Genomic DNA, 111,803 nt, shown 5'->3' with positions numbered 1-111,803 from the left:
AGGATGAGCCTGCCTTCCGGGCGCTCCAGGTGCTCGAGCTCGTTCACGGTGATCATCGCCTTGCCCGTCGCCGTGTCGAAGCGGCGCTCGTCGCGCGGGCCGTTCGGGAGCACGAAGCCGCCCCTGCGGCGCACGTCGTCGTTGAAGCGCTCGAAGCCCGGGACGACGTGGCTGATGTGCTCGCGGATGACGTCGTACTCCGCCTCGAAGCCCGCCCAGTCGATGCCGAGCTCCGGATCGAGGGTCGCCTCCGCCAGCCGGCACACGATGGCGACCTCCGACAGCAGGCCGGGCGCGACCGGGGGCACCTTGCCGTGCGTGGCGTGCACCGCGCACACACTGTCCTCCACCGACAGGAACTGCGGGCCGCCCTTCTGGAGATCGACCTCGGTGCGGCCGAGGGTCGGCAGGATGAGCGCCTCGTCGCCCGTCACCACGTGCGAGCGGTTCAGCTTGGTCGACACCTGAACGGTGAGCCCTGCGCCGCGCATCGCGGCCTCCGCCGCCGCGGTGTCGGAGATCGCGCCGACGAAGTTGCCGCCCATCGCGAAGAAGACGTCGATCGCGCCGCGCTGGAGGCCCTCGATGGTCTGGAGGGCGTCGAAGCCGTGCGCGCGCGGCGGATCGAACCCGAACTCCTGCTGCAGCGCGTCGAGGAACTTCTCGGGCATCTGCTCCCAGATGCCCATGGTCCGGTCGCCCTGCACATTGCTGTGACCGCGGATCGGCGAGGCGCCTGCACCCGGCTTGCCGATGTTGCCGCGCAGCAGCAGGAGGGTGATCAGCTCTTTGAGGGTGGCGACGGCGTTCTTCTGCTGCGTGAGCCCCATCGCCCACGTGATGATCGTGCGGTCGGAGCGTACGTACAGGTCGGCGAGCAGGTCGATGTCGGCCAGGCTGAGGCCGGTGGCCTCCAGCACGGTGGCGTCGTCGAGGGTCGCGATGTGCGCGCGGAACTCCTCCAGCCCGAGGGTGTGCTCGGCGAGGAAATCGTGATCGAGCACCGTTCCGGGGGCGGCGTCCTCGGCCGCCAGCACGCGCTTGGACACGGCCTGGAGCAGCGCCATGTCGCCACCCGAGCGGATCTGCAGGAAGTGGTCGGCGATCTGCGTTCCCTTGCCGATGATGCCGCGCGGCCGCTGGGGGTTCTTGTAGCGGATGAGCCCCGCTTCCGGCAGCGGGTTCACCGCGACGATGGTCGCGCCGTTGCGTTTGGCCTCCTCCAGCGCGGTGAGCATGCGCGGGTGGTTGGTGCCCGGGTTCTGGCCCATCACGATGATCAGCTCGGCCTTGCCGAAGTCGTCGTAGGCGATCGTCGACTTGCCGATGCCGATGGTCTCGCTCAGCGCGGTGCCCGTCGATTCGTGGCACATGTTCGAGCAGTCCGGGAGGTTGTTGGTGCCGAACGCGCGCACGAAGAGCTGGTACGCGAAGGCCGTCTCGTTGGCCGTACGGCCGCTGGTGTAGAAGGCGGCGCGGTCGGGCGAGTCCAGGGCGTTCAAGCGCTCGGCGATGAGCGCGAACGCGGCCTCCCAGCTGATCGGCTCGTAGTGGTCTGCGCCCCGTGGCTTGTGGACGGGCTCGACGAGCCTGCCCTGCATCCCGAGCCAGTACTCCGACTTGTCCAGCAGGCTGGTCAGCGAGTTCTCGGCCCAGAAGCTCGTCGGCACGGTGATCGGGGTCGCCTCCCAGGTGACCGCCTTGGCGCCGTTCTCACAGAACTCGAGGATGTTGCGGTCGCCCGGATCGGGCCACGCGCAGCTCATGCAGTCGAAGCCGTTCTTCTGGTTGATGGCGGTCATCAGCTCGGCGGTGCGCACCGGGCCCATCTCGCGGATGGCAGGACCCATCGAGTGCAGGATCCCCGGCACGCCAACAGCCCAGTCCTTCTTGTGGCCGACCTCGAGGTCCGGGTAGTCGGTGCCGGGGTTCACATCGGTTTCGTGCATCAGACGAGGGACTCCTGACTCTGCGGCTCGTGGGCGTGCGGCTCGTGCGCCTGCGGTTCATGCTCCTGCGGTTGCGCGACGGGGGTCGGCACGATGCGCTCGGCCCCGGAGTAGACGACCATCGACGACCCGCGCAGGAAGCCGACGACCGTGAGGCCGAGCTCCCTGCCGAGGTCGACCGCGAGCGACGACGGCGCCGACACGGCCGCGAGCACAGGGATGCCGGCCATCGACGCCTTCTGCACGAGCTCGAAGGAGGCCCGGCCGGACACCATCAGCACGGTTCCGCGGAGCGGCAGGCGGCCCTCCTTGAGCGCCCAGCCCACCACTTTGTCGACCGCGTTGTGCCGGCCGACGTCCTCGCGGAGGGCGAGCAGCGCGCCGGTCGACGCATCGAACAGCGCGGCGGCGTGGAGGCCGCCGGTCCTCTCGAACATCGCCTGCCCCTCGCGCAACCGGTCGGGCAGGGTGGTCAGGAACGCGTCGCTCACCCGGACGTCGTCGCCGTCGACCGGATGGGCGGAGCGGGTGCGCACCGCGTCGATGCTGGCCTTGCCGCACAGCCCGCACGAGCTGGTCATGTAGAAGTTGCGGTCGAGGCTCACCTCCGGGCGCGGCACGCCCGGCGCCAGCGTGACGTCGAGGACGTTGTACGTGTTCTCGCCGTCGACGGCGCCTCCCGCGCAGTAGCGGATGGCGTTCAGCTGGTCGGCGTGCGCGATAACGCCCTCGGAGACCAGGAAACCGGCCGCCAGCTCGAAGTCGCTTCCCGGGGTGCGCATGGTGATCGACAGCGGTGCGCCGGCGACCCGGATCTCGAGCGGCTCCTCGACGGCGAGCACGTCCTCGCGCCGGCTGAGCGATTCACCGACGACGATGCGCGTGATCTGTTTTCGCGATGTCGTTCGACTCATGTTCCAGGCTTACCACGGGCGGCCCCGGCCCCATACTCGAATGATGTGGGGAAGAGCATCAGGGATGGACATGACACGGTGACGGCTCGCCCGAGCTGGCTCCACGCGCGCGATATCGCCGCAGCCGCGGGAGCGTCGGCCGCGCTTGCCCCGGAGTACGTCCCCCTCGATCGCGCCGTCGGGCGACGACTCGCCGACGACCTCGTGACACCGATCGACCTCCCGCACTTCGCTTCGGCGGCCATGGACGGCTGGCTCGTCGTCGGGGACGGCCCGTGGGAGCTCGTGGCGGTCGAGGCGCCGGCCCCCGGGCAGGCGCGGACGATCGTCACCGGGGCGCACGTGCCCGCCCCGACGGACGGAGCACACCTCGCCGTGCTCCGCAGCGAGAGCGGGGCCGTGGAGGGCGGCGTGCTGCGGTCGACGGTCGCCGACGAGCCGCGGCCCGGCCACCACATCCGGTTGCCCGCGACCGAAGCCGAGCGCGGCGAGCTGCTGATCGCTTCCGGGACCCGCCTCAACCCGGCACACGTCGCGCTGGCCGCCGCGACCGGCGCCGACGAGCTCGCGGTTCAGGCGGTCCCGACGGTAGCGCTCGTGTTCACCGGCGACGAGGTGATCGAGTCGGGGCTGCCGGCGGCCGGGCGCGTGCGGGACAGCTTCGGCGTCCAGTTCCCCGCGCTGATCGGGATGCTCGGCGGACGGGTCGTCGGAGCGGCCCGCATCCCCGACCACCACGACGACACCGTCGCCGCCCTCCGGGACGCGCGGGCGGAGGTGATCGTCACGACGGGAGGCACCGGCGGGTCGTCCGCCGACCACGTGCGCGCCGCACTGCTCGAGCTGGGGGCGCGGCTCCTCGTCGACGGGGTGGCGATGCGCCCGGGAGGCCCGACCCGCATCGCGGAGCTGCCGGACGGACGGCTCGTCGTCGCCCTCCCCGGCAACCCGCTCGCCGCGATGATCTCCGCGATCACGCTCGTGGAGCCGCTGCTGGCGCAGCTGGCAGGGCGCGAGCCGGTTGCGCCTCGGGTCGTGCGCGGCCCCGCTGCGGAGGGCCGGGCCGGCTCGACCGTGCTGGTGCCGTACTCGGACGTCCACGGCCGGGCCGTCGTCGCGGCCTGGCGCGGCGCCGCCATGCTGCGCGGCCTCGCCGGAGCGACCGGGATCCTGGTCGTCCCGCCCGAGGGCCTCCGTGAGGGCGAGGATGCCGAGAGCCTGCCCGTGCCGTGGCTCGTCCTCCCCGTGTCTGCGGTGGAGAACTGAGTTCTCCACCGGTTCACGCAGCGGGGGGTTCGAGGGCCCGGGAGCTGGGATAGCGTGGCAGGCGTGCCGGGAGGAGAACAGATGGACGAGTCGGTAGAGGCCGAGACGCAGGCCGAAAGGGCGGCGACCGGCGCGGCGGAGGCCGTCGAAGCGGAGGCCGGCTCGACCGGGGCCGGCGCGACCGAGGGCGGCGCGCACGAAGCCGGCGAGTCGGAAGCCACGGAGATCACCTACGACGAGCAGCTGTACCCTGCCCGCCCGCGCCGACTGCGGCCGCGTGCCAACCTGCGGGGTGGCAGCATCCGCCGCACGGTGTCCGACCCCCGCGCGGCGAACGGGCTCAACCCGGCCTATGTGCAGTGGCTGGTGCGCCAGTCGATGCTCAAAGACGCCGATGTGCTCAGCCGGCAGCTCTCCGGGTCGCCGAGCATGTGGCGCAACCCGTACGCCCGACCGGACGCCCGGCGGGCGGTCGCGACCTCCGACGTCTGGTTCACGGCCTACCCGATCTCGCTGATCACCCGGAGGGATCAGAGCTTCCTCGCCGCCCTCGCCGACCCGGAGCTCTGGGCCGCGTTCCAGCGCATCGGCATCAACGGCGTGCACACCGGCCCGGTGAAGCGCGCAGGCGGAATCCGCGGCTGGCAGGAGACCCCGAGCGTCGACGGGCACTTCGACCGCATCGGCACCCAGATCGATCCGATCTTCGGCGACGAGGAGACCTTCCAGCGCATGACGGACGTCGCCGAGGAGCACGGAGGCGTCGTCATCGACGACATCGTGCCGGGTCACACCGGCAAAGGCGCAGACTTCCGGCTCGCCGAGATGGCGTACAAGGACTATCCGGGCATCTACCACATGGTCGAGATCCCGCCGGAGGAGTGGCACCTGCTGCCGGAGGTGCCCGAGCACCGCGACTCGGTCAACCTCGACGCGGCGACGGAGGCGTCGCTCGCCGAGCGCGGATACATCATCGGCGAGCTGCAGCGCGTCATCTTCTACGCGCCAGGGGTCAAGGAGACCAACTGGAGCGTCACCGCGCCCGTGGTCGGCGTCGACGGGGTGACGCGGCGCTGGGTCTACCTGCACTACTTCAAGGAGGGACAGCCCTCCGTCAACTGGCTCGACCCCACCTTCTCGGGCATGCGGCTGGTGATCGGCGACGCCCTCCACTCGCTCGGCGACCTCGGCACGAGCGCGCTGCGGCTCGACGCCAACGGCTTCCTCGGGGTCGAGAAGAGCGCGGAGGGTCTGCCCGCCTGGTCGGAGGGACACCCGCTCTCGCACGCCGCCAACCACGTGATCGCGGGCATGGTGCGCAAGGTCGGCGGCTTCACGTTCCAGGAGCTCAACCTGACCGTCGAGGACATCCGCGACACCGGCGCCGTCGGCGCCGACCTGTCGTACGACTTCATCAACCGCCCGGCGTACCATCACGCGCTCGCGACCGGCGACACCGAGTTCCTGCGCCTCACCCTGCGCACCTCGCTGGAGCTCGGGGTCGAGCCGGTGAGCCTGGTCCACGGCCTGCAGAACCACGACGAGCTGACCTACGAACTGGTGCACTGGGCGACGCTGCACAAGAACGACCTGTACCCGTTCCGGTACCAGGAGCTGACCGGCGGCGAGCTGGCCGAGCTGATCCGGTCGGAGCTGGTCGAGAAGCTCACAGGGCCTTCCGCCGACTACAACCTCGTGTTCACCACCAACGGGATCGCCTGCACCACGGCCTCCCTCATCGCGGCGACACAGGGCCACGCCACGCTCGACTCGATCACCGAGGCGGATGTGCCGGCGATCCGCGACGCGCACCTGCTGCTCGCCGCGTTCAACGCGTGGCAGCCCGGCGTGTTCGCGCTGTCCGGGTGGGACCTGCTCGGGGCGCTGACCCTCCCCCGCGCCGACGTCGCCGACCTGATCGCAGACGGCGACACCCGCTGGATCGAGCGCGGCGCGCACGACCTGCTGGGCGTCGCACCCGACCAGGAGCGCTCGGCGTCGGGGATGCCGCGGGCGCGTTCGCTCTACGGCGCGCTGCCCGATCAGCTCACCCGCCGCGACTCGTTCGCCAGCGGCCTGCGCGACCTGCTGCGCATCCGCTCGAAGTACGGCATCGCCTCCGCGCGCCAGGTCGACGTTCCCGACGTCGCGCATCCCGGGATGCTGGTGCTGGTGCACGAGCTGGAGGCGCTCGACGAGCTGGGCCTGCCGATCGTGCAGCTGACGGTGCTCAATCTGAGCACCGACGCGGTGGACGGCACGGTGCGCTCCGACGCCCTGCCGCTGGGCGCTGCCGTCGTCGACGCGGGCGACGACACCGAGATCGCGACGGTGGACAACCTGAGCAGCTTCCCGTTGAGCATCGGGCCGTACGGCGTGCGGTTCCTCGTGCTGCGGCGCCCGGCGCCGCTGGAGGCCTGACCGAACATTCGTGACGAATCCATCGATTCGTGCCACGAATGTCGTGATTCGTCACGAATGTCGCGATCCGTCACGGTGGTGCGCGGGGTGTGCTTTAATCTGCGTATGGATGCAGATAAGCCGATATGCGGACGCTTGCCCGACAGCCAGTACGTCGAACTGGCGGTGGAGGTGTTCGGGATGCTGGCCGACGCCACCCGCGTGCGGATCATCCTGGCGCTGAGGGATGCCGGTGAGCTCTCGGTGAACCACCTCGCCGATATCCTCGACAAGCAGCCGGCGGCGGTCTCGCAGCACCTCGCGAAGCTGCGGCTCGCACGCATCGTGGCGACGCGCCAGGACGGCCAGCGCGTGTTCTACCGGCTGGAGAACGAGCACGCGAGCCGGCTGGTGAGCGACGCGATCTTCCAGGCCGAGCACTCGCTCGGCGGCACGCCACGGCACCACCACGGGGCGGCGGCGAGCGGGGCGGAAGCCGTCGGAGACGTGGAGGCGTCCGCGTGAGCAGCGAGACGCACTCCCGCGGTGAGGTCGAGCGGCCGCACGACCACGGCCACGACCACGACCACGACCACCACCACGACCACGACCACGACCACGACCACGGTCAGACCCACGACCACACCCACGACCACGACCACCACCACCCCACCGGGTTCAGGGGTTTCCTCTACGGGCTCTTCGTGCCGCACTCGCACGACGCCGCCGACTCCATCGACGACGCCCTCGAGGCGAGCACCGAGGGTGTCCGTGCTCTGAAGATCAGCCTGTTCGTCCTCCTCGGCACCACCCTCCTGCAGGCCGTCATCGTCGCCTTCAGCGGGTCCGTCGCGCTGCTGGCCGACACCGTCCACAACTTCTCCGACGCCCTGACCGCCGTGCCGTTGTGGGTGGCGTTCGTGCTCGGCCGGCGCGCGGCCTCCCGCCGGTACACCTACGGTCTGGGACGGGCGGAGGACCTCGCAGGGCTCTTCATCATCGCCGTCGTCGCGCTCTCGGCCGTCGTCGCCGCGTGGCAGTCGATCGACAGGTTCTTCCACCCGCACCCGCTGGCGAATCTGGGCTGGGTGGTCGTCGCCGGGCTCATCGGCTTCGCCGGCAACGAGGCGGTCGCGATCTACCGCATCCGCGTGGGTCGGCGCATCGGCTCGGCCGCACTGGTCGCCGACGGCGTCCACGCGCGCATCGACGGCTTCACGTCGCTGGCGGTCGTCATCGGCGCGATCGGCGTCATGCTCGGCTTCCCCCTCGCCGACCCGATCGTCGGCGTCCTGATCTCGGCGGCGATCATCGTGCTGCTCTGGGGAACGGTCCGCAGTATCGGGCGGCGCCTCCTCGACGGCATCGAGCCCGAGCTCGTCGAACGGCTCGAGCACGCTCTGCAGGAGACGCCGGGGGTCACCGCGGTGCCACGGGTCCAGCTCCGCTGGGTCGGCCACCGGCTGCACGGCAGCGCGCGGCTGACGGTCGCCGCGGCCTCCCTCGACGACGCGCAACGCATCACCGAAGCCGCTCGCGTGCACGCGAGCGCGCACCTCCGCAACCTCGACGACCTGCAGCTGGAACTCGTGCCGGCGACCGCCGGCACGCCGCGATGACCGCGGCGGCGGTGAACGACCCGGCGCGGCGCCGCCTGATCCGCTTCGGCATCGGTCTGGAGGCGATCACTCTCGGCTGGAACGTCGTCGGCGTGGTCGTCCTGGCCGTGCTCGCCTACACGAGCGCCTCGGTCGCCCTGCTCGGCTTCGGGCTCGACAGCCTGATCGAGATCGGCGCCAGCACGGTCGTCATCTGGGAGCTGACCGGCACGGGTGAGCAGCGTCAGCGCGTCGCCCTCCGGCTCATCGGCGTCGCGTTCGTCCTCCTCGCCCTGTACCTGCTCGTGCAGGCCGGTCTCGCGCTGCTCATGGGCCACCGCGCGACGCCGACCCCCGGCGGGGCCGCCTGGACGGGCGCGACCGCCGTCGCCATGTTCGCCCTCGCGTATGGCAAGTCCCGCACCGGTCGGCGACTCGGCAACCCGGTTCTCCTCACGGAAGGCCGGGTGACGTTGGTCGACGGCATCCTCGCCACCGCTGTCCTGGCCGGTATCGCCCTCGACGCGCTGCTGGGCTGGTGGTGGGCGGACCCGGTCGCCGGGCTCGTCATCGTGGCCTACGCGGCGCGGGAGGCTGTGCAGATCTTCCGCGGCGACCACGACTAGACGTTCCGCCCTGGCTCAGCCGTCGGGGGTTCCGGGCGCCCATCGGCACCGGCGACGGCACGGCCGCCGGACGAACCGTCACCCGAGGTCCGGCCTCCCGGTGGCGTCGCGCTCCTCCAGCTCGACCGGCAGCCCCGAGTCGTAGACGAACACCAGGCGCGCAGGCACCTCGCCGGCGAGCACGCTCGCCACCGCCTCGTTGACGTCGCGGAGATCGCGGCGCGCGGCGACCACGCGGGTACGTCCGGCGGCGTGCAGCGCGAACACCTCGGCGAGGTCTTGACGGGTGCCGACGATCGAACCGATGATCGAGATCCCCTTGAGCACGGTGTCGAAGACCGGGACGGTGAGCGTGCCGTCGGCGGGGAGGGAGACCAGCACGAGCCGGCCGCCGCGGTTCAGCGAACGGAACGCCTGGTCGAAGACCTGGGGCGCCACCGCCAGCACGATGGCGACGTCTGCTCCGCCGAGGTGGTGGATCGCCGCGGCCGGGTCGACCTCGCGTGCGTCGATCGCGTGGTCCGCTCCGAGCTCGACGGCGAGGTCGAGCTTGGCCTCGTCGATGTCGACCGCGACGACGCGGGCGCCCACGAGGCGCGCGTACTGCACGGCCAGGTGGCCGAGGCCGCCGATCCCGAACACCGCGACCCGTTCGCCCGGGACGACGTGCGCTGCCTTGACCGCCGCGTAGGTCGTCACGCCGGCGCAGGTCAGAGGCGCGGCGTCGAGGGGGGACACGTCGTCGGGCACCGGCACAGCGAACCGGGCGTCCGCGAGCGCGTACTCGGCGTACCCGCCGTCGACTGCGTACCCGGTGTTGTACTGCTGCTCGCAGAGGTTCTCGCGCCCGTCGATGCAGTAGCGGCACTCGCCGCAGGCGTGACCGAGCCAGGGCATGGCCACACGCTGGCCGAGCGTGCGCGAGGTCACGCCGTCCCCGAGGCGCTCGACGATCCCGACGCCCTCGTGGCCGGGCACGAACGGGAGCGCCGGCTTGACGGGCCAGTCGCCGTCGATGGCGTGGATGTCGGTGTGGCACAGACCGCACGCCTCCAGCCGGACGAGCACCTGCCCCGGACCCGGCGAGGGGATGGGGCGCTCCTCGACGGTGAGCGGCTGGTTGAACTGGGTCACGACGGCTGCGCGCATGGCGGCTCCTCATTCCTGGGTCGGTCGGGTCTGCGCCAGTCTCGTCGGCGTGCGAGCGGTCGGGATGGGCCGAAGGTCCCTCAGGGCCGGCAGCTGCGGGCGGGCCTTTCGGCCCTGCCCTCTTCCGCGGTGCGTGACAGGCTCGGGGCAGAGGACGGGAGATGACATGAAACGCTGGATCCGCATCACCCTCACGGTGCTGACCTCGATGGTGGGCATCACGGCCATCGCGGGCGGCGTGGCCTTGGTCATCGGGGCCGCGACTTCGTCGACGGCCGGTGGCGCCGTCCCCGACAGCTCCTACCTGGGCGGGAGCCCGTTCCCGTCGTACATCGTCCCGGGGCTCGTCCTGGCCGTGATCGTCGGCGGCACCCACGTGCTCGCCGCGGTGCTCGCCGGACGAGGATCGCCCGCGGGCCCCTTCACGGCGGCCGTCGCCGGATTCGGCCTCCTCATCTGGATCTTCGTGCAGATGATGTTCATCCCGTTCAGCGCACTGCAGGCGATCTACTTCGCCGCCGGACTCGCCGAGCTGGGCCTGGTGCTGCTCGGGCTGGGCGTCGTTCGGCGCGATCGGGTGGCGGCACCGTGACCGCGTCGCTGCGCTTCCTGGGCGCGACGGATACCGTCACCGGTTCGCGGTACCTCGTCGAATCGCGAGGACGCCGCATCCTCGTCGACTGCGGGCTGTTCCAGGGCTACAAGGTCCTGCGCGAACGCAACTGGAGGCCGTTCCCCGTCGAGCCGTCGAGCATCGACGCCGTCGTGATCACGCACGCCCATCTCGACCACACCGGCTACCTGCCCGCACTCGTGCGCGACGGCTTCCGCGGCTCCATCCATGCGACGCACGGCACAACGGAACTCAGCCGGCTGATCCTCCCGGACAGCGGCCGGCTCCTCGAGGAGCAGGCACGGTTCGCCGACCGGCACCACACCTCCAAGCACACGCCGCCGCTCCCCCTCTACACCGAGAAGGACGCGTCGAGGGCCCTGGAACGCTTCGAGCCGCACTCCTTCGACGAGGACGTGGAGGTCGCCGGCCTGACCACACGGTTCGTGCCGGCAGGGCACATCCTCGGCGCCGCACAGGTGCGTCTGGTCGCCGACGGCGCGAGGCTCCACTTCACGGGCGACCTGGGGCGGGTGGACGATCCGCTCATGAAGCCGCCCCGGTCGCTTCAGGAGACGGACGTGCTCGTCTGCGAGTCGACGTACGGCGACCGCGTGCACCCGGGCACGGATGCCGGCCCGCTGCTCGCGGGAATCGTCAACGACGTCTGCGGTCACGGCGGGGTGGTCATCCTGCCCGCGTTCGCGGTCGGTCGCGCGGAGACGCTGCTCCTGCACCTCAGCAGGCTGCGCGCGCAGCATGCCATCCCGGACGTGCCGGTCTTCCTGAACAGCCCGATGGCGGTGAACGCGGCCGAGATCTACGCACGCCACCCCGAGGAACACCGGATCCGGCCAGCCGAGTTCGAAGCCATGTATCGGATGGCCACCCTGGTGCGCAGCGTCGACGAGTCGAAGCTCCTCAACCTGCGTGGCGGACCGGCGATCATCATCTCCGCCAGCGGAATGATCGAAGGAGGCCGGGTGCTGCACCACATCGCCGCGTACGGCGGCGACCCGCACAACGCCATCGTGCTGACGGGTTTCCAGGCCGGCGGCACGCGCGGCGACGCTCTGCGCCGCGGCGAGCGCAGCCTCCGGATCTACGGGCGCGACGTGCCTATCCGCGCCCAGGTCCACACGCTCGACATGCTCTCCGCCCACGCGGATGCCGGACAGCTCGTGGACTGGTTGAGCACCGCGCCGAGAGCGCCGCGCGCCGTGTACCTGACGCACGGGGAGCCGCACGCGGCGGACGCGCTCCGTGTCCGCATCCTCCGGACCCTCGGCTGGGAAGCCAGGGTGGCGGAGTTCGGGGAGACCGTCCCGGCGACGGCGACGGCGACGGCGACGGTCAGCCCGCCCGCGGCGAACGCGTCGTGAACCGGGCGGCCCGGCGCGCCACCCGGTGCGGGTACGCCCTCGACCGCGCCGCGGGGGCGCGGGGCGCGGCCAGCCGCGCGTAGTACCAGACCTTCGCGATCTCCACGAGCACCAGGTAGAGCAGCACCATGGCGACCAGCGCCAGGAAGAACAGGACGGGCAGTGGTGTGAAGCCCAGCAGACCGGAGACCGGCGAGTACGGCAGCCACACGCCGACGGCCACCACGGCCAGCACCGACACCGTCAGCGGCAGCGAGGCGCGGCTGCGCAGGAACGGCACCTTCCTGGTGCGGATGGCGAACACGATCAGCGTCTGCGTGGCGATCGACTCGATGAACCAGCCCGACCGGAACTCCGCCGGCGCGGCGTGGAACGCGAACAGCATCAGACCGAAGGTCGCGAAGTCGAAGAGCGAGCTGATCGGGCCGAACAGCAGCATGAAGCGGCGGATCGCGCCGATGTCCCAGTGCGACGGCACCTTCAGCTGCTCCGCGTCCACGTGGTCGGTGGGGATGGCGAGCTGGCTGGAGTCGTAGAGCAGGTTGTTGAGCAGGATCTGGCCGGGGAGCATCGGCAGGAACGGCAGGATCACCGACGCGATCGACGCGCTGAACATGTTGCCGAAGTTGCTCGACGTGCCCATCAGCACGTACTTGATCGTGTTCGCGAAGATCCGGCGGCCCTCGGTCACGCCGTCGGCGAGCACGTCGAGATCCTTGTCGAGCAGGAGGACGTCGGCCGCGTCTTTGGCGACATCGACCGCCGAGTCGACCGAGATGCCGATGTCCGCGCGGTGCAGGGCCAGTGCGTCGTTGACGCCGTCGCCGAGGAAGCCCACGGCTCGACCCTTCTGACGGAGGGCCAGGATGATGCGCGCCTTCTGCTCGGGCGAGACGCGCGCGAAGACCGTCGCCGCGCGCGCGGCCTCCGCGAGCCCCGCATCGTCGAGGGCGTCGATGCGGTCGCCGGTCAGCGTGCCGCGGGTCGCCATCCCCAGCTCGCGGCAGACGCGCTCGGCGACGACGGCGCCGTCGCCGGTGGCGATCTTGACCTCGACCCCCAGGTCGGCGAGGCGCTGCAGCGAGGCACGAGCGTCCGGTTTCACACCGTCGACGAACGCGAGGTAGCCGCGCAGCGTCAGGCCGGTCTCGTCGGCGGGGGTGAGCACCGTCAGCTCGTCCGCGGCGCGTGTGGCGATCGCGATGACGCGCGATCCCGCCTCGTACAGCCCCGCCAGCACGGACCTCGCCGACGCATCCGCCTCAGAGCAGAGCGGCAGCACCGACTCCGGCGCACCCTTCACCACGACGATGGGGGCGGAACCGGTGGCGGCGACGAGCGCTCCCGCCATCCGCCGTTCGTGGTCGAACGGCACGGCGTCGAGGCGGCGGTACGCCGAGACCGGCGCGGTCGCGGCAGCGTCGCTCTGCCAGAGCGCGGCGTCGAGCGCGTTCAGCCCAACCGTCTGCGGCGCCGCCGGGTCGGCGTCGGTGGCCAGGAGGCCCAGCAGCAGCACCTCGTCGGCGGCGACGCCGTCGAGCGGGACCGGACGGTCGAACACGATGCGCCCGGTGGTGAGGGTCCCGGTCTTGTCCGTGACCAGGAGGTCGAGGTCGCCGAGGTCCTCGATGCACACCATCCGCTTCACCAGTACCCTCCGCCGGGCCAGCGCCCGCGAGCCGGCGGCGAGGCTGGTGCTGACGACGGCGGGCAACAGCTGCGGAGTGATGCCCACCGCGATGGCGAGCGAGAACAGCAGCGACTCGATCAGCGGCCGCCCGAGCAGCAGGGCCGCCATGAAGATCAGCGTCGTCAGGATGAGGGCGACGAGCAGCAGGAAGGTCGAGAACTGGCCCAGACCGCGCTGGAACTCGGTCTGCGGCTCCTGGGCGCCGAGGCCGACGGCGATCCGCCCGAACTCGGTCTCGCCCCCGGTCGCGACCACGACCCCGCTGCCGCCGCCGGCGTGCACGACGGTGCCCATCAGAGCGCAGGAGCCGAGATCACCGACTCCCGCACCTTCGGCCACCGGCGAGAGGGACTTCGCGGCGGCGCGCGCCTCGCCCGTGACGATGCTCTCGTCGCACTCCAGCCCGGTGACCTCCACCAGCCGCAGGTCGGCCGGCACCACCGTCCCGACGGTGAGCACCACCAGGTCGCCGGGGACGAGCTCTGTCACGTCGACGCTCCGCCGCACGCCGCCGCGGACGACCACGACGGTGTGCCTGAGGCGGTCGTGGAGGGCGTCGGCCGCCTGCTCGGCCCGGAACTCGTTCACGAAGCCCAGGCCGACACTGACCACGAGGATCACGCCGATGATGACGGCCTCCGTCGCCTGACCGACGAACGCCGAGATGATCGCGGTCGCGAACAGCAGGATCAGGATGGGGCTGCGCACCTGGCGCCCGAGCACCCGCCACGGTCGCGCCCGATGGCCCCGCACGGCGTTGGGCCCGTACCGGGCCAGCCGCGCCGACGCCTCGGCGTCCGTGAGGCCGGCTTCGGACGAGCCGAGCGCGCCCAGCACCGCTGACGCCTCCTGGCAGGCAGCCGTCCGCACAGCGCTCGGCTGCGCGGTGACGACGGCAGTGCCGACCGCCTGGCTCACTCGAGCTCGCGGTGTTCGCGCGCGACGACGACCGGCACCCGGACGTTCAGCAGCACGTCGTGACTCACCGACCCGAGCATGATGCGCTTGGCGCTGCGACGATTGTGTGTTCCCACGACGAGCATTCTGTGCCCTTCGGCGGCTGCGACCAAGCCCCTCGATGGGGAGGCCTCGACGACCTCCGCCCGCACGTCGATCGCGGGATGGGACGCGCGCGCGGCATCGGCCGCGGCGTCGACGATCCGCTGGCGGTGATCCCCGAGCGACACCTCGGGGACCAGCCCGGCCAGGAGGGGGTTGGCCGAGTAGCCGACGCAGACGATACGGAGGGGCTCGTCCAGCGCGGCGGCCTCGGCGGCGGCGAACGCGGCCGCGATGTCGGACTGGGGCTGGCCGTCGACTCCGACGACCACGCCGACTCCTGACGGCTCCCAGCCGTGCGGCACGGCGGCGACCGAGCAGGCCGCGGTCGCCGCGACACGCACGTGGAGCGTTCCGGCGAACCCGTGCTCCCGGTCGGTGCCGGAGCGCGTGCCCACGACGAGCAGGTCGGCGTCGCGCGATGCCCGGGTGAGCTCTGCGCCCACGTGGCCGTAGAGGTGGCGCGTCGAGACGGCCAGCGGGGACCGCTCCGCCGTCTCGGTTTGCGGCCCGCTCAGCGCCGGCGCGCGAGCCGGCGCTCGCGCCGCGAATCGGAGAGCGGACTCCTGCGCCGACGCCAGCAGTGTTTCCGCCGCCGTGACGAGCAGGGCCTCCGGACCGTCGGACGCGTCGCCCCACGAGCGGTCGATCACGTAGACCAGCTCCAGGCGTGCTCCCTCTCGCACGGCGCGTTCGGTCGCCCACCTCAGGGCCGCCCGATGCTCGGGCCTGCCATCCACCGCGACCATGATCGTGTCCGTCATCGTGTCCTCCTGCGCTCGTTCACCTCGACCCTGGCCGTCACGACGCCTCCGGCGCAGTGCCGAAAGTCCCGCGTGACCTTCGGCCCTGCCGTCGGGACGCGCGGCACGGGAGGGTGGCGTGCATGAACGACACCGCACCTGCCGCGCGCGCGGCCATCGTGTACGAGTCCATGTTCGGGAACACCCGCCGGGTGGCCGAGGCCATTGCGGACGGGCTGACCGAGGCCGCCACGGTCACCGTCCTCCGCGTCAAGGACGCCCCGGAAGCCTTTCCCGACGTCGACCTGCTGCTCGTCGGCGCCCCCACGCACGTCCACGGGCTGAGCCGGCCCTCCACGCGCACGGAGGCGGCCACCTGGAGCGACGACCCCGACCGATCGCTGGCGCTCGAGCCGGACGCCGAAGGCATCGGCGTGCGCGAGTGGCTGGAGACCTGCGGCGCGCCGCCTCCCCTGTTCGCCGCCTTCGACACACGAGCCGACATGACGGAGCTCTTCACCGGCTCCGCCGCGTCCACCATCGACAAGCGCCTGCGGCGACTCGGCTCCGCCCGGCTGCTGAGCAAGCGCAGCTTCCTGGTCGACAAGAACAGCGACCTGGTGGCCGGGCAGCTCGACGACGCTCGGGCGTGGGGTCGGGAGATCGCCGGGGCGCTGAGCTCCCGTGCCGGCTGAGCTCCCGTGCCGTGGGGTGAGGCGGGGCTCACGAACCGTGGATGACCAGCACAGGGCAGTCCGCGTGCTCCACCACCGAGCGTGAGACGGAACCGAGCAGGAGGCCGGTGAATCCGCCCAGGCCACGGCTGCCCACGATCAGCATCTCGGCGTCCTCCGCCTCGGCGATGAGCTGCCGGGCCGCGGAGCCGGAGCGGACGACCGTCGAGTACCAGCTCGGCGGCTTCGCCCCGAAGACCTCGCGTGCGGCGTCCTCCGAGATGGTGTGCGCGTCACGCTCGGGATCCCAGCCGCCCATGACGTACCCGGGCCAGGACGGCGGGTACTCCCAGACGGTGACGCCGACCAGGCTGCAGCCCAGCCGCTCGGCCATCCGCGCACCGCGCCGCAGCGCCGAGAGGGACTCCGCGGAGCCGTCGACACCGACGACGATGCGGCCGCCGGGGTGGATGCGATCCTCCGTCTCGACGAGCGGGGTCTCCGGACGAGGGGTGTCGGTCATGGGATGCTCTCCTTCCGGGAGGCGGTTCACCAGCGTTCGGGCTCCGGCTCGCGGCGGAACCGTCGGCCGGTCATCCGATCGATGTCGATGCGGACATAGCGGTACTTGAGGGTGGGGATCCAGGGCTGGAGAGGGGACTTGTCGGCCTCGTCGATCTCGGACTGCCTGTCGAGCTGCCTGGCCCGGCCGTGGGCGACGACGCTCCACGCCTCGTCGTCCGTCCAGCCGTCGGTCTCGAAGGCCACCGTGTCATGCACGGTCAGTTCCAGCAGCTTCGTGCCGGGAGCCGTGCGGATGAGGATGCTCGAACCGTCCGAGTAGAAGTTGACCGGGTAGATGTCGGGCTCGCCGCCCACTGCGGTCGCGAGTCTCCCCAGGCTGCCGCCTTTCAGGATCTCGCGGCATTCGTCCCGGTCCAGCACGCGGACCGGATCATCCGATGACATGGCTCTCTCCTTCCGTCGTCCGGTCGATGCCGGGCTCCGCCTGCGCAGCCGGTGCGTGCACCACGATCGTGGGCGACGACAGGTTGAGCAGGACGTCGTAGGCGACCGCTCCCAGGCTGCCGAGCTGCGCGCGGGCGCGACGCGAGTCCCCGATCACCAGGAGCTCCGCGCTCCGGGCGAGCTCGTTGAGCGCCGCGCCGGCCGGCCGGCGCACGACTCGGCTGCGGATCACGATCCCCGGCTGCCGTGCGCGTGCGCGCGCCACCGCCGACGCGAGGAAGCCGCGCGCCTCGTCGTCCCTCCGAAGCTGCCAGTCGCGGCGCTCGTCGTCGCTGTCGACGTCGAGCGGCGGGTGCGACTGTGAGGACCGCACGGTCATCAGCTCGCAGTGGTGGTCGCAGGCGAGGTCGGCGGCGAGATCGACCGCCGCGGCGCCGGCCGGGGTGTCGTCGACGCCGACGATCACACCGCGGCGCATCCGCGAGGCCGCCTCCGGGATGATCGCGACCGGGCCGACGGCGAGGTTCGCGAGCTGGAGGCTGCGGGAGCCGAACGCCCGGCCGTAGTGGAAGCCGGTCTTGTGCGTGCCGACGACCACCATCGTCGTATCGTCGCTGAAGGACGCCAGCTCGGTCATGGGGCTGCCCATCCGCAACTCGCCGTGGATCTCCACGTCGGCGCCGAGCGATCGCGCGTAGGCGACCTCGTCCGCCAGACGCGCCTGCGCCTCCTGGTCGACCTCGTCGATGAGGCGGGTTCCCACCGCTCCCCATTCGTCGTCGGCCACCTGGACGAGCGTCACCGCGACGCCCCGCTCACGGGCCCCTGCGACGGCCCAGCGGATGGCCGCGCGCGCAGGCACCGATCCGTCCACCCCGACGACGTACCTCCGGATCTCCATGGGCGACACCTCCAGCTGCAGTCTCGCGACGCGTGGCCGAGTCGCGAAGGGTCCTTAGTCCCGCGGGACCTTCGGCCCGGCGCCCGCGCGGCCGGAAGGCTTGACTCGTCCAGGAACGAGGCGGATCGGCCCCGGGAGGAGGACGGCATGAGAGCGTGGCGAACGACCGGAGCGCCCGGCGGCCTGGAGCAGGTCGAGGCGCCGACTCCGGAGCCGGCTCCCGACGAGGTGCTGGTGCGCGTCGAGGTGTGCGGGATCTGCCGCACCGACCTCCACGTGATCGACCGCGAGATCCCGGTGCACCGCCCGTCGGTGACCCCGGGCCATCAGGCGATCGGGACGGTGACCGGCGTCGGCGACCGCGTCACCTCCCTCGTGCTGGGCGACCGGGTCGGTGTCGCCTGGCTGCGGCGCACCTGCGGCCAGTGCGCATTCTGCCGGAGGGGCGCGGAGAACCTCTGCCCGCGCTCGGAGTACACCGGCTGGGACGCGGACGGCGGCTTCGCCGAATACCTCGTCGCGCCCGCCGCCTACGTCTACCCGATCGCGGCGGATGCCGACGCGCTCGAGACCGCACCGCTGCTGTGCGCGGGGATCATCGGCTACCGCGCGCTGCGGCGTGCGCAGCTGCCGCCGGGCGGCACCCTCGGGATCTACGGGTTCGGGTCGAGCGCGCACGTGACGGCGCAGCTCGCGATGGCCGCGGGGGCACGCGTGTTCGCGCTGACGCGCGGGGTGGCCAATCGCGAGCTCGCCAGGGAGCTCGGTGTCGACTTCGTGGGCGAAGAGGAGGAGGAGCCGCCGGAGCCGCTCGACTCGGCCATCGTCTTCGCTCCGGCCGGCGGACTCGTCCCCGTGGCGCTCAGGGCCACCGCCAGCGGAGGGACCGTGGTGCTGGCGGGCATCGAGATGTCCGACCTGCCGCCTCTGAGCTACACGGACGCACTGTTCCGCGAGCGCGACCTGCGCACGGTCACGGCGAACACCCGGGAGGACGGCGCGCGCTTCCTCGCGCTCGCCCGCAACCTCCGGCTGCGGCCGACCGTGACGGCGGCGCCGTTCGACGCGCTGGACGACGCCATCGACGACATCCGACGCGGCAGGGCCAGCGGCTCGCTGGTGCTCCGCGTCGCTGCTTAGAAGGGAACGGCGATGCCGGAACGCACTGTGGTCTGCTGGAACGGCTCCGCGGGTTCGGAGGCCGCGCTCTCGTGGGCGCTCCGCCGCTCGCGGGCCACCGGGTCGGCGATCGAGCTGTTCGACGTCGTCGAGCACGCGCTCTACCTCGGGGACGCCGCCGCCCTCGATCGGGCCACCGAGCAGGAGGAGGACCGGCTCGACTCGCGCGTGGAGGACCTCAGGGCGTCCGACCCCGGTGCCGTCACGTCGGGAGAGCTGCAGGTCGGCGACCCCCTCGAACTGCTGACGGCGCAGACCGCGGCCGACACGCTGGTGGTCGTCGGCACCCGCCACCGGGTCGGCCCGCGCTTCCGCTACGGCTGGTCGCTCGGTGCCAAGCTCGCGACGGCCGCGGCCGGTCCGGTCGCCGTCGTCCCCGTCGAGGAGCGAGACGCGGCAGGGGCCCGATCGGGCGTGGTCGTCGGTGTCGACGGCTCCGACGTCGGCCGGCTCGCGCTCGGGTTCGCGGCGGCGGAGGCGCTGGCGCTCGGCCAACCGCTGACGATCGTCCACTGCTGGGTCGCGCCGCTGTCGGAGCAGCCGCTCGTCGTGCCGGACGACGAGTTCGTTTACACCCAGGAGACCGAGCGCAGGGAGCTGCTCGACGATCACGTGCGGACGGTGCGAGAAGCCCATCCCGAACTGGTCGTGACGGCGGTCCTGCTCCGCCAGAACCCGATCTCGGGCCTGCGGGTCCAGTCGGAGCACGCGTCGATGCTCGTCGTGGGCAGCAGGCGGCTGACCGGGTGGAAGCGGACCTGGCTCGGGTCGGTCTCGCACGGGCTCGTGCTCGACCTCGCCGCGCCCACGGTCGTGGTCGGGCACGATACACGGGTGCCTGCGGACCGCGTGGGAGATACACTCAGCGCTTGAGGGGCCGGCGCCTTCCCGGCTCGTGCCCGGCCGCAGCACCTAGAGGAGTCCCGTCATTCCCGGCGATGAGTCGATCACCTTCCCCGACGCGCCCCGCGCTGAGTTGGACCGCGCGCTCGGCGAGCTCGTCGAGCAGGCCAGAAAGGTCCTCGACACCCAGGGGCGCCTGCGGGCACTGGTGCGGGCGAACCGCGCCGTCGTCTCGCACCTCGACCTTCCCGTCGTGCTGCGGACCATCATCGAGGCGGCGGTCGAACTGGTCGGAGCCCGGTACGGGGCCCTGGGGGTGATCGCCGAGGGCGGAGGCCTGGAGCAGTTCATCCACGTCGGGATGGCGGACGACGCCGTCACGCGCATCGGCCACCTCCCGGAGGGCCACGGCCTCCTCGGCGCACTCATCGACGATCCCCGGCCCATCCGGCTCGACTCCATCGCCGACGACCCGCGCTCCTCGGGCTTCCCCGACGGGCACCCGCCGATGACGGCGTTCCTCGGCGTCCCGATCACCGTGCGCGACGCGGTGTACGGCAACCTCTATCTCACCGACCCGGTCGCCGGAGGATTCACCGACGACGACGAGCAGCTCGTCAAGGCGCTGGCCGCCAACGCCGGGTTCGCCATCGACAACGCGCGCCTGTACGCGGAGACCGTCGCGCGCCAGGCCTGGAGCGCGTCGGCGGCCGAGATGACGGCGAGCATCCTGGGCAGCGATGCGGCACGCGCACACGAGGAGTTCGCGACGCGCGTGGCGGCGCTCGTCGGCGCCAGGGCCTTCGTGGTGTCCGCCGAGGAGCACGACGGCACCTTCCGGCTGCTGGGCGCGAGCGACGGCCGGGCCTGGACCACGGGCCTCGTGATCGACAACGACCGGGTGCGGAGCGCGATCGAGGGCTCCCAGCCGACGCGGATCGACGAGCTGAACGGCCTTCCGGCCCTGCTGGACGACGAGCCGGGTCCTGCCCTGATCGTGCCCTTCGACGGCCGGACGGGCGAGCCGGAGATCCTGATCGCCGCGCGGGCGTCCGACGACCTCCCGTTCTCGGCGTTCGACCTGGAACGGACGGTGGCGTTCGCCCGGCAGGCGGCCATCGCGATGGAACTGGCCGAGGCCCGCGCCGACCGGGAGCGCGTCGTGCTGCTGGAGGATCGGGCGCGGATCGCACGCGACCTCCACGACCACGTCATCCAGCAGCTGTTCGGAACCGGGCTCGAGCTGCAGAGCATCGAGTCGGCGCTCGGACCTGGCCGCCTCGCCGAACGGATCGACACCACCGTCCGATCGCTCGACGACACGATCGCGCAGATCCGCACGGCCATCTTCTCGCTGTCACGCAGGCAGGAGGAGACGTCGAGCCTCCGGCACCGGCTGCTCGACATCGTCCAGGAGGTCGGCGATGCCCTCCCCCGCCCGGCGACCGTCTCGTTCTCCGGCCCCGTCGACGTCGTCTCCGACCCCGGGCTCGCCGACGACATCGCCGCCTTCGTGCGGGAAGGGCTCACGAACGTCGTCCGGCACGCGCGCGCCGACACCGCGACGGTCGACGTCGTGGCCACAGCGGACGAGATCACGGTCGACCTGGCCGACGACGGCAGCGGGATGGGAGAGACCTCCCGCCGCAGCGGCCTCCGCAATCTGAGCGAGCGCGCGGAGCGGAGGTCGGGCGTGCTCGCCATCGAGTCCACGGCCCAGGGCACCCGGCTGCGCCTGCGGCTCCCGGTGCCGGCGCCTACGCCGGCGCCTGCCGGGAGGACACCATGAGTCGACCGCCGATCCAGGTGTTCCTCGCCGACGACCACGAGATCGTGCGGCGGGGCATCGCGGCCCTGATCGACGCCCAGGACGACATGGAGGTCGTGGGCGAGGCCGAGACGGCGGCGCAGGCGCGCGGCCGCATCCTGGCCGTGCGCCCGGACGTCGCCGTGCTCGACGTGCGGATGCCCGACGGCAGCGGCATCGACGTCTGCCGGGCCGTCAAACAGGCCGAGCCGGGGATCCGCTGCCTCATGCTCACCGCCTACGACGACGAGGACGCGCTGCGCAGCGCGATCATCGCCGGCGCCGACGGCTATGTCGTGAAGGACATCCGGGCGAGCAGCCTCCTCGACGACATCCGCGCCGCCTTCCGCGGAAAGCGACTGATCGACCCCCGGATCGCCGATCGTGTCACGGCGACGATGCGGGAGCAGGCGGACGATCCCCGCTTCGCCGCCCTCGGCCTCCGCGAGCGCCAGGTCCTCGCGCTCATCGCCGACGGCCGCACCAACCGCCAGATCGCCGAACGCCTCGGCCTGGCCGAGAAGACGGTGAAGAACTACGTGAGCTCGCTCCTGGCCAAGCTCGGCCTGGAGCGGCGGACGCAGGCCGCAGTGCTCCATCTCGAGCACCGCGGCCACGCCTGACCGGGGTCCGGGCTCCCGATCGGACTCCTCCGGTGGCGGAGGACCTATGGCCCTACGGGGAGCACCTGCGTCGCCCCATCCTGAGCGTGCGGTCTCCGCACGGCCGACCGCGTCCGGACGTCGGGCAGGGTCTCGACGTCGGACAGAGTCTCAGGGGATCGAAATGAAGGTTCGCTCGCACACCCTCCGGGTCGTCGCCGCTCTGGCGGTCGCCGGGTTTCTCAGCGTGTCTCTCGGGGGTGCGGCGGCACCCGCGACCAGCCCACCCTCGAGCGGAGCGGGACCGCACTTCTACGGCGGTCTCACGGTCGACGTCCCCGGAACGGTCGACGGTGACGTCTATGCCGCCGGCCAGACCGTCACCATCAGCGGAGACGTCACCGGCGACGTGATCGCCGCGGCGCAGACGATCTCGATCAGCGGGCGCGTCGACGGGAACGTGCGATTGGCCGCCCAGAGCGTCACCATCAGCGGCCACGTCACGCGCAGCGGCACGATCATCGCCGGGAGTCTCCTGATCGACGGTCACGGGACCGTCGGAAAGGACATCGTCGCGACAGCGAGCACCATCGACGTCGCGGGTGCCGTCGGAAGGGATCTCGTCGTCAGCGCGACCGATCTGAGCATCGACGGAACGGTCGGCGGCGACGTGACCTACTCGAGCAGCAGCACTGCGCACATCGCTGACGGCGCGGTCGGCGGCGTGGTGACACATGTCCAGCCGCAACAGCCGTCGCGGCCGGAGATCTCGCCCTGGGCGGCGGCGCTGGCCTGGCTCATCGGCCTTCTCTATGCGATCGTGGCGCTCAGCCTCATCACCGTGGTCGCCGCCCTGTTGCTGCCTCGCGTCCTCGGCGGTGTCACCGATCGTCTCCTGCTCTCCCCGTGGCGCGCACTGCTCGTCGGGTTCGTCGCCGCGGTCGTGGTCCCGATCGGACTCCTCATCCTCCTCGTGACGATCGTCGGAGCCCCCCTCGCTCTCGCCGCCCTCATCGTCTTCACTGTGCTGACGCTGGCGACGTTCCTCGTGGGAGCCCACTACCTCGGACGCGTGATCCTGCGTGGCACGACGCACCCGGTGCTGCAGTCGTTCGTCGGAGGCCTGATCCTGATCGTCGGGCTCCAGATTCCACTGCTCAACATCCTGGTCTGGCTCGCGATGGTGTTCTTCGGCCTGGGTGCCGAACTGCTGGAGATCCATCGCCGGCAACCCTGGAGCACGAAGCCCCGGTCGGAACGAACCGATCACCAGTCGCTGTCATCCGCCGAACCCGGCGTGACGAAACCGTAGTCTCGGGGAGTGACCAGCACCGGGCAGGGCAGGTTCAGCAGCACGTCGTGGCTGACGGACCCGAGCAGGGAGGCCACGAACCGGCCCCGTCCACGGGAACCCACCACGATGGCCGCGGCACCGACGCCGTGCTCGACGAGAGCCGCCGCCGGGTTCTGCCGCACGACGATCGGCGTGATCTTCGCCGCTCGCGCGATCGGCACCTCGGCGATCGCGTCGGGGATCACCGCTTGCTCGCGTTCGAGGAACGCCTGGTCGGCGCCTTCATCGGAGTCCAGCGCCCGCTGCAAGGCCTCTGGCACGTCCCACGCGTGAACGGCCTCGATCTGCGCGCCCCGCCAACTCGCTTCCGTCACCGCCAGAGCGAGAGCCGACCGCGCGAACCCGGAGCGGTCGACGCCGACGACGACCACGTTGCGCTCCGGGCGCGGCGAGTCGGGGATCACCGCGACCGGGCAATCGGACTTCGCCGCCAGTTTCAGGGGCAGCGTCCCGATCCGCGTTCCCGGCCGGTCGGGACGCTTGTCCGTTCCGACCACCAGGAGCGCCGCCGTCGCGGACTCCCTCAGCAGTGCGCTCGCCGGCGGACCATCGACCCATCGCGTCTCGACGGTGACACCCGGCGCCATCGCGCGCACGTGTCCCGCCGCCTCGCGAAGCTCGACCTCGACGCTGGTGTCGAGCCCGAACCGGGGACCGAGCACGGCGCCTCCGAGGCGTGTGTCGATGGCGTGCACCACCTCGAGGACACCGCCGCGCTGCGCCACCCTGTCGGCCGCCCAGTCGAGTGCCCGCCACGCCGAGGACGACCCGTCGAACCCGACGACCGTGCGCCCGTCTGCGACCACGCTCACCACTCGCCTTCCCGGCGACCGGTCAGTGTGTGCAGGTTCACCCGGAACACCACGGCAGCTGCGGCCGGGCGGCCGATCATGGCCTGCGCCCCGGGAAGCCGGGGGATGTCCAGCGTGCGCATCATCCCGAGCTCTGCTCCCTGATGGCCGTCCGCGGCCACAGGGACGAGCGGGCGGAAGCGGTCGACCAGAAGCTCCATGGCTCGCTTGGCCGGTGCGCCGACCAGCTGCTCGAAACGCCCCCAGGCGACCACGCTGCGCCACCGGTCGATGTGCTCCAGTTCGTCCACCTCGAAGCACACCTCGGGTTGCGCCCGCAGCGCTTGCACCTTCCGACCCTGCGCACTGTGGCAATACACGGCGCTGTCGATGTAGGCATAGGAGATCGGGACCACGTACGGCTGCCCGTGATCGATCATCCCCAAGCGGCCGACGAGCCCACTGCTCAGGAGGTCGTCGATCTCGTCACGGTTCATCTCGGTCGGCATGCGGACTCCTCACGGTCGTCGTTCGCAGTCGAGCATGCTCCCCGTTCGCGCCCGCCGGTAAGGACTTTCGACCCTTGCCGCACACACCCCCCGAGCGGTCGAATGGCCGCATGAGAAACCACAACGGAGGGTCCCCGATGGGGATGCACGAGGTGCCGGCATCCGGCCGTGCAGTGGTCGTCGCTGTCGTCGCCTGGAGCCTCGCCTGGAAGGGCGCGTCGCTGTGGCGCGCGGCCAGGAACGGCAGCAAGCCCTGGTTCGTCACCCTGCTGCTGACCAACACGCTCGGCGTGCTCGACGCCGTCTACCTGTTCGGGGTCGACCGTCACCATCGCAGGGGCGAGCTCGACGAACTCGCGATCCTGCAGGTCACCGGCGAGCCGGAGCAGGGCGGACACCCGCAGGAGACCTGAGCGCGGGCGACGCCTCCGCGGGACCTTCGGCCCGTTCCCCGCGCCGTCCGCGGGCGGAAGCTGACGGTAACGGAGGAGGTCACCGTGGAGATCGTCGCAAGCGCACCGGGCATCTACCTCGGCTGGGGCGCGTTCACCATCCAGCTCGGCAACCTGATCGTGATCGTGGTCATGCTGGTGCTGTTCGCGCTGGCACTGCTGCTCCCGTTCCCGAAGGCGCGGCGCCGGCGATGAGCACGCAGGAGCGGCAGAGCCCGCAGAGCCCGCAGAGCCCGCAGAGCCCGCAGAGCCCGCAGAGCCCGCAGGAGGAGATCTACACCTGGACGGGCCGCACCCGGCGCTGGCTGCTGAAGCGGCTGCCGCCGCAGAAGCTGCTGCCGCAGGATCAGCCGAGCTACGTGTCGTCGTGGATCTACGTGTTCGGGATGGCCTCCCTCGCCGCGCTCGGCGTGGTGATCATCTCCGGGCTCGTCCTCAGCCTCAACGGGCCGCAGTGGTACCACACCTCCGGCCTCGGGCATTTCACGAACTCCGTCCACCTGTGGAGCGTCGAGCTGTTCTTCCTGCTGATGGTCGTGCACCTGTGGGGCAAGTACTGGATGGCCGCCTGGCGCGGGGGCCGGGTGCTGACCTGGGTCACCGGGGTGATCGCATTCGCGGTGTCGATCGCGGCCGCGTTCACCGGCTACCTCCTGCAGACGAACTTCGACTCGCAGTGGATCGCCTTCGAGGGCAAGGACGCACTCAACGCGGTCGGGATCGGCGCGTGGTTCGATGTCGCCGATCTCGGGCAGATGTTCGCCTGGCACATCGTGCTGCTGCCGATCGGCGTCGGCGCGATCGTCGTGCTGCACGTCCTCCTCGTTCGCGTCCACGGCGTCGTCCCGCCGATCGACGCCACCGAGCACGACGATCAGGTCGTCCACCCGTGGAACGAATCGGAGGGGCCGCGATGACGCGCAGGCCGAGCATGACCTGGAAGGCCGGACACGACCTTGCCAGCCGACCGTGGCAGGGTCGCGTCCGCGATTACGACCTGTTCAAGGAGGTCGCCATCGGGTTCGTCGTCGTCGCCGCCGTCACGCTCGGGCTGGCCGGGGTCTTCGGATCCCCGGACGAGCCGCCCGTCACGTTCGCCACGTGGTCGTCGAGCGACCCGGTCGACTTCGCCGCCACCGCGACCGCGGAGCTGGGAGGAACGAGCGCGACCGCGCAGTACGGACCGCCGTACAACCACACGCAAGGCGCCACCCAAAGGCTCGGGCCGATCGACCTGCAGAGCCTCTCCGGCGTGCGGCTGCCGATCGACACGGCGAAGGCCTTCGTCATCGGGCCGCTGCAGACGCTCCCGTCCGTGCCGTCCGCCGTCGCCCGCTGGACCTCGGCCTCCGCCGCGCAGAAGGCGCGATGGACGGACGCGTACGCCAAGGCGCTCGCCGCCGACACCGGGCACAGCCTCCCGAGGCCGACCGCCGGCGAAGGACCGGTGCCCGCGATGATCGGGGCGCTGAGCGCGATGGCGCGCAGCGGCGGCCTCGACGGCGCCCTCGCCGGCCAGGGCGGCTTCTACCCGCTGAACCGCACCTCCGCCATCCTGTTCCTCGGCGACGGCCAGTACTTCCAGAACCTCGCGGCGAACCAGCACCTCACCGGTGATCAGTGGGGGATGATGAACGAGACCGGGAACACGCCGGGCCAGGCCTGGCTCTGGCTGTTCTCGTTCTTCTACCAGATCGAGCCGTTCGCCTCGCTGCCGAACGTCGACCTCGTCGTCGTACTGATCATGGGTGCGCTGACGCTGCTGCTCGCGCTGCTCCCGTTCATCCCCGGGCTGCGGACGATCCCGCGGTGGATCCCGCTGCACCGCGTCATCTGGCGCGACTACTACCGGGCCACCCGCGAGAGCGCCAGCACGGGACAGAGCGCGACGGCGGCGTCGGCCGCGTCGAGCTCATCGGGGCTCAGCGGCACGTCCGAGCGGCCGCCCTCGGCGCCGCGCAACGAGACCGGGTAGCCCCAGTCGTCGCGGGTGAGCGCTCGGTCGAGGATCTCGGCGCACAGGCCGCGGCCGTCGCAGCGCGTCCAATCGATGTGCAGGGCCGGCGCGGTCATCACCGCGACCTCCGCACGCAGCGTCCCCTGGCGTGCGACCGCACGTCCTCCGCGAACACCGCGAGCGCGCTGCGGACCAGCCGCGCCGTCCCGTCCGGGTGATGGCACGAGCCGCGACCGACGACGAGCCCGGCGAGGCGCGTGAGGTCGGCCGCGTTCTCGATCGGCGCGTGCCCCGACGCGATCGCCGAGAAGCGGTCCGCCATGGTGGGGAGGCCGAACACGCACGGCCCGCACTGGCCGGTGCTCTGCTCGGCCAGGTAGCGCACGATGCGTGCCGTCGCCGAGAGCGCGCAGTGATCGGCGCCCAGTACCCGGATGATGCCGGCACCGGGCGTCGCGTCGAAGGGCGCGAGGTCCAGAGCCGTCAACGGGAGGTCGAAGGAGCGCTCCGGCACCCATGCTCCGTGGTATCCGCCGACGAGGGCCGCGGCGATCGCGCCGAAGTCCGGCCGGAGCGCGGCAAGCACCTCCCGGATCGTGGCGTCGGTGCGGACCTCGAAGACGCCCTCTCTCGGCACGTCTCCGCTCACGGTGACCAGCCGGGTGCCCGGATCGACGGGGTCGCCGACGGAGCGGAACCAGGTGGCGCCGCGCCGCGCGACCAGCGCGAGGTGGGCGAGGGTCTCCACGTTCTGCACGACCGTGGGGCGCCCGCGCAGCCCGGCCGTCGTCAGTCGCGCGGTGTGGTCGACGGGGCGCGGATCATCGTTCCCGATGAGGTTGACGAGCGCGCTCGCCTCGCCCGACACGAACCCCTCTGCGCCCTCGACGACCTCGATACCCCGTGCGTCTGGCCGCTCGGCGATCGCGCGCTCGACGGCTCGGAGGGAATCGCCCTCCGCGACGATGAGGACATTGCGGGCGGCGATCGTCCGTGCCGCCGACAGCAGCCCGTCGATGACGAGGTGCGGTGCGTTGCGCAGCAGCACCGCGTCCTTCGAGCTGAGCGGCTCCCCCTCTGTGCCGTTCGCGATCAGGATCGGCGCTCTGCCGCGACGGCCGCCCGCGGCCTGGCGGGCGGCGGCGAGCTTGCGGTGGACGGGGAAGGCCGCGCCCCCGCGCCCTGTCAGACCGGAGGCCTCCAGCTCGGCGAGCATCGCGTCGGGGTTGCGGACCGGCAGGTCGCCGTAGGCGCGACGGTGCGCGTCGAGGTCGGCATGCACGCCGGCGGCGAACAGCCGGCCGGCGTCCACCGCCCGGCCCGCCGCCCGGGAGGTGGTCGGCTCCGTGGTCATCGTCATCAGTCGTCCTTCACGCTAGGTCGTCCTTCACCGTCGGTCGTCGTTCAGCGGGTGTCGTCGTGTCTGGTCATCGGGCCGGAGGTGTATCCGGTGGCGACGCGCCGGGCGCGCGAGTGCTCGACGAACCGCGACGACAGCCTCCAGATCACCGCACCGGCCACGAGCGCTGTCGAGGCGGCGCTCAGCAGCAGGAACCAGCGGCTGGTGCCGTTCGTGCCGTTGCCGATGGCGTGCGTCAGCGCGATCGGCCACATGGCGTACGTGAACCAGTGCACGAAGCGGAACGCGCGCTGACCGATCCGGCGACGCAGCAGACCGGTGATCACGATGGCGACGACGAGATCGAACGCGACGGTGCCGAGCCCCTGCCAGAACGGCTTGAACGCCCCGGCGAACGGCACCACGACGTCCAGCAGGGAGAGCTTCGCATACGAGTCGAACAGCAGCGTCCCCACGTGCAGCGCGAGGAAGACGCACGCGAGCAGCGACACGTTGCGGTGGATCAGCGACACGGAGAATCGCGGCAGGCCCGGCAGCGGGCGCCCGGAACGGATGACGATCCCCAGAAGCACGGACACGGTGAACAGCGCCAGCGCGATGAGGCCGGAGGCGCGGCCGGCGGCCCAGAGGAGTTCGGACATCAGAGCGGCCGGCTCATCAGGAGCCTGACGACGTGCCGCTGGCCCCGCCGCCCTGGCTCGGCTGCACCGGGGCGGGAGCGGGAGCCGGAGCCGCCGGTGCAGGAGCGGGGACGGCAGGGGCTTGCGTGGCGGGCGCGGGAGCGGGAGCCGGGGCCGCCGGCGCCGCGGGTGCCGGGCTCACCGACGACGGCGCCGTGGTGGGCGGCGGAGCGGCGGTCGTCGGTGTCGACGGCCGCCCGGTCGGGAGCACGTGCGGTGCCGCCGCGTGCGTGGTGGGCGTCGTGGCGAACAGCACGGCGGAGACGGCGCCGGCCGCGGTCACGCTCGCGACCCCGATCACCCCTGTCAGCACACCGGCTGTCCGCTTGCCTCGCGTCCAGGTCGCCATGGGCCCTCCCTCATCCGTCGTCGTCCGTCGGTCTTCGTCGGTTCCAGCCTTCCGGCGATTTCTTGACGGATTCTTACGTGACGTGGGGAGCGCCTGATGATCTCCTCTCCGTTGGCTCAGGCCGGCGCGGCGATTCGGGCCGCACCGGCTCAGGCCGCGGCGAGCTCCCGGGCCGTGCTCGCGACCCCTGCGGCCCACGTGCGGTAGCCGCCGTCGAGGTTGACGACGTCGTAGCCGCGCTGGGCCAGGATGCGCGCCGCGGTGTGGCCGCGCTGACCGACCTGGCAGTGCACGACGATCGGACCGGCCGGCAGTTCGCCGAGGCGGTCGCGCAACTCGTCGACCGGGAGGTTCACCGCGCCGGGGATGGCGCCGGCCGCGTGCTCGGCGGCGGTTCGCACGTCGACCACGGTGGCGCCGGCCTCCTGCGCCGTGGCCAGTTCGTGCCACTGCACCGTGCGTGCCGCACCGGTGCGCAGGTTGTCGGCGACGTAGCCGAGCTGGTTGACCGGGTCTTTCGCGGAACCGAACTGCGGGGCGTACGCGAGCTCGAGCCGCGCCAGCGCCGAAGCGGTGATTCCTCCGGCCATCGCGACGGCGATCACGTCGATCCGCTTGTCGACCCCCTCGCCGCCGACGATCTGGGCCCCGAGGATGGCGTCGGTCGCCGGCTCGACCAGCAGTTTCATCGACATCGTCTGCGCGCCGGGGTAGTAGGTCGCGTGCGATGCCGGATGCGTGTGGATGACGCGGTGGTCGCGCCCGGCGGCGACCAGCTGCCGCTCGCTCCAGCCCACTTTGGCGGCGACGACGTCGAAGACCTTCACGATGGCCGTGCCGAGCGCCGGAGCATTGCGCTCCTCGCGACCCGCGATCACATCGGCCACCGACCGCCCGTGCCGGTTGGCGAGCCCCGCCATGGTCACCAGGGCGGCCTCGCCCGAGAGCGCATCGACCTTCTCGACGCCGTCGCCCACCGCGAAGATGTGCCCGTCGCTCGTGCGGTTGCGCTCGTCGACGGCGATGCCGCCGGTCGGGCCCAGCCGGAGGCCGGCGGAGCAGGCGAGGTCGACGCTCGGCACGACCCCCGAGGCGTCGACGATGAAGTCGGGCCGCAGCACGCCTCCGTCGCTGAGGAGGACGGCGCCGTCGGCGACCGTGTCGACGGTCACCGAGGTGCGCACGTCGACACCGTGCCCGCGCAGCTGAGCCTCGACCGGTGCGACCATCTCGGGGTCGAGCGGGCTCAGGAGGTGCGGGCCGCGCTGAGCGATGGTGACGTGGATGCCGCGGCGCACGAGGTTCTCCACGGCCTCCAGCCCGATGAAGCCGCCGCCGACGACCAGGGCCGACGGGTGGTCGGCCGCCGCGTCCACCAGCGCGCCGATCGCATCCACGTCCTCCACCGTGCGCAGCGTGTGCGTGGGAATCGAGGAGTGCCCGACCGCCGCGCGCGCAGAGGCGCCGACGGCCAGGATCAGCTCGTCATACCCTTCGACGAACGTGTCGCCGCTCGCCGGGTGGAGCACCGTGACGGTGCGCCTGGCGGCGTCGATCGAGAGCACGTCGTGCCCGGTGCGCACGTCGAGGCGGAACCGCGCGGCGAGGGACTGCGGTGTCTGCAGCAGCAGCGACGACCGGTCGGGGATCACTCCGCCGACGTGGTAAGGGAGGCCGCAGTTGGCGTACGAGACGTAGGGCCCGCGCTCGAAGACGACGATCTGCGCGGTCTCGTCCAGTCGGCGCAGCCGCGTCGCCGCCGACATGCCACCGGCGACACCGCCGACGATCACGATCTTCATAGTGGGTCCTCTCGATGCGATTGCGTATACCCCCCGGTGTATCGTACTATACCTCCGGGGGTATCCGAATCCCCCGAGAGGACCCACCATGTGTTATCCCGTCACCTGTTCGACCTGCGGCAAGACCACCTGGAACGGCTGCGGCCAGCACGTCGACGACGTGCGGCGTCGCGTCCCCGCGGCCCAGTGGTGCGCAGGCCACACCGACGCCGCCGCGCCCGCCGACGGCGCGGGATTCTTCGGCCGCCTGTTCGGGCGGAGCTGATCGTGGCACGCCAGCCCGCCGACACCAAGCCCGTGCTCAACCGACTGCGCCGCGCGCAGGGTCAGCTCGGCGCGGTGATCGCAGCGGTCGAGAACGGCGGCTCCTGCCGCGACGTGGTGATCCAGCTCGCGGCCGTCTCCAGCGCGCTCGACAAGGCCGGGTTCCAGATCATCGCCACCGCGATGCAGAAATGCCTCGACGATCCGGACGACACGACCGACCCGATGACGGTCGAGGAGCTCGAGAAGCTCTTCATGACGCTGGCGTAGCCCGCGCCGGCCCGCCCGCCTGCTGCCTCCGGGCGACCGCGGCGATCGAGATCGCCGACGTGGCGACGCTGACCAGCGCGCCGAGCAGGATCGCGCCGCCCTCGCCCGGCGCGAGGGTGTTCGTCTCCAGGCCGAGGGTGACCGCTGCCACCGGCACGCCGAGCTGCCCGGCCGAGGCGACCGCCTGCGCCCACGGGAGGCCGGCCGCGCGCGAGGCCAGGTGCGCCAGCACCGCGCCGGCGCCGAGAGCGAGGCCGAGCAGGATCATCGCCGGGTGCGCGACGAGTTCGCGCAGGTCGAGCGACGCCCCGAGCCACACGAAGAACAGCGGACCGAAGAAGCCCTCGGTCATCCCGAACAGCTGGCGGGCGAGCCGGTGCGGCTCCCCCACGGCCGACAGCAGCAGCCCGAGCGCGAAGCCGGCGATCATGATCGACAGGTGCGCGAACTGCGCGATGGCGGCGAACGAGAACAGCACCAGGAGGCTGAACCGCAGCTCCAGGGCGAAGCGTCGCCGCTCGGAGTACGCGTGGACGAACTGGCGCCGCCCCGAGCGGACGAACCGGACCAGGACGAAACCGAGGCCGACGGTGATGGCGGCGATCACCAGCAGGCCGATCCCCGCCGAGAGCGCCCGCGCGGGCTCGATCACGAGCGGGAGCACCACGACGCACACCACGTCCGCCACCGCGATCTGCGCGACGAGCTGCGCCGCCGACCGCTTGCCGATGCCGACCGACTGCAGCATGGGCAGCACGAGCGCGGCGGACGACGAGGCCAGCAGCACGCCGTAGAGCAGTCCGTGACCGGAGTGGGACACCAGGGCGAGCAGAGCGGCCAGCACCGCGGAGGCCGCCCCGACCGCGGCCGCGCCCAGGGCGCCGCGCGCGAAGGCGGCGCGCACATCCGGATCCCGCAGCGGCACCTGCGACCCGACCACGACCATCGTCAGCCCGAAACCGATCTGGGCGAGGAGGGTGAAGTCGTCGTTCGTGGGGTCGACGAGCCGGAATCCGGATGTGCCGATGATGAGACCGCCCACGAGCTCGCCCACCACCACCGGCACACGCCAGCGCGCCCGGGCCGACGCGATCGGACCGAGCAGGCCGACCGCAACCACCAGCGCGAGCAGGGCGAAGCTCATGAGGGAACCGTAGCGGGAGCGGAGGGGTCCCGCGTGACGACACCCGTCATGCGCGTCCGGCCCAGTGCATAGCCGATCCTTAGCCGACTTTCAGCTCACGTAAGAATGCACAAAGATTCGCCCGGCATCGTTGGACTCATGGCAGAGACCTGGGCCGCCACGACGGCCCCCACCACGGACCCCGCGAGGAGGCCGCGTCGCGGCACCGCGGTGCGGCACCGGCGCAGTGCGCGCACCGTGCGCGTCGTGCTCGTGGCGAGCGTCGTCGTGGTGCTCGGGATGTGGTGGTTCAGCGTCCCGGCGAACTTCGCCTCCACCCCGGCGAACGCGATCACCTCGATCGGTGAGCTGAGCGGCATGGTCGGCGCCCTTCTGGTCTGCTACCAGGTGCTGCTGATCGCGCGGATCCCCTGGTTCGAGAACGCGGTCGGACTCGACAAGCTCGTGTCCTGGCACCGCTCGCTCGGCGCCTCCGTCATCTTCCTCATCGTCGTGCACGTCGTCTTCATCGTGCTGGGCACCGAGGTGGTCGACAAGGCCACGCCGTGGGACGAGTTCTGGAACGTCTACTACTCCTACCCCGACATGCTCCCCGCGCTCGTCGGCACCCTCGCGTTCCTGGCGGTCGGGCTCAGCAGCGCGCGCCTGATCCGGACGAAGCTGTCGTACGAGGTCTGGTACTGGCTGCACGTCACGACCTATGCCGCGATCTTCCTCACCTTCCTGCACCAGCTCAGCGGCGGCGCCCACTTCGTGTCGAACCCACTCAACCGGGTGCTCTGGATCGCGCTCTACCTCGGCACTGCGTCCGCCGTGCTGACCTGGCGGTTCATCCTCCCGACGATGGACGCCTGGCAGCGACGGATGCGCGTCGCCGCCGTCGTCCCCGAGGGACACGGCCTCAACAGCGTCTGGCTCACCGGCCCGCACATCGACCGGCTGGGCGTGCGGGCAGGCAACTTCCTGCTGTTCCGTTTCGTCGCGTGGGGGCACCTGGGCACGGCGCACCCGTACTCGGTGTCCGCCGTGCCGTCGGACGGTCGCCTGCGGATCACCGTCGGCACGCTGGGCGACCACTCCAGCCGGCTCGCGGCGCTCAAGCCGGGCACCCTGGTCTTCGCGGAGGGCCCGTTCGGCCACTTCACCGCCGACCGCGCGAGCCGCGGCAAGATCCTCCTCATCGCGGGCGGAGCCGGGATCGGGCCGATCCGTGCCCTCGCGGAGGACCTGGTCGCCCGCGGCGCCCGGCCCGTCGTCCTCTACCGGGTGAGCAGGCCGGAGCAGCTCGCGCTGCTGGACGAGCTCACCTCGATGCCCGGCGTCACCGTCTACCCGCTGGTGGGCCGGCGCACCGAGCTCGGCTACGATCCGCTCGGCCCCGGATACCTCGCCCGGATCGTCCCCGACGCCCACAACTGGGAGGCGTTCATCTGCGGCCCCGAGGGCATGGCGGAGCACGTGGAGGCCACACTGAAGGAGTTGCGCATGCCCAAGCGCTTCATCCACCGGGAAGAGCTGAGCATGTCATGAACGAACGGAGCCCTCATGAATAGCAAGTCGTGGCGTGGCACGATCCTCTTCACCGTGATCCTCGTGACGATGGGCGCGACCGTCGGCCTCAAGCTGTACGGGGTGGGCGAGCAGGCCTCCAGCGCTCAGACCTCTGTGCACGTGTCGACCTCGGCATCGGGCACGACGACCTCCACGTCGCCGAGCACGACCGCGACGCCCGATGCGACCCCGACGCCCTCCGCGACCGCCACCGCTCCCGCGGCCTCCGCCGCGTCGGCCACCAAGACCGTCACCGGCTCGGCCGTCGACACGCGCTACGGGCCGGTGCAGGTGAAGGTGACGTTCTCCGGCACGACGATCACCGCGGTCGACACCGTGCAGTACCCGAGCGAGAGCGGCCGCGACGTCGAGATCAACTCGCAGGCGCTGCCGATCCTGCAGCAGGAGACGCTGTCGAAGCAGTCGGCGCAGATCGACACCGTCTCCGGGGCGACCTATACGTCGGAGGGCTACATCCAGTCGCTGCAGTCGGCGATCGACCAGCGATGAGGTTCTTGGAGACCGTCATGGGCATCCCCATGTCGATCGACGTGCGCGACCCGCGCGACTCGACCGAGGCCGCCGAGCGCGCGTTCGCGGTGCTGCGGGCGGCCGACGCACGATTCAGCGCCTACCGGCCCGACAGCGAGCTCAGCCGCGTGAACGCGCGTGGCGGCGACCTCGCCGGGGTCAGCGACGAGTTCCGGGAGGTCGTGGCACTCGGCTCGGCGATGGCCGGGGCCTCGAGCGGGGCATTCCGCATCCACCGGCCCGAGGGCGGCTGGGACCTCGACGGTGTCGTGAAGGGCTGGGCCGCCGACCGGGCCGCGCGCGTGCTCGCCGAGGAGGGCCTGCGCGACTATTGCCTCAACGCCGGTGGAGACGTGGCCGTCGCCGGCAGTCCGGGCGACGGCAGGCCGTGGCACGTCGCGGTCCGCTCCCCCGACAGCGCCACCGACATGCTGGCCGTGCTGGAGGTGAGGGACGGTGGCGTCGCGACGTCGGGCGCCTACGAGCGCGGCGCCCACATCGTCGACGGGCGCACAGGAGCCCCCGCGACGCTGCTGCGCAGCGCGACGGTCGTCGCCGACGACCTGACGACCGCCGACCTGCTGGCGACCGCCGTGTTCGCGATCGGTCCGCACGGCGTGCGCTGGGCACTCGGCCACGGCGCCCGCGCGGTGCTGGCGGTCGCGGCCGACGGGACGCTGCTCGGCCTCGGCGACCTGGCCTTCGCCCGGGCGGAGACCGAGGGGTGAGCACGGAGGGTTCCGAGCAGGCCTCCTATGCTGTGGGCATGAGCGCTGCCTCCCGCACCGAAGGCCCGCGCGTGCTGGTCGCCGAGGACGACAGCCGCCTCGCGGGCATGCTCGAGACGCTGCTGCGCTCCGACGGGTACGACGTGGAGGTCGCCCGCGACGGGCAGCGCGCGCTGCACCTCGGGCTCACCCAGGCGTTCGACGCCGTCGTGCTCGACCGCGGCCTCCCCGCCGTCGACGGGCTCGGCGTTCTGGCCGGGCTGCGCAACAGCGGCGTGACGACGCCCGTCCTGATCCTCTCCGCGCTCGGCACCGCACCCGACCGCGTCGACGGACTGAACGCGGGAGCCGAGGATTACCTGGCCAAGCCGTTCGACATCGACGAGCTGCTGGCACGGGTCCGCGGCCTGGTCCGGCGCGCGTGGTCGAACGTGCCGACGGTGCGGTTCCCCGGCGGGAGGCTCGACGTCGGCAGCCGCACCGTGACGCTCGCCGACGGCGCGCGCACCGTGCTCTCCGACCGGGAGGCCGGCCTCCTCGAGCTGCTGGCCCGCCGGCCGGACCAGGTCTTCTCGCGCGGCGTGCTGCTCGACGAGGTGTTCGCCGACGCCGACGACCCCGGCGTGGTCGACACGTACGTGCACCACCTCCGCAAGAAGTTCGGGCGCGCGCTGATCGAGACCGTGCGCGGCGTCGGCTACCGCCTGGGCGGCCTGGAATGAGGGCGGACCAGCGCGAGCTGCGTGCGGCCTCCACCCGGCTGGCCGTGCAGTTCGCGCTCCTCATCGTCGCCCTCTTCGCCGTGCTGGGCGGGGTCGCCTACTTCGTCGTCACCACCGGCCAGAACGAGGCGGCCCACCGAGCGCTCTCCGACGCCTCGATGGTCGACTCGGTGCACGACGCGCCCCGCAACCTCCTGATCACGGTCGTGATGCCGGATGGCAGCAGGGACAGCTCGCCGCAGCTCCCGAAAGGCCTGCCGGACGAGGCCGCGCTGCAGGACGTCATCCGGAACGGCGGCTCGCGGCTGGACACCGTGGAGGCGGGCGGCCGGAGCTACCTGACCCAGACCGACGTGCGGCGCGGCAAGGTCGTGCAGGTCTCGTACGGGCTCGGCGAGCTGGAGGAGGAGCAGGACCGCCTGATAGTCGCGCTCGTCGTCTCCGGGCTGATCGCGGCGGTCGCTGCAGCGGGCATCGGCCTCCTCCTCGCCCGCCGTTCGATGCGCCCGATGTCGGAGGCGCTGGCGCTGCAACGGCGGTTCGTCGCCGACGCGGGCCACGAGCTGCGCACGCCGCTCACCCTGCTGAGCACACGGGCGCAACTGTTGCGGCGGCGCCTGGCCGGCGGCGACGTCTCCGCATCGGCCGACGACCTCCGCGACGGGCTCGACGAGATCGTCGACGACAGCCGGGCGCTGACCGAGATCGTCGAGGACCTGCTCACCGCGGCAGACCCGCGCCAGAGCGCGGAAGCGGAGGGCGTCGACCTCGGGGCGCTCGCCGCGGTGGTGGCGCGCTCGGCCGAGGGGCGCGCCCACGAGCGCGGCATCGCGATCACGACGCGCGCGGCGGAGGACGCCGTGGTCACCGGGGCTCCGGTCTCCCTGCGGCGACTCATCGTCGCGCTGGTCGACAACGCGCTCGATCACGCGGCGTCCCGGGTCGGCGTCGACGTGTCGGCCTCCCGAGACGAGGTGACGCTGACGGTGTCGGACGACGGCCCCGGGTTCGTCGACGAGGAGCACGCGTTCGACCGGTTCGCCTCCACGCGGGCGACGACCGGAGATGTGGGCCACGAACGGCACTACGGGCTCGGCCTGGCCCTGGTCGCCGAGGTGGTGGACCGGCACGGCGGCGCGGTGGCGGCGGCGGCCGCGCCGGGCGGCGGCGCGGAGGTCGTCGTGCGGTTGCCGCGGGCACGCAGTGAACGCGGCAGTACCTCCGGTGCCGCAGAATGAAGGAGTGGTGAGCCGCAGAACGGGAGGGCCGGTGTGACCCCGAGCATCCTGAGCCTGCGGCTGCTGGTGCAGACGGTCGAGCGCGGCAGCGTCTCGCAGGCGGCGCATGCCGTCGGTCTCAGCCAGCAGGCGGCCTCCGCCCGGCTCGCCGCTCTCGAGCGCGAACTCGGCACCGCTCTGATGGTGCGCAGCTCGCACGGGACCCGGCCCACCGAGGCGGGCGCACTGGTCGCCGAGTGGGCGGCCGAGGTGCTCGACGCCGCAGACCGGTTCGACGCGAGCGTGCTGTCGTTGCGCGAGTCGTCGCACGGCAGCCTCCGCATCGCGGCCAGCATGACCATCGCGGAGAACCTGGCGCCGCGCTGGCTCACCGCCATGCACGCCGAGTCGCCCGAACTGCTGATCGAGCTGACCGCCGCGAACAGCGAGGCCGTCGCGGCCGCGGTGCGCAGCGGAGCGGCCGCGGTCGGATTCATCGAGACACCCGAGCTGCCGGCCGGTCTGGAGCACGCCACCTTCGGCTCGGACGAGCTCGTGGTCGTGGTCGGGCGCGACCACCCGTGGGCGGGCCGCGCACGCGGCGTCTCGATCGAAGAGCTGGCGCGGACGCCCGTCGTCGCGCGGGAGAGCGGCTCAGGCACCCGCCTCGCCTACGAGCGCGCCGCCTCCTCGGCCGGGCACCCTCCCGTGCGGCCCGCGCTGGAGCTGTCGTCGACGAGCGCCATCCGCGCCACGGCCGCGGCGGGCGACCACCCCGCCGTGCTGAGCATCCTCGCCGTGCGCGAGCAGCTCGCGGCCGAGACGCTCGTGAAGGTACCGGTGCGGCAGCTGCGGATCATCCGGCCACTGACCGCGGTGTGGCGGCGCAGCAACGCGGGACTGCCCGGTGCGGTGCGGCGGTTGCTGGAGGTCGTCGGCGCGGGGGTGTGAGGGTGCGCGGTGACCGCGGGCTTGCGCGTGCTCGCCTTCAGAGCTGCCCGGTCACCGCGAGCACGGCCAGGCTGGTGACCGCGACCAGCGTCGAGAGCACCCCGCCCAGCAGGAGCGGCCTCCATCCGGCCCGTCGGATCGCTGCGATATCGGTGGACAGGCCGATCCCGGCGAGCGCGACCGACACCAGGAACACGCTGACCGTCACGAGTGCGTCGTGGACCCCGCCGGGCACCGGGATCACGGAGTTCGCCGCAGCGACGACCAGGAAGCCGACCAGGAACCACGGCACCAGGCCCACCAGTCGCCGCGCCGTGAGCGGCGCGCCCGCGTTGCGCCTGCGGTGCTCGACGACCGCGAGGGTCACGCTGATCGGGATGATCATGAGCGTGCGCACCAGCTTGACCACCACGGCGAACCCCAGCGCGGAGGTCGCGAAGAGGCTCGCTGCCGCCACCACCGAACTCGTGTCGTTCACCGCTGTCCCGGCGAACAGGCCGAATGCGTGCGGTGTCATCCCGAGCGCGTGCCCGATCAGCGGGAAGACGAGCACGGCGACCGCGTTGAAGAGGAAGATCGTCGACACCGCGTAGGCGATCTCGGCGCTCGCGGCCCCGATGATCGGGGAGACCGCGGCGATCGCGGACGCCCCGCAGATCCCGGTGCCCACACCGATGAGCGTGCGTTCGCGGCTCGGGATCCGCAACGCCTTCCCGACCAGCCACGCCGCCAGGAGGCAGACGGCGAGCGTCGTCAGCATCACCGGCAGCGACTCCACCCCGACGACGAGGATGCTCGACAGGGAGAGCTGGACGCCCAGCAGCACGACGGCCAGCTGCAGCACGAACTTGCCCGAGTAGGCGACGCCAGGAGCGGTGCGGGCGCCCGGCCGCCGGACGGCGCCGACGACGATGCCGATGACGAGGGCGGGGAGGGCGCTTCCGAGCGCCGGGACGAACCGCGAGACCGCGGTGGCGACCAGGGCGATCACGACGGTGACGGCGACGCCGGGCGCGACCTCCACTGCGCGGGCGCCGAGGCGGGTCGGGAGGGTGCGGGCCGGGGCGAACTGCATGCTTCGAGCCTGGTGGACGTCGGGCCGGTGCCGCTACGGGCGCTCGGTTGTGAGGTCACAACGAACTGTTGTGACCACGGAGCTCACGTCCCTGCCGGGCGGCGCTTCCTCCCGCCGACCCCCGGCACCGCGGTCACCTGCCGCATCCACTCGGCCACCTGCCGCTCGTCGAGGTCGTCCACGGTCCGCACCTCGACTCCCCGCGTGGCCTTGCCCATCCCGACCGGCGTCACCGGCGGCACGGGGTCGAGCGTCACGCCGTTGATGAACATGAGCTTGACGTGATCGTCGAAGGCACCGCACGAGAAACACCAGCCGTCGCCGACGCCGTAGTACGACATCCCCCACTTGACCGAACGACGGAGGCCGGGGAGGGTGCGCGCCGCGAGCGCGTCGACGGCCTCGGCGATGCCGCGCTGCGGTTGCGGGAGGCTCGCGATGTAGGCGAAGACGGGCGCGTCGCCCTCGGCGGCCTTCGCGGGGCTGGCGCGGCCGGTCATGGAGTGCGGGAGCGCGGCCTGACGGGCTGCGGGAGCCGTGGGAGCTGCGGAAGCCGTGGAAGAAGGGTCCTGTGCGTCATCGGCACCGCCGGAGTGGCCGGTCATGACGGCGAGTCTAGTTCTCCGCGGGGTGCCAGAGGGGCTGGTCCTTTCAGACAGCCCTCACGCTTCGAGCGCCCCGGCCAACCGCTCCACCTGCTGCGACCACCCCGGCTCCAGCCCCGCCAGCATCGGGGCCGCCGACACCTCCGTCGTGGTCGCGCGGACGGTTACGGTCATGGTGGTCTCGCCGTCGACGGCGCCGTCGACAGCACCCTCGACGGCGCCCGCGTCAGCGTGCCCGTCGCCGTCCTCCAGCCGCACGTCGACCTCCACCGGGAACAGGACACGACCTTCGGCGTCGAGCGGCGACAGCTCGAAGGCCAGCCGACTCTGCGCCTCGACCTCCCGCACCGTTCCCGCCGACGTGTACTCGGCGCCGTCGCCCTCGCGGAGGATCAGCTCGACGCGCGCTCCCCGCGTCGGCTCGATCGCGCAGCCGACCACCGTGAAGTGCCGTGGCGCCCACCAGCGGGCGGCGACCAGCGGGTCGGTCCAGGCGTGCCAGACGTCGGATCGGGAGGCCGGGAGGCGGCGCACGAGCGTGAAATCGACGGACGCGCCGTCGCCGTCGGTCGCCTCCTGCTCCGCCGACGCCACCGCCGCGGCGTAGGCGTCGAGGGCCCGGTCGTCTTCGGTCGACTCGGCCAGCCGGTCGATCCAGCCCGCGAGTTGCCGTAGCGCCGCGCGGTCCAGGCTCGCGAGCCGGCGGCGGCCCAGGCGCTGCACGCGGATGACCCCTGCCGCCTCCAGCGCCTGCACGTGCTTCGTCGTCTGCGGCTGGAGGGCGCCGAGTGCGGAGGTCAGCTCTCCCACAGTGCGGGGGCCGTCCGCGAGCAGCACGACGATGCGGAACCGCGTCGGCTCGCCGATCGCCGCCAAGACCTGCTGCGCGTCCACTTCGCCTCCCGTACGCAGGATAAGGGGTGTTGACACATTCGTCTAGACGAATATATTGTGACCTCGAACGTACCACCACCTCGACAGGAGATCGCCATGAAGACCATCGAACGCACGGTGTCCGCTCAGCCGGAGACCGTCTGGAACCTGTGGACCACGCCCGAGGGGATCGTGCAGTGGTGGGCACCGGACGGCTTCCGTACGGACGTCGACAGCCTCGACCTGCGCCCGGGTGGGGAACTCGTCTACACGATGACCGCGGAGGCACCGGAGCAGGTGGCGTTCCTCGAGCAGAACGGACTGCCGCTCAGCACCCCGTCGCGCAAGATCTTCACCGAGCTGTCGCCGGCGAACCGGATCGCCTACCGCTCGGTCATCGACTTCGTCCCCGACCACGAGCCCTACGAGCAGCTCACCGTCGTCGACCTCCAGCCGACCGCCGAAGGCACCCGAGTCGTCATGCAGGTGGAGGAACTGCACGACGACGTCTGGACCGAGCGCCTCCTCGCCGGGCGCGCGAACGAACTGGAGAACCTGGCGCGGCTGGTGGGCTGAGCGTTCCTGCGCTTGACTCGGAGAATGTTCACGCCTGCCGAACGCGAAGGGATCCGGGCGGCGCTCGTCGCGGAGGCGAGCCGCGACCCGGCCGTCGCGGGCGCCGCCCTGGTGGGCTCCGCCGCGCACGATGCCGAAGACGAGTGGTCGGACATCGATCTCGCGCTGCAACTCGCCGCCGGCGCGGACGAGGCGGCGGTCGTCCGCGACTGGACTGCCGTCCTCGGCGGGATCAGCCCGGTCGCGGACACGTTCGATCTGTTCTCCGGCGGTGTCCGGTATCGCGTGACCCTCCTCGAGTCCTCCCTGCAGGTCGATCTGTCGTTCTGGCCGTTCGATCGATTCCGGTCGACAGGGGAGCCCTTCCGGCTGCTCTTCGGAACACCGCAGGAACCGGCCGAGCCGCGCAGACCCGACCTCGGCCGGACGGTCGGGACAGGCTGGCTGCTCGCCCTCCACGCACGGTCGGCGATCGCTCGCGGCCGGCTCTGGCAGGCGACGATGATGCTCGATCAGCTGCGCGACGAGATCGTGACGATGATGTGCGTCCGCAGCGGGCTGCCCTCCTGGCACGGCCGCGGGGTCGACGGCCTCTCCAGCGAGGACCGAGCGGGCCTCGAGCGCAGCAGAGCGGTGCGCGTGAGCCGAGCGGAGCTCGATGCGAGCCGGTGCGGGCTCGTGCGGCTGCTCTCCGACGAGATCGGGCGCCAGGATGCGGCCAGGGCCGCTCGTCTCGCGCCGGCCCTCGAAGAGCTGTCGACGCCGCTGGCCGACATGCCGGCGCCGGCCGACACGCCGGCGCCGGCGCGCCGACGAACCCGCTGAGGCTCCGCCCCTACCGTGACGTCCGGGCTCCGCCGCGGTCGGAACGGCGGACGCGTCCGTACGGGTCGACGGTGAGCACGATCGTGTACCGCTTGCGATTCACCACGCGGTAGATGACGACGATGAGCCAGAGGCCGGCGGTGAGCAGAGTCAGGATGGTGTTCCAGAACCAGCCGATCCGCTTGTTCTTGGTGAGGGTCGCCGTCACGCCGACCACGGACTCCGCCGCCCAGCCGTCGGAGACGTACCTGGCGACCTCGGCGCCGAGGATCGCCTGCTGCTGGTCGGTGCTGATCGGGTCGGACACGGCGGCTCCTTCTGGTCGTCCCGCCAGCCTACCCGTCGCGCATTTGCGGCAAATGTGGCGTTCGGACCCGCCGAACGCCACATTCGGCGCAAATCTCCCGGGGGCTCACGCCTCCGCGAGCTCGGTCGGCTCCACGACGGCGTCGACGAGGGCGCCGTTGCGCCACACGGTGAGTTCGAGGCGGCGGCCGATGGTGCTCGCGATCATCAGGCGCTGGAGGTCGGCGACGACGTGGATGGGCGTCCGGTCGAGCGAGATGAGCACGTCGCCGGGACGGATGCCGGCGAGGTCGGCAGGGCTGTCCGCCACCACCGACATCACCTGGATACCGGTGCGGGCCCCTGCCTTGCGGGCGACGGCCTCCTGGAGCGCGATCTCGGCGCCCGCGATACCCAGCCAGCCCCGGCGCACACGGCCCTCCCGCATCAGCGTGTCCAAGATCTGCCGGCTGGTCGCGTTGACAGGAACAGCCAGCCCGAGGCCGGTTCCGGCGACAGCGGTGTTCACACCGACCATGCGGGCAGAGCTGTCCGCCAGCGCGCCCCCGCTGTTGCCCGGATTCAGGGCCGCGTCGGTCTGGATGACTTCGTCGACAACGCGGCCGGCCCGCGTCGGCAGCGAGCGGCCGAGTGCCGAGACGATGCCGGCGGTCACGCTTCCCGCGAGGCCCAGCGGGTTGCCGACGGCGACGACCAGCTGGCCGACCTGGAGCGCGGAGGCGTCCCCCAGCTCGACCGGCGCCGGGGTCGGCGCGTCGGCCTGCAGGACGGCGAGGTCGGAGAGTGGATCCCTCCCGACGACATGCGCGCGCACCCGGGTGCCGTCGCCGAACGCAAGATCGACCTGGGTCGCGCCCTCCACCACGTGCGCGCTGGTCAGGAGGTGGCCGTCAACCGACACGACCGTGGCGCTGCCGAGGCCGACGCCGCGGGAGGTCCGCGCGGTCACGGCGGCGACGGCCGGTCCGACGGTGGCGGCGACCCGCACCACCACGGCCGAGTAGGCGTCCAGGGCTCCCGCATCCGTCATGAGACGAGTGTGCGCCTCCCGCGCCCCGGCGCTGCCGCGCGTTCGCCCACGGCGCACGCGCCGGACATTCGTGACGAATGCCCGCATTCGTGACACGAATCGCGGGATTCGTCACGAATGTCCCGACCGGCGCTGCGAGACACGAGATTCGTGACGAATGTGGGGATTCGTGGCACGAATCACGGCATTCGTCACGAATGTTGCGACGCAGCTTCGTCGCCGGGGCGACGACACGTGGCGCGGACCGCGAGATTCGTCACGAATGTCGGGGTTCGTGGCACGAATCACGGCATTCGTCACGAATGTGGCGACGCAACTTCGTCGGCTGGGCGACGACGGTGGTGCGAGTCGCGGACGTCGCGGATGCGGCGACCCGAGGCTGCAGACTCGGGATTCGTGACGAATGTCGGGATTCGTGCCACGAATCACGGCATTCGTCACGAATGCGACAGCGCAGCTTCGTCGCCAGGATAACGACGCGTGGCGCGAGTCGCGAACTCGTCACGAACAGGGCGGCCCGAAGGAGCAGACTTGAGATTCGTCACGAATGTCGGGATTCGTGCCACGAATCGCGGGATTCGTCACGAATGTGGCGACGCAGATTCGTCGCCGGGGCGAAGACGCGTGGTGCGAGTCGCGAGATTCGTCACGAATGCGGGGATTCGTGCCACGAATCGCGAGATTCGTGACGAATGCGGGGATTCGTGCCACGAATCGCGAGATTCGTGACGAATGCGTCGACCCGACACAGCGGACCGCGGGATTCGTCACGAATGTCGGGATTCGTGGCACGAATCGCGAGATTCGTCACGAATGTTGCGACGCAGCTTCGTCGCCAGCGCAACGATGCGTGGTGCGGGCCGCGGGATTCGTGACGAATGTCAGGATTCGTGGCACGAATCGCGAGATTCGTGACGAATCTTCGGGAGGAGGTTGCCGCGAGGCGGCGCAGCGCGGCAGCCCGCCAGCGCGGCAAGCGCGGTGGCTCAGCGCGCGGCGAGGTGGGCGCGGAGTGCGGCGGCGACCTCGGTGGGCTTGCCGCCGTCGGCGGCGTTCTGGGTTGCCGAGTGGCCGACGCCGTCGATCGTGACGGTCGCGGCGCCGGGGAGCAGCTGGTGGAGGCGCTCGACGGCGTGCTTCAGGTAGGCGGGCGACTTCGCCGCGCCGACGAGGATGACCGGCCCTCGCAGCGCCCGGTAGTCCTCGATGCGGTCCGCGTGGGCGGCGACGATGCGCATGTCGTACGGCACCGCGCGCGCGAGCTCGGCCATCGTGGCGCCACCGACCGGGAGGGTTCCCGCATCCTTGGCGATCATCTTCCGCGTGCTGGACTCGAGCATCCGCCGCGGGAAGAAGCGCAGGAAGCCCGGCCCCATCTGCGTCCCCAGCAGCGCGGTGACCATGTAGGCGGGGACGTCGCCGCGGGCGGCCTCCGGCTCGAAGCGGCGCAGGAAGGCGTCGAGGTCGAGCGACCTGTCGGCGACCAGGGCCGGTTCGAAGAGCACGACCGCGAGCTCGGGGTGACGGAGGCCGACCTCGGCGGCGAGGATGCCGCCCGAGCTGATGCCGAGCACGGCCGTCGCGCCGGTGGCCGCCACGACCGCCTCGATGTCGGCGAGCTCGGCGGCGGGGTCGTAGTCGGTCAGGGCCGGGTAGGCGCCGCTGCGACCGCGTCCGCGGCGGTTGATCAGGTGCACGGTGAACGTGTCGGAGAGGGCGTCCGCCAGTTCGCTCTGGCTGGCCGCCGACTGCATCGTGCCGTGCACCACGACGAGGCCGGGGCCGGTTCCTGTGCTGAAGTACTCGATCGGCGTGCCATCCTCGGAGGACACGAGGTGACCGGTGAGGCGAGAGGTGGGTCGGGTGGTGCTGTCGGTGCGGGACATCGGAAGTGCCTTTCGTCGGGATCGCGGGGATCGTCGGTTCGTCGATTTGTCTTAGTGACTAAGATAATGAGTGAGTGAGAGGTTTGCAAGAGTGGAAGCACAGAATCGTGACGCCCTGATCGCGCGGCTGACCGACCTGGGTGCGCAGTCCGCGAGCCTGACTGCGCTCTTCCAGCAGCGCGCCGCGGCCGGCTACGGACTCGGTGTGAGCGACATGAAGGCCCTCGACCTCCTGATGCGCAACGGCGCCCAGACGGCCGGCCAGCTCGGTGCCGCCCTCGGTCTGACCTCCGGCGCGGTCACCGGCATCGCCGACCGGCTGATCCAGCGCGGGTTCGCCCGCCGGGAGACCGATGCGGCCGACCGCCGGCGGGTGCTGCTATCGGCCGACTTCGCGGTGCTGTCATCCGGCCCGAATGTCTACCAGTGGATCGGGGAGGCGTTCCAGACTCTGCACGACTCGCTGACCACCGAGCAGCTGGAGTTCCTCGTCCGCTACCAGGAGGAGTCGATCGCGCTCACCCAGCAGGCGGTCGAGCGGCTGGCGGAGAGTGAGTAGCGAAAGCGAGGAGGGGCGCACACCTGCCCGGCCGACGCGGAGTGCCCGCGTGTCAGCCACCTCCCTCCCTTCGTCGGGCGAGCCTCCCCTCGACGGCCCGACCGCCACGACGACCTGCGACCTGCGACGCCGGCGGCATGGCCGAGCTCCATCGCCCGTACCGGACCGCGTTCGGCGAGGCCGGCCGCCTCGTCGAGGCAATGGCGGACGGCGACACGGCGCACGCCGACGCCGTCGCGGCGCAGCTCTCGTGATCTCGCTCTCGCTGCACGCCCACTACGAAGCGGAGGACCAACGGCTCTGGCCGTGAGAATCGGGTTCGGCCGCGAGGACTACAGCCGCAGCCCACCCTCCAGGAACGCGAAGGCCTCGTCGATCAGGTCGGCCAGCTCGGCGTCCGGGTCGTCCGCGAGCTGGGCGAGCACCGCGAACATGCTGCCGACGATCGCACCGGCGATGGTGCGCACGGCGAAGTCGACGCGCGAGCGGCCCTCCCTGTCGGCGATCGCCTCCGACACCAGCAGCATCGCCTGCGACAGCTGGTCGAGCATCGCGCCGCGCAGCGCGGGCACCCCGAGGACGAGCGCGAGCCGTTCCCGTTGCTCCTCGAGCTGCGCCGGGGTCAGGCCGACGAACGCCTCCCGGAGCGCCACGCGAAGCGCCGCAACGGGTTCGACCCCTCGTGGTTGCGCCAGGAAGGCCGAGATGATCCGCGGGTCGAAGTCGTCGAACAGCACGACCGACTCCTTGGTCGGGAAGTAGCGGAAGAAGGTGCTCGCCGACACGTCGGCGGCGTCGATGATCTGATCGATGGTGGTCTGGTCGTAGCCCTGGTCGGTGAACAGCCGGAGGGCGTGCGATTGGATGGCGGCGCGGGTTCGTGCCTTCTTGCGCTCGCGGAGCCCCGGTCTGTCAGACGTGCCGTCCGGCATGCGCGCTCCTTCTGTTCGGTCTGGTCGGTCTGGTCGAAGCGACGGGGGTCGGGTCGGCGAGGGTCGGCTCGGTGGCGGCCGCGTCGGCGGCGGCCGAGACGGAGATGACTGCTCCGGCCGTCGTGGCAGGGGCCGCCTGTCCCGTGGCGGCCACTCCGCGCGGCAGGATCACCACCGCCATGATGGCCCCTGCGACGGCGATGCCGGCGGAGACCAGCAGCGAAACGCTCATTCCGGTCGTGAAGGCCGCGCGCACGGACGCCGCCAGCGCCGGCGAGTGCAGCCGATCGGCTACGGCGATCCCCGCGTAGACGCTGGACTTCGCCGCCGAGGCCACGGCCCCGGGAACCGCCGGCGCCGCGAGGGCCGAGCCCAGCTGGGCCGTGTAGACCGCCGCGACGACGCTGCCGAGGATGGCCGTGCCCAGCGGGGCGCTCGTCTTCTGCAGCGCCTGCACGACCCCCGACCCGACGCCGCTGTGCTCGGCGGTGAGCCGCGACAGGGCTGCAGACATCGCCGCGGTGAGCGCGAGCCCTGCGCCGGCGCAGACCGTGGCCATCCAGCCCGCGATGAGCAGTTCGCTGGTGGAGGCCGTCGTGCGCGAGCCGAGCACGGAGCCGACCGCGATGACGACGAAGCCGATGGTCACCGTCGCCCGGAAGCCGATGGCGGCGGCGATCCGGCCGGCCGGCAGGGCGCCGATCAGCATGCCGAGCACGAACGGCAGCAGGCGCAGCCCCGAGACGAACACGTCGACGCCCTGGACGGCCTGGAAGAACTGCGGCATCACGAACAGCAGCCCGACCATCCCCATTCCGGCCACTCCGGCGAGCGCCGCTCCCCCGGTGAACGAGCGGGAGCGGAACAGCCGGGTGTCCACCAGCGGCGAGCGGCCGCGCCGGGTGAGCGCGACCTCCCACGCGACGAACCCGGCCAGGATGGCGACGCCGAGCCCGAGGGCGGTCAGCGCGCCGGCGTCCGTCCACCCGTGCTGCCCTGCCTCGATGATGCCGTACGTGAAGACGACCAGGCCACCGACGGACGTGAGCACGCCGATCGCGTCGAAGCCCGGGCGTTCTGCGGCCTTCGACTCCGGCACGAGGAGGGTCACGGCGAGGAGCCCGATCGCGACCACCGGGAGGTTGAGCAGGAACACCCATCCCCACCAGAGGTTGGCGAGCATCCAGCCGCCCAGGATCGGGCCGAGCGGAAGCGACAGGAAGTTGGCGGCCGAGAACACGCCGACGGCTTTGGGGCGGCTGGCCTCGTCGAAGAAGACCGTCAGCGCCGAGAGCGCCATGACCGCGACTCCCGCCCCCGCGACGCCCATCAGCAGGCGGGCGATCAGGAACACGGTCGGAGTGGTCGCGAACGCGCAGAGCGCCGAACCGGCGCCGAACGCGGCGAGGGAGACGAGCAGCACCGCCTTGCGGCCGAACCGGTCGCCGAGGAGGCCGAGCGGGAGCACGGCGGCGGCCAGCATCAGCAGGTAGCCGGACGAGAACCACTCCAGTTCCGTCTCGCTCGCGTGCAGTGCGTTCGCGAGCGTGGGGAGGGCGATCGACAGCACCGTGCCGTCGATGCCCACCGCGAGGACGCTCAGGCTCACCGCCGCGAGCGCCCACCATCTGCGCTGTCCATTCATGAAAGTCACCTCCATTTGAATAGTAGGCGCTTTTTGAAAGTTTGTGTCAGTTTTTTCTCAGGCGATGCGCTGCTGCTCGGCGTCCGGGTGCGTGGGCAGCAGCAGCCGGCCGCTGTCGGCGTCGAACTCGAACAGCTCGCCGTAGCGACCCCAGTCGATCGCCGTGTCCAGCTGGCGCTGGGCGTCGTCCGTCCCGTAGAAGATGCGCAACTCGGCGAGGATCTCGTCCGTCCCGATCGCACCGGTGCCGGTGTGACGCAGATCGCGCACGATGCGGCGGACGAGCGGGGCGGCCTCCATCGCGAGCGTGGCGAACTGCTCCTTCGCGCGCAACTGGTCCGCCGCGGCGTACCTGCGGCCCTGCTCGGTGATCCGCAGCTCCGTGCCCTGCGGCCGTGCGAGCTTGAGCAGCTGGGCGGCGTCGACGATCGGCAGGAGGTCGTCGATCTCGTAGCGGAGCTCGTCGGCGATCTCGGCGAGGCCGTCCTGCCCGCCGCGCTCGGCGAGCAGCTCCACCAGACCGCCGAGCTCGCCGGTGCTCACGGCCGGCAGCGGGAGGTCGATTCCGTCGGCGACACCCCCCGGGCGAGCGCCCCCGCCCTCGACGGCGGTCGCACGCGGCTCGGCCGGCTGCCCGGTCAGGATGCCGTAGACCTCGTCGACGAGCGCCTCGAACTCCGGGCTGCGCCGGTCACGCGGCTGCGGGAGGCCCACGGCGAGCTCCGCCTTGATCCGCCCGGGGTTGGAGTCGAGCACGACGACGCGATCGGCGAGCTGGATGGCCTCCTCGATGTTGTGCGTGACGATGAGCGCCGTGCGGGTGGGAAGCGTCCCGTCGCCCCACATGCGCACCAGTTCGCCGCGCAGGTTCTCGCTGGTGAGAACGTCGAGCGCGGAGAACGGCTCGTCCATCAGCAGCACGTCGGGCTCCACGACGAGCGCTCGGGCGAAGCCGACACGCTGCCGCATCCCGCCCGAGAGCTCCTTCGGGTACGCCGACTCGAAGCCGTCGAGGCCGATCTGGTCGATCGCACGCAGCGCCCGCTCGCGACGGACCTCCGCGCGCACGCCCTTCGCCTCCAGCCCGAGCTCGACGTTCTCGAGCACGGTCAGCCACGGCAGCAGGGCGAACGACTGGAAGACCAGGGCGGTGCCCGGGTTGGCACCGTTGAGCACGTCACCCTTGAACGAGACGCTGCCGGAGGTCGGCGCGATCAGTCCGGCGATGCAGCGCAGCAGGGTGCTCTTGCCCGATCCGGAGCGGCCGAGCAGAGCGACGATCTCGCCCTGGCGGATGCTCAGCGAGACGCCGGAGAGGACGGTCTTCTCTCCACCGTCGGTGGCGAACGACTTCGTGACGTCGCGGACGTCGATGAGCGTGGCGGTCGTGGTGGTCATGATGGAGGCCCTCCTCACAGGCTGAAGCGGCGCTCGGCGACCGCGTAGAGACGGCGCCAGAACAGGCGGTTGAGTCCGACGACGAAGACGGACATGACGATCACTCCGACCAGCACCTTGGCCATGTCGCCGGTCGTGGTGGCATCGGCGATGTAGGCGCCGAGACCGGTCGCCGTGTAGGTGTGGTGGTTGTACGTGACGACCTCGGCGACGATGGAGGCGTTCCAGGCGCCGCCAGCCGCGGTGATGCCGCCGGTGACGTAGGCCGGGAAGATCGCGGGGAGGATCAGCCGCCGCCAGCGCTGCAGCCTCCCGACGCCGAAGCTGTCCATCGCCTGCCGCAGGTCGGTCGGGATCGCGCTCGCCCCTGCGATCACGTTGAACAGGATGTACCACTGCGAGCCCAGCGCCATCAGCAGGATGCCGCCGAGGTTCAGCGGGATACCGGAAGCGACGAAGAACGCGATCGCGAACGGGAACAGGAAGTTGGCGGGGAAGCTGGCGAGCAACTGCACGATCGGCTGGGCCAGCCGGCTGATCCGCGGGTTCATCCCGATCCAGACGCCGATCGGCACCCAGACGACCGTCGCGAACAGCAGGATCACCACGACCCGCGCCATCGTGATCGCGCCGAGCCCGAACGCCTCCACGAAGGCGCCGAGACCGACCGAACGCTGGATGAACACGTAGGCGGCGACCGCTCCCACCAGGATGGCGGCGACCACCAGGACGGTCACCGCGACGTCGAGGGCGCGCTTGCGCACCACCGGCACCCGGAGCGGGTGCTCCGCCAAGCCGAACGGGCGCGTCGCCCTGTCGAGCCCGCGCGCGATCGGCCGGAACCCGCGCTCGACGGTGCGCGGCAGCCACGACCGGCTGATCACGTCGAGCACGACGCTGCGCGGCCGGTCGGTCGGCGCGGTGTCCTCCTGCCGGAACCGCTCCGCCCAGGCGACCAGCGGCCGCCAGAACAGGAAGTTCACCCCCAGCACCATGATCGTCATGGTGAGGATCGCCCAGCCGACCCTGTCGAGCTGCCCGGCCTGCACCGCCGAGGCGACGTACGCGCCGACACCGGGGAGGGCGTAGCTGTGGTTGTTGACCGTGATCGCCTCGGAGGCGGCCAGGAAGAACCAGGCCCCGCCGAAGCTCATCATGCCGTTCCAGACCAGCGGAATCATCCCGGAGGGCACGTCGAGCCTCCAGAACCGCTGCCACTTGGTCAGCCGCATCAGCCGGGCCGCCTCATCGAGGTCGCGGGGCTGACTGGTCAGCGACGCGTAGAACGAGAACGTCATGTTCCACACCTGCGAGGTGAAGATCGCGAAGATCGCAGCGGACTCCAGCCCCAGCGTCGAGCCGGGGAAGAGCGCGATGAACCCGGTCACCGTCACCGACAGGAAGCCCAGGATCGGCACCGACTGGAGGATGTCGAGCGCGGGCAGGATCACCTTCTCGGCGCGCGGCAGCCGGGCGGCGGCCGTGGCGACCACGAACGTGAACAGCAGCGACGCGGCGAGCGCGGCGAACATGCGCAGCAACGATCGCAGCGCGTAGTACGGCAGCAGCGCGGGATCGGTGTCGATGGACGAGGGCACCTCGGCGAGCCGCAGCGGAGCGGTCGCCCCGGCGGTCGCCTGGATCACCAGGTAGAAGAGCACGACGATCGCGACGGCCACCACCACGTCGAGCCAGCGGAAGCGGACGCGACGGAGCGTGCCGGCGCCGGGAACGGTGCGGAGAAGAGGCATGACAGGACCTCCCTGAGTCGAGGGCTGACGGGAGACGAACGCTCGTCCTCGTGCTGCGGGGCTCAGTGACGGCCGGGTGCGCTGGGCGCGGAGGCCACCGCCGGGCAGCAGGGACGAGACGGACTATGATCGTCGATCACGGCGGGTCACCTCCTCGCGGATTCAGGCAGGCGCACGCCAGGTTCCGCCGCCGACCGCACGGTCGGGGGCGGGACTCCCACGTAAGAGCTTCGGCACTGCACGACGTGTCCCCACCGGGGAAGCCACTTGGGATCACCCCTTAAGCCGGGGAGACCTGTCCTGATCTTGGGCGTCTCTCGACGTCGTCAGATCAGTGGCCTGTGTTCGTGCAGAAGCCTCACCTAACGAAGTTTCTGCCGAGAAGAATCTAACAGGCCCGGCGGCTGCCGCGGCGCCTCTCTAACGAAATCCACACACCCGCCACCGGCCTCCGCCGAGACGTGCGCTCGGGGTTCGTGAGGTTCACGACGGTGCCGAGGGCCGCCATCCGGCCGGCGATGTCGCTGGTCCAGCTGCGAGCACGACGGATCGGTTCGATCAGGGCGTCGCCGTCGCACCTCGCTCGACCGCGGCTTTCCACGCTCGGTACCGAACGGGGCAGCAGCGGGCGCACGGCCGGTACCCGGCCGAGAGGGCCGTCCATTCGTCGGCGAAGAACACCCGGTTCGCGACGTACCCGCCCTTCGCGATCGCGCGGAGGGCGGCGGGGCAGTCCAAGCGCCCGTAGATCCGGTTGCCGCGGTGGCCTCCCCATTCGCCCTTCGTCACGGACGGGTAGGGGCGCCCGTCCGCGCCGGTCAGGACGAAGGTCACGCCGCACCGCGGGTGGCAGAGACGGAACCGTGGCCGGACGGGAGCCTCGTCGCGGTCACGCGGCGGCCTCCAGCTGCAGCAGGGCCGTCTTGGCCTCGAGCCCCCCGATGTAGCCGCCGAGGGTTCCGTCGGTGCGCAGCACCCGGTGGCACGGGACGACGACGGGCAGCGGGTTGGTGGCGCAGGCGCTGCCGACGGCGCGGATCGCCTTCGGGTTGCCGACCAGCGCTGCCATCTCCTTGTAGCTGCGGGTCTGCCCGTAGCCGATCTCCGGCAGATGCCTCTGCACCAGCCGGCGGAAACCACGCGAGAGCGACAGGTCGAGGTCGAGCTCGAAGGCCCGCCGACGGTGCCCGAAGTACTCGTCGAGTTCGCGCGCTGCGGCGTCGAGCCGCTTCGGCGCCCGGAGGATGCGCGGGCTGAGCTTCACGGCGAGCGATTCGAGAACCTTGTCGTGATCCTCGTTCGCGTAGGCGACGCGCACCAGCCCCTTCGGGGTCGCCGCGAGCAGCAGCTTCCCGACCGGGCTGTCGACGGTCGTATAGGCGACGTCGAGCAGGCCCTCGGCCTGTGCCGCCGCTTCCAGCCGACGGTGCAGCATCGCCAGCGTGCCGTCGTCGACGGGCGCCGACAGGGTGGTGAGCGTGTCGGCGCTCCCACTGTGCTTCGTGTCGTTCATGGTCGTGCTCCTTTCTCCAGCGCGCCCGGATAGCTCTTTCTGAGGCTCTTCATCCCGTCGGCCGACGCTCGTCGTGCCGCTTCGACGGTTCCGCCGAGGATCGCCGCGATCTCCGCGTAGGACATCCCGGCGAGATACCGGTACGTGATCGCCTGCCGCTGCTTGTCCGGCAACGTGCCGACGCACGCCCACAGGTCCTGATCCCGCGCTCCGGGGATGCCCAGCGTGGTCGGCGCTTCCGGCAGCTCCTCGACGGGCAGCGGGTTCCTCGCGGCCGCCCTGTGCACATCGATGGACTTGCGCCGGGCGATCGTGACCAGCCACGCTTCCACGTTCGCGGTCTCGGGGAGATCGGGGTACGCGCGAAGCGCGGCGAGGAACGTCTCCGACCACGCGTCGTCGGCGTCGTGCACGCCCAGCAGCGACCGGCACACCCTGAGGACGGTGGTCCCGTGCGTCTGCACCACGGATTCGAACGGCGGTTTCATGTCCATCCCATTGAAGTCGCTTCCAGCGTCGTTCTCGTGAGGTCGAGGTCAGAACAACCGGCCGGCCGCGATCGACGCCGGCTCCTCCAGCTCCAGCAGCGCCCGCTTGCGCCGGAGCCCACCGGCATACCCGGTGAGCGAGCCGTTCGAACCGAGCACACGGTGACAGGGCACGAACACGCAGAGCGGGTTCGCGCCGACCGCCTGACCGACCCGGTAGGCGAGCGATCTGTCGCCGAGGCCGGCCGCTATCGACCCGTAGGTCGTCGTCTCACCGAACGGGATGGCGGCGACCGCGTTCCACACGCGCTTCCGGAAGTCGTTGCCCTCGGCGGCGAACGGCAGCTCGAACGCGCGGCGGCGGCCGGCGAGGTACTCGTCGAGCTGACGCGATGCCTCCGCCAGCAACCCGTCGGATGCGGCCGCGACCGTGGCGCCGAGCGTGTGCTGCGCAGGACGGCGGATGTGGTGCGCGAAGTACAGCCCGGTGACCGCGTCGCCCTCGGCGACGATCGTCACGGAGCCGAGCACACCGGCGTCGACCGCTGCGTTCCTGGAGTTCATGAGTGTCGGTCCCTTCCGTCTCACCCTGAAGACGTGCGGGAGGGCGGGAACGTGAGATCGGAGTGTTCGTTTCACGACTCTATGCGCGTAGACTGCCGGAGACGCCACCCAGCCCGTCATGAACGAAGGAGTATCCGTGACAGAGTCGAACGATCGCACCCGCATCGAGCCCCGGGTGCTGGTGCTCGGTTCCGCCAACGTCGACACGTTCCTCTATGTGGACGACTTCCCCGCACCGGGAGAGACGGTCTTCGGCCAGGCCGGCCGCACCGGTCTCGGCGGCAAGGGCGCGAACCAGGCGGTGGCAGCGCAGCGCACCGGCGCCGAGACGACCTTCGTCGGAATGGTGGGGACCGATGACGGCGGCGCGTTCGTCCGCCGGACCCTCGACGACAACGGCGTCGACACCAGCGCTCTGCTCACCTCGGGGAGTGCGCCGACGGGCGCGGCCTACATCTCGGTGAACGCCGAGGCCGAGAACACCATCGTGGTGGTCAGCGGGGCCAACGCAGAACTCACCGCGGACGCGCTCGTCTCGCACGACATCGACGCACTGATCGCCGAAGCGGGGCCGACCATCGCCCTCACCCAAGGCGAGCTCGGCCCGGAGACGATCGCAGCGTTCGCGGCGGCCAGCGCCCGGGGCGGAGTGCGCTTCGTGCTCAACCTCGCCCCCGCCGCCCCGGTCGACGCCGCAGCACTGCGCGCCGCCGACCCGTTGATCGTCAACGAGGGCGAGGCGCAGGCGATCGCCCGCGGTGAGGCGTCGGCGCCGGTCGACGACATCGTCTCGTGGGCGCTCGCCACCGCGCAGGACCTGGTGGGGACGGTGTCGACCTCGGTCGTCATCACGCTCGGTGCGTCGGGAGCCGTCGCCGCGACCGCGGACGGGGCGTGGCACCAACCCTCCCCCCGACCGGCCGAGGTGGTCGACACCACGGGCGCCGGTGATGCCTTCGTCGGTGCCCTCGCCGCGGTGCTCGCGGCCGGCCGGCCGCTGGCCGAGGCCGTGCGCTGGGGGGTCGCCGCCGGGTCCGCCGCCGTGGCGGGACACGGCACCGTGGAGTCGTACACCCGCCTGGCCCGCTTCGATCACGCCGCCGTGCCGGCCGAAGCGGCGCCGGCCTCCGCATGACCCCCTCGCGTCGGCGCGCCCGCGTGACCCGTGAGGATGTGGCGCGGGCGGCGGGGACGTCGACTGCGGTGGTCAGCTATGTGATCAACGACGGACCCCGCCCGGTCGCGGAGAAGACCAGGCAGCGCGTCCTCGCCGCGATCGAGGAGGTCGGGTACGAGCCGGACACCATCGCTCAGGCGCTGGCCTCCGGCGTTTCCGGCGCCTACGGACTGATCGTCCCCGACATCGCCAACCCCTACTTCGCGGCGCTCGCGCACGTGCTCGCTGACGCGACCTCGGCCGCCGGCCGGGTGCTGCTGCTCGGAGACTCGATCGAGGACGCAGCACGCGAATCCGAGCTGATCCGCTCGTTCGCCCGGCGCAAGGTCGACGGACTGCTCCTGGCCACGGTGGACGGCCGGCCCGACCTGACGCCCGCCTCCGCGAATCGCATCCCCGTCGTCGTGATCGACCGGATCGATCCGCGACTGGAGGCGTCCACGGTCGCCATCGACAACGTCGCGGCCGCGCGCGCAGTGACCGAGCATCTGATCGCCCACGGCTACGCCAGCCACGGCATCGTCTGCGGACCCGCCGACCTCCTCGTCGCACGCGACCGCCTCCACGGCTGGTCGGCCGCGCTGGACGCCGCCCGCATCGAGCAGGCGCACCGCTCGGTCGCCGAGGCCCCGTTCACCCGGGGCGGCGGCAGAGAGGCCGGTCTGCGCCTCCTCGACCGTCCGGCCAGACCTCGCGCGATCTTCGCATCCAGCGAGGCCCAGGCCGTCGGAGTCCTCAGCGCAGCGGCCGAGCGCGGCCTGCGCGTGCCGGACGACGTCGCAGTGATGTCGTTCGACGGGACGGAGACGAGCGACTTCACGGTGCCCAAGCTGTCGTCCGCGGTCCAGCCGCTCGAGGACATCGCCCGCGCGGCCGTGTCACTTCTCGGCGTGTCTGCCCTCGGCGGGAAGGCCGGTATCGCCCCCACCCACCAGCTCATCGGGTTCGACCTCCGGCTGCGCGCATCCTGCGGGACGCATCGCGGGCTCGGCTGAACCGGCACCGCTGTCCTCGACCACCTCCCCCGCTCCCCGCAACCTCCGCACCGGTACGACCGCCGTCAGCGCCACCGCCACCAGCCCGACGACGAGCAGGGCGACCCCCGTACCCGACGCATCGATGACCGCGCCGGCGACCGCGGAGGCCAGGGACGCCCCGAGGTTGACCGCGTGGTTGATCCACGCCGACGCCTCCGTGCGGCCGTCGGAGGCCACGACCGTGTCGGCGACCAGGTAGCCGGTGATCAACGACGGCGCGAGGAACGCGCCGAGCAGCACCAGTCCCCCGGCGAAGAGCGGCAGCGAGCCGAAGGTGGACACCGCGACGGCGGTGAGACCGATCGCAGCGCACAGCACGAGCAGGCGCACTCCGAGAGACGCCCGCCAGCGCACGTGCCCGTAGACGAGGCCGCCGCCGGCGCTCCCGGCCGCGAACGCGGCGAGCAGCCAGCCCGCGAGCGGAACGGCATCCCGCTCGGCCGCCAGCGCCGGAGCGCCGATCTCCACGACGCCGAGCACGGCACCGACACCGGCCAGCACCACCAGCACGCGAAGGAACCCGGGGACGGCGAGCGGGCGGGCCCGGTGCTCGCGCGGACGCGGCGGGTTCCCGGACAGCACGGCGGAGGCTGTGCTGGTGATCAGGCCGAGCGTCCCGACCAGGCCGACTCCCGCGGTGACGAACAGCCCGACGCTCGGCGACGACGCGACGATGATCGCCGTGATCGCCACCGGACCCCCGACGAAGAGCAGCTCCTCCGCGACCGCGTCGAGGCTGAACGCCTTCTCGCGCTGCGGCCCCGCATCGGTGAGGGAACTCCACACGACGCGCATCGCCGCGCCGAGGGGAGGGGCCGAGAGACCGACGACGACGGCCAGCGCGACGGACCAGAAGGCGACCGTTCCGGGTGCGGTCGCGACCGCGGACACGATGCCGAAGGCGACGAAACCGGCGGCCTGCACGATTCCGAGGGCTCCGAGCGCGCGCGGCTGGCCCCAGCGGTCGACGGCGCGGGCACGCCACGGCGCCGCGACGACGTTGGCGAGACCGAACGCGGCCGAGGCGAGACCGGCGAGCGCGAACGAACCGGTGCCCTCCTGCACGGCCAGCAGCACGGCGAGGCCCGCCATGGCGAGCGCCGAACGGCCGATCAGCGCGGGGACGAAGGCGCGAAGCGCGCCGGGAAGACGAAGAGATGCGAACACGGTGAAGCTCCAGAAGACTCTGACGGTGGTTGGGCCCGCGGGGTCGGAGAAGCGACCCTCGACGGATCGAGACCTGCGCGGGCGGGACGCAAGACCGTCAGATGAACATCACGATGTGAAGCACCCGGCCACGGTACCAGATGCGTGCACGGCACCCGCTGCGGGGGCAGTGCGCACGGTCGGTGCCGTGCAAGGATGCGCAGGTGGATGACATCCGGAGCCGATTGCGGTCGACCTTCCAGTGGATCGGCGATCGAACCGACGCCGGCTTTCGAGCGGACGTGACCGGCTGGTGGCGTGACGCCACGATCCTCGGCGAGATCGGTGCCGGACTCGCCGCGCTTTTCGGCGACGCGGACCCGACCGTCGTTATGGGTACGCAGTCGCGCGGGAGCATCCTGGGCGTCCTCACCGCACTCCACCTGGGTGTCGGGTTCGCCGAGGTCCGCAAGGAGCCATCGCCCTCTGCGGACAGCGACGCGTGGTGGACGACGGCCACCGCACCGGACTACCGGGACCGCCACCTCGACCTCGGCCTGCGCCGATCGCGATTGCGCAGCGGAGACCGCGTGCTCTTCGTCGACGACTGGATCGACACGGGAGCGCAGGCTTCCGCCTGCCGACGGCTCGTCGACCTGAGCGGAGCGAGCTGGCTCGGAGGAGCGGTGGTGGTCGACGGGCTCGGCGAGCCGGCGCTGCGACGCCGGCTGACGATCCGGTCGCTGCTGCACATCCGCGACCTGTGAGCGGGGACGGGCGGCGGGCGGCGGGCGGGGTACGTCCTAGCTGCCGGAGCCACGCCGCACCACGGCGGCGACCGCCACGGTGGCGAGCGCGAGGACCTGTGCCTGCACTCCGATCCCGATCAGCCAGGCGAATCCCGGGTACGCGACCGCGGGACAGACCAGGGCGAGCGGGACCAGGATCGACAGAGAGAGAGCTGTGCGCACGAGCATCGTCTGCCGTCGGCTCGCGGGGCGCGCACGCCGGTTCAGCCGCGGCACCGCGAGAATGGCAGCGAGCAGGAAAGCAAACGAGATCGTCAGCACCCAGGCTGGCGCTGGCTGCCCCAGGAGTACGAGCACGGCGGGAGGCGCGGTGATCAACACGATCACCGCGAGCATCAGGACCGCGGGGGTTCCGGGCGCCGGAACCCAGGGCCGCTCGGTCGTACCGGACATCGCTTCCTCGCTCTTCGGCGATCGGCTCAGCATCGGTCGATGACGAGATGGGTCGTCGCCGGGCCATAGCCAGCGTACCAGAACTAAAACGCACAATTTTAGACTACTGACGCGCCTGCTGCGTCACCCCATCCGGAGCCAGCGGCCGACACGCCGGCCGGGAGGCCGTTGATCCGGAGATCCGGCCGCGGGTGGGCCGGATCTCCGGAGTCGTGCGCTGGCGCTAGACGGCCGGCGTGAGCCGTTCCGCTTCGCGTCGTCCCTGCGCGAAGCCGGCGCGGGCCGACGGCGGGCGGGTCGCGGGGTCCATCTGGTTCGTTCCCATCGCCTCCAGGGAGGCCGCATCGGGCGTGATCACGACGACCCGGCTCCCCTGTGCGCGCAGGGCCTCGACCTGGTCGCCCAAACCGTAGCCCGGGAAGCGCCGGATGCCCTCGAACTGGCCCGGCCGCTTCCAGTCGGGGCCGCCGAACGGCGACAGCACGATCACGGTCGCGTAGCCGGCCGCGAGGTCGGCGTTCTCGGCCGAACGGACGCCCCCGTTGATGTAGTGCACGCCGTCGACGATGTGGGTCGCGGTGCCGCCGGGCAGGGCCGTGCTCGCGGTGACGGCGTCGGCCAGCTCGACCCCGGAGTCGCGGTCGAAGGCGACCAGTTCGCCGGTGTGAGCGTTCAGCGCGAGCACGAGCAGGGGGCGCTCCGGCCAGTCCTGGCTCGGGAGCCGGGAGGCGACGAGCGCCCGCCGCTGGTCGGCTCCGGGGCGCAGCACCGCGTCGCTCTCGAGGGCGAAGGCGCCGAGCGCCCTGTGCAGTTCCTCCGCAGAGCCGGCGGCGGCGCCGATGGCGCGCAGTCGCTCGAACAGCTCCTGCTGCGGGAGGGCCGGCGGCCGCTGAGCGGGGCCGGGCGCGGCAGCACCGGCACCGGCACCACCGGCACCACCGGCACCGGAGGCGCCTCCGGCACCGCCCGGTCGCGCGGGGGCCGTCAGGGCGGCGGCGTAGAGGTCGGCGGCGGACATCCCGCTGCGCACGGCCGCGCCCGCGGTGGAGCCGGCGGAGGTGCCGATGACCAGGTCGGCGAGAGCGGTCAGATCGTAGCCCGCGTCGGCCAGTCCGGCGATGACGCCGAGCTGCCAGGCGTTGCCGGCGGCGCCGCCGCCACCGAGGACGAGGGCGACGTCGTGCGAGGTGTGGGGTTCGTGGCTCTGGTTCATGTCGTGATCCTTCGAAGAGGTGCGGGGCACCCGCGGATCGACGACGGAAGCGCTAGTGGCTTCGACGCGAAGGGGCGAGCACCCGACTGTTGATGGAAATCGGACTCACCTCCTCAGCTGGCGCGCTACGGCAGCGCGTACGGACGAACGCTTGAACGATAGTCGCCGGTGCGCTCCACCGCAAACGGCGGCGTCACGACGCCTGCGCCGGCACGTGGTCCAGCCCGAGCCCCTGCTGGCCGTAGGTGCTGAGCACCTCGCCGATCACGACCCGGTACGGGCCGATCCACCGCTCGTGGAGGCGCTTCGCCTCCCGGTGGGTGTCCATCCCGATCAGCTCGTGGAGGGCCTCCAGGCTGTCCCAGTAGTAGACCTCCGAGTGCAGACCGGTCTCGGGGTTCTCCCACGCCTCCTCGCCGAGGAAGCCCCGGATGCTGCGGGCGCGCTCGGCGATCTCGTCGTTGAGCCGGTGGAACTCGTCGTCGTACGGCTTCGTCGCGAAGATGAACGTGGACGTGTAGGTCGTGCCGGTTCCGGTCATGCCAGCAGCATACGGAGGCCGCTCACCCGAAGACCAGATACATGCCCGGCTTGCCCGGCTCCCTGAGCTCGAAGCGGAGGGTGAGGTCCGTCGCCTCGAGCAAGCCGACCTGCTGAGCGAACTGCTCGTTGGTGACGAACACGACCCGCTCGAAGCCCCAGTCGTCGCGCAACCACGAGCGCAGTGTGTCGAGCAGTGCCCTGTCGAGACCGGCCTCCAGCTGCGACTGGCGCACCCAGAAGTACGAGACGACGTCGACGTCCTCCCACGCGTCGTTCCCCACGGGCGTGACCGCCGACTTCGCCAGGAACGTCGCCGACGTCGGGAAGAGGTAGACGCACCCGAGGCAGAGGGTGTCGTCGGGGTCGCGCACGGTGAAGGTGAATGCGCGGTGCTCGGCGTGGCGCTGCTGGAGGCCGACGAGGTCGGCACGATTCGCCTCCACCGTGAAGTCGTCGGCCGGCCACTCCGACTGCTCCCAGAGGCGCAGCAGCTCGCGGGTCTCCATCACCGCCGCGTGGTCGTCGGCCGCGTCGTCGGCGCGGATCGGGCGGAGCAGGAAGCGGTCGCCGCCCAACCCGACCGGAACCGGCTCGACAGGATCGCGGAAGGACACGATCGGTCAGGCCCCGTCGCCCGCGGCCGAGCGCGGGATCGACAGCTGGTCGAGCTGCCGGTCATGCACCGACCTCACGAACTCCCAGCCCGCGCGCGGCGACTCCACGCGCGCATCGTGCGGCTCGTAGCCGTCGACGAGCGCCTCGACGTAGGCGCGGTCGCGAGCCAGACGATCGCGCAGCGCGGTCGCGTCGCCGACGGAACCGTGGCCCGGGATGACGACCGTCGCCTCCCCCGCCTGCGCCTCCAGCAGGAACAGCGCCGCGAGGTAGTCGTCGAGCGGGTCGGGAGCACCGGCCAGGTCGAGCATCGGGACGAACACATCGGACAGCATGTCGCCCGCGACGAGCACCCCGGCGCCGTCGACGAGGAGTGCGGCGTGGCCGGGGGCGTGCGCGCGATGCTCGAGGATGCGCACCGTCGGCCCGTCCCACGGGATCCGGTCGGCGCCGGCGGGCAGCCCGGCGAGGTCGTCGCCGAGCCCGTCGAGGCGCACGTCGTCGGGGATGCCGAACCGCTTCGCGTCGATGCCGTTCGCCAGCCGTCGCCGTGCGGTGTCCGCGGCGAGCGCTGTGGCCCACTGGTCCACGGCCCCCAATGCCGGGTGCCAGAGCAGGTGGTCCCAGTGCGGGTGCGTCGCGAACCCCGCGACGACCGTGTGCCCGGCGCGCTGGAGGTCGTCGGCGAGACAGCCGATCTCGCTCTCGTGGATGCCCGGGTCGACGACGAGCACCCCCGTGTCCCCCACGACCACCACCGCGTTGGTCCGGCACCACGCGCTGGTATGGACGAGCACCCCGTCAGCCGCTTCGCTCAGCACGCCCCCAACCTACCCCGCCCCACCTCCCCGGGCCTGCTGAGGCCGGCATCCGCGCTGATACGGTGATCGCGTGACCGACGGCAGAGAGACGGTACTGATCGAGGGCGGCACCTTCCGCATGGGCTCCGCCGAGTTCTACCCCGACGAGCAGCCTGTGGTGGAGCGCGAGGTCGCCACGTTCCGCATCGACCGCTACCAGGTCACGAACGAGGACTACGCGCGCTTCGTCGCCGACACCGGGTACGTCACCGTCGCCGAGCGTCCCCTGGCCGCCGCCGACTACCCCGGCGTCGCGGCAGAGGACCTCGTGCCCGGCGCCATGGTCTTCACCCCGACCGCCGGGCCGGTCGACCTGGGCGACTGGCGCAACTGGTGGCGCTGGCAGCCCGGCGCGTTCTGGCGGGCGCCGTTCGGCCCCGGCTCCTCGGTCGACGCCCGGATGCGGCATCCCGTCGTGCACATCGCCTTCGAGGACGCCACGGCGTATGCGGCCTGGGCGGGCAAGCGGCTGCCGACGGAGGCCGAGCACGAGTTCGCCTCCCGCGGGGGCGTCGACGGCGCCCGCTTCGCGTGGGGCGACGAGCCGTATCCCGGCGGCGTCCCGCAGGCCAACTCGTGGCTGGGCCGCTTCCCCTACGACAACCGCGGCGTCGGCGGCACCGCGCCCGTCGGGTCGTACCCGGCGAACGGGTTCGGGGTCTTCGACCTGATCGGCAACGTCTGGGAGTGGACGAGCGACTACTACACGCCCCGCCACGTGCGCCTGAGCGACCATCCCGTCGACGCGGGCAAGCGGCAGAACCTGCTCGCGACCGCGAGCGCGCACGAGGGCGAGACCATCCCGCGGCGGGTGCTCAAGGGCGGCTCGTTCCTCTGCTCGCCCGAATACTGCCTGCGGTTCCGCCCGGCGGCCCGATCGCCGCAGGCGGAGGACACCGGGATGTCGCACATCGGGTTCCGCTGCGCCGTCGACGCGTGAGGAACCGGCCTCAGAACACCGCAGCGATCCAACGGCCGACGAAGTCGGCGCCGATGACCAGCAGCACCACGACGAGCAGAGCCGTGCCGTGCTCGCTCAGCCAGGTCTGCAGGCGGCGCAGCGGGGCCTCCGCCCGGTCGGGCGCGACGATCGCGGCGCCGACCGGGATGGTCACCGAGCTGGTGCTCAGCACGACGAAGACCACGACCACCACCAGCTGAGCCGCGGCCGCCAGGCCGCCGGTCGCGATGTCGACGCCGACCGCCGCGGCGACCGCCAGGTGCAGCGGGCTGACGATGGAGAGGGCGAGACCGAGGCCGAGCGCCGACAGCGGAGTCAAGCGCCCGATCACCCGCGTGAGCCGCGGCGGCCTCGGATCCGTCCCTGGTCGTGGGCGCGCCCGCCAGGCCAGGGCGGCCGACCCGAACATCACGAGCGCGACGAGCGGGTCGAGGAACCACGCGTCGCCCTTCAGCGACGGCAGCTGGATCGCTCCGATGGCGGCGCCGAAGATCGTGAACACGGCGATGTACAGGCCGATCCCCACCACCCAGCCCACCGCGTACGCGCCAGGCACCGCACGGGCGCGCCCGGACAGGAGGAGGGCGGTGGCGGCCATCACGCGCGTCGGGCTGAACCACACGACGAGCGCGAGGGGGAGGATGGCGCCGACGACCGCGAGCATCCGCCCCTCCCCACCCGTGAGCCCGTCCGCCGACTATGCGGACGCGACGCGCAGGCCGTTCCCGTGGCGCGCGCGCTGCCCTTCGACGATGTAGAGCACGCCGGTCGCGAGCTGGATCGCCTGCGACGCGATCAGCGCGCCGACCCAGACGGGAACCAGCACGACGACCGGGAGCGTGCTGACGAGGAGGGCGACCACCATCGCGACGGCGAATGCGGGCAGCCCCCAGCGCGCGGGACCACGGAGCACACCTGCGCGGAAGACCACGATCGCGGCGACGGCGAGCGCGACCAGTGAGAGCAGGTCGATCGCCCAGACCAGCGACGACCAGATCACGAGCATCGGCAGCGGCGCACCGGCGCCCGGCGCCGGCCATACGAAGTACCCGGCGGAGAGAGTGTGCGTGACACCGAACAGGATGAGCGCGAGCTTTCCGAGCAGCGAGGTTCCGGCGATGCCCGGCTCGCCGCGCACTCCCACGGCGAGCACGATGCAGGCGGCGATCAGCGCGATCGCCGGCACGCCTTGGGCGACCGGTGGGTTCGCATAGATCCACGAGATATCGATCCACGGGAGCACGAAGGCGGCGTTCGACAGCAGCGGGAACACCGCCGCGAACGCGAGGCCCACGCCACCCCAGGTCAGTGTCAGCGCCGGCGCGCGGCCGATTGAGCTCTCGTCATCCCCCATGCGGACAGACTGGCCGGTCGGCGAGCGGATGCGCAAGGACTTTTCCCCGGATCCGTGCCAGGATCGGATGGACGCCGACGCGAGGGGGACACGTGATGCGGACGATGGGGACGACGACGGTCGAGACCGGGGAGCTCTCGCGGCTGCCCGCCGGGCCGATCCTGATGCGGCTGCGCCGCCTGCTGCTCACGACGGCAGGAGCCGCCGCGGCGTACACGCTGCTGAGCACGGGGAGCGTCGGGACGTGCACCGACACGCCGAATGCCGGCGGCTCCGGCGCCGCCCAGGTCACCTGCGCGAACCTCGTCCTGCACCCGAGCTGGATCGTCTACGCCGCGTTCGCCGTCATCCTGTTCGTCGCGATCGGCCGGGTCGCCCGTCAGGCCTCGACGGTCGCGGACGCGCTCCGCACGCTCGACCGCGCCGCCATCGTCATCGGTGCGCTCGCCGTGCTCGCCGGCCTCATCGGGATGGCGTGGCTGTTCCTGGTCCCGCACGAGGCGCTGACCAGCGGGGGCACGCTGATCTACCCGTTCCCGTTCAGCTCGCCCGAGCTGACCATCACGCACAACCCGTGAGCGCGGCGCCGGTCGCGGGAGGCTGACCGCCGCCGCTGAGTACCATGCACCCCATGGCCATCAGACTCGACAACGTCGGCATCGCGGTGCGCGACCTCGAAGCGACGATCTCCTTCTTCACCGACCTCGGTCTGGAGGTGGTCGGCCGCGACACCGTCAACGGCGAATGGACCGACACAGCAGTCGGCCTGGACGGCAACCACGCGAAGATCGCGCTGCTGCAGACGCCGGACGGCCACGGCAGGCTGGAGCTGTTCGAGTACCTCCACCCCGGCGCCATCGAGACCGACCCCACGCTCCCGAACGAGATCGGCATGCACCGGGTCGCGTTCGCGGTCGACGACATCGACGCCGCCCTGGAGGTCGCGGCGTCGCACGGTTGCTACCCGCTGCGTGGCGTCGCGAACTACCAGGACGTCTACAAGCTCACCTACCTGCGCGGCCCCAGCGGCATCCTCGTGATGCTGGCCGAGGAGCTGCAGCACGCAGACCGCTAGTTCTCCTGACGCGCGGGGGTCCGTCCGTCGATGCCGACGGCCTGCGCGAACGCCTGGGCGGCGTCGTCCAGCGACTCGTCGCGGAGGAAGCGCGGCACGACGCGGCCGAACCGCATCAGGTGGACGCTGATCCGCCCGTGGGCGGCGCCGTCTCGGCAGATCAGATCGAGCGTGGGGACGATCCGTGCTCCCGACTGCGCGGAGCCGATCTCCACCCGTTCGATCGCGGCCGCGGGGAACTCCGCGACCGTGTGCGGCCGGCGCCACCCGCGCACGAAGCGCACGGCCCCGCGGTCCGCGACCAGCGCCATGTACGAGCTGGCGACGAGCTTGGTCCGCGCGCCGGTCGACTGGCGCGCGAACGCGTCAGCACTCGAGACCAGCACCGGGTCGGTCGGGACCGTCGCGATGAACGCGCCGGGGTAGGTCTCGCCGAGTCGGCGGGTCCGTCTGCGGTCGAGCGTCGCGTAGAGCCGGAACAGCCCGAACGCGAGCAGCAGGACGCCGGCGACGATCAGCGCCAGCATCGAGAGGATGTCGAGCCAGTCGAGGCCCTCGTCGTGGGCCACGAGCACCCGGCCGACGAGCCCCAGCAGCGACAGGGCGAGCAGACATCCGTAGCCGATCGCCGCCGCGGCCGAGATCCGTCGGCGTCGTGTCCCCGTCACGTCGCCATCTTGTCAGAGGCGCCCACCGCTCCCTACGGATCTGAGAGGACTCGCACGATGGCTCAGGCCTCCGCCGCGGCCCGGATGATCGCCGCCGCCCGGTCGGCCCGCGGGATGAAGGCGGTGTGCGATCCATCGATGTGCTCCGTGGTCGCGCCCATCCGCTTCGCCCAGGCCTCCTCGGCCTGCGGCGAGATGGAGTTGTCGTGGTCGGACACCAGGAACCAGCTCGGGATGTCGTGCCAGCCGGCTCCCGTCGCCTGCTCGGTGAGCGCGGCGACCGCCAGCGGGCGCTGGGTGGCGTACATGACGGCGGCGGCCTCGTCCGACGAGTCGGCGCAGAAGACCTCCTGGAATCGTTCCTTCTTCACGTGGAGCTCGGGGCCGCCGGGTGCCCCCACCGCCTCGTACGGGGTGGGCTCGTTCTCGGTCGCCAGCAGCGGCGCCGGGTACGGCTGCTACGCGCTCACCGCGCTCTCGCCCACGTCGAGCCCGAAGGCGGCGAGGAACACGAGCGCCTTCACGTTGCTCAGCCCCGCGGATGCCTGGCCGATGACCGCACCGCCGTAGGAGTGGCCGACGAGCACGACGGGCCCGTCGATGGCGGAGACGACGCGGCGGACCGATTCGCCGTCGTTCAGCAGGCCGCGGAGCGGGTTCGGCGGCGCGACGACCGTGTACCCGGATCCTTCGAGCTCGGCGATCACCCCGGCGAAGCCGGAGGCATCGGCGAAGGCGCCGTGGACGAGAACGATGGTGGGCAGTTCAGGCATGAATCTCTCCTCGAGTCGGTGACGGTTCCGGGAGGCCGCCCGATAGGGCGGCGGCACGGCGACATCATGAGACAGCCCGAACCCCTTCGGCAAGAGGTGTCACCAGGAGTTCCTCAACCGGCCCGGCGGCGGATGCCGCCTGGCCGGGGCTCAACGGCCGACGGCCGTGCGCAGGATCGCGGCGATCCGCTCCTGGTCCGCAGCGGTCATGCTGGTGATCGCGTAACCGACCGGCCACAGGCCGCCGTCGTCGAGCTGCGCGGCCTGCTGGAACTCGATCGTCGCGTAGCGGATCTTGAACTTGGCTCCCGGCTTGAACGCGACGACGGTCTTGCCGTCGGCGTCGGCGTACGCCGGCATGCCGTACCAGGTCTTCGCGGCCAGCGACGTGTTCTCGGCGACCAGCCGGTGGAACGCCTCCGCGAACTCCTTGTCCGTGCCGGTCATCGCGGCGATCGCCTCGTCGCACGCGGCGGCAGCGTCCGCTCCGGCCTGCGCCGCCTTCTTCTCGGCGACGGCGGCCTTGATCGCGGCCTTCTCTTCTTTGCTGAACGTGGTGTCGGTCATGGTTTCGTTCCCCTCTCGTGACCTGGCTCCAACCTAGGCTCGGAGCCCGCCGGGTCGCTTCTCCGATCCTGCTCTCTTCCAAACCTGACACACCGTGTCGAAAACCCTAGCCAGGAGGTGGGCACAGGGATCACACTGTGCTCACCCGGCACATCCGTCGCGGTCGGCGAGGGACCGGTGCCCGGCGACAGGGAGGTATGCCGTGACCATGCACCCGTCCATCCACCATGCCCCGCATCTCGAGGAGACCTCGCCGGTCCCCTACCTGCGGCATGGTCAACTCATCGCGCTCATCCATTGGAACCGCGTCGCCGGCGACTGGAAGTACACGACCCTCCTGGCCGAGTACGCCGGGCGCGACGACAAGCACTGGCAGGTGATCGCCCACGGCCAGCCGATGACACTCGACCGGGCCGAGTGGGCGATCTTCAACTGAGACGACGGGCGCCGGCTCAGCGGGCAGCCGCGAGCAGCGGCCGCACCGAGGCGTAAGCGTCGCGCACATCCCGGGTGGAGGCGTCGTAGACGCGCGCGATCCGGGTGGCGCCGTCGTAGCGCGGCCAGCCGGGGTCGCCTCCCGAGACGAACGCCACCGCCGCACCGTGTACCTCGTCGGCCAGCTCCTGCGGTGGGTTCGGGCCGGCCAGCGGCTCCATCGCGGGGCCGTCCAGGCAGTCGAAGAAGAACGGAACGTCGAGGCAGTGCTCGGCGAAGCCGAAGTGCCCTGACGGCCAGGCGAACCGGTACACCCAGGTGGGCGCGGTGCCGCGGTCGGCGACCACGTTCAGGACCGCGACGCGGAACATCCGGTCGGTCAGCACGCGGCCGGCCAGCCGGGCCTTGCCGTGGGCGACGACGTCGGCGTTCGCGGCGAGGTACGCCTTCCGTGCGCTCTTCGGCACACCGAGCTTGCCGAGCAGGATGCCCTTCGGCACCAGCGCGAGCGTCCTGCCCGCGTCGGCCATCGCCATCGTGAACTCGTCGTCGGTGGCGCCGAGGACGAGCGGCTTGTCGGCGCCGACACCGCTCCGCAACGATTCCGGCGTCGAGCGGACGAGGAGGTCGCCGTCGATCGTCGGACCGAGCGGGAGGCCGCCCTCGACGACCTCGTTCAGCGCATCCGGCCCGAGCTCCGTCGCCTTCTTCTGCAGTTCGAGGACGCGCTCCTCTGCGACCGTCGCCCAGCCGGCACGGGTCGGCTCGACGCCGGCCGTCGCGGCGAGCGCCCGCCCGAAGGCCTCCGACTTCTCCGGTGTCACGTCGGCCAGGGCTCCGGAGATGGCGTACACGGCGCGGAACAGGTGCTGCGCCTTCGCCATGCCGAGGAGGGTCAGCGCGGCCCCGCCGCCTGCGGACTGGCCGCAGATCGTGACCCGCGCAGGGTCGCCGCCGAACGCCGCGACGTTCTGCTGCACCCACTCCAGCGCGAGCAGCCAGTCGCGCACACCGCGGTTCGACGGTGCGTCCTCGATCCAGCCGAAGCCGTCGAAGCCGAGCCGGTAGGAGATGGTGACCGTCACCACCCCGTCGCGGTTGAAGTTGCGGCCGTCGTACCAGGGGCTCGCCGGGGAGCCGGCGAAGTAGCCGCCGCCGTGGATGTACACGAGCACGGGGAGGCCGTTGCCCGCCTCAGCCTGCACCGGGCTCGGGGTGTGCACGTTGACGTTGAGCGTCGACTCCCCCGGGACGCTCGGCTCGGGGATGAGCGTCACGCCGGGATCGCCTCGCTGCGCGGTGGCACCGAACGCGGCGGCGTCGAGCACGCCCTCCCACGGGGCCTTCGGAACGGGCGCTGCGAAGCGCAGCTCTCCGACCGGCGCCTCGGCGAACGGGATGCCGAGGAACGCCGCGGACCGCAGGGCGCCGCGTGCGCCGGACCCAGGGGCCGTCGTGTCCTTCCAGCGACCGCGCACCGTGCCGGCGAGCGTCCGCACCTCGGGGTGCGCCCCGGCCCCGGCCTCCGCGACTGCCTCGGCCCCGGCCTCCGCCGGGGATGTCTGCATGTTCTCCATCAGGCGACCTCCGCCGTCACGTTGCCACTGTGTCTGCCGTCGACGGCGTCCTCATCGAGGGGGAGCCAGTCGAGGATCTTCTTGATGAACGCGTCCCAGAATAGCCAGTCGTGGCCGCCCGGCCCTTCCTCGTAGTGGTGCTCGACGGCGTTGCGTTCGAGGAAGCGGTGGAAGTCCTGCGTGCGCGTCAGCACGAAGTCGTCGACGCCGCTGGCCAGGAAGATCCCGGGGATGTCCGCGCCGGACTCCTTCAGCCGCGCGATCAGTCCCTTGTAGTCGCGGTCGCTGCCGAGCACGGAGGCGGCGTCGCCGAACGCGCGCTCGATCATCCGCCGGTTGCCCGGCATGAGGGTGTCGAGGCTCTCCAGCTGCGGCTCGTCGTAGCCGGGGACCAGGTCGCCCAGCAGCAGACCGGGCGAGAGCACACCGATCCGGCTGAACGTGTCGGAGAAGCGCAGCCCGTTGACCAGCGCTCCATAGCCGCCCATCGACAGGCCCGCGATGAAGGTGTCGTCGCGCCGGTGCGAGAGCGGGAACGTCCTGCGGGTGAAGTCGACCAGCTCCTCGCCGACGAACCGCCCGTAGTTGCCGGCCATCGCCGAGCCCTCGGCATCATCGATCCACCAGCGGTTGTCCCCTGACGGCATGATTACCGCGAGGTTCTTCTCCTGCGCCCACATCTGGATGCGCGTCCCGCCCAGCCAGTCGGTGTAGTTGCCGAGGCCGCCGTGCAGCAGGTAGAGGGTCTTCAGCCCGTCGGTCGACGCACCGCTCTTCTCCTCCTGCCCGGGAGAGAGCAGCGATTTGTCGGTCGGGATGATCGCGTTGAATGTGACGGTGCGCTCGAGGGTCTTCGCGTAGAAGTTCACTTCGGCGAGTGCCATGGTGCTGCCTTTCTTCTGTGCTGGTCTGCGTGTTCCGGCGCCTCACCGTTCGGGGAGGCGCCGGAACGGTCACCTGACGCTCTTGATCGGCGCGGTGGCCACCGCGCCGAGGATGGCGAAGACGATCGCGAACACGAACAGCACAGGGTAGCCGCCGAGAGAGCCGATGATGATCGCCGCGATCGGGGCGCTCAGCGCCTGCGGGATGTTGGTCGCGACGTTGAGGATGCCGAGGTCCTTGCCGGCCGCGCCGCCCTCGTTGGGGAGCACCTCCGTCATCAGCGCCGCATCCACCGACATGTAGAGGCCGAAGCCGATGCCGTTGATGACGCTCATCGCGATCATGCCGGTCAAGTTGGGCATGATCAGCGGCATCGCCAGGCCGATCGCCATGACGACCGTCGCGACGTAGATGAAGACCTTGCGGCGGCCCGCCCTGTCGCTCCACCATCCCGAGACCACGATCGCGATCAGGGTCGGCACGAAGGCCACCAGGGTCAGGGTGATGACCGCGCCGGTCGCCGCCTCCAGTGAGAGCTTGATGTAGTCGGTGAGGATGTAGAGCTGGTAGGTCGTGACGACGAAGTAGCCGAGGATCAGCAGGAAGCGCGCAGTGAAGGCCCAGAAGAAGTCCGGGTGCTTGCGGGGGTTGATCCAGAAACCGGAGAAGAACGCGCCCCAGCGGAAGGGCTCGACCGTGGCATCCTTCGACGACCAGTCGCGATTGATCAGCACGAACAGCAGCGTCACGACGATGACGGCGCCGCCGAAGACCGCGTAGCCGACGCCGACCTGCTTGGCGAAGGCACCGGCGAGCATGACGCCGATCGTCATGCCGAGCTGGGTGCCGAGGCCGATCATGGCGCTCGCGCCGCCGCGCTTGGAGCGCGGGAACCGGTCGGCCGTGATCGTGGTGAGCGGCGCCTGCAGGAAGTTCAGGGCGACCTGGATCACTACCCAGAACACGGTGATCCAGAGCAGGTCGGTCAGCGAGCCGAGCCCGAGCAGGAAGATGCCGCCGACGATCGCGCCGACGACCATCCACGGTGCCCGGCGGCCGAAGCGGGATCGCGTGCGGTCGCTGAATGCACCGGCGAGCGGCTGCGCGAACAGTGTGAACACGAACGAGGTCGTGGTCACGATGGCGAGGTTGCCCACCTTGTGCGCCGGGTCGAGCAGGGCGACCTGCACGGGGAGCAGGATCGCGATCAGCCCGCCGTAGGTGGCGAAGAGGGTGAGGGAGGCGGCGAGCAGGCTCGGCAGCAGACGCTTGTTGGCGGGCGGGCTGGCCGCCGGCTGGCCGACGGCGGGCTGCTGCGCGCTGATGAAGCCGGTCGGCGCGATCTCGGCGGCCGGATCGGGCGGGGTCATGGTCATCGGGGCTCCTCGTTGAGCGGGACTGGTGCTGTGCGGGAAGGTGCGGTGCGGGTCTGGTGCCGCCTCAATACCAAACAGCGTTAGGTATTCAGACGCTGACGATTGTCGCACCAAAAGCCGAACGTTGCAAGGGTTTCGGTGCGAAAGCCGCATCCCGTTCGTGTTTGATCGCCTATCCTGGATCCCATGGCCAAACGGGGCGCGTACGCGAAGGGAGTCGTCAAGCGCGAGGAGATCCTGGAGGCCGCCCTCGAGATCATCGGCCAGCGCGGCTACCGCAGCGCCTCCGTGCGCGAGATCGCCGACGCCGTCGGCCTCAGCCCCGCCGGGCTGCTGCACTACTTCGGCTCCAAGGAGCAGCTCTTCGTGGAGATCCTCCGCGCGCGCGACGAGCACGACTCCCGGCAATTCCCCGACGCCGGCTTCGAGGAATCGCTGGTCGAGATCATCCGGCACAACGCCCAGGTGCCCGGGCTCGTCGAGCTCTACACGCGGCTCGCGGCGGAGGCCGGCGACACCGAGCACCCGGCCCGCGCCTTCTTCCTCGACCGGACCGCGACCGTGCACGCGGCCGCACGGGAGGCCTTCCTCGCCGAACAGCGCGCCGGGCGCATCCGCGCCGACCTCGACCCCGAGTGGATCATCCGCGCCGGTCACGCCCTCGCCGACGGCCTCCAGAACGCCTGGATCCTCGACCCCAGCATCGACATGGCCGCCGACATCGAGCGCTTCTTCACCCTCCTGCGCCCCTGAGCCCCTGAGCCCCCGAGGGGCACGAGATTCGTCACGAATGTCACTTTTCGTGCCACGAATCTCGACATTCGTGACGAATCTCGATCTTTGCCGGGGCGCGGGATTCGTGACGAATGTCGTGATTCGTGGCACGAATGTCGTGATTCGTGACGAATGTCGCGGGAGGTCAGCGGTAGTCGTAGACGCGCTTGTACTTGCCCTCGCTGCGAGGGAGCTCCGCCGGCTCGGCGAGGACGACGTCGACGGTCGTGCCGATGTGCGTCTTGATGCGCTGCTGGAGCACCTTCGCCGCCGCCTCGCACACATCGCGGTCGAGAGCCGGGTGGCGCTCGATGCGCACGGTGAGCGTGTCGAGCCTGCCCGCCCTGCGCAGCTCGAGCACGAAGTGCGGTGTGAGCGTCTCGATGCCGAGCACGAGCTCCTCGATCTGGGTGGGGAAGAGGTTCACGCCGCGCAGGATGATCATGTCGTCGTCGCGCCCGGTGATCTTCTCGATGCGGCGCAGAGCCGGATAGGCTCTGCCCGGCAGCAGGCGGGTCAGGTCGCGCGTTCGGTAGCGGATGACGGGGAACGCCTCCTTGGTCAGCGACGTGAAGACGAGCTCGCCGTGCTCGCCGTCCGCGACGGGCTCGCCCGTCTCGCCGTCGATCGTCTCGGGGAGGAAGTGATCCTCCCAGACGTGCGGGCCGTCCTTGGTCACCACGGACTCGCTCGCGACGCCGGGGCCCATCACCTCGCTGAGGCCGTAGATGTCGACGGCGTCCAGGCCCAGACGGCGCTCGATCTCGGCCCGCAACTCGTTCGTCCAGGGCTCGGCGCCCAGGATCGCGACCTTGAGCGACGTGCCGCGCGGGTCGAGCCCCGCTGCCTCGATGGCGTCCGCGATCGTCAGCAGATAGCTCGGCGTGCACATGATCGCGTCGGGCTCGAAGTCGTGGATCAGCTGCACCTGCCGCGCGGTCTGACCCCCCGACATCGGGATGACGGTCGCGCCGATCCGCTCGATACCGGCGTGCGCGCCGAGGCCTCCGGTGAACAGCCCGTACCCGTAGGCGTTGTGCACCTTCCAGCCGGCCGCCACCCCCGCCGCGCGCAGCGAGCGCCCGACGAGGTCGGCCCACCGGTCGAGGTCGCCCTGCGTGTAGCCGACCACGGTCGGTCGCCCGGTCGTGCCCGACGATGCGTGGATGCGGCGCACCTCCGACATCGGGACGGCGAACATCCCGAACGGGTAGGTCGACCGCAGGTCGTCCTTGGTGGTGAACGGCAGCAGGCGGACGTCGTCGAGGGTGCGGATGTCGTCCGGCGCGACACCCGCCGCCTCGAACGTGGCGCGGTAGAACGGCACGTTCTCGTACGCGTGCCGCACTGTCCACTGGAGGCGGCGGAGCTGGAGGGCGCGCAGTTCGTCGCGGCCGATGGTCGCCGGGTCGACCTCGGCGACGTCGAGCGCGGCTCGGGCGGTGGTCGTCTTCGACACGGGTCGCTCCCGGTTCAGTCGGCGGTGCCGCCGGCGTCGGCGGCGGCCCGGTTGGTGGTGAGCGAGCGACCGCGGAACTCCGCGACCGCGTCGCCGGTCTCGTCGGTCACGGTGACGTCGTAGACGCCCGTGCGCCCGACCAGGCTGCGGCGCACGGCGTGCGCGGTGAGCGTCTGCCCGGCGCGCGTGGACTTGAGGAAGGTGATGTCCGCGCCCGCGGCGACGGTCACCCGTTCGTCCTCGTTGCAGGCGATCGCGAAGGCGGTGTCGGCGAGCGCGAACACGAGGCCGCCGTGCGTGATGGCGAAGCCGTTGGTCATGTCTTCGCGCACGCGCATGCTGACACGGGACTCCCCCGGTTCATCCTTCTCGACCAGCATGCCCAGGGCGGCGGAGGCCCGGTCGCGCTGCATCATCGGGCGCACCGGCTGCTCCGGGCGCGCGCTCATGCGCGCACCGCCGGCCGAACCCCACTCACCAGGAAAGCGTCGGACATCGTCATCCTCACCCGCCGGCGGATCGCGCATCCACGGCGACGCACGAATTCCTTACCGATCGTTCGGTAATCGTCGCATCCCGATGCCGCCCACGCAACCTCCACTCGCCGAAGGGCACGCAAACGCCCCTAAAACGGCCGGGAAGGGGCGCTTGCGTGCCCCTCGGGGGAGGTCAGAGGGCGTTGCGGCGGGCGACGGCGCCGAGCCAGCCGAGGGAGGGCTTGGGCGTGCGCTCGAAGGTCTGCAGATCGACGCCGATGAGGCCGAACGTCGGCCGGAAGCCGCTGGCCCACTCGTAGTTGTCGAGCGCGCTCCAGTGCAGGTAACCCCACACGTCGATCCCCTCCGCGATCGTCTCGTGGATGGCGCGCAGCGACTCCGCGGTGTAGTCGACGCGGCGGCTGTCGTCGGCGGTCGCGATGCCGTTCTCTGTCACCATCACCGGCGTGTGGCTGCTCTTCTGCCAGGCCGAGCGGATGCCGTTCGCCGCGGCCGACGGGTAGAACTCCCAACCGGTCAGGGTGGTCTCCACGTCGTCCGCGACCGGGCGCGGGCCCTCCGGCCCGATGAACGTGCGCGTGTACGCCTGCACGCCGACGAAGTCGTCGCCCTCCGCCTGCTCGAGGTACCAGTCGTCGCGCGGATAGCCGTACTCGTGCAGCATCTCGGCCGCGCCCGGCTCGTCCACCGCCCGGAAGTCCTGCGTCGCGATGGTCCAGCCGCTCTGCAGGCCGGGCACCGACGAGAGCACCTCGCGCGCCCTCCTGTGCGAGGCGAGCAGGGCGTCGGCGACCTGGAGGTCGGGATTGGGGAGGCCGAAGGCGACCAGGTTGCCGGCGTCCTCGCCGCCCGCCAGCATCGCCGCGATGTTCGGCTCGTTGATCGTGCAGACGTAGCGCACGCCGTCCTCCAGGATCGGCAGCACGGTCTCGGTGTAGCGCGCGAACAGGTCGGGAGCCTCCGGATTGCGCCAGAAGCCGGCCGCATCCATCCACCGCGGCACCGTGAAGTGCATCAGTGTGACGACCGGTTCGAGACCGACCTCGAGGCAGGCGTCGATCATGCGGCGGTAGTGGTCGAGGGAGGCCCGCGAGACGAACCCGCGCTCCGGCTCGATGCGCGCCCACTCGACGGAGAACCGGTAGCTGTTCAGGCCGGCGTCGGCGAGCAGCCGGAGGTCCTCCGGGTAGCGGTGGTAATGGTCGGCGGCATCACCGCTCGGCTCCACGATCGGGGTGCCGGGGGTGTGCTCCAGGACCCACCAGTTGCTGTTGACGTTGTTCCCCTCCACCTGGTGGGCAGCAGTCGCGGCACCCCAGAGGAAGCCGTCGGGAAAGGTGAGCACAGGGTTCTCCTCGGTTCGTGGTCGGAAGGGACGTCAGCCGCGCGGGCTCGGGACGGCGTCGAGCAGCCGCACCGTGTAGTCGTCCCGGGGTCGCTGCAGCACCTCGGCCGTGTCGCCGCGCTCGACCACGACGCCCTTGTCGAGCACCATGATCCGGTCGGTGACCAGTCGCGCGCTGAGCAGGTCGTGGGTGATGTAGAGCATGCTCACGCCGCGGGTGCGCCTCAGCTCCTCCAGCAGGGCGAGCACGCCCGCCCGCAGCGACATGTCGAGCATCGAGACCGGCTCGTCGGCGATGATCACCTGCGGGTCGCTCGCGAGGGCACGCGCGATGACGACGCGCTGGCGCTGGCCTCCGGAGAGCTGATGCGGCAGCCGTGAGGCGAACTTCTCGACCGGGGTCAGGCCGACCGTCTCGAGCAGTTCGAGCACACGGGCTCGGGCCGCCCCACCACGCAGGCCGGTGAAGTTCACCACCGGCCGGGTCAGGATGTACTCGACGGTGTGCAGCGGGTTCAGCGCCGCGTACGGATCCTGGAACACCATCTGCACTTCGGAATGCAGCTGCTTGAGAGCCCGCCGGCCGCGCAGCGTGTCGATGCGGGTGCCTCCGAACGCGATGGTGCCGGAGGTCGGCCGCTCTACGCCGGTGATCATCTTGGCGATGGTGGACTTGCCGCTGCCGCTGGCGCCGACCAGCGCCATCGACATCCCCGGCTCGAGCGTGAAGGACACGTCGTCGACCGCACGCGTCGCGTCACCCCTGCGACCCTTCGGGTACACCTTGGTCAGGTTGGAGACGACCATCGGCTCGCGCGCGCCGACCCGCTGCCGCGCGGCGGACCCCGAGGTCCGCGCGCCCGAGACCGCGCCTGTCGCCGGCTCCGGTCGCGCGGCGCCTCCGGTGCGCCGGTCCAGACCGGGCACGCTCACCTCGGCGGCGCGCGGGTCGCCGTAGTGGCTCAGGAGCATCTGCGTGTACGGGTGCTGCGGCGCGTTCAGGATGCGCTCGCTCGGGGCGTCCTCCACGATGACGCCGTCGTGCATGACCAGCACGCGCTGCGTCGCCTCCAGCACGACGCCGAGGTCATGGCTGATGAGCACGGCCGTGAAGTTCTCCGATGCCTGCAGCTGCCGGATGGTGTTCATCACCGCGTGCTGCACGAGCACGTCGAGGGCGGTGGTCGGCTCGTCGAAGACCATCAGCCGCGGCTCCAGCGAGAGGGCGAGCGCGATCGAGACGCGCTGCCGCATACCGCCGGAGAGCTCGCCGGGGTACCGGTTCAGCGTCGCGGGAGGCAGCTCCACCTTGGCGATGAGCTCCTCCGCCCTGGCGGCTCGGGCGCGCGGCGGCACGTGGCCGTGCGCGGCGAAGATGTCGAGGAAGTGGTTGCGGACGGTCCGCACCGGGTTGAGCGCGTTCATGCCCGACTGCAGCACCATCGCGAAGCCGCCCTGCCGCTGGGTGCGCACCTCCTCGGTGGAAAGCGCGGCGATGTCGGTGCCGTCGAACAGGATGCGGCCTCCCGCGATGCGCGCAGGCGGCTTCGAGAGCCGGGTGAGCGCGAAGCCGAGCGTCGACTTTCCGGAGCCGGACTCGCCGACCAGCCCGACGAACTCACCCTGGTCGAGGGCGAAGCCGACCTTCTTCACGGCCTCGAACGCGGTGCCGTTCCCCTCGTCGTAGACGACGGACAGGTCTTCCACTCGCAGCAGGCTCATCGCGCCGCCTTCCTCTCGCGCAGACGGGGATTGCTGAGGCCGTCGACTCCGAAGTTGATGAACGTCATCGAGACGGCGAACAGCGCGATCATGAAGCCGGGCGCGAACAGCTGCACCCACTGGCCGGTGAGCAGTACGTTGCTGTTCTGCGCCCAGAAGAGCATGGTTCCCCAGCTCACCGTGTTCGGGTCGCCGAGGCCCAGGAACTCCAGACCGGCCTCCGCCAGGATGGCCGCGGTCGCCGCCCCGAAGAAGCTCGCAACGATCAGCGAGGTCATGTTGGGCAGGATCTCTCGGAAGACGATCCGGTTCGGGCTCTCGCCGCTGAACTTGGCCGCGGTGATGAAGTCGCGGGAGCGGAGGGTCTGCGTCTGCGAGCGCAGCACCCTCGCGCCCCACGCCCAGCCGGTCACCACGACCACGAGCACGATGACGCCGATGCCGCCGTTGTGGAGGTACGCCGCGATCACGATCATGAGCGGCAGCGAGGGGATGACCAGGAAGAGATTGACGACGAAGCCGACGCCCTCGCCCCAGAACGCGCGAACGTAGCCCCAGCTGAGACCGACGGCCACGGCGACGATCGTGCTGAGCAGGCCGGCGACCAGGGCCACCGACACGGAGATTCGGGAGCCCCAGATCAGCTGCGAGAGCACGTCCTGGCCGACCGCGGTCGTGCCCAGCCAGTGCGCGGCGCTGCCGTCCTGACTGTGCGGGAAGGACGTGTCGTGCGGGTCGTACGGCGCGAGCAGCGGGGCGAAGATCGCCATCAGGATGAAGAGCGCGAGCAGGATGATGCCGAAGCGCGCCTTCGGCTCCGACCAGACGGTCCCGACCGCGCGCCCGACCACACGCAGCGGGTTCCAGCCCTTCTGCTCGGTCGCCGCCGCGGCCGCGACCTCGGTCGCACGGACGGAGGTCGTGCTCGGTGGCTGCGTCATCGTGGGTTCCTTCTGCGTCATCGTCTGGTCCTCGGGTCGAGCACGCCGTACAGGATGTCCACCAGGAAGTTCGCGATCAGGACGCTCACCGTGATGATGAGGAACAGCGCCTGCATCAGCGGGTAGTCCTGGTTGGTCACCGCGTGGAAGAGCAGCAGGCCGACGCCCGGGTAGGCGAACACCGTCTCCACGAGCAGCGACCCGCCGACGACACCGCCCAGCACCAGGCCGAACGAGGTGAACTGGGGCAGGAGCGCGTTGCGGGCCGCGTAGCGGAGGGCGACCGTGCGCGTACGCAGGCCGTTGGCCTCGGCGAAGGTCACGTAGTCCTCGCCGAGGGTGTTGACCATCGTGTTGCGCATACCGATGATCCAGCCGCCGAACGCGGTGAGCAGGATCGTGAGCCCGGGGAGGATCCCGTGGTACACCGCGTCGGCGAAGAAGCTCCAGCTCCAGTTCGGCGTCGCGGTCTGCGAATACGCGCCGCTGGTCGGGAACCAGCCGGCCACGTAGCCGAAGAAGAACAGCAGCAGCAGCGCGATCCAGAAGTAGGGGAACGCGGAGAGGAACTGGCCGCCGACGGTCGGGATGGTGTCGAGCGCTGTGCCGCGCTTCCACGCCGCCAGCACGCCGAGCAGGGTGCCCAGCACGAAGGCGAGGATCGTCACCGTGCCGACGAGCACCAGCGTCCAGGGCAGCGCCGCCCCGATCAGGCTCGACACCGACTGCGGGAAGTAGCTGAACGACGGCCCGAAGTCGAAGTGGACGATCTGGCCGAGGTACGTCACGTACTGATCCCAGATGCTCCCCGTCGGCACGCCGAGCTGGGCCTCGATGGAGGCGCGCATGGCCGGGGACACCGGGCCGTTCTGGCTGAGCTTGGCGATCGCCGCGTCGGCGGGCGATCCCGGCATCAGGCGCGGCAGGATGAAGTTGACCGTGATGGCGGCCCAGAGCGTGAGGACGAAGAGTCCCAGCTTGCCCAGCAGATAGCGCACGACGCCTCCTTTCGCTGTTCGGGATGCGGCAGGAGCCGAGGCCGGTCGCGGGCGGTCACCCGCGACCGGCCTCCGCTCACTTCGCCTTCGTGAGATGGGTGAGGATCAGCAGCGAGTTCTCCGTCCAGGTGGCCGGGGTCGCGTACGGGTCGCTCGCGCTCGGCCAGCCGGTGAAGCTCTTGTCGCTGAACAGGCCCCAGAGTCCGCCGTAGAACAGGCTGATGACGGGCAGCTGGTTGTACATGACCTCCTGCAGCTGGCCGGCGATCTTCTTCTGGTCGCTGTCGGAGGTGGCCGACCGCATCTGCTCGAGCAGGGCGTCGGCCTGCGGGCTGCTGAACCGCTCGAAGTTACCGGACGCCGCGGTGCCGATCGGCTTGACGAACTGGCTGCTCATCAGGGTGTTGAAGTCCTGGTAGACGCTGCCCGCGCCGCCGAACGCCCCCATCAGGAGCTGGAAGTCGCCGTTGTTCTGCGCCTGGGTGTACGCGGCCGGCTGCGGCTGGTCGATCGTCACCGCGATCCCGATTGCCTGCAGCTGCGACTGGACGGCCTGCACGCCGCGCAGCCAGTCGGTGTAGCCGTTCGGGGTGGTGATCGTGAGTTGGAGCTGCTGGCCGGAGCCGTCGACGAGCTTGCCGCCCTGCTGCGTGTAGCCGGCCTTCGCGAACGACTGCAGTGCCTTCTGCGCGTCCTGGGCGATCATGCCCTGGTTCGGCAGCGAGGAGTTGAGCCACGACTGCGCGTTCGGCAGCAGCAGCCCGTTCTGACCTGCGGCCTTCACGTAGCCCTGCTCGGCGTCGTTGGCGATCTTGTCGCGATCGAGAGCGGAGGCCAGGCCCGCACGGAAGTCCACGTTGTTGAACGGCGCCTTGGTGAGGTTGGGGATCAGCGAGATGGTGCCGCCGGGCGGGAACCAGTATTTGTTGTGCTGCTTGTTCGCGCCCACCCAGGTCTTGTCGACGTTGTCGATGAACGAGTAGGCCCAGTCGTAACCGCCCTTGACGATCTGGAGGCTGGTGTTGGAGGCCGGGAGCACCAGCTTCTCGGCGGCGACCTTGTCGGCCTGCCAGTACTTGGTGTTCTTGACCATCGTGTACTGGTTCGGCGCGAAGTCGCCGACCACGTACGGTCCGGTGGCGACCGGCTTCTCGTTCGTCCAGGTCACCGGATCTTTGACCGTCTTCCAGATGTGCTCCGGCACGATGATCTGCTGGTCGATGATGGTCGCCGCGGGGACGTTCGGGCCCTTCAGGTGGAACGTGACGGTGCTGCCCGATGAGCTGATCGTGTCGATGTTCTGCCACTGCCCGAGGAGGTCGAGCGCCGGCGTCTTCTTGAGCAGGTCGAAGGTGTAGACGACGTCGGCCGGGGTGAACGGCGTGCCGTCGGACCAGTCGACGCCCGAGCGGATCGTGTACTCGATCGTCTTCGGGTCGACGACCTTGTCGCCGGTCGCGAGGAACGGGGTGGCCTTGCCGTCGATCGCGTTGACCACCTGCAGGGGCTCGTACATGTAGTGAGCGCCGGTGCGGGTGGTCGGTGAGAAGGGGTTGAAGTTGCGCACGAACGTCGGGTTGCCGCCGTCCGCGCCGAAGAGCAGGGAGCCGCTGGCCCCCGAGCTGCCGGATCCGTTGGAGCCGGAGGTCTGAATGCTGCATGCGCTCATCGCCAGCAGTGACGCGGCGGCGGCGATGGCGACGAGTGAACGCCGGAGGCGCGTTCTTGGCTTATTCATCGCAAGGGGTCCCTTCAGTCGACGATGACGAGGTGCTCCGCACTCGGGCGGTGAGGCTGTGCTCGGTCCGGCTGGAGTGGCCGAACGGGTGAGCGGGACCCACTGTAAGCGCATACGAAACGTCTTTCAACCCCTCCCCCGAAAGATGGTTCCACATGCCAGAATGTGACCAGGTCCACCTATTCGCGGAAGAACTCGGGGGAAAAGTGGCGGGAAAACCCACGGTGTATGATGTCGCCGCGCACGCCGGCGTCTCGATCGCGACGGTGTCGCGCGTGCTCACGCGACCCGAGGATGTACGCGCTTCCACCCAAGAACGCGTCCTCGCAGCGGTGCGTGAGCTGCGCTACGTCCCGAGCGGGAGCGCGCGCGGCCTCGCCTCCCGCCGAACGGGCGTGCTCGGCCTGTTCCTCCCCGGAGTCGACGCGGTCGAAGACCTGAGCGACCCCGCGATCGACGCCGACCGCCCTGTCGAGGTGCGACTCGATCCCGCGCGACCCGGCCAGCGGCTCGGCGCCGACCTGTACTTCGAGGCTGTTCTGCGCGGCTGCGAGCTCGAGGCGTGGCGCCAGGGCTTCTCGCTGATGATCAGCGTGGGGCGCGGGCGATCCCCGGAATCGCTGGAGATCGCGCTGAGCGATCTCGCCGGCAAGGTGGACGGCCTCGCCGTGATCGCCCAGAGCGCACCGCACGACGTCCTCAAGCGGATCGGCGACAGCATCCCCGTCGTCTACCTGGCCGGCCAGCGCAGCGGCGACGACTTCGACCACATCACCGTGCGCAACCGCGAGGGCATGCGCGCGCTCACCGAGCACCTGATCGACGCCCACGGCATCCGCGACCCGATGTACCTGACCGGCCCGTTCGACTCCCCCGACGACGCCGAGCGCTACGGCGGCTTCGCCGAGGCGCTGGAGGGCCGCGGCATCAACCCGACGGCGCTGCCGGTGCTGCACGGCGAGTTCTCGCGCGAGCGCGCCAGGGCCGTCGCCGCCGACCTGATCGCGGGCGGCCGCCTCCCTCGCGCCCTCGTCTGCGCCAACGACCAGATGGCGCTCGGCGTGCTCGACGCCCTCGGCGCGGCCGGCCTCCGGGTGCCGGACGACGTCATCGTCACCGGCTTCGACGGCATCGACGACGGCACCCGATCGACGCCGCGCCTGACCACCGTCCGCCAGCCGATGCTGGAGCTGGGGCGCGCCGCCGTGCGCGCGATGGTCGCGCGACTCAACGCCCCCGACCTGGCCCCCGCGAACGCAGAACTCCCCGTGACCGTCCTCCTCCGCGAGAGCTGCGAGGGCCCCCTCCCGCCGCTCCCGTAGCAGTCGAGGGGCACCCAGCTGCCCCTAAAGCGCGGTTTTAGGGGCGCTTGCGTGCCCCTCGGGTTCCGCCCGGGTGCCGCCCGGGCGGCGCCCGGGCGGCGTACTGTGCTGGCATGGGCGGGCGGATGCGCGGGGTGCGGGCGGCGGCGGGCGCCGTGGCGCTCGCGCTCGCGGTCGCGGGGTGCACGGCGAGCGCGTCTGCCCCGGGCACGGGCACGAGTGCGCGCAGCGCGCAGAGCGCTCCGGCCGCGCCGCCGCCGCCGGCGACGGTGGCCTCCCCCGGCCTCCAGCACATCGTCGTCATCGTCGACGAGAACAAGCCGTCGACCGCGATCATCGGCGATCCGGACGCCCCCTACCTGAACCAGCTCGCCCGATCCGGCGCGCTGGCGACACGCTACTCGGCGATCACGCACCCGAGCCTCCCGAACTATCTGGCGCTCACCAGCGGCACCACGGGAGGCATCACGACCGACTGCAACCCGCCGGGCGGCTCCTGCCTGGTCACCGGGCCGAACCTCGCAGCCGAGCTCGACAGGGCGGGACGGTCGTGGAAGCTGTACGCCGAGAGCATGCCGGCGCCGTGCACGACCACGAACACCACGTCGTACGCGGTGAAGCACAATCCGTTCCTCTATTTTCCGAGCGTGACGGCCGAGTCGTCGTACTGCGCGTCGCACGACGTGCCGTACACGCGGTTCGGCACCGACCTCGCGTCGGCTGCCGGCCTGCCGGACTTCGCCTTCATCAGCCCGAACCTCTGCAACGACATGCACGACTGCTCCGTCGCGACGGGCGACGCCTGGCTGCGCGCGAACGTCCCCCCGATCCTCGCCTCCCCGGCCTTCACCACACAGCGCTCGCTCCTCGTGGTCACCTTCGACGAGGGCGACGCGTCCGACAACACGGTCGCGTGCGTGTTCGCCGGCCCGGCCGCCCGCGAGCACACCGTCTCGAGCGCGCCCTACACGCACTACTCGCTGCTGCGCACCATCGAGGACGCCTGGGGGCTGAATCCGCTCACCGGCGAGGACGCCGCGGCGACGGCGATGACGCCGCTGCTGAAGTGAGCAGCCCGGACCCTGCGAATCCCGACACGGTACTGGCGCCCGCGCCGCGTGCGTGCTTCGTTGGTGTCATGTCAGCAGTGAAGCGCGTCATCGTCTTTCTGCAGGAGAACAAGACCACCGACTTCTACTTCCCGACCCTGTCGGAGTGGGGAGCGCGGGTCGCGCACACCGGGCCGCTGCGCACCACGGCCCCCGACTTCGACCAGCCGCACGACCGGAACGCGTGGGTGCACTACGCCATGGGCGACTACCCTGCCGAGCCCATGCAGCTCGACAACGACCAGCTCATCCCCTACTACAGCTGGCTCGCGAAGACGTTCGTGTTCAGCGACCACCATTTCGGCTCCGGCTCCAACTCCACGCCCGGCCACATGCTCGCCGTCGGAGGCCAGATGCCGACGCTCAAGAACCCGCCGTTCGTCGGGACGCACCCGGTGTGGGACCTCCCGTCGATCTTCAGCGTCGCCCAGAAGGCCGGCGTCAGCTGGGGCGCGTTCCCCGACCAGGACGGCTACCCGATCAAGTTCTACACGTCGCTGTCGAAGCCGCCGGGGACCGACGACGTGCACCCGCCGTCGCAGTTCATCCCGATGGCGAAGGGCGGCACACTGCCGCAGGTCTGCTACGTCTGGTCGCCGGCCGGGTACGACGAGCATCCGCCGGCGGTCAGCGCCCCCGACTACCTCGCCAAGGGCCAGGGACTGGTGTGGCAGCGCGTCCAGGCCGTCATCGACGGCGGAGGCTGGGACGAGACGGTCTTCATCCTCACCTGGGACGACTGGGGCGGCTACGCCGACTCGGTTCCGACGCCCGCGATCGAGACCGTGCCAGACGCCCTCCACCCGGACGGGTTCCCGATCATCGGCGGCTCGCGCATCCCGCTGCTGATGTTCGGGGGCGCCGTGCCCCAGGCGATCGATCCGGAGTGGCACTCGCACGCGTCGATCCCGAAGACGATCTGCGACCTCCTCGGGCTCGGGACGTTCGGGGTGCCGCGCGTCGACGACGCCCCGTCGCTCGCCCACCTGGTGCAGCCGGGGCTCGGGCGCCCGGTGCCGCCCGCGCCCGGGAGCACGTTCGCCCAGCCCGTCGCGCCGATCCCGCGGCCGGCACCCGTCCCTCCCGCACCCTGGCCAGGACCCCTCGGCCAGCCGCTGCCCCCGCTCGTGACGCTCGACGGCAGCACCGTGCCGGCACCGATCGACGGGAAGGTGAACCCGAAGCCGCCGAAGGCCCCTGTGGCGCCGCCGGCGTGAGGAGTGCGTTATCGGGCACCCCTCAGTGGAGCGATGCTCCCTGGCCGAGCGGGACGACCTCGACGTGCTCGACCCCTCCGGCGTACCAGACGAACTCGGCGGAGGAGATCAACTCGGTCGGAGCCGGAGCGACCGGTCGGCGCGACGCGCGGAGGTGAGCACGCCAGTCGTCGTCGGACAGTGCCGCGCAGTACACCAGCGAGAGGTGGAAGACCCAGTCGTCCAGCGGCAGCTCACCGATCCGTTCGAAGTCGGTCGACTCCAGCGCCCGGGTCATCGACGCGTACGCCTCCGTCAGCGCGGGCGACCGCCGCAGACGCGCGATCAGCACCTGGAACGGCGCAGGGAAACCGTCGATCGCCTCCACGACGGCCTCGATCGGGTCCTGTGCCGCCGCGCACGCACGCACGGCGGCGCGCAGGGCGTCGACCCGGTCGGGCTCGGCGAACCCGCGCAGAGTGATGTGGCCGGTGTTCGGATGCGGGAGCCCGGTCGGCAGGCGGTCGAGCAGGATGCGCTGCTCCTCCGCGTAGAACGCACCGACCTCCGCCGCAGGCCTCAGCACGACGTACTGCTGCCCTTCGAGGGACGCCAGTGTCGCCCGGTCGGTCATGAACGGCCGCATCGGCCACCTCCCTTCGGCGGGACGCGTGCACCTGGGCCGGGTCCCACGACCCAGGTTGCCACAGCCGATCCTCCCCCGATGCCCGTCGGGGTCAGCCGTCAGAACCGCGCCAGCCAGGCCCGCGCGATGTTGTAGACGCCGGAGGCGATCAGCCCGAACCCGACGACGACGACGATCGCGCCGCCGAACGGGAGCTGCTCCAGCGTCGACAGCCCGCCAGCCAGGCCCGTCGCCGTCGCCGGCTGCACGCGGACGGCCGCCACGATGAACGCCGCTCCGGCGAGGCCGACGACGATGCCCTTCGCGACGTAACCGACCGCCCCGAGCACGGTGATGCCGCGCCCGGCCGGTCCGGAGGGCACCGCGATGTCGCGTCGGAAACGGAGCCGGATCCCCTTCGCGACGAAGTACACGCCGACCGCACCTGTCACGAGCCCGAGCACGGCGAGCAGCACCTGGCCTCCCGGCGACGACAGGATGCTTCCGCTCGCGTGGCTCGTCCTGGTGCTCGCGTTGGACGGGTGGCCGTCTGCGAACGCGAGCGCGGTGAATCCGAGGACCGCGTAGGCAGCGGCCTTGCTCAGGTGCTCCAGCCGGCGCATCCAGCGGTCGGCGGCGGAACCGGCTCTGACCAGGATCGCCTCGGTCAGCAGCCACAGCGCGAGAGCGAACAGGCCGATCGCCGCGACCCACAGCACGACGAACCCTCCTGGGAGCTTCGAGACCTCCTCCAGCGCTCCCGTCTGGTCGGGCTCCCCCACCCGCGAAGCCCCGAGCTGGATCGCGAGGCCGCCGAGCAGCACCTGGATCAGGCCGCTCGCCGCGAACCCGACCCTGGCGGGGACCTCGAGGAATCTGCTGTCGCCCGCGGTCCGTACGGCGTTGCGGAGCTCGGCCCCGGCATCCGCCGTTGCGCCGCTCGATCCGGCGCTCACCAGAACCTGCTCACCGCACGACCGCCCTGGTCGTCTTGGCCCGGGTCTCGGTCGTGGTACCGATCGCCCTGCGCAGGATCCTCCTGGCCCACCCGAGCACGCCGGTCGTCTCGCTGCGCCGGAACCAGCTCGCGTACACCGCGATCTTTGCGTCGGAGGCCGCCGTGAAGCGGCCGAGCGTGCGGCCGTCCGCCGCGGAGGCGATGAAGCCGTCGTCCACCCGTTCGATCATGCCGAGGTAGGTCGAGGGCGTCTCGGCGACCCACAGCCCATCGATCGGCTGACGCCAGGCGAGGTGCTCGCTGGGCGACGGCGCCTGGTCACGACGGCTTCCCCACTGAGTTCCGACGGAAAGCCGGAGGACCGGCCGGGCATCCTTGATCGCGATCGTCATGACTACCCCTTCGAGACGTGCAATTCGTGAAGTAACTAGAGCTTCTAGCTAATCGATCGTCGTAGCAACTTTTGGCTGGGGGGTTGATTTTGCGCGGCCGAGATGCTAATTAGTTGTGCCGATTGAGCATCTAGAGACTGATGTAGCTAGATTCTCTAGCAACCCGCTAGGCTCGGTGCGACTCGACAGAAACGAAGGAGATGACGATGGGGACGTTGACCTACGACGGCGAGAGTTTCACCTTCGACGACAGGACGCTGGCGCACCTGCAAGCGGCCGTGACGCTCAAGCTTCGGCGGCGCGAGCCGTTCCTCCTCAGCTGGGCATCCACGGAGGCCGGCGATTCCGCGCGCACCTCGCTCTGGATCGACAACGCCATCTCGATCCGGTACGACTTCGACCAGGCCGAACCCGGACGCCTCAACGACGCCTGGCTCAACAGCATGGTGGAGATGGCCAGCCGCGCGAGCGGGCTGCTCGTCACCGAGGAGCCGACCAACCTCGGCGCATACCGCGAGCGCCGCGAGCGGCCGACGGCGCGACGGGTCGCTCTCGCCACTCGCTAGACCTTCTAGCTTGTAGCTGGTCTATCATCTTTTCCATGACGACGGACGACAAGCGTCCGGCGCCCCACTACTGGTACAGCGCCGAGACGGATCGCGAGCGGGCGATCGACGTGCTGGAGCATGTCCGCGCCTACGGGGCCGCGGACAGCGCCATGCAGCGCCGGTCCGAGAAGACCATGCGCATGAACGAGAACGACATCTCGGCTCTGCGCTACCTCCTCCGGGCGCACGAGCGCGGCGTGACGGTCGGCCCGCGGGAGCTCGCCGAGTACCTCGGCATCCAGAGCTCGTCGATCACGGTGCTGCTCGACCGGCTCGAGAAGACAGGGCACATCCGCCGCGAGCCCAGCCCGTTCGACCGCCGTGCGTTGATCATCATCCCCACCGTGCCGACCGACGAGATCCACAGGGCGATCCTGGGCGACGTGCGCGAAGAGCTGGTGGAGGTCGCGTCGGACCTCAGCCCGGAGGACGCCGCGACCGTCGTGGAGTTCATGGACCGCCTGCGCGATGCCGTCGACCGCATCGACAACCCGACCTCGAGCAAGCAACAGGCGAAGGCGCGCTCAGCCGAGTGAGGCGAGCCTGCGATCGAGATCGACCCGATGAGCGACAGACCCTGGTTCGACGATGCTCCCGCGCACGCGGTGAGTGTCATCGCGTCCCTGCGCGAGTACCGGACTGCTGAGCAGGCGATGCGCCGGCGCACGCGCGAGTCGATGCGCATGGGGGAGGCCGACCTGCGGGCACTGAAGTTCCTCCTGAAGTCGCAGGAGGAGGGACGCTTCACGACACCGGTCCAGCTGGGCGGGTACCTCGGTATGAAGTCGTCCTCGGTCACCGCCATGCTCGACCGGCTCACCGCTTCCGGCCACATCTCGCGGCATCCGCACCCCAGCGACCGGCGCAGCCTCACCATCCGCGCGACGCCGGGCGCCGACGAGGAAGTGCGGCACACGCTCACCGCCATGCACCGGAGGATGCTCGACGTCGCGGCCGACCTCGGCCCCGAGAGGTCGCAGACCGTCGTCGCGTTCCTGGCGCGGCTGACGGCGCTGGCCGACCGCGACTGACCCGGGTGTGTCGGCAACTCCGGAGGCCCACCGGCCGCGTCGCGTGTCGCCTCCGGAACTCCGGAGAATCGGGCGGGATCGCGATGGATCTCCGGAGCTGCGGGGGCCGTGACGCCGTGAACAACTCCGGAGAATCGGGCGGGATCGCGGCGGTTCTCCGGAGTTGCGGATGGCGCGGCGGCGTGGCGCGCCCAGCCTCCGGAGTTGCGGACACGACCGGCGAGCGTACTGTCGCACTGTCGAGGGGAGTCGGATGAGCAGGGCCGCGATCGTGGTCAACCCGGTGAAGACGGACGCGGCCGCGTTGCGCGCCGCGCTCGAGGCGGCCGAGCAGCGGCACGGCTGGGAGGAGACCCTCTGGTTGGAGACCACCGAGGACGATCCGGGAACGGGCCAAGCCCGGGAGGCCCTCGCGCGCGGTGTCGACATCGTCATCGCCGCGGGAGGCGACGGCACCGTGCGCACGGTCGCCGAGGAGCTGCGCGGCAGCGACACCCCCCTGGCGCTGCTGCCCGCCGGCACGGGCAACCTCCTCGCGCGCAACCTCGACCTGACGCTCGACGACGTGGAGCACGCGCTCGCCACCGCGTTCGATGGCACCGACCGCCTCATCGACGTCGGCATCGCCGAGCTCCGCGACGGCGCACGGACCGAGAAGCGCGTGTTCCTGGTGATGGCCGGGCTCGGCATCGACGCGCAGATGATCGCCGCCACCGACGACGAGCTGAAGGCGAAGGCGGGCTGGCTCGCGTACGTCAAAGCCATCGGCACCGTGCTGCGCGACAAGAACGAGCTGCGGCTGCGCTACCAGCTCGACGGCGGCCGGACGCATTCGACGCACGCCCACTCCGTCCTGGTCGGCAACTGCGGATCGCTGCCGGCCAACATCCTGCTGCTTCCCGACGCCGCGGTCGACGACGGCGAGCTCGACATCGTGGTCCTGCGGCCCGAGGGCGTCGTCGGCTGGCTGCGGATCGTCGTCAAAGTCTTCTGGGAGAACGGCGTACTGCGGCGGACGAGCGCCGGCCGCCGGCTGATGGGCGCCGGGCGGGAGGTGCGGGCGATGAACTACGTGAAGGGCCGCGAGCTCGTCGTGAAGCTCGACCGCCCGCAGCAGGTCGAGCTCGACGGCGACCTCTTCGGCCGTGTCACGGCGCTGCGCACGCGCGTCGATCCGGGGGCGCTGAAGGTGCGGGTCCCGCGCGGGATGTGAACCCCGTACGCCTCCACCTCGTGTAACCCTCTGAGGAGGTCGGAGGGCGCACGCCCGCAGCCGGACGCCGCCGCCCCGTCGGTCCATGACCCAGCGACACAGCACCATCCGAACCGAGAGCCGCATCATCGTCGCCGCGAGCATCGACACGGTGTGGGCGTACCTGTGCGACGTCGGCCGGTGGGCGGAGTGGGCGCCCACCGTGCTCGAGTGCCGGATCCGCGGCGGCGGACCGCTGCGGCCCGGCGCCTGGGTGGACCAGCGGGCTCGTGACCTGGGTGTGGACCACCGCCGGAGCGAGCGGGTGACCGCGGTGGACGAGCCGAAGGCGATGGCGTTCGCCGGCACGATGGGCACGTCGGCGGCACGCTGGGGCATGGAGTTCGTGCCGGTGGGCGGGGCGGGCACCGCGGCCATGATGTGGGTGGAGGTCGACATCGCCAACGTCATGCGCGTCTACCCCGCGCGTGCCCTCCAGGCGCAGATCCAGCGGGTGAGCGACCGGGAGATGACGGGGATCCGGGCCGCGGTCGAAGCGGACGTGCAGGCGGGGGCGGGGTCGCCGTGACGGAGGCGGACCGCACCAGGGAGCGCCTGATCGAGACATACCGGAGGAAGGCCGCCCACTACGACGTGACCTCCCGGCTCTCACCCGTGCCCGGCTACCCGCAACACGGGCAGCGCCTGCTCGCGGTGCGCGCGCTCGGCCTCCACGCCGGCGCCACCGTGGTCGACCTCGCGTGCGGCACCGGCCTGAACTTCGCGCTGCTGGAGCGCGCGATCGGGCCGCGAGGCCGCATCGTCGGAGTCGACCTGACCGATGCGATGCTGGCGCGCGCGGAGCGCCGGGTGGAGGCCGCGGGCTGGAGCAACGTGCGCCTCGTCCAGGCGGACGCGGCGGGTTTCGACTTCCCCACCGGGGTCGACGCGGTGCTGTCCACCTACGCGCTGACCCAGGTGCCCGACCGCGGTCTGGTCATCGCCCACGCCGCTGCGGCGCTCGGGCCGGGCGGACGGCTTGCCGTTCTCGACCTGAAGATCCCGTCCGTGACGCCCCGCTGGCTGTCCCGGCTCGGCGTCGCCGTCGTCGGCGTCGGCTCGTCCGCCTCCCTCGACGAGTGGATCGCGCGCCGACCGTGGGAGGAGATCCGCATGGCTGCGCGGTCGAGCCTGGCCGAGACGTCGTGGGCGGAACTGTGCTTCGGGACGGCGTTTCTGGTGAGTGGGAGGGTGCGGGGGTGAGCGGGAGTCGAAGATTCGGCCTGGATCGCATTCCCGGCGTTCGTCTCGTGCAATTCTCATGCATCGATTGCAGATACTGTACGCCTCTTCAATTCGCACACGCCGGGGTTATCGGTTTGGCCCCCCGGACGGCACACCTGTGCCCGTGATTGAGGTGCGAGTCGATTGCGTGTTTTGGCCGCGATCACAGGCGGTGATGTGACACGGTGTGCGTCGCACACCGTTCGGTCCCGCTCCACCAACAAGCGGATTTGCGAAATAGCCAACCTATTCGTCGTGCCACTTTCTCGATGGAGCCTTCTTGTGCGGAAACCCGACGGACGCCCATGAAGAACGCCCAACGGACGATCACGTAGATGCAAACCGTACACACGACGAGCGGACTCCGCGAGGACCGAGAGCGTCTGAAGCTTGCTGATCTGTCACGGTTGCTTTCCTACCAAGCGACTTCTCCACCACGAGGTGTAGCCAATGTGGCGGTGGGTGCGGGGCCAGACGTCGAAGCCACAGCCGTGATGGCCGTAGAAACAGTGTTGCTGACCGCCTGCGCGGAGACCTTTGTCCCTCTAATAAGCCCACTCTCAGCGGCGATTTCGGCCGCCCTTCGCGCCGCATTGGCAGCTGCTGGTGCCTCTTCTGCACCCTTGATCCGCTTCTAGCGTTTGGGCTCGGATGGCCGAGCCGAAACGATTTCACTCGCACACATCTCGGCGGTGGTTTGATCCGTGCGGAAGTACGTGAAGATGCCCCTTCGCCGCACGACCAGCTCGAATGCGTACTCGTCGGCGCCCTCCTGATGGTCGATGCGGATTCCCGTGGAGCCGAGTCGGTCGCGGATCTTCGCAGCGCGGATCGTCGTCGTCGCGTCGCGTGGAAGGGACACGAGAAGCTTCGGCTCACGTTCAGTGGTCCACACGGACACAGCCGATTCGCTCGCCGAGAGAATGAGGTCTTGCGGGATGGTGGCGCCCGGCCGGCTGCGGTGGAGCTCGGCGGCGAATTGGTCGGTACGGAATGTCGGCCAGGCAACGGCCGACCCCCCGATCATGCCCGCGGATCTGCGGAATCGCTGCCACGTGGTCGCGCTCGGCAAGATGATCGCAACTGCCGCTAGGGCCACCAGAGCGATCACGGCCGTCCAATCGAACACAGCACCGTTGGCCAACGCCCAGACGATTCGGAAGACCGCGTAGGCGATCACGAGCACCAACCCGACCCAGATCCACAGGTTGCTGGAGCGCGCCCCGCGGCGAGAAAGGGAACTCTCTCCTATTGGTCCCACCCCGCTCGCGCCGCGGACCAACACGAGCGGGGACGCATCACCCGCAGGTTCTTCGCCCCTCCGTGCCTCTCGCCGGCGCAGCATATCCGCGGTGTAGCCGAGGGCGTACGGAACGAAGAGGCACGCAAGCAATACCCAGATCGCCCAGCCGGATTGCATGAATCCCTGAATATCGAAAAGCAAGAACCCGAACATGCTGAGGCCGACAGGCGCCGCAACGACCAGTGTGCTCAGGCCAAGGCGCCGCCAGCCAGCAGACGTGCGTAGATCCACTAGCTGCCCCTGACCACTATCGTTCCATTTGACGTTCCAACCTTGCGTCATGTTATCGACGCCCACAGTAGATCGGCCGCCGATCCGGAAGGTAGGCGCCTCTCGGCCATTGACCCGGGCCGCGCGTACGAACGATTCGACCGCTCCGACGCGGGCACCGCGCTCGACGCCGCGGCTGAAGGACATACCGGCCGGCATCCGCGAACAGGTCGGCACCACATTCCCCCACCGTGCGGCCATCATCTGGGACGGCTTCGCGCCCCGTACCGGCCCCGCCTTGACTCCGTCGTTGTGGAGGCCGACGAGTCGGGAGCGCCGGCGGGAATCGTCATTGCACAGCCGTACCGGAGGCGGTGCCGACGAAAAGCGCGCGGAGCAGTTGTTCGTGGGGGTGGGGTGAGCCGGGGAGGTTTGTTGGAGGGAGTGGTCATGGACTGTAAGAAAGGTCCAGCATCTCCTGCACATCAGCGGCAACCAGCTGCTCGCGCCCCAACCACTCCCGGAGGCTCGCGGCGAGACGAGTGGCGGGGAATGCTCCACAGTGAAGCCGCGATCTCGAAGGTTGCGTCGGATGGATCGCTTCACCCGATGAAGGAGCCATGGCACCAGCGCGAGAATGCCGATGATGACCGCCCCGAATGCAGCGTTGAGGTTGCCGAGAACGACCCTTGCCTGACCTCCGAGAGCTGAGTGGGCTATCCCGACGATCCACCAGAGCGGGAGCAGCACGAGAAACCCTTCTACCGGCGCCCACGCTCGTGACACTCTCCGTACGTAGTTCGTTCCGACGAGTGGTTGCCAGGTACGGATGAGCCGTGCTCTCAGGCTGATCTTCGTCATGTCAGGTCAGCCGAAACGCGATCGGGCTGCTCTGCCTGGCCGCCCCGCACGCCCTCGGCATGTTGTCGAGGTCCCATTGGACCGTTTAGCGCCAATCGGCCGACCGAGTCCCGCCCACTATCTCGCCCTCGATCTCAACCGGGCGAAGGCTTGATTCTCCTCAGCGCGCGAGAGTGGCTGATCGCCAGGCATCCGCAGAACCGTTCCCGATGCGTGATCGACCTGAGGAACGATGCCGACAAGCCAGCGCAGCGTGGTGTAGCCGGCCGAGAGCTCTGACAGCAAAGCGGCGCCGAACAGCGCCCGGTATCCCACGATGACGAGCCCCAGGAGCCACAGGCTCAATGGCGAGGCCGCGATCCCGCCATACACCGCCGGCAGGTGTGCCGTGAGAAACGCTGCGACCCTGTCCACAATCCCAGTGACGTACAGCGCGCCGATGATGACACTCGAGAGGTACCACGAGCGGAAACGATCACGGGCAGACCATCCCGTCGGGACGATCATTCGGGAGCCCCCAGCGGGCCCTTCGCCGACCGACGATACGACGCGATCTCGGATGAAGCCTGACGACGAGGCCAGCTGGTCACATAACTCTGTGCACTCCTTGACTCGTGCAGCGCCCGGCCAACGCCTGGAACGAACGCTCAGGTAGAGGGCGTGTAGCGCAGCCGACTCCGTCAGAGTGATGCGTACCGCGGGGAGGTTTCGCCACCCATTGCTCACACGCACCACGCTCACGGAATGCACGTTCGAGCGCTCGATCTCGAGAAGGCTGATCACAGTCCGCGCGCCGGCAAAGACACGGATGGTGTGTTCATCGACCGCCACGAGAAGTCCCTTCTCCCACGAACGGATCCACGGCCGTTTCGATACCTCCACGCCCATGCTCGCGAGACTTGCCACGGTGGCGGGATCGAGCGTGGAATCCCAGAGCTGGGAACGTGGAGCCAACTGACGGACGGCCATGGTTCGCGTGACGGCACACCACTCGCCCAGCACCACAGGCACCATCCAGAGCACGACAGCGGCGACGGATCCAGCCCACAAGCCGATCCGGAACGCGCCTTCTGCACTCGAACCGCTGACCACAGCCGCGTTGAAAGCTGCGGCCCCTCCGAGTAGACACAGCCAAAGAACAACACGAGCTGCCGACGAGCGAAGCCGGGGAGTTGTCCGCTGCGTGGATCCGCTCTCGCGACGCATCTAGCCCCTCCTTCCAATGAGTTCCCGCTTGAGTTGCTCTTCGAGACCTTGCGCCATCAAAGGGGGGAATTCGATCGCTTTCCCTCCAGCTCTCGGATAAGTCACCGCAACTCGTACGTTCTGGCCTTTAGCACATCGAATGCGTGCCCTAGTACCCCGCCCGCACGCACGGCGAAAACGAGCCGAGCGGACGATTCCCTCACGACAGAAGCCAGCCGCCGCCGGTTGTCCAATGGAATGATCACAACGAACCAAAAGACCCCCAGAGCGAACACCGCGCCCACGGGGCCCCCAAGCAACAGAGAATCGCCTGAGCCGGATGGGGTTTGAGCTGAGGGTAAGATGAGGGTGCCGTACCAGCGGCATGAAGACCGTCTGCTCTTGAACGAAAGCCGGGCCGTTTCTCTCAAGGTCTCTTCTTGTCATCCGGATCCGCACCTTCTCCTGCCCCATGAAGAAGTCGACGTCGAGACCAGATGATCCACATCAGCTCACCAACCGCGAGGAAAAGGCCACCTACGGCAAGTACATAGCTTGTGGTCTGCCATCCGAAGAAGATTGCCGGGATGCTACCCAACGCCAGAAAGATCAGGCCGAGTGCGACCCCGCGCCAGTGGCGCGCCGCCCCGTTGCCTTCCACTTCATCCTCCTCCTAGCGATCCACATGTCCAGCCGGCCAGTGCCACACCGACTACTACTGCCAGCGGTGGCGCCTCGATGAATACGACGGATGCTTTGGACGCAGCGCACTGTGACGTTCCGTTCCCGTTGGGATCCGCAGGTGCCGGCCCTGAGAACGGTGAGTCAATGCCGGTACTCGGGTTGGTATAGCATCCCACGGAAGACGAGCAATACGCGGTTGGGGCCGTTGACGAGAACGTTGCGGCGGGTTTGACGATCGGGGCAATCGACAGCGGCGGACGCGGCGGGGTGTGCCCGTATTTGAGGTGCGAGTCGATTGCGTGTTTGTGGCCGCGATCGCGTCCCAACGGATCCCGAATACCCGCACAGGCTGCCAGGTAGTCCCACGGGCGCCCATGAGGGAAGACTTAAGTCAGCGACCAAAGGCTATGAAGTGACACGGTGCTGCGGCGCCCCGGCATCGACCCTGCCGCCGCCGGACGGCACGCCCGGCCTGCTCACCCCGTTGGCGGAGCAGATCGCGGCGGCCTGAGGCGGCCGCCGCGACCGTCTCAGATGGTCCGGGGCGCCTCGGCCAGGTTCGCCTCGAGCTCCTCGCGGTTCTGGCGCACCACGTAGGCCGGGCGGTCGCGCTCGACGCGCCAGCTCTCCGAGAGGGGGCCGACGTTCACGGCGTCGAAGCCGAACTCGTCGTAGATGGACGCCACCAGGGCCGCGGCGTCCTCGAAGTCGCTCGCGGTCGCGAGCGCGCGGCGGTTCGGCGTGCCGGCCGGCGAGCCGGTGGTCGGGATGTCGCGGGCGCCGATGTGGTTGAAGCCCTTGGCCACCCGTGACTCGGGAAGGTGCGCCTGCAGCAGTCCCGTCACGGTCGCGGTGCCCTCGTCGAGCTCGGGGATGTGGCCGTCGCGCTCGAAATAGTAGTTGTTCGTGTCGATCACGATCTTGCCAGCCAACGGCGCCACCGGGATGTCGCGGTAGTTCTTCAGCGGCACGGTCACCACGACGAAATCGCCTGCGGCGCCGGCCTCGGCGGCGGTCGCCGCCGTGGCGGACGGGCCGAGGTCGGCGACGAGGTCGGCGAGCGTCTCCGGACCGCGCGAGTTCGCGATGGTCACGGTGTAGCCGTGCTGGATGAAGGTGCGGGCGAGTGCCTGGCCGATGTGGCCGGCTCCGATGATTCCTACGGTGGTCATGACGTGTTCAACCAGAGCGAGCCGCCGGAATTCCTCGTCAGCCTTCGAGAACTCCCGCGTTCGCCGCGGCGGCCACGATCGAGCGGACGATCTCCTCGCCGACGGCGACCGCGTCGGCCCGCGTGGCGACCCGGACCCAGCCCGCGGCGTCGGGGGTGAAGACGCTGCGTCCCGCGCCCTCGCCGTCGGGCTCGATGGCGACGGTCCCCGGACCGCTGAACGCGAACAGGTCGGGCCGCGTGAGGGTGAGGACGGTCACCGGGTCGTGCGGCACGTTCCACTGCGTGCTCCAGAACTCCCACCACTGGGCGATGTCGGCGTAGAGCGCCTCCCCCGCCGGGCCGGCCTGGGCGATGCGCTGCACGCTGTCGTCCCTGATCTCCACCTGCCGCGTCACCTCCAGGCCGGTGACGACGGTCGGGATTCGGGCGTCGAAGACGATCTGCGCTGCCGTGGTGTCGGAGCGGAAGTTGTGCTCGGGCTCGGCGTGCTCGGGCTCGGCGTTCTCGGGCTCGCCCGTCGCGAAGGCGCCGCCCATGATCCAGAGGCCGCGCACCGCGGAGGCGAACCCCGGCTCCGACTGGATCGCCGCGGCGATGTTGGTCAGCGGCCCGATGGCGACGATGTCGATGGCGCCCGGGTTCTCCAGCACCCGGCGGACGAGGTGGTCGACGGCCGGCTCGTCGGACACGGGCTCGCGACCGAGGCCGTCATGCAGGGTGCCCTCGTGGCCGGCCCACCAGACCTCGCGGCCCGACAGCGGCGTCTCGACGCCGGGATGGGCGAGCAGGTCGACACCGGCGAGCGCGGCGTAGCGGCGCACGATGCGGGCGCGGAGGGCGGTGTCGCCGTAGACGGTGGTCACGGCCTCCAGCTCGAGCGAGGGCGTGCCGAGGATCTGCACGAGCGCGAGGGCGTCGTCGACGTCGGATCCGATGTCGGTGTCGAGGATGATGCGGTGGTGGGGCATGGGTGTTCCTTGGTGTGTCGAGAGGTGGTGGCGCGAGCCGGCTACTTGAGGCCGCTGGTGCTCACGGACTGGATGAAGTAGCGCTGACAGGCGACGATGATCGCGAGCGGGATGATGGTCAGCACGATCGACGCGGCGAACATCACGCCGTAGTCGACGTTGAACTGGCCTTGCAGGTTCGACAGGGCGACCGGGCCGAGGATGTGGGTGTCGTCGGTGCCCATGAGCAGCGGCCACACGTAGGCCTGCCACTGGAAGAGGAAGAGCATCAGCCCGGCGCCGATCAGCGCGGGGCGGGACAGCGGCACGTAGATGCGCCGGAAGATCCCCCACCAGCCGAGCCCGTCGAGCCGGCCGGCCTCCACCAGCTCGCCGGGGATGGCGAGGAAGAAGGTGCGCAGCAGGAAGATCGCCATGCCGTTGCCGATCCCGGGCAGGATCAGGCCGGTGAAGGTGTTCTGCAGGTTCCAGTCGCGGAACAGGCCCGCGAGCGGGATGGAGATCGCGTCGAACGGGATCAGGAAGCTCAGGATCACGATCGAGAACAGCGCTCCCCTACCGCGGAACGGGATCGCCGACAGCCCGAACGCGGCCATCGCGCAGATGACCAGCCCGATGACAACGGTCGTGAGGCTGACGAACAGCGAGTTGGCGATCGCCCTGCCGAGATCGCTGCTCAGCAGCGAGAGGTAGTTGTCGAGCGTCGGGGAGAGCGTGAAGAAGGTCTGCCACTGCAGCGGGTTCAGGTAGCTGAACGTCTCGGCTCCCGGCCGCAGCGAGTTGACGAACGTCCACCACAGCGGCAGCAGGAACAACAGCCCGACAATGGCGGCCGCCACGCTCAGGCCGATGTAGGCGAGGGTGCGCCTGCTGCGCGAGCGGGTGGCGCGCGGAGCGAGGGTGGAGGTCATGATTCGTCGCTCCTCAGGAGTCGGAACTGCAGCGCGACGATCGCGACGGTGAGCAGCACCAGGATGATGACCTCCGCCTGCGCCTTGTTGAGGTCGCCCAGTGTGTACGCACGGTTGTAGATGTCGTACATGAGCAGGTTCGTCGCGCCTTGCGGTCCGCCCTTGGTGAGGATCTGCACCGGCGCGAAGACGAGCAGGTTGGAGACGGTGTCGGCCACGAGCACGAACGCGAGCGGCCGGCGCAGCAGCGGGAAGGTGATGCTCCACAGCTGCCGCCAGGCGGACGCGCCGTCGAGCGATGCCGCCTCGTAGTACGAGGTCGGGATGTCGTTGAGCCCGGCGATCAGGAACAGCATCCAGTAGCCGACGCCGATCCACGACAGCAGCACGATGATGCACCAGAGCGCCTGCTGCGGCGAGGTCAGGAACGGCTGCGGCGGGATGCCGGCGAGCGACAGGAACGAGTTGGCGAGGCCGTCAGGGCGGTAGATCACGCTCCAGATCACGGCGGAGACCGCCGGCGGGACGGCGATCGGCAGGATCACGAGTGACCGCCACAGCTTCGAGCCGGCGCTCCGCTTGGTGTAGAGCACCGCGAGCAGGAAGGCGACGCAGACCTGCAGCGGGTTGACGATGATCGTGAACAGGAGGGTGACGCCCAGCGACGCCAGGAACTCCTTGTTGGCGAAGAGCTCGGCGTAGTTGCCGAGGCCGACGAACACCGAGCCGCCCTGCAGCAGGCTCTTGTGGAAGAACGACTCCCAGAGCGCGTCCGCCGCCGGCACGAGCCGGAGCACCAGGAGGGCGATGAGCGCCGGCGAGAGGAACGCCAGGGCGACCAACGCCGGGCGCTGGCTGCGCCTCCCTCGCGGTCGCTGCGGGGCTCCCGTCCCGGAGCCCGTGCTGCGGGCTCCGGGACGGATGGTGCCGGTGGTCATTTCAGCTGGCTCCAGGCGTCGTTGAGCTGCTGGGTCGCCTGGGCGAGGCGGGACTTCACGTCGGCGCCGTTGCGGATGTCGGCGAAGGCTTTGGACATCACCGAGTCGAACTGCACGTAGCCGACCGAGACCGGGCGGGCCACCGCCGTGTGCGCCACCTCGTAGGCGACCAGCTTTTCGACACCGGCGCTGTGTGCGCCGCCGAGGGTCTCCAGGGTCGGCAGGTACTTCTTCTCCGCCTCGGTGACGGACGGGATGATGGTCGTGTTCTTGGCGGTGAGGAGGTTGCCCTCGGGGTTCAGCGCCGCGTACTCCAGGAACTTCTTGGCGAGGTCCTTCTTCTTCGACGCCGGGTTGATGCCCCACGACCACGAGCCGGTCGGCGTGACCTGCTTGCCGCCCTCGAAGTACGGAAGCGGCGCGACGCCCCAGTCGAACTTCGCGTTCTGGGCGAAGTTGCCGACATCCCAGGGGCCGCCGACGAAGAACGCGACGTCGCCGTTCGAGAACACCGGCGAGGTCTGGAAGCCGCCGACGCCGCGGGGGGACAGCCCGCTGGCGAAGCTGTCGGCGTACCACTGCATTGCCTTCTGCCAGCCGGCCGTCTCGACGGCGGGGGTCAGCATCTGCTTGCCGGTGATGCCGGAGCCGCCGCCGAGCGACTCCATCAGCGGCTGCAGCTGGTAGTACGCCTCCACCTGCTCCATCAGGAGTCCGCTCTTGATGCCGGCCGCCTGAGCCGCGCGGCCGGCCGCCTCGGTCTGCTCCCACGTCCAGCGCTGGGCCGGGTCGGCCGAGGGCGGCTGGACGCCGGCCTTCGCCAGCGCGTCCTTGTTGTAGAACATCAGCTGGGTCGAGTTCCAGACCGACAGCGCCCACATCTTGCCGTTGTAGAGGTTGATCTTGTACTGGGCGTCGGAGGTCGCCGCCTTCTCCGTGCCCTGGAGGTCGGAGAGGTCTTCGAGGAAACCCTGCGCCGCGAGCTGCGGGATGTTCGGCTGGTCGACCGTGTAGACGTCGATCGTGGTGTCCTTGGCGGCGAGCCGCTGCTGGAGCGTGCTGCTCAGCTGGTCGAACGGCACCTGCGTGTACTTGACCGTGTCACCGGGGTTCGCGGCCTCGAAGCCGGCGATCACCGGGGCGAACGTCTTCGGGTCCTCCGGGCCGAGCAGGTTGACCGTGCCGGTCGTCGGGGAAGACGAGGAGCCGGAGGCTGAACAGCCGCCGAGCAGCAGCGCCGACGCCGCCAGGGTGGCGGCGACGGCGAGGGAGGAACGCTTCATCGGGTAGTCCTTCTCTCGAAATCTAAGCGGATAGAGCTAACCGCTTAGATGACCATAAATGCTCGGTGGAGGATCCGCAAGATGATGACTAGGATTTCTCTAATCGATTAGAACAATCGAGGGCTACGCGTGGGAAACGAGGGGGCAGTGGCAACAGGACGAGACGTCGCCGAGCGGGCGGGGACCTCCACGGCGGTGGTCAGCTATGTCTTCAACAACGGGCCCCGCAACGTCTCCCCCGCGACGCGCGAGCGCGTGCTGCGCGCCGCGGCCGAGCTGAACTACCGGCCCAACGCGCTCGCCCGCGCGCTGAGCGCGGGCAAGACGCTCTCGGTCGGCCTCATCGTGCCCGACATCGCCAACCCTTACTTCGGCGAGGTCTCGCGCGCGCTCGAGACGGCGGCGACCGCGCGCGGCCGGCTGCTGCTGATCGCCGACTCCGCGGGCAGCGAGGAGCAGGAGCTGCAGCAGCTGAGCTCGTTCATCGAGCGTCGCGTCGACGGCATCGTCCTGGTGTCGGTCTCGGACGACCCGCAGCTCGGCTTCGTGGCGGAGGCCGGCATCCCGATCGTCGCCCTGCACCCCCTCGACCTCGACCAGCCCGCCTCCTCGCTCACGATCGACTACGACCACGCCGCGGAGGAGGCGACTCAGCACCTCGTCGGCCACGGCTACCGCACGATCGGCCTGCTCAACGGCCCGACGGACTCGGCAGGCTCCCGCCAGCACGCAGCAGGTTTCACGCGCGCCATCCTCCGGTCGCCCGGAGTGCAGGCCTCGGAGCGCCGGTCCGAGACCTCCCGCGGCGACGCCGCCCGCGTGGCGCTGCAGTGGCTCGCCAGCGGCGACCGTCCACGGGCGATCTACGTCGCCACCGACGAGCAGGCGTTCGGCGTGCTCTACGCCGCGGCGGAACTCGGCCTCCACGTGCCCGACGACGTCGCGGTGGTCGGATTCGACGGGACGGCGCACTCGCGGTACGCGGTCCCCTCGCTGTCGACCGTGCAGCAGCCCATCCCCGAGCTCGCCACCCGCGCCATCGAGGTGCTGATCGCGGCGGAGGACGCCCACGTGCACGAGACGCTGCCGCACCGATTCGTGGCGCGGCGGTCGTGCGGGTGGCATGCGGAGGTGGCGGGCTAAGGCGCGATCACCACACGCGTCTCCTGTCCGACGCCCTCCAGCGTCGCCGTGCCCGACCCCGGCGTCGTGACGATCAGGTCGAAGTCGTGCAGGGAGGCGATCTGGAAGGCGCCGTCGCCGGGGAACTTCAGCGACGTCGCCACCAGGATGGTCCGGTCGGCCGCGCGGCACATCCGGTGCTTGATCGTCGCCTCCTGATTGAGGTCGGTCACCACCGAACCGTCCGGACGGATACCGCCGCTGCTGATCACCGCGACATCCGCGTGGATCAGGGCGAGCATCTGCTCGGTGAGCGGGCCGGACACGGTGCCCGGCTTCGACCCGACGGCCCCGCCGAGCAGGATGAGGGTGCACACCGGGTCGTCGCCCAGCACCCGCAGGATCCAGAGGTTGTTGGTGACGATCGTCACGGGACGGTCGCGGAGGTGGCGGGCGATCGCGAGCGTGGTGTGGCCGATGTCGAGGAGCACCACGTCGCCGTCCCGGATGAGGCCGGCGGTCGCGGCGGCGATGCTCAGCTTCTCGCCGGCGTCGGCGTCCAGGTCCTCGAACTCGTCGTGACCGACCTCGGGGAGGGTGGCGCCGCCGTGCACCCGCCGCACGCTGCCGGCGAGCTCGAGGCGCTCCAGGTCGCGCCGAATGGTGGTGCCGCTGACGTCGAGCAGCGCGGACAGCTCCTCGACCGTCGCGCTCCCCGACGTGCGGACGCGCTCGACGATGGCCTCTTCGCGCTGATGGGTCAGCATGGGTCTCCTCCCGGATGTGAACGCCAATAGCCTTCCGGTGCTCATTTTCGCTCATATGAACGGTGCATGAACAGCATTTGGCGCTCATTTGAAACCTGATGCTCGACTATCGCCAAGAACGCGCAGCCCAGTTAGCGTGAAAATCGCCCGCCCCGCTGGGGTGCGGCGATTCCCACTCACTCCCCCACTCAGGAGCGCATTCGTGAAAACCTCCCGCCTGCTCGCCTCCCTCGCGGTCGTCACGGCCGCGGGCCTCGCTCTGGCCGGCTGCGCCCAGAGCAGCTCGGCCGCGTCGTCCTCCGACGGCGCGGACAAGAAGCTCACCGTCTTCCTCAGCGCGGACACCAACATCCAGGACCTCTGGCAGAAGACCCTGATCCCGGCGTTCGAGAAGGCCAACCCGGGCTACACGGTCTCGGTCGACTTCGACTTGCACGGCCTCCACGACCAGCAGACCGTCGCGAAGCTCACCGCCGCCACCCTGCAGAAGAAGGACCCGGGGTACGACCTGGTCGACGCCGGTTTCGTCGCCCAGGTCGCCGCGTCCGGCCTCCTGACGGAGGTCAGCAGCGCGAACATCCCCGGTCTCGCCGATGTCCCGAAGGACCTCGTCGCCGCCGGCGGCAACGGCGGCATCCCCTACCGCGGCTCCAGCGTCGTGCTCGCCTACGACACGAAGACCGTGACGACCCCGCCGAAGACACTCGACGACCTGCTCGCCTGGATCAGGGCGAACCCGGGCAAGTTCGCCTACAACTCGCCCGACACCGGCGGCAGCGGAGCGGCGTTCGTCTCCACCGTCCTCGATCAGAACCTCTCCGACGCCGACCGCACGAAGCTGGTCACGGGCACCGACCCGAGCGTCGAGAGCGGCTGGGACAAGGGCTTCGCCACGCTGGCCTCCCTGAACCCCTACGTGTACCAGAAGGGCGTTTACCCGAACGGCAACAACCAGGTCCTCGACCTGCTCTCCAGCGGTCAGATCTCGATGGCGCCGGTGTGGAGCGACCAGTTCATCACCGGGCACAAGAACGGTCAGATCCCGGCGAACATCGCGTACACCCAGATCTCCGACCCGTCGCTGACCGGCGGCGCGAGCTACCTCGGCATCCCGGCCGCCTCCCCGCGCACGACCGGCGCCGAGAAGCTGGTCTCCTGGCTGCTCACCCCCGCGGCCCAGGGCTTGGTCTCCGACAGCATCTCCGGCTACCCGGTGATCGCACTCGACAAGCTCCCCTCGGCATCGCAGGACCTCTTCAAGGACGCGGACATCGCGCACCTGCGGCCGTCCTACTTCGCCACGGTCTCCGCCGACATGAACAAGGCGTGGGCCCAGAAGGTCCCCGGCAAGTAATGGCCACCGTCACCGCCACCCCGGCGGCGACCACCGCTGACCGCGGCGCACACCACGCGTCGCGGTCCGCGGCGGCGGGCTTCCTGCTCGCCCTGCCGCCGGTCGTCGTCATCGCCCTCTTCGTCGGCGTCCCCGTCGTGCTCGCCCTCGCGTTCAGCGTCGGCTTCACCGGGGGATTGAACTCGGTCATGGCCGCCGTGGGCCAGAACGTCCACCACGCCGACGGCGCCGTGCCCACCTTCGCCGCCTACGGCGATGTCTTCACCACCCCGGCGTTCTGGCAGGATCTCGCCCTGACCCTCGGCGTCACGGTCGCCAGCACCGCCATCGTCGTCGTCCTGGCCGGCGGCATCGGCCTGGCCCTGCGCCTCCACGGCGGATGGCTCGCCCGGCTGCTCTCCGCTGTCGCGATCGTGCCGCTGTTCATCCCGGTCGTGATCGCGTCATGGGCGATCCTGACGTTCTACTCCGCTGACGGCTTCCTGCGCAGCCTGTTCGCCCAGGTCGGCCTGGAGGCGCCGGTGTGGTCGTACACGGCCGTCGCCATCGTGATCGGCTCGGCGTGGACCTCCCTGCCGTTCGCAACGCTGATGATCGCGTCCGGCCTGCAGTCCGTGCCCGACGCCCTGATCGAGGCGGCCAGGGACGCGGGCGCCGGCACGTTACGCATCGTGCGCACCATCCTGCTGCCGATGAGCGCGGTGCCGATCGTCATCGCGGTGACGTTCACGGCCATCGGGGTGATCGGGTCCTACACCGTCCCGTACTTCACCGGACCGAACGCACCGACGATGCTCGGCGTCTCGCTGGCCAGCTACTTCACGGCGTACAACCAGCCGCAGCAGTCGCTCGTGATGGCGTTCGTCGTCTTCCTCGCCGCCGCCGGGATCGGTGCGCTGTACGTCTGGGCGAACTTCCGCAGCGCCCGGCGCGAGGGGCGGATCTGATGCCGCGCCCCCTCTCCGTCGCACTGCGCGCAGCGGGCGCGGGCGCCTTCGCCGTCGTGCTGCTCGTGTTCGTGCTCGGCCCGCTCGTCTGGCTGGGCGCACACGCCTTCGCCGACCGCTGGACCTATCCGGATCTGCTCCCCGGCTCGTGGACGCTGCGCTGGTGGCAGACCGTGTTCAGCGACCAGTCGCTCGGCTCGTCCATCCAGAACTCGCTGCTGATCACGCCCCTGGTCGTGCTCGTCTCCGCGGTCGTGTGCCTGCCCGCCGCGTACGCGTTCGCGCGCTTCGAGTTCCCCGGGAGGAGGCTCTTCCTGATCGGGCTGTTCGCCACCAACGCGTTCCCGCGGATGGGCTTGTTCGCGACCCTCGCCTCCCTCTACTACGCGCTCGGCCTGATGAACACGTTCGCCGGCATCGTGGTCGTCCAGCTCCTCGGCACCATCGTCTTCATGACCTGGATCCCGGCCGCCGCGTTCTCGGCCGTGCCGCGTTCGCTCGAAGAGGCGGCGCGCGACTCCGGCGCCTCCCGGGCACGCGTCTTCTTCACCGTGACGCTGCGGATGGCACTGCCCGGCATCCTGGTCGGCGCCGTCATGGCCTTCCTCGCGGCGTTCGACGAGGCCCAGGGCACCTACCTCGTCGGCGCCCCGGACATCCTCACGATGCCGACCGAGATGTACAGCCTCGTGCTCAACTTCCCCAAGCAGGTCGCCGCCGTGTTCTCGATCCTGCTCGCCATCCCCTCGGTGGTGCTGCTGCTCGCCGTACGCAAGCACGTGATGGGCGGCCAGCTCGCCGAGGGCTTCCAGATCAAATGACCCGCCCCGCTCACACGAAGGAGCACTCCATGTCCTCGCCCAGCCCCGTCGGCACCGCCGACCCGACCGGTGACGGCGGCCTGCGCCTGACCGCCCTGCGCAAGACGCTCGGCGGACGCACCATCATCGACGACCTCGACCTGACCGTGCAGCGCGGCGAGCTCGTCTCCCTGCTCGGACCCTCCGGCTGCGGAAAGACCACGACGCTGCGGATGATCGCCGGCTTCCTCGCCCCCGACACCGGCCGGATCACGATGGCCGACCGCGACGTCACGCGCCTCGGCCCCGACAAGCGGCCGAGCGCCATGGTCTTCCAGAACTATGCGCTGTGGCCGCACCTGACCGTGGCCAAGAACGTCGCCTATCCGCTTCGCCTGCGCCGGCTGCCGCGCGCGGAGGTCGCCGAGCGGGTCGACCGGATGCTCGGCCTGGTGAACCTCCTGCACCACCGCGACTCGCGCCCTCCGCAGATCTCCGGCGGCGAGCAGCAGCGCGTCGCCCTCGCCCGCGCCCTCGTGCAGGAGCCGGACGTGCTGCTGCTGGATGAGCCGCTCAGCAACCTCGACGCCAAGCTGCGCGTCAGGGTGCGTGAAGACATCCGCGACCTGCAACAGCGGCTCGGCATCACCACCGTGATCGTCACGCACGACCAGGAGGAGGCGCTCTCGATCTCCGACCGGGTCGCCGTCATGAACGCGGGCCGCATCGAGCAGTTCAGCACGCCGGACGAGCTGTACGCGCGGCCGGAGACCGAGTTCGTCGCCACGTTCATCGGCTCGCTGAACCGCTTCGATGGCACGTTCGACGGTGTCCGCGTGGTCGACGGCCCCGGCGTGGTCGGCGTCCGCCCGGAGTCCGTCGTGTTCACAACGACTCCACGCCCCGGCGCGCTGCGCGCGACCGTCGAACGGGTCGTCCCGCACGGCCACTTCCACGAGCTGCGGCTGCGCCGCGACGACGTGACCCTGTCCGCGTACGAGTCGGGGCCGCCACCGCGGCTCGGGGCGGTCGGCTTCGCCTCCATCGAGGCGGCGCTGCTCTACCGCGACGGCCGCCTGGTGCGCCAGCCCGAGGCGGTGGTGGCATGATCGCGCGCGCCTCAGCCCACCGCGGCGACTCGTCGGTGTTCCGCGAGAACACCCTCCCGGCCGTGCGTTCCGCCATCGCCAAGGGTGCGGAGATCGTCGAGATCGACGTGCGCCTCACGGCCGATGGCGACGTGGTCGTTCTGCACGACCCCTCCCTCGAGCGGCTCTGGGGCGACCCGCGCGCCATCGACGCGGTTCCCACCGCCGACCTCCACGCGTTCGGCGCTCCGGACGAGCGGCCTCCGTTGCTCGCCGACGTGCTCCCGCTCTTCGAGGGCGTCGGAAGCCGGCTGGTGATCGACCTGGACGACGCCCGGTTCGCCGCGCCGGCGCACGCCGTCGCCTCCGCCTTCACCGCCGCCACCGGGACCATCGTCGACTGGTGCGGCGACCTCGACGGGATGCGCGTGCTGCGCGCCCTCGACGCCTCCGCCCGGCTCTGGCTCCCGTGGCGGCTGCTGCGCGTGCCGAGCGCGGCCGAGCTCGCGGAGCTCGACCCGGTGACGGTGAACGTGCCGTTCCCGATCGCCGACGAGGCGTTCGTCCGGGGCGTGCACGACCTCGGGCTGACGGTGACGGCCTGGACGCTGGACGAACCAGACGACCTCGCCCGGGCGCTCGACCTCGGCGTCGACACCATCACGACGAACCGGCTGGACCGGTTGCTGACGATGCGGACGGCGGTGGCCCTGTGAATCGCGAGGACATCGCCGCCGCCAGGGAACTGGCCGTCGAGCTGGGCGCCTGGGCGAGCGAACAGACCAGGACGCATCCCGTGACGATGGTGACGACCAAATCGGATCCCGCCGATCTGGTCACCGACCTGGACCGGTCGATCGAGCGGTACGTCCGCGACCGGGTGCGCGACCGCTTCCCCGGCCACGCGTTCGTCGGCGAGGAGTTCGGCGGCGAAGCGGTCCCCGGCCGCCCGACCTGGTACCTGGATCCGGTGGACGGAACGACGAACCTCGCCAACAGCATCCCCTGGACCGCGTTCTCGCTGGCGGTGGCCGTCGACGACCGCCCCCTGGTCGGTGTCGTCGCCGACCCCTGGAACGACGCGCTCTTCGACGCCGTCGCCGGCGAGGGCGCCCGCCGCGACGGCGAGCCGCTGCAGATCGGCGCCGACGGCTCCCTCACCGGCGGTGTCGTCGGCACCGAGCTCGCCGGCCACCGTGCCTGGACCGGGCTGCGCGAGCTGGCCCAGTCGCTCTCGACCGCGTTCTGCACGCTGCGCGTGATGGGCTCGGGGACCCTCACCCTGCTCGGCCCGGCCGCCGGTCGAGGGATCGGTGGGATCGTGCACCGGTTCAGTCCCATCGACCACCTGGCGGCCGTGCTCATCGCGCACGAGGCGGGCGCCGCCGTGCTCGGCCACGACGGGCGGCCGACGCTCTTTCCGAGCGAGGGGGGCATCCTCGTCGCCGCGCCGGAGGTCGCCGGGGAGCTGTTCGCTCTGTGGAAGGACGCCGGGGAGAGGGCGGCTCTGGTCGCGTGAGCAGGCCGTGCTGCTGGAGAGTCGCCTGTTAGCGTCTTGCTCATGGGTGCAGCATTGGAGCGGATCACTGAGCGGGTCAATCGTCTGGGCGACGTGGAGGATCCCGAAACGCCGACGCCGCTGTTGACGATCGACGAGTTCTTCGAGGGCAATGACGTCGTGGGCAGTATCGGATGCAATTTGTATCCGGAGGTCGGCCCGCAGGTGATTCGCGAAGCACTGGTCCGGATCGCTGAGCGCTCAGATGTGTACGACGTTCGGGTCGCCGTCTCCGCTTTCGACGACCCGGATTGGCCGTTCGCGGAACGTGTGGTGATCGCGACGACAGCTGCCCCCGACCAGGTGATGGGGTGGTTCCCCGAAGACCTCGCTCCCAGCGACACGTGGGTCGGCCCGGAGGAGGGCTTCAACACGGAGCCGTTCGAGCTTCCCTCAGGCGGTTCCATGGTCGTCTGCTGGTGGGACTGACGAACCACGGGGAATCCCGACCCCGGCGGAAGCCGCCCGCCGCTCCAGAACCCGCCTCAGCGGCCGCAGCCTGCTGATCGAGTCGTCGAGGCCGCCGGGCCGCGACCGGAACAGCCAGAGCGCGCGCTGCTCTGCGACCAGGACGTCCAGCCGGTCGCGGAGCGCCGCCGCGCTGCCGGGGTCGAGTCGCTGGAGGCCGTCGCGGCCGAGGTCGAGCACATCGGCGCCGAGGAGCGCCAGGCGCACGCCGTGCTCCAGCTCCACGACGCAGAGCCTGCCGTCGCCCGCGCCCGGGGCGGCCCCGGCGAGGAGGCGGCTCGCACTTTCGAGGTGGTCGCGCGCCGCGGCGACGCCCGCGGGGGTCGGCCACGACGCGGCGGGGATGTCGCCCGCGCGCCACAGCACGGTGAAGAGCTGGCTCGCATTCAGCAGGGGCGCATCCAGAGCGGCGGCGGCGCGGCCCGCTTCGACGGCCGCGCGGCCGAAGCGGCCGGTGGCGTCATGGACGGCGACCTCGTCGATCACCCGCGCAGGGTCCAGGTCGCGGTTGCTGTCGAGGCACCATGCGATCGCGCCGCCCAGGAGGAGCGGGCCGAATGAGACGGACGGCGTCTCGAACGAGCCGTAGTCGCCCCACTGCGTGATGAGGTATCCGCCTGCTCCGGTGTCGAGTCCGGTGCGGGCGACGTCGAGGAGGTTGTCGATCGCGTTGTCGAGGCGCCCGACGAAGGACTGCCAAGTGCTCGTCCCCGGCGCGAGCCAGAACGGCTCACCCGACGCGATCAGCGCTGCCGCCCGACCACGCGCCCCGCTCCTGGTCGTCTCGACGTCGAAGTCCATGGCCGCCCATTTCGCGCGCTGCTCCGTGTCGGCCCGCTCGATGGAGGCGGCACTGAGCTCCGGGCCGTCGTACTGCCAGACGACGGGGACCGCACCGTGCGGGACCCGCCCCATCAGCTCGGGGTGCTCGGCGAAGACGTCCGCCCAGAACTCCACCCGATAGCCGCGTTCCGTCAGGCTCTGCAGCAGGTACTGCACGTACTCGAAGTAGACCGGGCCGCGGCCGCGCTCGGCCACCGCCTCCGCCGACGCGCCCCGACCGAGCTCGAACGGCTCGTCGGCGCCGATGTTGATCCGGCCGCTGGTCGTCGTGGCGGCGATCTCCGTCAGCAGCTCCAGCACGAAGTCCGCGTTCTCGCGCGTCGGCCGAAGGGTGGCCGCCGGGCGGTGCTCTCCCGCCCACTCGAACCCGTCCGGGCTCTCGGCCCGATCCCGGTACTCGTCGTGGCGCAGCCAGCGCTCCATGTGTCCCAGGCAGTTCACCGAGGGGACGAAGTCGATCCCGCGCGCGACGCACTGCGCGTCGAACCAGCGGAGGTCGTCGACGGTGAACGGCGACGCGTCCTGCCACACGGCCTCGTGGCCCCGGTAGGCGAAGGTGTGCTCGATGTAGAGCTCGAAGTGGTTCAGGCGGGCACGCTCGGCGAGGTCGAGGTAGCGCAGGAGCGTCTCCCGCGTCGGCACCCGGTCGCGGCTGACGTCGAGCATGTAGCCGCGCACGGGGAAGTCGGGATGGTCGGAGAGGTCGACGACGCTCGTCGCCCAGACCGGGTGGGCGCGGGCCTGGTCCAGCGTCGCCAGCGCGTAGCGGAGCCCGCGCTCGTCGGCGTGCTCGACGAGGATGCGCTCCGCATCCGAGCGGATGCGGAAACCTTCGGCCGGGAGCGAGGAGTCCTCGCGCGCCACGAGCGGGGTGTCACGCCCCGGCCCCTCGCCGGGGCTCACGCGGGCGCGCCGCGGCCGGGGGAAGAGGGATTCGATCAGGTCGGGCATCAGGGACCTCCAGAGGGCCGTACGGAAGCGGGTGGCCGGATCGCGCGCTCCATCGCGCGCACGAGGATGGGGAGCTGCCGGGGGTCGAGGCACTGCGGGTTGATCGCGAGCTCCTCCCCGTCCACGCCGACCACGACCGGGGGCTCCCCGGCCAGCAGCCGCGCGGCCACCTCGGAGGCGGACGAGCCCAGCGGGGCGACGAACGCGCGCGGGATCGACGCGGGCTGGATCCCCGGCTCGCTGAGCGTGTGCCGGCGGGCGCGGAGCAGCGGATGCGCGTCGAGCGCCGCGACGAGCTCCGCGACCATCCGGTCCCACGCCCGCAGCTCCGCGTCCTCGTCGCGGCGGACATAGAGGTCGACGGCGCGCACCAGGCCCGCGATCGTCTCCTTGTCGGTCTTCATGCCGCGCCCGATCCCGTGATTCGGGAAGCAGAGGGCGGTGCACTGCGCGATCAGGTCGGCGCGGCCGAGGATGAGGCCGGACGACTGCGGGCCCCGGATCTCCTTGCCTCCGCTCACGATCACGAGGTCGGCTCCGCCGTCGAGGAACCTGCGGAGGTTCGACCGGGGCGGGAGCTCGGCGGCGGCGTCGACCACGAGCGGCACGCCCGTGCCCTCCAGCACACCGGCGACGGTGCCGAGCGCGAGCGAGCCGGGAGCCTCCTCCGCCTCGGCCAGGTACAGCACCAGCGCGGTTCGCGGGGTCAGG

116 protein-coding genes, 1 pseudogene and 1 riboswitch (2 of these 118 running past the window's edge) are annotated in these 111,803 nt (G+C 70.8%); of the genes and pseudogenes, 52 read left to right on the top strand and 65 right to left on the bottom strand.

The features are described from left to right. Together KNO15_RS20060 and fdhD are read right to left on the bottom strand one after the other, a co-directional pair. Positions 1-1,949: the 5' portion of an FdhF/YdeP family oxidoreductase gene (locus tag KNO15_RS20060; RefSeq protein WP_241705588.1), read on the bottom strand. It extends 343 nt beyond the left edge of the window; only the first 1,949 of its 2,292 coding nucleotides appear in the window; the start codon lies at positions 1,947-1,949; the stop codon falls past the left edge of the window. Beyond that, on the bottom strand, positions 1,949-2,863 hold the full coding sequence (gene fdhD / locus KNO15_RS20055) for a formate dehydrogenase accessory sulfurtransferase FdhD (RefSeq protein ID WP_241705587.1): 915 nt from the start codon (positions 2,861-2,863) through the stop codon (positions 1,949-1,951). The genes KNO15_RS20060 and fdhD overlap by 1 nt, the downstream gene beginning before the upstream one ends. Before the next feature lie 78 nt (positions 2,864-2,941). On the opposite strand from fdhD, the gene KNO15_RS20050 reads away from it, so the two are divergent. The 5 genes from KNO15_RS20050 to KNO15_RS20030 all read left to right on the top strand — a co-directional run bounded on the left by KNO15_RS20050 (position 2,942) and on the right by KNO15_RS20030 (position 8,753). Then, positions 2,942-4,129 carry a molybdopterin molybdotransferase MoeA gene (locus KNO15_RS20050; RefSeq protein ID WP_241705586.1) on the top strand — a complete coding sequence of 396 codons (1,188 nt, stop codon included), beginning with the start codon at positions 2,942-2,944 and terminating at the stop codon, positions 4,127-4,129. A gap of 81 nt (positions 4,130-4,210) precedes the next feature. Beyond that, positions 4,211-6,550: a maltose alpha-D-glucosyltransferase gene (gene treS, locus KNO15_RS20045; protein ID WP_241705585.1), complete on the top strand. Its 2,340-nt coding sequence runs from the start codon at positions 4,211-4,213 to the stop codon at positions 6,548-6,550. A gap of 105 nt (positions 6,551-6,655) precedes the next feature. Further along, on the top strand, positions 6,656-7,054 hold the full coding sequence (locus tag KNO15_RS20040) for an ArsR/SmtB family transcription factor (protein WP_241705584.1): 399 nt from the start codon (positions 6,656-6,658) through the stop codon (positions 7,052-7,054). Beyond that, on the top strand, positions 7,051-8,148 hold the full coding sequence (locus tag KNO15_RS20035) for a cation diffusion facilitator family transporter (protein ID WP_241705583.1): 1,098 nt from the start codon (positions 7,051-7,053) through the stop codon (positions 8,146-8,148). Before KNO15_RS20040 ends, KNO15_RS20035 begins: the two co-directional genes overlap by 4 nt. After that, positions 8,145-8,753, top strand: a complete 609-nt coding sequence (locus tag KNO15_RS20030; protein ID WP_241705582.1) for a cation transporter — start codon at positions 8,145-8,147, stop codon at positions 8,751-8,753. The genes KNO15_RS20035 and KNO15_RS20030 overlap by 4 nt, the downstream gene beginning before the upstream one ends. A gap of 78 nt (positions 8,754-8,831) precedes the next feature. Here KNO15_RS20030 and KNO15_RS20025 read toward each other — a convergent pair whose 3' ends face one another. Continuing rightward, complete coding sequence (locus KNO15_RS20025; protein WP_241705581.1) at positions 8,832-9,902, bottom strand: alcohol dehydrogenase catalytic domain-containing protein; 1,071 nt, start codon at positions 9,900-9,902, stop codon at positions 8,832-8,834. A gap of 166 nt (positions 9,903-10,068) precedes the next feature. Here KNO15_RS20025 and KNO15_RS20020 point away from each other — a divergent pair, with 166 nt between their 5' ends. Next, positions 10,069-10,494 (top strand): hypothetical protein, encoded by a 426-nt coding sequence (locus KNO15_RS20020; protein ID WP_241705580.1) that lies wholly within the window; start codon positions 10,069-10,071, stop codon positions 10,492-10,494. Further along, entirely contained in the window at positions 10,491-11,897 is a 1,407-nt protein-coding gene (locus tag KNO15_RS20015) for an MBL fold metallo-hydrolase RNA specificity domain-containing protein (protein ID WP_241705579.1), read from the top strand. Before KNO15_RS20020 ends, KNO15_RS20015 begins: the two co-directional genes overlap by 4 nt. Here the strand turns inward: KNO15_RS20015 and mgtA are convergent. Next, complete coding sequence (gene mgtA, locus KNO15_RS20010) at positions 11,869-14,505, bottom strand: magnesium-translocating P-type ATPase (protein ID WP_241705578.1); 2,637 nt, start codon at positions 14,503-14,505, stop codon at positions 11,869-11,871. The genes KNO15_RS20015 and mgtA overlap by 29 nt on opposite strands. Continuing rightward, the gene (locus KNO15_RS20005; protein ID WP_241705577.1) at positions 14,502-15,410 is read right to left on the bottom strand and encodes a universal stress protein; all 909 of its coding nucleotides are present in this window, start codon (positions 15,408-15,410) and stop codon (positions 14,502-14,504) included. The genes mgtA and KNO15_RS20005 overlap by 4 nt, the downstream gene beginning before the upstream one ends. Before the next feature lie 122 nt (positions 15,411-15,532). On the opposite strand from KNO15_RS20005, the gene KNO15_RS20000 reads away from it, so the two are divergent. Then, complete coding sequence (locus tag KNO15_RS20000; protein ID WP_241705576.1) at positions 15,533-16,084, top strand: flavodoxin family protein; 552 nt, start codon at positions 15,533-15,535, stop codon at positions 16,082-16,084. Between the two features lie 28 nt (positions 16,085-16,112). Here the strand turns inward: KNO15_RS20000 and KNO15_RS19995 are convergent, their stop codons facing one another. From KNO15_RS19995 to KNO15_RS19985, 3 genes are read right to left on the bottom strand one after another with little or no spacing between them, the layout of a single operon-like run. Further along, entirely contained in the window at positions 16,113-16,586 is a 474-nt protein-coding gene (locus tag KNO15_RS19995; protein ID WP_241705575.1) for a universal stress protein, read from the bottom strand. Positions 16,587-16,612: 26 nt separating this feature from the next. Further along, the gene (locus tag KNO15_RS19990; RefSeq protein ID WP_241705574.1) at positions 16,613-17,032 is read right to left on the bottom strand and encodes a pyridoxamine 5'-phosphate oxidase family protein; all 420 of its coding nucleotides are present in this window, start codon (positions 17,030-17,032) and stop codon (positions 16,613-16,615) included. Continuing rightward, positions 17,019-17,933 carry a universal stress protein gene (locus KNO15_RS19985; RefSeq protein WP_241705573.1) on the bottom strand — a complete coding sequence of 305 codons (915 nt, stop codon included), beginning with the start codon at positions 17,931-17,933 and terminating at the stop codon, positions 17,019-17,021. The genes KNO15_RS19990 and KNO15_RS19985 overlap by 14 nt, the downstream gene beginning before the upstream one ends. A 147-nt stretch (positions 17,934-18,080) precedes the next feature. On the opposite strand from KNO15_RS19985, the gene KNO15_RS19980 reads away from it, so the two are divergent. From KNO15_RS19980 to KNO15_RS19960, 5 genes are all read left to right on the top strand, one after another. Then, on the top strand, positions 18,081-19,073 hold the full coding sequence (locus KNO15_RS19980) for a zinc-binding alcohol dehydrogenase family protein (RefSeq protein WP_241705572.1): 993 nt from the start codon (positions 18,081-18,083) through the stop codon (positions 19,071-19,073). A 12-nt stretch (positions 19,074-19,085) separates the two neighbouring features. Next, positions 19,086-19,985, top strand: coding sequence for a universal stress protein (locus KNO15_RS19975; protein WP_241705571.1), 900 nt, complete (start codon positions 19,086-19,088; stop codon positions 19,983-19,985). Positions 19,986-20,088: 103 nt separating this feature from the next. After that, a complete protein-coding gene (locus tag KNO15_RS19970) occupies positions 20,089-21,744 on the top strand; it encodes a GAF domain-containing sensor histidine kinase (protein ID WP_241705570.1) in 1,656 nt (551 codons plus the stop codon). Next, entirely contained in the window at positions 21,741-22,385 is a 645-nt protein-coding gene (locus tag KNO15_RS19965) for a response regulator (protein ID WP_208041177.1), read from the top strand. Before KNO15_RS19970 ends, KNO15_RS19965 begins: the two co-directional genes overlap by 4 nt. A 163-nt stretch (positions 22,386-22,548) precedes the next feature. Beyond that, positions 22,549-23,676: a bactofilin family protein gene (locus KNO15_RS19960; RefSeq protein WP_241705569.1), complete on the top strand. Its 1,128-nt coding sequence runs from the start codon at positions 22,549-22,551 to the stop codon at positions 23,674-23,676. Here KNO15_RS19960 and KNO15_RS23415 read toward each other — a convergent pair. After that, complete coding sequence (locus KNO15_RS23415) at positions 23,631-24,530, bottom strand: universal stress protein (protein ID WP_241705568.1); 900 nt, start codon at positions 24,528-24,530, stop codon at positions 23,631-23,633. The two genes, KNO15_RS19960 and KNO15_RS23415, sit on opposite strands and share 46 nt — an antisense overlap. Then, on the bottom strand, positions 24,527-25,018 hold the full coding sequence (locus tag KNO15_RS19950; protein ID WP_241705567.1) for a pyridoxamine 5'-phosphate oxidase family protein: 492 nt from the start codon (positions 25,016-25,018) through the stop codon (positions 24,527-24,529). Before KNO15_RS19950 ends, KNO15_RS23415 begins: the two co-directional genes overlap by 4 nt. Before the next feature lie 110 nt (positions 25,019-25,128). On the opposite strand from KNO15_RS19950, the gene KNO15_RS19945 reads away from it, so the two are divergent. The 3 genes from KNO15_RS19945 to KNO15_RS19935 all read left to right on the top strand — a co-directional run bounded on the left by KNO15_RS19945 (position 25,129) and on the right by KNO15_RS19935 (position 26,387). Further along, positions 25,129-25,431 carry a DUF5652 family protein gene (locus KNO15_RS19945; RefSeq protein ID WP_241705566.1) on the top strand — a complete coding sequence of 101 codons (303 nt, stop codon included), beginning with the start codon at positions 25,129-25,131 and terminating at the stop codon, positions 25,429-25,431. A gap of 84 nt (positions 25,432-25,515) precedes the next feature. After that, positions 25,516-25,665 (top strand): hypothetical protein, encoded by a 150-nt coding sequence (locus KNO15_RS19940; RefSeq protein WP_241705565.1) that lies wholly within the window; start codon positions 25,516-25,518, stop codon positions 25,663-25,665. Continuing rightward, positions 25,662-26,387 carry a cytochrome b N-terminal domain-containing protein gene (locus tag KNO15_RS19935; protein WP_241705564.1) on the top strand — a complete coding sequence of 242 codons (726 nt, stop codon included), beginning with the start codon at positions 25,662-25,664 and terminating at the stop codon, positions 26,385-26,387. The genes KNO15_RS19940 and KNO15_RS19935 overlap by 4 nt, the downstream gene beginning before the upstream one ends. A gap of 928 nt (positions 26,388-27,315) precedes the next feature. Here the strand turns inward: KNO15_RS19935 and KNO15_RS19930 are convergent. The 5 genes from KNO15_RS19930 to KNO15_RS19910 all read right to left on the bottom strand — a co-directional run bounded on the left by KNO15_RS19930 (position 27,316) and on the right by KNO15_RS19910 (position 31,618). Next, positions 27,316-27,543, bottom strand: a complete 228-nt coding sequence (locus KNO15_RS19930) for a ferredoxin (RefSeq protein ID WP_241705563.1) — start codon at positions 27,541-27,543, stop codon at positions 27,316-27,318. Next, positions 27,543-28,787: an NADH-ubiquinone oxidoreductase-F iron-sulfur binding region domain-containing protein gene (locus KNO15_RS19925; RefSeq protein ID WP_241705562.1), complete on the bottom strand. Its 1,245-nt coding sequence runs from the start codon at positions 28,785-28,787 to the stop codon at positions 27,543-27,545. The genes KNO15_RS19930 and KNO15_RS19925 overlap by 1 nt, the downstream gene beginning before the upstream one ends. A gap of 44 nt (positions 28,788-28,831) precedes the next feature. Then, a complete protein-coding gene (locus tag KNO15_RS19920; RefSeq protein ID WP_241705561.1) occupies positions 28,832-29,428 on the bottom strand; it encodes a ferric reductase-like transmembrane domain-containing protein in 597 nt (198 codons plus the stop codon). 16 nt (positions 29,429-29,444) lie between these two features. After that, complete coding sequence (locus KNO15_RS19915; protein WP_241705560.1) at positions 29,445-29,816, bottom strand: hypothetical protein; 372 nt, start codon at positions 29,814-29,816, stop codon at positions 29,445-29,447. A gap of 149 nt (positions 29,817-29,965) precedes the next feature. Then, positions 29,966-31,618 carry an FAD-dependent oxidoreductase gene (locus KNO15_RS19910; protein ID WP_241705559.1) on the bottom strand — a complete coding sequence of 551 codons (1,653 nt, stop codon included), beginning with the start codon at positions 31,616-31,618 and terminating at the stop codon, positions 29,966-29,968. An 88-nt stretch (positions 31,619-31,706) separates the two neighbouring features. Here KNO15_RS19910 and KNO15_RS19905 point away from each other — a divergent pair, with 88 nt between their 5' ends. Continuing rightward, on the top strand, positions 31,707-31,883 hold the full coding sequence (locus tag KNO15_RS19905; protein ID WP_241705558.1) for a hypothetical protein: 177 nt from the start codon (positions 31,707-31,709) through the stop codon (positions 31,881-31,883). A gap of 2 nt (positions 31,884-31,885) precedes the next feature. Further along, the gene (locus tag KNO15_RS19900) at positions 31,886-32,152 is read left to right on the top strand and encodes a metal-sensitive transcriptional regulator (protein ID WP_241705557.1); all 267 of its coding nucleotides are present in this window, start codon (positions 31,886-31,888) and stop codon (positions 32,150-32,152) included. Here the strand turns inward: KNO15_RS19900 and KNO15_RS19895 are convergent. After that, on the bottom strand, positions 32,136-33,296 hold the full coding sequence (locus KNO15_RS19895) for a cation:proton antiporter (protein WP_241705556.1): 1,161 nt from the start codon (positions 33,294-33,296) through the stop codon (positions 32,136-32,138). The two genes, KNO15_RS19900 and KNO15_RS19895, sit on opposite strands and share 17 nt — an antisense overlap. A gap of 138 nt (positions 33,297-33,434) precedes the next feature. Here KNO15_RS19895 and KNO15_RS19890 point away from each other — a divergent pair, with 138 nt between their 5' ends. From KNO15_RS19890 to KNO15_RS19865, 6 genes are read left to right on the top strand one after another with little or no spacing between them, the layout of a single operon-like run. Then, positions 33,435-34,826, top strand: coding sequence for a ferredoxin reductase family protein (locus KNO15_RS19890; RefSeq protein ID WP_241705555.1), 1,392 nt, complete (start codon positions 33,435-33,437; stop codon positions 34,824-34,826). A gap of 15 nt (positions 34,827-34,841) precedes the next feature. Further along, positions 34,842-35,357 (top strand): FMN-binding protein, encoded by a 516-nt coding sequence (locus KNO15_RS19885; RefSeq protein ID WP_241705554.1) that lies wholly within the window; start codon positions 34,842-34,844, stop codon positions 35,355-35,357. A gap of 17 nt (positions 35,358-35,374) precedes the next feature. After that, positions 35,375-36,106, top strand: a complete 732-nt coding sequence (locus tag KNO15_RS19880; protein WP_241705553.1) for an FAD:protein FMN transferase — start codon at positions 35,375-35,377, stop codon at positions 36,104-36,106. A 38-nt stretch (positions 36,107-36,144) separates the two neighbouring features. Next, positions 36,145-36,828: a response regulator transcription factor gene (locus tag KNO15_RS19875; protein ID WP_241705552.1), complete on the top strand. Its 684-nt coding sequence runs from the start codon at positions 36,145-36,147 to the stop codon at positions 36,826-36,828. Continuing rightward, positions 36,825-38,066 carry a sensor histidine kinase gene (locus KNO15_RS19870; RefSeq protein ID WP_241705551.1) on the top strand — a complete coding sequence of 414 codons (1,242 nt, stop codon included), beginning with the start codon at positions 36,825-36,827 and terminating at the stop codon, positions 38,064-38,066. Before KNO15_RS19875 ends, KNO15_RS19870 begins: the two co-directional genes overlap by 4 nt. Before the next feature lie 33 nt (positions 38,067-38,099). After that, positions 38,100-38,996: a LysR family transcriptional regulator gene (locus KNO15_RS19865; protein WP_241705550.1), complete on the top strand. Its 897-nt coding sequence runs from the start codon at positions 38,100-38,102 to the stop codon at positions 38,994-38,996. Between the two features lie 37 nt (positions 38,997-39,033). Here the strand turns inward: KNO15_RS19865 and KNO15_RS19860 are convergent, their stop codons facing one another. The 3 genes from KNO15_RS19860 to KNO15_RS19850 all read right to left on the bottom strand — a co-directional run bounded on the left by KNO15_RS19860 (position 39,034) and on the right by KNO15_RS19850 (position 41,606). Next, a complete protein-coding gene (locus KNO15_RS19860; RefSeq protein ID WP_241705549.1) occupies positions 39,034-40,071 on the bottom strand; it encodes a YeiH family protein in 1,038 nt (345 codons plus the stop codon). Between the two features lie 83 nt (positions 40,072-40,154). After that, positions 40,155-40,676 (bottom strand): DUF1801 domain-containing protein, encoded by a 522-nt coding sequence (locus KNO15_RS19855; RefSeq protein WP_241705548.1) that lies wholly within the window; start codon positions 40,674-40,676, stop codon positions 40,155-40,157. 57 nt (positions 40,677-40,733) lie between these two features. Beyond that, on the bottom strand, positions 40,734-41,606 hold the full coding sequence (locus KNO15_RS19850; RefSeq protein ID WP_241705547.1) for a metalloregulator ArsR/SmtB family transcription factor: 873 nt from the start codon (positions 41,604-41,606) through the stop codon (positions 40,734-40,736). Between the two features lie 60 nt (positions 41,607-41,666). Between KNO15_RS19850 and KNO15_RS19845 the strand changes: the two genes are divergently transcribed. Further along, positions 41,667-42,125, top strand: coding sequence for an SRPBCC family protein (locus KNO15_RS19845; protein WP_241705546.1), 459 nt, complete (start codon positions 41,667-41,669; stop codon positions 42,123-42,125). Between the two features lie 24 nt (positions 42,126-42,149). Further along, complete coding sequence (locus KNO15_RS19840) at positions 42,150-42,950, top strand: nucleotidyltransferase domain-containing protein (RefSeq protein ID WP_241705545.1); 801 nt, start codon at positions 42,150-42,152, stop codon at positions 42,948-42,950. Between the two features lie 10 nt (positions 42,951-42,960). Here the strand turns inward: KNO15_RS19840 and KNO15_RS19835 are convergent, their stop codons facing one another. The 3 genes from KNO15_RS19835 to KNO15_RS19825 form a co-directional block, all read right to left on the bottom strand. After that, positions 42,961-43,257, bottom strand: coding sequence for a hypothetical protein (locus KNO15_RS19835; RefSeq protein ID WP_241705544.1), 297 nt, complete (start codon positions 43,255-43,257; stop codon positions 42,961-42,963). A gap of 105 nt (positions 43,258-43,362) precedes the next feature. After that, positions 43,363-44,286, bottom strand: coding sequence for a S1C family serine protease (locus tag KNO15_RS19830; protein ID WP_241705543.1), 924 nt, complete (start codon positions 44,284-44,286; stop codon positions 43,363-43,365). A 986-nt stretch (positions 44,287-45,272) separates the two neighbouring features. Next, a complete protein-coding gene (locus KNO15_RS19825; protein WP_241705542.1) occupies positions 45,273-46,172 on the bottom strand; it encodes an alpha/beta fold hydrolase in 900 nt (299 codons plus the stop codon). Positions 46,173-46,263: 91 nt separating this feature from the next. On the opposite strand from KNO15_RS19825, the gene KNO15_RS19820 reads away from it, so the two are divergent. Next, complete coding sequence (locus tag KNO15_RS19820; protein ID WP_241705541.1) at positions 46,264-46,731, top strand: MarR family winged helix-turn-helix transcriptional regulator; 468 nt, start codon at positions 46,264-46,266, stop codon at positions 46,729-46,731. Positions 46,732-47,063: 332 nt separating this feature from the next. On the opposite strand, the gene KNO15_RS19815 is transcribed toward KNO15_RS19820, so the two are convergent. From KNO15_RS19815 to KNO15_RS19780, 8 genes are all read right to left on the bottom strand, one after another. Next, complete coding sequence (locus KNO15_RS19815; protein WP_241705540.1) at positions 47,064-47,663, bottom strand: acyl-CoA-like ligand-binding transcription factor; 600 nt, start codon at positions 47,661-47,663, stop codon at positions 47,064-47,066. Then, positions 47,644-49,308, bottom strand: a complete 1,665-nt coding sequence (locus tag KNO15_RS19810; RefSeq protein WP_241705539.1) for an MFS transporter — start codon at positions 49,306-49,308, stop codon at positions 47,644-47,646. The genes KNO15_RS19815 and KNO15_RS19810 overlap by 20 nt, the downstream gene beginning before the upstream one ends. A gap of 57 nt (positions 49,309-49,365) precedes the next feature. Next, positions 49,366-50,706 (bottom strand): ABC transporter ATP-binding protein, encoded by a 1,341-nt coding sequence (locus tag KNO15_RS19805; protein ID WP_241705538.1) that lies wholly within the window; start codon positions 50,704-50,706, stop codon positions 49,366-49,368. Between the two features lie 14 nt (positions 50,707-50,720). Further along, complete coding sequence (locus tag KNO15_RS19800; protein WP_241705537.1) at positions 50,721-52,457, bottom strand: ABC transporter permease; 1,737 nt, start codon at positions 52,455-52,457, stop codon at positions 50,721-50,723. A 208-nt stretch (positions 52,458-52,665) separates the two neighbouring features. After that, a riboswitch (M-box (ykoK) riboswitch) is annotated at positions 52,666-52,834 on the bottom strand. Between the two features lie 181 nt (positions 52,835-53,015). Continuing rightward, a complete protein-coding gene (locus KNO15_RS19795) occupies positions 53,016-53,291 on the bottom strand; it encodes an Ada metal-binding domain-containing protein (RefSeq protein ID WP_241705536.1) in 276 nt (91 codons plus the stop codon). Positions 53,292-53,346: 55 nt separating this feature from the next. Next, a complete protein-coding gene (locus KNO15_RS19790; RefSeq protein ID WP_374113190.1) occupies positions 53,347-53,970 on the bottom strand; it encodes a methylated-DNA--[protein]-cysteine S-methyltransferase in 624 nt (207 codons plus the stop codon). Continuing rightward, a complete protein-coding gene (locus tag KNO15_RS19785) occupies positions 53,967-54,458 on the bottom strand; it encodes an RNA polymerase sigma factor (protein ID WP_241705535.1) in 492 nt (163 codons plus the stop codon). The genes KNO15_RS19790 and KNO15_RS19785 overlap by 4 nt, the downstream gene beginning before the upstream one ends. 48 nt (positions 54,459-54,506) lie before the next feature. After that, positions 54,507-55,022, bottom strand: a complete 516-nt coding sequence (locus KNO15_RS19780; protein ID WP_241705534.1) for a methylated-DNA--[protein]-cysteine S-methyltransferase — start codon at positions 55,020-55,022, stop codon at positions 54,507-54,509. Between the two features lie 136 nt (positions 55,023-55,158). On the opposite strand from KNO15_RS19780, the gene KNO15_RS19775 reads away from it, so the two are divergent. After that, positions 55,159-56,157 carry a ribokinase gene (locus KNO15_RS19775; RefSeq protein ID WP_241705533.1) on the top strand — a complete coding sequence of 333 codons (999 nt, stop codon included), beginning with the start codon at positions 55,159-55,161 and terminating at the stop codon, positions 56,155-56,157. Between the two features lie 23 nt (positions 56,158-56,180). After that, entirely contained in the window at positions 56,181-57,194 is a 1,014-nt protein-coding gene (locus KNO15_RS19770) for a LacI family DNA-binding transcriptional regulator (protein ID WP_241705532.1), read from the top strand. On the opposite strand, the gene KNO15_RS19765 is transcribed toward KNO15_RS19770, so the two are convergent. Next, positions 57,078-58,403 (bottom strand): hypothetical protein, encoded by a 1,326-nt coding sequence (locus KNO15_RS19765; protein ID WP_241705531.1) that lies wholly within the window; start codon positions 58,401-58,403, stop codon positions 57,078-57,080. The two genes, KNO15_RS19770 and KNO15_RS19765, sit on opposite strands and share 117 nt — an antisense overlap. A gap of 203 nt (positions 58,404-58,606) precedes the next feature. On the opposite strand from KNO15_RS19765, the gene KNO15_RS19760 reads away from it, so the two are divergent. Further along, positions 58,607-59,149 (top strand): adenine phosphoribosyltransferase, encoded by a 543-nt coding sequence (locus tag KNO15_RS19760; protein WP_241705530.1) that lies wholly within the window; start codon positions 58,607-58,609, stop codon positions 59,147-59,149. A gap of 36 nt (positions 59,150-59,185) precedes the next feature. Here the strand turns inward: KNO15_RS19760 and KNO15_RS19755 are convergent, their stop codons facing one another. The 5 genes from KNO15_RS19755 to KNO15_RS19735 all read right to left on the bottom strand — a co-directional run bounded on the left by KNO15_RS19755 (position 59,186) and on the right by KNO15_RS19735 (position 62,776). After that, positions 59,186-59,584: a hypothetical protein gene (locus KNO15_RS19755; protein WP_241705529.1), complete on the bottom strand. Its 399-nt coding sequence runs from the start codon at positions 59,582-59,584 to the stop codon at positions 59,186-59,188. Between the two features lie 223 nt (positions 59,585-59,807). After that, positions 59,808-60,797: a patatin-like phospholipase family protein gene (locus KNO15_RS19750; RefSeq protein WP_241705528.1), complete on the bottom strand. Its 990-nt coding sequence runs from the start codon at positions 60,795-60,797 to the stop codon at positions 59,808-59,810. A 193-nt stretch (positions 60,798-60,990) separates the two neighbouring features. Continuing rightward, on the bottom strand, positions 60,991-61,338 hold the full coding sequence (locus KNO15_RS19745) for an antibiotic biosynthesis monooxygenase family protein (RefSeq protein WP_241705527.1): 348 nt from the start codon (positions 61,336-61,338) through the stop codon (positions 60,991-60,993). A gap of 22 nt (positions 61,339-61,360) precedes the next feature. Continuing rightward, the gene (locus KNO15_RS19740) at positions 61,361-61,954 is read right to left on the bottom strand and encodes an N-acetyltransferase (RefSeq protein ID WP_241705526.1); all 594 of its coding nucleotides are present in this window, start codon (positions 61,952-61,954) and stop codon (positions 61,361-61,363) included. A 6-nt stretch (positions 61,955-61,960) separates the two neighbouring features. Then, positions 61,961-62,776, bottom strand: coding sequence for an MBL fold metallo-hydrolase (locus KNO15_RS19735; RefSeq protein WP_241705525.1), 816 nt, complete (start codon positions 62,774-62,776; stop codon positions 61,961-61,963). Between the two features lie 70 nt (positions 62,777-62,846). On the opposite strand from KNO15_RS19735, the gene KNO15_RS19730 reads away from it, so the two are divergent. Further along, complete coding sequence (locus tag KNO15_RS19730; RefSeq protein WP_308220460.1) at positions 62,847-63,755, top strand: formylglycine-generating enzyme family protein; 909 nt, start codon at positions 62,847-62,849, stop codon at positions 63,753-63,755. A 10-nt stretch (positions 63,756-63,765) separates the two neighbouring features. Here the strand turns inward: KNO15_RS19730 and KNO15_RS19725 are convergent, their stop codons facing one another. Both KNO15_RS19725 and KNO15_RS19720 read right to left on the bottom strand, forming a co-directional pair. Next, a complete protein-coding gene (locus KNO15_RS19725; protein WP_241705524.1) occupies positions 63,766-64,440 on the bottom strand; it encodes a GAP family protein in 675 nt (224 codons plus the stop codon). A 33-nt stretch (positions 64,441-64,473) separates the two neighbouring features. Beyond that, positions 64,474-65,130, bottom strand: coding sequence for a hypothetical protein (locus KNO15_RS19720; protein WP_241705523.1), 657 nt, complete (start codon positions 65,128-65,130; stop codon positions 64,474-64,476). A gap of 92 nt (positions 65,131-65,222) precedes the next feature. On the opposite strand from KNO15_RS19720, the gene KNO15_RS19715 reads away from it, so the two are divergent. Beyond that, positions 65,223-65,708 (top strand): hypothetical protein, encoded by a 486-nt coding sequence (locus KNO15_RS19715; protein WP_374113189.1) that lies wholly within the window; start codon positions 65,223-65,225, stop codon positions 65,706-65,708. A gap of 53 nt (positions 65,709-65,761) precedes the next feature. Beyond that, entirely contained in the window at positions 65,762-66,205 is a 444-nt protein-coding gene (locus KNO15_RS19710; RefSeq protein WP_241705522.1) for a VOC family protein, read from the top strand. On the opposite strand, the gene KNO15_RS19705 is transcribed toward KNO15_RS19710, so the two are convergent. The 3 genes and pseudogenes from KNO15_RS19705 to KNO15_RS19690 all read right to left on the bottom strand — a co-directional run bounded on the left by KNO15_RS19705 (position 66,202) and on the right by KNO15_RS19690 (position 68,213). Continuing rightward, entirely contained in the window at positions 66,202-66,873 is a 672-nt protein-coding gene (locus tag KNO15_RS19705; RefSeq protein ID WP_241705521.1) for a hypothetical protein, read from the bottom strand. The genes KNO15_RS19710 and KNO15_RS19705 overlap by 4 nt on opposite strands. Before the next feature lie 62 nt (positions 66,874-66,935). After that, positions 66,936-67,646, bottom strand: a pseudogene (locus KNO15_RS23525) (alpha/beta hydrolase). A gap of 150 nt (positions 67,647-67,796) precedes the next feature. Continuing rightward, on the bottom strand, positions 67,797-68,213 hold the full coding sequence (locus tag KNO15_RS19690) for a hypothetical protein (protein ID WP_241705518.1): 417 nt from the start codon (positions 68,211-68,213) through the stop codon (positions 67,797-67,799). 202 nt (positions 68,214-68,415) lie between these two features. Between KNO15_RS19690 and KNO15_RS19685 the strand changes: the two genes are divergently transcribed. Beyond that, on the top strand, positions 68,416-68,649 hold the full coding sequence (locus KNO15_RS19685) for a hypothetical protein (protein ID WP_374113188.1): 234 nt from the start codon (positions 68,416-68,418) through the stop codon (positions 68,647-68,649). Between the two features lie 16 nt (positions 68,650-68,665). Here the strand turns inward: KNO15_RS19685 and KNO15_RS19680 are convergent, their stop codons facing one another. The 3 genes from KNO15_RS19680 to KNO15_RS19670 form a co-directional block, all read right to left on the bottom strand. Continuing rightward, positions 68,666-70,225: a carboxylesterase/lipase family protein gene (locus KNO15_RS19680; protein ID WP_308220459.1), complete on the bottom strand. Its 1,560-nt coding sequence runs from the start codon at positions 70,223-70,225 to the stop codon at positions 68,666-68,668. Next, a complete protein-coding gene (locus KNO15_RS19675; protein WP_241705517.1) occupies positions 70,225-71,109 on the bottom strand; it encodes an alpha/beta hydrolase in 885 nt (294 codons plus the stop codon). Before KNO15_RS19675 ends, KNO15_RS19680 begins: the two co-directional genes overlap by 1 nt. A 69-nt stretch (positions 71,110-71,178) precedes the next feature. Then, on the bottom strand, positions 71,179-72,486 hold the full coding sequence (locus tag KNO15_RS19670) for an MFS transporter (protein WP_241705516.1): 1,308 nt from the start codon (positions 72,484-72,486) through the stop codon (positions 71,179-71,181). A 186-nt stretch (positions 72,487-72,672) separates the two neighbouring features. Here KNO15_RS19670 and KNO15_RS19665 point away from each other — a divergent pair, with 186 nt between their 5' ends. After that, positions 72,673-73,239, top strand: a complete 567-nt coding sequence (locus KNO15_RS19665; RefSeq protein ID WP_241705515.1) for a TetR/AcrR family transcriptional regulator — start codon at positions 72,673-72,675, stop codon at positions 73,237-73,239. Between the two features lie 166 nt (positions 73,240-73,405). Here KNO15_RS19665 and paaK read toward each other — a convergent pair whose 3' ends face one another. The 7 genes from paaK to KNO15_RS19630 all read right to left on the bottom strand — a co-directional run bounded on the left by paaK (position 73,406) and on the right by KNO15_RS19630 (position 81,960). After that, complete coding sequence (gene paaK, locus KNO15_RS19660; RefSeq protein WP_241705514.1) at positions 73,406-74,719, bottom strand: phenylacetate--CoA ligase PaaK; 1,314 nt, start codon at positions 74,717-74,719, stop codon at positions 73,406-73,408. 14 nt (positions 74,720-74,733) lie between these two features. Beyond that, positions 74,734-75,168 carry a hydroxyphenylacetyl-CoA thioesterase PaaI gene (gene paaI, locus KNO15_RS19655; protein ID WP_241705513.1) on the bottom strand — a complete coding sequence of 145 codons (435 nt, stop codon included), beginning with the start codon at positions 75,166-75,168 and terminating at the stop codon, positions 74,734-74,736. Positions 75,169-75,388: 220 nt separating this feature from the next. Further along, positions 75,389-76,561 (bottom strand): glycoside hydrolase family 1 protein, encoded by a 1,173-nt coding sequence (locus KNO15_RS19650; RefSeq protein WP_241705512.1) that lies wholly within the window; start codon positions 76,559-76,561, stop codon positions 75,389-75,391. Positions 76,562-76,594: 33 nt separating this feature from the next. Continuing rightward, positions 76,595-78,283, bottom strand: coding sequence for an ABC transporter ATP-binding protein (locus KNO15_RS19645; RefSeq protein ID WP_241705511.1), 1,689 nt, complete (start codon positions 78,281-78,283; stop codon positions 76,595-76,597). Then, complete coding sequence (locus KNO15_RS19640; protein WP_241705510.1) at positions 78,280-79,224, bottom strand: ABC transporter permease; 945 nt, start codon at positions 79,222-79,224, stop codon at positions 78,280-78,282. The genes KNO15_RS19645 and KNO15_RS19640 overlap by 4 nt, the downstream gene beginning before the upstream one ends. Before the next feature lie 17 nt (positions 79,225-79,241). Beyond that, entirely contained in the window at positions 79,242-80,222 is a 981-nt protein-coding gene (locus KNO15_RS19635; protein ID WP_241705509.1) for an ABC transporter permease, read from the bottom strand. A 76-nt stretch (positions 80,223-80,298) separates the two neighbouring features. Further along, the gene (locus KNO15_RS19630; RefSeq protein WP_241705508.1) at positions 80,299-81,960 is read right to left on the bottom strand and encodes an ABC transporter substrate-binding protein; all 1,662 of its coding nucleotides are present in this window, start codon (positions 81,958-81,960) and stop codon (positions 80,299-80,301) included. Positions 81,961-82,184: 224 nt separating this feature from the next. On the opposite strand from KNO15_RS19630, the gene KNO15_RS19625 reads away from it, so the two are divergent. From KNO15_RS19625 to KNO15_RS19615, 3 genes are all read left to right on the top strand, one after another. Then, positions 82,185-83,282, top strand: coding sequence for a LacI family DNA-binding transcriptional regulator (locus tag KNO15_RS19625; protein ID WP_241705507.1), 1,098 nt, complete (start codon positions 82,185-82,187; stop codon positions 83,280-83,282). A 113-nt stretch (positions 83,283-83,395) separates the two neighbouring features. After that, positions 83,396-84,352, top strand: a complete 957-nt coding sequence (locus tag KNO15_RS19620) for an alkaline phosphatase family protein (protein ID WP_241705506.1) — start codon at positions 83,396-83,398, stop codon at positions 84,350-84,352. Between the two features lie 68 nt (positions 84,353-84,420). Then, entirely contained in the window at positions 84,421-85,608 is a 1,188-nt protein-coding gene (locus KNO15_RS19615) for an alkaline phosphatase family protein (protein ID WP_241705505.1), read from the top strand. 22 nt (positions 85,609-85,630) lie between these two features. On the opposite strand, the gene KNO15_RS19610 is transcribed toward KNO15_RS19615, so the two are convergent. From KNO15_RS19610 to KNO15_RS19600, 3 genes are all read right to left on the bottom strand, one after another. After that, entirely contained in the window at positions 85,631-86,233 is a 603-nt protein-coding gene (locus tag KNO15_RS19610; protein WP_241705504.1) for a 2'-5' RNA ligase family protein, read from the bottom strand. 98 nt (positions 86,234-86,331) lie between these two features. Continuing rightward, positions 86,332-87,168 (bottom strand): DUF1206 domain-containing protein, encoded by an 837-nt coding sequence (locus KNO15_RS19605; protein ID WP_241705503.1) that lies wholly within the window; start codon positions 87,166-87,168, stop codon positions 86,332-86,334. 10 nt (positions 87,169-87,178) lie between these two features. Beyond that, complete coding sequence (locus KNO15_RS19600) at positions 87,179-87,562, bottom strand: hypothetical protein (protein ID WP_241705502.1); 384 nt, start codon at positions 87,560-87,562, stop codon at positions 87,179-87,181. Between the two features lie 206 nt (positions 87,563-87,768). On the opposite strand from KNO15_RS19600, the gene KNO15_RS19595 reads away from it, so the two are divergent. From KNO15_RS19595 to KNO15_RS19570, 6 genes are all read left to right on the top strand, one after another. Further along, the gene (locus KNO15_RS19595) at positions 87,769-88,128 is read left to right on the top strand and encodes a DUF7882 family protein (RefSeq protein WP_241705501.1); all 360 of its coding nucleotides are present in this window, start codon (positions 87,769-87,771) and stop codon (positions 88,126-88,128) included. A 35-nt stretch (positions 88,129-88,163) separates the two neighbouring features. After that, complete coding sequence (locus tag KNO15_RS19590; protein ID WP_241705500.1) at positions 88,164-88,706, top strand: MarR family winged helix-turn-helix transcriptional regulator; 543 nt, start codon at positions 88,164-88,166, stop codon at positions 88,704-88,706. 27 nt (positions 88,707-88,733) lie between these two features. Continuing rightward, positions 88,734-89,201: a MarR family winged helix-turn-helix transcriptional regulator gene (locus KNO15_RS19585; protein ID WP_241705499.1), complete on the top strand. Its 468-nt coding sequence runs from the start codon at positions 88,734-88,736 to the stop codon at positions 89,199-89,201. A 253-nt stretch (positions 89,202-89,454) separates the two neighbouring features. Then, the gene (locus tag KNO15_RS19580; protein ID WP_241705498.1) at positions 89,455-90,414 is read left to right on the top strand and encodes a diacylglycerol/lipid kinase family protein; all 960 of its coding nucleotides are present in this window, start codon (positions 89,455-89,457) and stop codon (positions 90,412-90,414) included. An 85-nt stretch (positions 90,415-90,499) separates the two neighbouring features. Then, positions 90,500-90,982 (top strand): SRPBCC family protein, encoded by a 483-nt coding sequence (locus KNO15_RS19575; RefSeq protein ID WP_241705497.1) that lies wholly within the window; start codon positions 90,500-90,502, stop codon positions 90,980-90,982. Then, a complete protein-coding gene (locus KNO15_RS19570) occupies positions 90,979-91,656 on the top strand; it encodes a class I SAM-dependent methyltransferase (RefSeq protein ID WP_241705496.1) in 678 nt (225 codons plus the stop codon). The genes KNO15_RS19575 and KNO15_RS19570 overlap by 4 nt, the downstream gene beginning before the upstream one ends. Before the next feature lie 655 nt (positions 91,657-92,311). Here KNO15_RS19570 and KNO15_RS19565 read toward each other — a convergent pair. The 8 genes from KNO15_RS19565 to KNO15_RS19530 all read right to left on the bottom strand — a co-directional run bounded on the left by KNO15_RS19565 (position 92,312) and on the right by KNO15_RS19530 (position 101,194). Next, positions 92,312-93,454: a hypothetical protein gene (locus tag KNO15_RS19565; RefSeq protein WP_241705495.1), complete on the bottom strand. Its 1,143-nt coding sequence runs from the start codon at positions 93,452-93,454 to the stop codon at positions 92,312-92,314. 714 nt (positions 93,455-94,168) lie between these two features. Then, complete coding sequence (locus KNO15_RS19560; RefSeq protein WP_241705494.1) at positions 94,169-95,257, bottom strand: hypothetical protein; 1,089 nt, start codon at positions 95,255-95,257, stop codon at positions 94,169-94,171. 406 nt (positions 95,258-95,663) lie between these two features. After that, positions 95,664-95,897, bottom strand: a complete 234-nt coding sequence (locus KNO15_RS19555; RefSeq protein WP_241705493.1) for a hypothetical protein — start codon at positions 95,895-95,897, stop codon at positions 95,664-95,666. 553 nt (positions 95,898-96,450) lie between these two features. Continuing rightward, a complete protein-coding gene (locus KNO15_RS19550; protein ID WP_278046619.1) occupies positions 96,451-97,107 on the bottom strand; it encodes an NADPH-dependent F420 reductase in 657 nt (218 codons plus the stop codon). A gap of 22 nt (positions 97,108-97,129) precedes the next feature. Beyond that, entirely contained in the window at positions 97,130-98,062 is a 933-nt protein-coding gene (locus KNO15_RS19545) for a nucleoside hydrolase (protein ID WP_241705491.1), read from the bottom strand. Between the two features lie 41 nt (positions 98,063-98,103). Further along, positions 98,104-98,973, bottom strand: coding sequence for a carbohydrate ABC transporter permease (locus tag KNO15_RS19540; RefSeq protein ID WP_241705490.1), 870 nt, complete (start codon positions 98,971-98,973; stop codon positions 98,104-98,106). After that, complete coding sequence (locus tag KNO15_RS19535; RefSeq protein WP_241705489.1) at positions 98,970-99,911, bottom strand: carbohydrate ABC transporter permease; 942 nt, start codon at positions 99,909-99,911, stop codon at positions 98,970-98,972. Before KNO15_RS19535 ends, KNO15_RS19540 begins: the two co-directional genes overlap by 4 nt. Then, on the bottom strand, positions 99,908-101,194 hold the full coding sequence (locus tag KNO15_RS19530; RefSeq protein WP_241705488.1) for an ABC transporter substrate-binding protein: 1,287 nt from the start codon (positions 101,192-101,194) through the stop codon (positions 99,908-99,910). The genes KNO15_RS19535 and KNO15_RS19530 overlap by 4 nt, the downstream gene beginning before the upstream one ends. A 147-nt stretch (positions 101,195-101,341) precedes the next feature. On the opposite strand from KNO15_RS19530, the gene KNO15_RS19525 reads away from it, so the two are divergent. After that, the gene (locus tag KNO15_RS19525; RefSeq protein WP_241705487.1) at positions 101,342-102,337 is read left to right on the top strand and encodes a LacI family DNA-binding transcriptional regulator; all 996 of its coding nucleotides are present in this window, start codon (positions 101,342-101,344) and stop codon (positions 102,335-102,337) included. Here KNO15_RS19525 and KNO15_RS19520 read toward each other — a convergent pair. Continuing rightward, a complete protein-coding gene (locus tag KNO15_RS19520) occupies positions 102,334-103,083 on the bottom strand; it encodes a DeoR/GlpR family DNA-binding transcription regulator (protein WP_241705486.1) in 750 nt (249 codons plus the stop codon). The two genes, KNO15_RS19525 and KNO15_RS19520, sit on opposite strands and share 4 nt — an antisense overlap. A gap of 202 nt (positions 103,084-103,285) precedes the next feature. Between KNO15_RS19520 and KNO15_RS19515 the strand changes: the two genes are divergently transcribed. The 7 genes from KNO15_RS19515 to KNO15_RS19485 are packed head-to-tail and all read left to right on the top strand — an operon-like array spanning position 103,286 to position 109,259. Next, positions 103,286-104,437: an extracellular solute-binding protein gene (locus tag KNO15_RS19515; protein WP_241705485.1), complete on the top strand. Its 1,152-nt coding sequence runs from the start codon at positions 103,286-103,288 to the stop codon at positions 104,435-104,437. Next, the gene (locus KNO15_RS19510) at positions 104,437-105,384 is read left to right on the top strand and encodes an ABC transporter permease (protein WP_241705484.1); all 948 of its coding nucleotides are present in this window, start codon (positions 104,437-104,439) and stop codon (positions 105,382-105,384) included. Before KNO15_RS19515 ends, KNO15_RS19510 begins: the two co-directional genes overlap by 1 nt. Next, positions 105,384-106,205: an ABC transporter permease gene (locus tag KNO15_RS19505; RefSeq protein ID WP_241705483.1), complete on the top strand. Its 822-nt coding sequence runs from the start codon at positions 105,384-105,386 to the stop codon at positions 106,203-106,205. Before KNO15_RS19510 ends, KNO15_RS19505 begins: the two co-directional genes overlap by 1 nt. A gap of 29 nt (positions 106,206-106,234) precedes the next feature. Continuing rightward, entirely contained in the window at positions 106,235-107,293 is a 1,059-nt protein-coding gene (locus KNO15_RS19500; protein WP_241705482.1) for an ABC transporter ATP-binding protein, read from the top strand. Beyond that, positions 107,290-107,988, top strand: a complete 699-nt coding sequence (locus KNO15_RS19495) for a glycerophosphodiester phosphodiesterase (protein ID WP_241705481.1) — start codon at positions 107,290-107,292, stop codon at positions 107,986-107,988. Before KNO15_RS19500 ends, KNO15_RS19495 begins: the two co-directional genes overlap by 4 nt. Further along, a complete protein-coding gene (locus tag KNO15_RS19490; protein WP_241705480.1) occupies positions 107,985-108,791 on the top strand; it encodes an inositol monophosphatase family protein in 807 nt (268 codons plus the stop codon). Before KNO15_RS19495 ends, KNO15_RS19490 begins: the two co-directional genes overlap by 4 nt. Positions 108,792-108,827: 36 nt before the next feature. After that, positions 108,828-109,259, top strand: a complete 432-nt coding sequence (locus KNO15_RS19485; protein ID WP_241705479.1) for a hypothetical protein — start codon at positions 108,828-108,830, stop codon at positions 109,257-109,259. Here KNO15_RS19485 and KNO15_RS19480 read toward each other — a convergent pair. Both KNO15_RS19480 and KNO15_RS19475 read right to left on the bottom strand, forming a co-directional pair. Beyond that, positions 109,224-111,092 carry a family 20 glycosylhydrolase gene (locus KNO15_RS19480; protein ID WP_241705478.1) on the bottom strand — a complete coding sequence of 623 codons (1,869 nt, stop codon included), beginning with the start codon at positions 111,090-111,092 and terminating at the stop codon, positions 109,224-109,226. The genes KNO15_RS19485 and KNO15_RS19480 overlap by 36 nt on opposite strands. Further along, positions 111,092-111,803 carry the 3' portion of an aminotransferase class V-fold PLP-dependent enzyme gene (locus KNO15_RS19475; RefSeq protein ID WP_241705477.1) on the bottom strand. It continues 425 nt past the right edge of the window, so the window shows 712 of its 1,137 coding nt (coding positions 426-1,137); its start codon lies beyond the right edge, outside the window; it ends in the stop codon at positions 111,092-111,094. The genes KNO15_RS19480 and KNO15_RS19475 overlap by 1 nt, the downstream gene beginning before the upstream one ends.

It is taken from the genome of Leifsonia shinshuensis (genome assembly GCF_022606355.1).
GTDB lineage: Bacteria > Actinomycetota > Actinomycetes > Actinomycetales > Microbacteriaceae > Leifsonia > Leifsonia shinshuensis_B.
The sequence above is the reverse complement of the archived record's forward strand: the minus strand, read 5'-3'. Positions and strand labels throughout refer to the sequence as shown.

Coding starts and splice junctions, on each gene's coding strand:
- KNO15_RS19965 (WP_208041177.1), top strand. CDS start 21,741: ATGAGTCGACCGCCGATCCAGGTGTTCCTCGCCGACGACCACGAGATC.
- KNO15_RS19575 (WP_241705497.1), top strand. CDS start 90,500: ATGACCCAGCGACACAGCACCATCCGAACCGAGAGCCGCATCATCGTC.
- KNO15_RS19620 (WP_241705506.1), top strand. CDS start 83,396: ATGGGCGGGCGGATGCGCGGGGTGCGGGCGGCGGCGGGCGCCGTGGCG.
- KNO15_RS19830 (WP_241705543.1), bottom strand. CDS start 44,286: ATGACGGATGCGGGAGCCCTGGACGCCTACTCGGCCGTGGTGGTGCGG.
- KNO15_RS19930 (WP_241705563.1), bottom strand. CDS start 27,543: ATGACCGCGCCGGCCCTGCACATCGATTGGACGCGCTGCGACGGCCGC.
- KNO15_RS19665 (WP_241705515.1), top strand. CDS start 72,673: ATGGCCAAACGGGGCGCGTACGCGAAGGGAGTCGTCAAGCGCGAGGAG.
- KNO15_RS19530 (WP_241705488.1), bottom strand. CDS start 101,194: ATGAAGCGTTCCTCCCTCGCCGTCGCCGCCACCCTGGCGGCGTCGGCG.
- KNO15_RS19675 (WP_241705517.1), bottom strand. CDS start 71,109: ATGGCACTCGCCGAAGTGAACTTCTACGCGAAGACCCTCGAGCGCACC.
- KNO15_RS19545 (WP_241705491.1), bottom strand. CDS start 98,062: ATGCCCCACCACCGCATCATCCTCGACACCGACATCGGATCCGACGTC.
- KNO15_RS19645 (WP_241705511.1), bottom strand. CDS start 78,283: ATGAGCCTGCTGCGAGTGGAAGACCTGTCCGTCGTCTACGACGAGGGG.
- KNO15_RS19595 (WP_241705501.1), top strand. CDS start 87,769: ATGGGGACGTTGACCTACGACGGCGAGAGTTTCACCTTCGACGACAGG.
- KNO15_RS19535 (WP_241705489.1), bottom strand. CDS start 99,911: ATGACCACCGGCACCATCCGTCCCGGAGCCCGCAGCACGGGCTCCGGG.
- KNO15_RS19585 (WP_241705499.1), top strand. CDS start 88,734: ATGAGCGACAGACCCTGGTTCGACGATGCTCCCGCGCACGCGGTGAGT.
- KNO15_RS19985 (WP_241705573.1), bottom strand. CDS start 17,933: ATGGAGATCCGGAGGTACGTCGTCGGGGTGGACGGATCGGTGCCTGCG.
- KNO15_RS19885 (WP_241705554.1), top strand. CDS start 34,842: ATGAATAGCAAGTCGTGGCGTGGCACGATCCTCTTCACCGTGATCCTC.
- KNO15_RS19500 (WP_241705482.1), top strand. CDS start 106,235: ATGTCCTCGCCCAGCCCCGTCGGCACCGCCGACCCGACCGGTGACGGC.
- KNO15_RS19680 (WP_308220459.1), bottom strand. CDS start 70,225: ATGGAGAACATGCAGACATCCCCGGCGGAGGCCGGGGCCGAGGCAGTC.
- KNO15_RS19840 (WP_241705545.1), top strand. CDS start 42,150: ATGTTCACGCCTGCCGAACGCGAAGGGATCCGGGCGGCGCTCGTCGCG.
- KNO15_RS20005 (WP_241705577.1), bottom strand. CDS start 15,410: ATGACGGACACGATCATGGTCGCGGTGGATGGCAGGCCCGAGCATCGG.
- KNO15_RS19855 (WP_241705548.1), bottom strand. CDS start 40,676: ATGACCGGCCACTCCGGCGGTGCCGATGACGCACAGGACCCTTCTTCC.
- KNO15_RS19995 (WP_241705575.1), bottom strand. CDS start 16,586: ATGACCGACACCCCTCGTCCGGAGACCCCGCTCGTCGAGACGGAGGAT.
- KNO15_RS19860 (WP_241705549.1), bottom strand. CDS start 40,071: ATGCAGTTCGCCCCGGCCCGCACCCTCCCGACCCGCCTCGGCGCCCGC.
- KNO15_RS19510 (WP_241705484.1), top strand. CDS start 104,437: ATGGCCACCGTCACCGCCACCCCGGCGGCGACCACCGCTGACCGCGGC.
- KNO15_RS19890 (WP_241705555.1), top strand. CDS start 33,435: ATGGCAGAGACCTGGGCCGCCACGACGGCCCCCACCACGGACCCCGCG.
- KNO15_RS19755 (WP_241705529.1), bottom strand. CDS start 59,584: ATGTCCGGTACGACCGAGCGGCCCTGGGTTCCGGCGCCCGGAACCCCC.
- KNO15_RS19945 (WP_241705566.1), top strand. CDS start 25,129: ATGAGAAACCACAACGGAGGGTCCCCGATGGGGATGCACGAGGTGCCG.
- KNO15_RS19815 (WP_241705540.1), bottom strand. CDS start 47,663: ATGCCGGACGGCACGTCTGACAGACCGGGGCTCCGCGAGCGCAAGAAG.
- KNO15_RS19950 (WP_241705567.1), bottom strand. CDS start 25,018: ATGCCGACCGAGATGAACCGTGACGAGATCGACGACCTCCTGAGCAGT.
- KNO15_RS19870 (WP_241705551.1), top strand. CDS start 36,825: ATGAGGGCGGACCAGCGCGAGCTGCGTGCGGCCTCCACCCGGCTGGCC.
- KNO15_RS19960 (WP_241705569.1), top strand. CDS start 22,549: ATGAAGGTTCGCTCGCACACCCTCCGGGTCGTCGCCGCTCTGGCGGTC.
- KNO15_RS19710 (WP_241705522.1), top strand. CDS start 65,762: ATGGCCATCAGACTCGACAACGTCGGCATCGCGGTGCGCGACCTCGAA.
- KNO15_RS19910 (WP_241705559.1), bottom strand. CDS start 31,618: ATGAAGATCGTGATCGTCGGCGGTGTCGCCGGTGGCATGTCGGCGGCG.
- KNO15_RS19800 (WP_241705537.1), bottom strand. CDS start 52,457: ATGCCTCTTCTCCGCACCGTTCCCGGCGCCGGCACGCTCCGTCGCGTC.
- KNO15_RS19670 (WP_241705516.1), bottom strand. CDS start 72,486: ATGACCATGACCCCGCCCGATCCGGCCGCCGAGATCGCGCCGACCGGC.
- KNO15_RS19495 (WP_241705481.1), top strand. CDS start 107,290: ATGATCGCGCGCGCCTCAGCCCACCGCGGCGACTCGTCGGTGTTCCGC.
- KNO15_RS19480 (WP_241705478.1), bottom strand. CDS start 111,092: ATGCCCGACCTGATCGAATCCCTCTTCCCCCGGCCGCGGCGCGCCCGC.
- KNO15_RS19505 (WP_241705483.1), top strand. CDS start 105,384: ATGCCGCGCCCCCTCTCCGTCGCACTGCGCGCAGCGGGCGCGGGCGCC.
- KNO15_RS19630 (WP_241705508.1), bottom strand. CDS start 81,960: ATGAATAAGCCAAGAACGCGCCTCCGGCGTTCACTCGTCGCCATCGCC.
- KNO15_RS19845 (WP_241705546.1), top strand. CDS start 41,667: ATGAAGACCATCGAACGCACGGTGTCCGCTCAGCCGGAGACCGTCTGG.
- KNO15_RS19880 (WP_241705553.1), top strand. CDS start 35,375: ATGGGCATCCCCATGTCGATCGACGTGCGCGACCCGCGCGACTCGACC.
- KNO15_RS19990 (WP_241705574.1), bottom strand. CDS start 17,032: ATGTCATCGGATGATCCGGTCCGCGTGCTGGACCGGGACGAATGCCGC.
- KNO15_RS19895 (WP_241705556.1), bottom strand. CDS start 33,296: ATGAGCTTCGCCCTGCTCGCGCTGGTGGTTGCGGTCGGCCTGCTCGGT.
- KNO15_RS19925 (WP_241705562.1), bottom strand. CDS start 28,787: ATGACGATGACCACGGAGCCGACCACCTCCCGGGCGGCGGGCCGGGCG.
- KNO15_RS19600 (WP_241705502.1), bottom strand. CDS start 87,562: ATGACGATCGCGATCAAGGATGCCCGGCCGGTCCTCCGGCTTTCCGTC.
- KNO15_RS19615 (WP_241705505.1), top strand. CDS start 84,421: ATGTCAGCAGTGAAGCGCGTCATCGTCTTTCTGCAGGAGAACAAGACC.
- KNO15_RS19915 (WP_241705560.1), bottom strand. CDS start 29,816: ATGGCGACCTGGACGCGAGGCAAGCGGACAGCCGGTGTGCTGACAGGG.
- KNO15_RS19980 (WP_241705572.1), top strand. CDS start 18,081: ATGAGAGCGTGGCGAACGACCGGAGCGCCCGGCGGCCTGGAGCAGGTC.
- KNO15_RS20040 (WP_241705584.1), top strand. CDS start 6,656: ATGGATGCAGATAAGCCGATATGCGGACGCTTGCCCGACAGCCAGTAC.
- KNO15_RS19565 (WP_241705495.1), bottom strand. CDS start 93,454: ATGATGGCCGCACGGTGGGGGAATGTGGTGCCGACCTGTTCGCGGATG.
- KNO15_RS19920 (WP_241705561.1), bottom strand. CDS start 29,428: ATGTCCGAACTCCTCTGGGCCGCCGGCCGCGCCTCCGGCCTCATCGCG.
- KNO15_RS19975 (WP_241705571.1), top strand. CDS start 19,086: ATGCCGGAACGCACTGTGGTCTGCTGGAACGGCTCCGCGGGTTCGGAG.
- KNO15_RS19745 (WP_241705527.1), bottom strand. CDS start 61,338: ATGACCGGAACCGGCACGACCTACACGTCCACGTTCATCTTCGCGACG.
- KNO15_RS19590 (WP_241705500.1), top strand. CDS start 88,164: ATGACGACGGACGACAAGCGTCCGGCGCCCCACTACTGGTACAGCGCC.
- KNO15_RS19640 (WP_241705510.1), bottom strand. CDS start 79,224: ATGACGCAGCCACCGAGCACGACCTCCGTCCGTGCGACCGAGGTCGCG.
- paaI (WP_241705513.1), bottom strand. CDS start 75,168: ATGAGCGCGCGCCCGGAGCAGCCGGTGCGCCCGATGATGCAGCGCGAC.
- KNO15_RS20025 (WP_241705581.1), bottom strand. CDS start 9,902: ATGCGCGCAGCCGTCGTGACCCAGTTCAACCAGCCGCTCACCGTCGAG.
- KNO15_RS19690 (WP_241705518.1), bottom strand. CDS start 68,213: ATGACCGACACCACGTTCAGCAAAGAAGAGAAGGCCGCGATCAAGGCC.
- KNO15_RS19520 (WP_241705486.1), bottom strand. CDS start 103,083: ATGCTGACCCATCAGCGCGAAGAGGCCATCGTCGAGCGCGTCCGCACG.
- KNO15_RS20030 (WP_241705582.1), top strand. CDS start 8,145: ATGACCGCGGCGGCGGTGAACGACCCGGCGCGGCGCCGCCTGATCCGC.
- KNO15_RS19935 (WP_241705564.1), top strand. CDS start 25,662: ATGAGCACGCAGGAGCGGCAGAGCCCGCAGAGCCCGCAGAGCCCGCAG.
- KNO15_RS19790 (WP_374113190.1), bottom strand. CDS start 53,970: ATGAACGACACGAAGCACAGTGGGAGCGCCGACACGCTCACCACCCTG.
- KNO15_RS19540 (WP_241705490.1), bottom strand. CDS start 98,973: ATGACCTCCACCCTCGCTCCGCGCGCCACCCGCTCGCGCAGCAGGCGC.
- KNO15_RS20020 (WP_241705580.1), top strand. CDS start 10,069: ATGAAACGCTGGATCCGCATCACCCTCACGGTGCTGACCTCGATGGTG.
- fdhD (WP_241705587.1), bottom strand. CDS start 2,863: ATGAGTCGAACGACATCGCGAAAACAGATCACGCGCATCGTCGTCGGT.
- KNO15_RS19720 (WP_241705523.1), bottom strand. CDS start 65,130: ATGGGGGATGACGAGAGCTCAATCGGCCGCGCGCCGGCGCTGACACTG.
- KNO15_RS19780 (WP_241705534.1), bottom strand. CDS start 55,022: ATGAACTCCAGGAACGCAGCGGTCGACGCCGGTGTGCTCGGCTCCGTG.
- KNO15_RS19905 (WP_241705558.1), top strand. CDS start 31,707: ATGTGTTATCCCGTCACCTGTTCGACCTGCGGCAAGACCACCTGGAAC.
- KNO15_RS19560 (WP_241705494.1), bottom strand. CDS start 95,257: ATGCGTCGCGAGAGCGGATCCACGCAGCGGACAACTCCCCGGCTTCGC.
- KNO15_RS19750 (WP_241705528.1), bottom strand. CDS start 60,797: ATGAACCAGAGCCACGAACCCCACACCTCGCACGACGTCGCCCTCGTC.
- KNO15_RS19580 (WP_241705498.1), top strand. CDS start 89,455: ATGAGCAGGGCCGCGATCGTGGTCAACCCGGTGAAGACGGACGCGGCC.
- KNO15_RS19810 (WP_241705539.1), bottom strand. CDS start 49,308: ATGAATGGACAGCGCAGATGGTGGGCGCTCGCGGCGGTGAGCCTGAGC.
- KNO15_RS19610 (WP_241705504.1), bottom strand. CDS start 86,233: ATGCGGCCGTTCATGACCGACCGGGCGACACTGGCGTCCCTCGAAGGG.
- KNO15_RS19875 (WP_241705552.1), top strand. CDS start 36,145: ATGAGCGCTGCCTCCCGCACCGAAGGCCCGCGCGTGCTGGTCGCCGAG.
- KNO15_RS20000 (WP_241705576.1), top strand. CDS start 15,533: ATGAACGACACCGCACCTGCCGCGCGCGCGGCCATCGTGTACGAGTCC.
- treS (WP_241705585.1), top strand. CDS start 4,211: ATGGACGAGTCGGTAGAGGCCGAGACGCAGGCCGAAAGGGCGGCGACC.
- KNO15_RS19825 (WP_241705542.1), bottom strand. CDS start 46,172: ATGTCCCGCACCGACAGCACCACCCGACCCACCTCTCGCCTCACCGGT.
- KNO15_RS19785 (WP_241705535.1), bottom strand. CDS start 54,458: ATGAAACCGCCGTTCGAATCCGTGGTGCAGACGCACGGGACCACCGTC.
- KNO15_RS19805 (WP_241705538.1), bottom strand. CDS start 50,706: ATGACCACCACGACCGCCACGCTCATCGACGTCCGCGACGTCACGAAG.
- KNO15_RS19725 (WP_241705524.1), bottom strand. CDS start 64,440: ATGCTCGCGGTCGTCGGCGCCATCCTCCCCCTCGCGCTCGTCGTGTGG.